The following is a 115,343-nucleotide window of genomic DNA, read 5'->3' as shown; positions in this document are numbered from 1 at the left end:
TGCGGTCTCGACCATGCCTACGACGCCGCCTGCGGGGCCCGAGAGAATGGCATCCTTGCCGCGGAACATGTCGGCGGCGGTGAGCCCGCCCGAAGACATCATGAACTGAAGCGTCGGCCCGGGTTCGCCCGAGGGCGTGGCGCCGAGAACGCCGGCAACCCGGTCGACATAGCGCCTGAGGATGGGGGAGAGATAGGCGTCGACCACGGTGGTGTCGCCGCGGCCGACCAGCTTGGCCAGCGGCGAGACCTGATGGCTCACCGAGATCTGTGAGAAGCCCGCTCGTTGGCAGGCACCCTCGACGATGGCTTCGTGCATGGGGTTCTGCCAGGAATGCATCAGCACCACGGCGACGGAATCGATGCCGTCGGCGCGGGCCTTGGCCAGTTCCGGCTCAAGTGCTTCGAGATCGACGCCGCGCACGGCCTTGCCGTCGGCCATGGTGCGCTCGTCGACCTCGATGACGCGCTCGTAGAGCTGTTCGGGCAGGATGATTTCCTTGGCGAAGATGTCGGGCCGGGCCTGGTAGGCGATGCGCAGCGCGTCGCGGAAGCCCCTGGTGATCACCAGAACCGTGCGGTCGCCCTTGCGCTCGAGCAGCGCATTGGTGGCGACCGTAGTGCCCATCTTGACGTGGCCAACGCGATCGGCGGGGATGGGGCTGTCCTGATCGATGCCGAGCAGGTCGCGTATGCCCTGGATGGCGGCGTCCGGATAGGCTTCGGGGTTTTCCGACAAAAGCTTGCGCTGGTGCAGCGTGCCATCGGGCGCGCGGCCGACCACATCGGTGAAGGTGCCGCCACGATCGATCCAGAAATCCCAAACGCCGCTCATGCCAATCGCTCCTCAAAAAATGCGCCCCGGCTGTCGCCATGGACACGGATTGTGGTCTGCGTATAATGCCGATTGTCGGCATAACGTCAACATTTTATCGATAAATTGTGAGTGAAATCGCCATGGCTCAACAGAAATCAACCGCTGCGGCATCCATCGGCCCGATAGTCTCAGCATCGCACCTGGCCGATGGCGGGCTGCCGGCTCTGTCCGAAATGGAGTTCGGACTGGTGATCCTGAGCAATGCCTTCCAGCGCTGGATCACCCGGTGCACGGCGGCAGCCGGTGGCGAGGGGCTGTCGGCCATCGAAGTCCAGATCTTGCATGCGGTCAACCATCGCGAGCGCGACAAGAGCCAGTCGGAACTGTGCATGATGTTCAACATCGAGGACACCCATGTGGTGGCCTATGCGCTCAAGAAGCTGGAGGCGCTGGGGCTGGTGGAATCGGGCCGCCGAGGCAAGGAAAAGACGGCGCGGATCACCCGGGCCGGAGCGGATCTCTGCCTGCGCTACCGGGACCTGCGCGAGAAGCTGTTGATTGAGTCAGTCAAGTCACTTGGTCTGGACGAGGCGCGGGTGAGCGAGATCGCGGCGCTGATGCGGGTGATGTCGGGCCAGTACGACCAGGCTTCACGCGCCGCCGCCAGCTATTGACCCCGGGCCGGCCGGTTGCCTATCGTCGCGCCACATTTTCAAATGACACAGGAGAAGGCACATGGATTACGTCCGGCTGGGAAAGACAGGCCTGAAGGTTTCGCCGCTGTGCCTCGGCTGCATGAGTTACGGCACGCCGGGCGGGCCGACGCATCCCTGGGTGATCCCGGAAGACGAGGCGCAGCCGTTCTTCCGCAAGGCGGTCGAGAGCGGGATCAATTTCTTCGATACGGCGAACCACTACAATTACGGTGATTCCGAGAGGATCACCGGCAAGGCGCTGAAGACCTATGCGCGGCGCGACGAGATCGTGGTGGCGACCAAGGTGGGCTTACGGATGAGCGATGGCCGGCCGAATGACCGCGGGTTGTCGCGCAAGCACATTTTCGATCAGGTCGACCAGTCGCTCGGCCGTCTCGGCATGGATTATGTCGACCTGCTCTATATCCACCGGCTCGATCCCGAGACCGAGCACGAGGAGATGCTCGCGGCCCTCGAAGCGGTCATCCAGGCTGGCAAGGTGCGTTATGTGGCGGCATCGTCGATGTGGGCCTGGCAGTTCGCCAAGTTGCGCGAGATGCAGAAGGCGCGGGGCTACCAACCCTTCGTCGCCATGCAGAATTTCTACAATCTGGCCTATCGCGAGGAAGAGCGCGAGATGATGCCCTATTGCGCATCGGAAGGGGTGGGCGTGGTGCCCTGGTCACCGATCGCGCGCGGGTTCCTGGCGGGCAATAGGCCCAAGGACGGGCAGGCGACAAACCGGGCCGCCACCGACAAAATGGCGCAGGGCTATTTCGGCTCGGCGCAGGACTACGCCATCCTGGGCCGAGTCGAGAAGGTCTCCGCCAAGCTCGGCGTCAAGCCGGCGCAGGTGGCCTATGCCTGGGTGCTGTCCAAGCCCTACGTCACATCACCGATCGTCGGCGCCACCAAGATCGGCCAGCTTGAAGAGGCAATCGGCGCGCTCGACGTGAAGCTCGATGCGGCTTCCATCCGGCTGCTCGAGGGCGCCTACAAGCCGCGCGAGGTGGCGGGGCACAGCTAGAGATGATCGGCTCCAAGCCCTCCTCACCCCACCTTGGCCTTGCGGCCACACCAGACGACGACACCGACGGCAAGGGCGAAGCCGAGCATCACCGGGGTGACGGTTTCGCCTAAGAGCAGGGCCGAGAGGCCGAGCGTGACGAAGCTTTGCAGCAACTGGACCTGGCCGACGCGGGCAATGCCGCCGATGGCCATGCCCCAGTTCCAGAAGATGAAGCCGGCGAACATCGAGCCGAGCGAGAGATAGGCGAGCGCCATCAGCGCATGGCTGCCGGGCTGGGCGATGCCGCTCTCCCAGGTGAACAGCGTGCCCGCCAGCGACAGCGGCGCGGTGACCACAAGTGCCCAACTGATCACCTCCCAGCCAGGCCGCGTGCGGGCGAGCTTGCCGGAGATGACGTAGCCGCAGGATGCCGACAGCGCCGCGCAGGCCAGCCATAAATCGCCAAGGCCGGGCTCGATGTCGGCGCCGGAGAGGGAAAAGATCATCACCAGCGTCGCTCCGGCGATGCTCCAGGCCCAGAAGGCGAGGCCGGGGCGCTCGCCGCCGAAGAGGGCGGCGAAGGTGGCGGTCATCAGCGGCAGCACGCCGAGCACGACGCCGCCATGCGATGCCGGCACGGTCTGCATGGCGACGCTGGAAAAGCCGGGGAAGCCGTAGACCAGAAGGATTCCGGCAATGAAGAGCGACAGGGCATGCTGGCGTGGAAAGCGTTTTCCGAGCGCAACAAGGGTCAGTGCCGCAACTGTCGCGGCGATCGTGGCGCGGCAAAAGGTGATGAAGGCCGGCGAAAAGCCTTCCAGCGCAAAACGGGTAGCGGGCAAGGTGGCGCCGAAGATGACGATGCCGACGAAACCGATCGCCATGCCGGCAAGCGGATGGGCCGGAGCAGGGGGCGCGGAGGCTGATTGGCTGGGTGTATCGGTCATGGCTATGGCTTAGCGGCAGTGCCGGGACCGGGTCCAACGAATTCCGGCGATGGGTGGGATTGTTCACGGTGATGGATCGATCACCGGATTGTGCGCTGCGCCATACTCGATTTTTGGGACCAAATCACGTAAGGAGGTACCATGTCCGTGTTCAGCCGCCTGTTTGACGTCATTGGGGAAACCGCTTCCACCGCCTTTTCAGGCGTGGTCGAAGCCGTGCGCACGGTGTTTGCCGGGGATCCGGAAACACGCCGCAGGGTGGCGTTTTCGGTCGCCGTCATCGCCCTGTCGGCGAAGATGGCCAAGGCCGACGGCATTGTGGCGCCGGAAGAGGTGCGGGCTTTCCAGGAGATCTTCGCGATTCCGCAGGCCGAGGCCAACAATGTGGCGCGGCTCTACAATCTGGCCAAGCAGGATGTCGCGGGCTACGAGGCCTATGCGCAGCGTGTGGCCGGCATGTGCGGCTCGGGCGAGAGCAATTGCGCCATGCTCGAGGACGTGCTCGACGGGCTGTTTCACATCGCCAAGGCGGATGGCGTGGTTCACCACAAGGAACTCGAATTCATCGCCAATGTGGCCGATATCTTCCACTTCGACGAAGCCAATTTCGACCGCATCATGGCGCGCCATGTTCATCCCGACGGCATCAATCCCTATGCCGTTCTGGGAGTGGCCGAAACCACGCCTTTCGATGAGGTCAAGAAGCGCTACCGGGCGCTCGCCTCGGAAAGCCATCCCGACCGGCTGCGCGCTCGCGGCGTGCCGGAGGAATTCCTGACCATTGCCAATGACCGGATGGCGGCGCTCAATGACGCCTTCGCGGTGATCGAGAAAGCCCGCGCCGCCGCATGAGTGCGTTTGATCCAGACTACGCGCCCGCGTTGGTGCGCCCATCGCCCAATTGCGGCGAGCGCAAGGGTGGCCGCAGGCCGGACATGCTGATCCTGCACTATACCGGAATGCCCTCGGCTCAAGCCGCACTTGACTGGCTCTGCACCGAGGAAAGCCAGGTCTCGTCGCATTATTTCATCGACGAGCATGGGCTAGTCACCCAGCTTTTGCCCGAAAGCGCGCGTGCCTGGCACGCGGGGCAGAGCTGCTGGAAGGGCGAGACCGATATCAATTCCGCCTCGATCGGCATCGAGATCGCCAATCCGGGGCACGAAGCCGGTTCGCCGCCCTTCGATGAGGCTCAGATCCGGTCGGTGATCGTGCTGTGCCGCGACATCGTCGGGCGCAACGGCATTGCCGCGGAACGGGTTCTGGCGCATTCCGACGTCGCGCCGATGCGCAAACAGGACCCGGGCGAGAAGTTTCCCTGGCAACGTCTGCATGAAGCGGGCATCGGCCACTGGGTCGAGCCGCTGCCGGTGGGCGGCGGACGGTTCTTCCAGGAAGGCGATGCGGGACAACCGGTCGAGGCGCTGCAGACCATGCTCGCGCTTTATGGTTATGCGGTCAGCGTCGATGGCGCCTACAACGCCGAGACGGCGGCGGCGGTCCGGGCGTTCCAGCGGCATTTTTGTCCCGAACGCGTCGACGGCATCGCCGATGCCTCGACCATCGGCACCCTGCACAAGCTGCTGACCGCGCTGCCGACGGTGGCCTGAGCCGGCCACCGGAATCGCCAGCCAGAGCTGTCGCCGCCAGGCTTTATGTTACACTCTGACATCTAAATTTATTGCGATGCAGCATTTTTCGGGTTGCCGGGCCTTAAATCCGCCTGCCTGTGCCTTGATTGAGTTGGCTTCCACGCACGGAGCGGGTGACGGCAAGAGGCCAGTCGCGGTTCCGGGCTGACAAGCAACGCGCCAAGGGTATGTCCCGTCCCCGTCGATGAACGGTTGGGCCTGGCGCCATCGGAGTCATTTCAAAACATGCGTCTCATTTTCACGGCTGCCGCGGCGGCCCTGCTCTCCCTTGCGCTCTCGGGCTGCCAGACAGGTGCAATTTCGAACGAGACAACCGGCTCGATTTCCAGCGGCAAGATCAAGAATTCCAGCATGAGCTTCGGATATTCCTCGCGGCCTTACGGGAAACTGATTTCAAGCTACGCCAAGACCAACGGCGTTCCCGAGGCCCTGGCTCACGCGGTTATTTCCGTTGAAAGCAACTACCGGCCGACGGCGCGCGGGTCCGCAGGTGAAATCGGGCTGATGCAGATCAAGCCGGCGACGGCACGGATGATGGGCTACCGGGGCTCCGCCAAGGGGCTCTACAATCCGGAAACCAACATCAAGTACGGCATGCTCTATCTCGCCAAGGCGCACCAGCTGGGCGGCGGCACCACCTGCGGCACCATTCTCAAGTACAATGCCGGGCATGGCGCCAAGCGGATGAACCCCGTGTCGCAGCGCTACTGCGGCAAGGTTTCCAAGCTGATGAAGTAAGGCGGGATGGCCGGGGTTGGCATTGCCTGACGCTGATCAGCTCACGATCAACGTCAGGCACGCTTTCTGGTTCCAGAGACCTTGCAAGAAATGTCAGCGCACCAGACGGACATCGCCGCCGGCGCCGCCAGTGCCCCCCGGACCGGCGCCGTCATAGGGAGCCAATTTCCAGTTGGCCGAGTTCATGATCAGGGTGTTGACGACAAGCGACATCTTGTTGGTCTGGTTGGTGGTCGAATTGTAGACTGCATCACGGTTGGGCAGATGAAGGATGCCGGTCAGGCTTTCCCCCACCGACCCGTTGAAGACATATTGCTGCTTCTGGGCGTTGTTGGCGGCATCGGATGTCTTTTCAAACATCAGGATTCCGGCGTAGTCGCCCGTGGCCGGGGCCGATGCGGTGAACTTCAAGCCGCCGTTTGCGCGGATTTCACTGTAAACGTCCGGGTAGTAGAAGGTCACGCCTTCGGCAACGACCGTCGATCCTGAATTCAGGATCATGCGGCCCTTGATGATGTGCAGGCCCGGCTTGAAGGTGACGGTCGGGCTTCCGTTGAAGGTCGTGTTGCAGTGAACGCCCGGATTGAGCGAGAAGGTGCTGCCGCTGAGCGCGCCCTGGGTGACGCAGGAAGAGGGAACTGCCGGTTCCTTTATCTTGCCTGCATAGGGATCGGCCGCAACGTCGCAATTGACCTTGAGGTTGGTCAGTGTGCCGCCATTCTTGATGTAGCTTGCGCCCTTGACGCAGAATTTCGCGGTCTCGATGGTCGAGCCGGCGTTCATGATGAAAGCCGGAGACGAGGTGGAATGAACGTGAACCTCGCACTGCTTGGCGTCGAGGTTGGCGCCGCTGTTGATCAACACGGCCTGGCTTTTGTTGCCAAGCGCATAGATGCAACCGGCCGCTGCCGGGCTTGCGCCACCGGTTTTTATCGCCGTCGATGTGACGCTGATTGGAATGTTGTTGAGGTTGATGATGCTCAGGAAGGCGGTGGGATGCGGCATCTTGAGCGTGCCGGTCAGGCTCCCGTCCGGGTTCTTGGCAAGGACCAGCGACATGCCGGCAGCCAGCAATTCTGCTTCGGTCAGTCCCGATTCCGAGAATTGCTGGATGTAGGATCTGGCCGTCTTGAGTTGCTCATCTGTCGCGGTTTCATGCACCGCGGCCAGCATGGCTGCATCCAGCTGGTCCTGATAGCTGGTTTTCTGACCGAGCGCATAGACGATGTCGACAGCCCCTCCCGCCACCACGATCAGCAGCGGTATCAACAGGGCCATGATGATGCCGAAATTGCCGCTGCGGTTGCGCGCGAAACTGGCTGCCTTGTTGATTGTTCTGAACATATTTCTTTGAAAATGCATTGGGGGGAAACTCCATAATCGAATGAATGTTTGAATACGCCAAAACCTCCAATTTTTATTTAAGCGTTTGGACAAAATGTAATCGATTTCAAAGAGGAAAAATTGAGACACTGCCAGTCCCTATATCGAAGGTGAGGGTCCAGGTTGTTTCTGCGGTTGCGCCGGCAGGAGCTGGCGCAACCGCATAGCCAATCAGTGGCAGCAATGCCACGCGTCCAACTGGAGGCGCGAGGTCGCTGTGCCGCTGTGGAATCATGGGTTTAGGTTAGCTTATCCTTCCCATGTACACATTCAGACGCGACCTGCGTCAGCGCCGGCTTTCAAAAAGCCCCCAGCGGTTTCCGCCTGCTTTCCGGCGATGGGCAAGCACCACCACAGTGGTTGCCAGCACCAGCAATTCGGCGACCACTCCCGCATACCAGATGCCCGGTTCACCGAAACGGAACGGCAGCAGGAAGGTGAGCGGCAGCGCGAACAGGTAGGTTCGCGACAGGCCGAGCAGGGCGGCCCTCGGCGCATCGCCGATTGCCTGGAAATAGGAGCCGATCATCATCATCGGTCCGAAGACGATCATGGTGATCACCGTATAGGGCAGGATCCGGCCGATTTCGCCGACGATGGCGCTGTCATCGACGAAGATGAAGCCGATGTCGGCGCGGGTGATCAGGAATGTCAATTCCACGATTCCGCAATAGACGATCGCCAGGACCATCGCCAAAACGATGCTCCTGTCGCTTCGCGCTGCCAGTTTCGCACCGTAATTGTTGCCGGCGATGGTCTGGAACGCCATGCTCAGCCCCAGCAAGGGCAGGAAGCTGAAGGTGATCAGCCGGGTGATGATGCCGAAGGCCCCGGCGGTCGCCGCGTAGGTCTCGCCGGCCCACAGCTGCAGGCAGTAGAGCGTCAGCCCGGCTGACAGCGACAGGCCGATATAGCCGAGGCTCGACGGCGCCCCCAGCGCCAGCAATTCGCCCCAGTGGTTCCACCCGGTCAGGAGCAGCCTGCCGCGTGTCTCCCGTTTGCCGGTCGACCGGGACCGGTAGATCAGGAACGCGGTCATCGCGCAGGCCTGCGCTAGCACCGTTCCGTAGGCCGAGCCGGCAACGCCGGCACCGACTTGGACGATCAAAAGATAGTCGAAGACGATGTTCAGCAGTGCAGACATCAGCGTGATTGCCGCCATGGCGGTGAGCAAGCCTTCGCTGCGGAGCGCGGCGATGCTGATCGACAGCATAAAGACCAGCGGCGAACATATGACCAGGATGGAAATATAGGTGTAGCCCATCCCGGCCAGGGCCTCGTCTCCATTGGCCGCCATCAGGCTGAGCGCCTTGCCGGAAACCAGGAAGAGCGCAATCAGAACCGTGCAGACGACGAGGGCCAGTTGCACCGCCTGGGTGAACACGGTGCGTGCCTGATGATGCTCGCCGCCGCCGAGCAGACGGGCGAAGACGCTGGCAAAGCCGTTCGACACCAGCGTCGAAAGGGCGACAAGCAGCATGTAGAGCGGGAACATCAGGGTGACCGCGGTGAGCGCATCGGCGCCAACATAGGCGCCGAGGAAATAGGCGTCGACCACGGTGAACAGGCCATTGACGCCCATCACGACGATGATCGGCGTGGCGGTCTTCGCAAACAGTGCCGGCAGCGGACCTTCAAGGTAGATGTTGTTTTCGGGTGTAGACAATCCTGTCATCACAAACCTCTTTCAGTGTCTGGATGCGGATAAAGAAGGGTGCTCGCGTTGCCATCAGACCGCATTCAGCTGAAATCGGTGGATGAGACTGTGTTTGCGAAGGACTTCACCATGGACAAGCCAGCGAGCGGCAGGGGCCTTCACCCTGCGGGCTCGATAGTCCCGAGCGCGGGGTTTGTCAATCGGCGCCTTGTTGCCCGCTGCCGCTATAGTTCTGGCCATATCGCGCCCGGTGGTCTAAGGAGAGCGCGCCAGTCGGCCGGGCAGCCGCGCCCTGCACCGTCGAAAGACAGCAGGGCGAGGAAAGTCCGGGCTCCACGGATAAACGGTGCCGGATAACGTCCGGCGGGGGCGACCCCAGGGAAAGTGCCACAGAAAGCAAACCGCCCCGCCACCTGATCGCCGGTCCCGCTCCCGGGAGCAACCGGAGATGAGGCGGCGGGGTAAGGGTGAAAGGGTGGGGTAAGAGCCCACCGCGCGACCGGCAACGGAAGCGGCACGGTAAACCCCACCGGGAGCAAGACCGAATAGGGATGACGCAGGGCGCAAGCCCGGCCCTTTTTCCGGGGTTGATCATCCGGGTAGGTTGCTTGAGGCGCACAGCAATGTGTGTCCCAGAGGAATGGCTGCCACGTTTTGGTCCGCAAGGGCCAGGGCCATACAGAACCCGGCTTACAGGCCGGCTGGCACTTTCACTAATCTTCCCGGTCCGGCGGTGAAGGCGGACGTGCGGAAATTGCCAGCCTCAGCGCCAGACCAGACGCACGGTCGTTCCGGTGGCATCGCTGGTCAGGTCGAATTCGGCGCCGATGCTTGCTGCGCGGCGGCGCATGCCGGCGAGGCCATGGCCATGGCGCTTGCGGCCCTCCTGCGGTCCGGTATCGAAGCCATTTCCATTGTCGCTGATGCTGATCGAGTTCCTGTCGGAGGCGACCGTGATGACGCTGGCGCCGGCGTGCTTGATGATGTTGGTGATGCTTTCCTGGACGATCCTGAGCAGGTTGAGGGTCTGCGACGGGCCGGCGTTCGGCAAATCGGGCTCGTCGTCGATGCGCCAGTCGAATTCGAGCGCATGTTCGGCAAGAAGCGCCTCCAGCCGGGTGCGCAGCATGCCGAGCAGCGTCGAGATGCTGGCGTCGGTCTCGAGGCTGTCGAGCATCAGCGACAGGTCGCGCAACGCGTCTTCGAGCGCTGTCCGGATGACGGCGTCGCCCTTCCCGTTGTTCTGCATGTAGGCGAGCGTGTTGACCAGCTGACCGCCGATGCCGTCGTGCAGGTCGAGCATGATACGCTGGCGCTCGTCGTTGATCGCCTTGAGCCGTTCGGCCTCGCCAAGTTTTTCGTAGGTAAGGCGCAGTTCCTCGGTCTTGGCGGCAATGGTCTGCTTGAGCGTTCCGGTCAGTTCCTCGTAGCTGCGCAGCGACAGCATGAAGCGGGAAATGACCAGCCAGAGACAGACGCAGAGCATGGCCAGCGGCATGAACTGGAAGATGTGTTGGTTGCGGCCCGGATCCACGACTGCGATGATGTAGAGCTCGTAGACGCCCATGGCGGAAGCCATCGAGAGAAAAAAGAAGAAGATGCGGAGATCGTGGCCATCGACCTTGCTCCTGTTGCCGAGCAGGACCGCCAGGACGAGGAACGACAACAGCGACGGGTGCAATTTGAAGAGCAGCAAAGTGTCAAAGAGATACGGCGCTGGAACGAGGGATCCGACAACCAGTTCGGCGGCGATCAACACCAGGCTGACATTCTCGAGCGGTTTGAGATCCTCGCCGATATAGTGATTGCAGAACCTGAAGATCAGGAAGACATAGATGCTCACGGACACTTGCCAGATCAGGCTCCACCAGCGGTAGCCGATGACGCTGGTGTCGAAGCCGAAATGGATGCAGATGATGCAGGCAAAGGCGCATGAGGTGGCAAGGACGGCGTAGATGGCCTCGCTGCGCCGGGCGGCCCAGATGATGCCGAGCATGATGCCCGCGACGGCCATGAAACCCAGGTTGAAGCGTGCCATTCCGGCGCTTGTGAGAAACCGCCAATTGTAGTGCGGGACGAGGACCTTGGCGGAACCGAAATGGAAGCGCTCCAGCACAAGACCTTCCTGCGGATAGCCGTAAAGTGCCACATCGATCCGGTTTTGGCCGACCTTCAGCAAGTTCGGCGGGATCGTCGCCAGCACCGGAATGTTCCACATCCGCGCCGGCTGACGGTCCATCAGTTCGCTGCCGTAGACGGGGATGCCGTTGACCCTGAGGAAGACCTCGTCGGCAAAACTCGGCAGATACAGCGCCTGCAGATCGTCTGGCACGTCCTGCAAGGGCAGGTCGAAACTCAGATAGCGGCTTTCATGTCCCGCAGCATAAAGTTCGGGATAGTGGAGCGGAAGGTCGATATCGACCGGTTCGGCGCAGTCGGGTGTCTCGCAGGACCGGCCCTGGGTCAGCATCACGGTGCCGTCGATCGGCTTGATCGAACCGATGTCGAGCACCCAGATCAGGCTGGTCAGGCCCGCGATCCAGGCAAGGACGATGATGAACGGGCGGCTGTTCTGCACCTAGAGCAGTCCCATCCGCGTCGCCCGGGCGATGGCCTCGGTGTTCGAATTGACGTTGAGCTTCTGGTAGATGTTGTTGATGTGGTTGCCGACGGTGCCGGTGGAGATGCCGAGCTTTTCACCGATCTCGCGGCGCTTGTAGCCCTTGGCGACGGCGTTGAGGATCTCCGTTTCACGTCCGGTCAGGTCGATCAGCGGTGATCCCTCAGGAGACCCGGCGGCGCCGGAACTGACCATGGCCAGAAGGTGGCGGGCAATCTGCGGACTGATCGGACTGCCGCCCTCGATCACCGAGAGCACGTCATTGCCGATGTTTGCCAGCGAGCCGCTCTTGAGAACGTAGCCGCGGGCGCCGGCGCGTAGGGCTTCGATCACCCGGGCTTCGTCGCCGAAAATGCTGACGACAAGGGCTTCGCAGGTCCAGTTGGCGGCAACGACGGCCTTGATCACCTCTATGCCCGATCCGTCGGGCAGGCCCAGGTCTACGAGCACGATCCGCGGCTTGTGCTCGAACAGCTGGTTCAGGCCGCCGTCGACATCATCGGCGACCGCGCAGACGGTGAGTTCGGGCGTCTTTTCGATGGCAGCCTTGAGCCGCAGCGCGATTTCGTGCCGGTCTTCGACGATGAGAACGGAGTGGGAAACGGTTTCAGCCATGGTCCGGGTCAATTGCGGGAGTTTGCATGGCCGCAAGTCTAGCAAAGGAACGGGCGGGCTTGCATGTATTAATCTATCTATTGTGCACGCACCCGACAGGACACTAGATTCCGGCCGACCAAAGCCAAACCATGACCGGGAAAACTGCCATGTCCGACTACCTTCCTTGCCCTTCCGCCCTGCAAAACCTTCGCCGCATGCTGCTTGCCGCCAGCGGAGCCGTTGCGCTCGGGACCGTGCTGACGGCAGCGATGCCGGCCGCCCAGGCCTCGGAACTTACCATGTACGAGTGCTCCTCCGAAGGCGACGTCTATTACGAGGTGGAAGTGAGCTGGGTTGACGGAAATTCCACCGCCCGCATTGCCCCGAAAAGTGAATACATCAGTGCAGCCGAATCCTCGGCGAAAACCGAAACCGCACGGGAACAGCGCGTGGCCAGCGGTTTCAGCTTCGACAGCCGCAGCTACAGTTTCTTCGGCAAGGGCACCGATGTGCGGCTCCGTTTCAAGGACTATCCGAATGACGCCCCGTTCCCCTGCGCTGAACGCGCGATGGCACAGGACCACGCTTCGGGTGCTGTTGGTGGCAACGAGACACCGCTCGGCGGACAGAAGGCGCGTTCGCTCGGCGGCAAGCTGCGCAGCGGTCCGGGAACCAATTTCCCGGTGGCCGGCAGTCTCGCCGAAGGAACGCCGGTGTCGGTGATCGCCAACACCGGCGTGGGTTTCGACGGTTACGACTGGTTCGAGATCCGGCATGGCGGCGGCGTCGCCTACCAGTGGGGCGGCATCATGTGCTCGGACGGCGCCGCCATATCCGGCATGTTCGGTGACTGCGCATCGCTGCTTTGAAGCCAGGCTCCCGCAAGGGGCCAGGCTGCGTCGACCGGCGGCGGATGGATGGCCCTTGCGATCGGTGCCGGCGGACGCTTCGGTCACGGGGCGCGGGGGCCAGCTGCCAGGAGGCGCAGTCCTACGCGCAGCGGTATTTGCGGCGATCGCTCCTGCCGTATCGAGGATCAGACCCAGGCCCAGTGCCACGCACTGGCGAACGGCAATCGCAACGGCCACTGGTTCGGCGCGGGCAACAGCAAGCGGTCCGCCGAGAGTTTCGCCATGGGGTTCTGCAGCAATGCGGAGACATCCTGCGCGATCCGCTACTCGCATTGCCGCTGAACCCCGGAGTGAGCCGGAAGGCCGCCGGTCGTAAAACGGCAGAAGTGTATGATTCCATACATACACACTGACGGGGCGGGCCGGTAAATTGTGATCATCGAAGTCTTGAGCAGGAGTATATTATGAAGCTCGCATCGTTTTTGACCGCAGGACTGGCGGTTGCCGCAGGACTGGCCGTTTCCACCGCCGCACAGGCCCAGGATGGAGCGCTGATGTCTTCGAACGATCTCTATTTCAGCGGCACGATCGGCGGCAGCGCGCTGATCTTCAGCGGTTCGTCGAATGTCGCCAAGACCTATTACGGTGTCGATGCCAGCGGGGAAGTCTGCGGCGCCAATAACGGCGGGTTCGACCTCTGCGGCGGCCTGAACGTGTTTCACACCTTTAGCAACGGAAAGAAGACAACGGGGGCTCTCACCACCAGCACGAGGGTTGCGTCGGTCGGCGGTTTCATCAAGGCGCGCAAGCAGATGGATCAGGTCGGCATCGCGCCTTATGCGGGCCTGCGGCGTTTCTTCACGGAAACCACGGCAACCGGCGTTGGTGCAGCCACCAAGCTCACCGACAATGCCAATGCCGTGTTCGGCGGTGTCGAAGTGGACTACAATGTCGTACCTGATCGCGTCTACGTGTCGATGAAGGCCGAAGTCGGCCGCACCTTCGGTGCCGCGACCAACCGGACGACCTTCCTCGTTTCGCCCGGCCTGAAGGTGAAGTTCTAGAGCCGATCATCTTTAGATGGAATCGTTTGAACGCAGGGATTTCGTGATCTGGCAAGGAGCGTGAGGCGACGCGGCGCGAGCGCCGTTAACCTCGCGCGACGCAGTCCAGAGCGCGAAAGGCCAAGTTCAGACGATTGTGATGGTGTGATTCTGGTCTAGCTGCCCGTTTCGCCAGGCTTGGACGTCTTTTCCGCGCCAGCGTCGTCAAAATCCTCGCACGATGCGCTGCATCGCGCTTGCGGTTTTTCCTAGCTGGCACGAAAAATCCTGTCCATCAAATCGCTTCCAGCTAAAGATGATCGGCTCTGGCTCAAGCCATCTGGTCCGGCTTGTGGCAGGGACCTGGGGCGTCCGGCACAGATCGCCGCGGCGCCCTTCGTCTGTTCAGCCGCCTTCGGTGATCCTGACCTTGTCCGGCCAGAAGGCAAAATGTCCGGAAAGTTGTTTCGAAATATCGAGAGGCCGGTCGTAGGTCCAGGCGATCTCATCGCCGTTGAAGGAAACGTAGCTGGCATCGCCCTTGAGCGGGCAATGGGTGGACTTGTCGACAGGCTCGAGAGCGGCGACCACGTCCGATGCGGGGATATAGAGCGTCGGGTCATAGAGGGACTTGCCCATCTCCATGACGCGGAGCGCGTTTTGGGTTTGCGCAACCAGGGTGTCGCCAACATGGACCCGGACGGTGCGACGGACCGGCCGGATGACCATGAGATGGTTTGGGTTGGCGGGGTTTCGGATGGCGCCTTCGAGATGGGGGAAGCTGTTGTTGCCTGAAGCACGGTCCTGCATTGTCTCTCCCGTCATTGTGCCTGTGGATGCCACCAAAAGGGGTGACCGGCGAAATTGGTTGTCCCGACAGGGGTCGGCGCTGTCGGTCTGAACTCTGGCGACAGTATCGTGCAAGCAGCGGTATGACGCAATCAGGCTAGCCAAGCTTCGTGGTGCGGGTGTTTAATTATAGCCATGACACATGAAGACGACGAAGACGCTCCGGGTTCCACGGTCTGCCTCGCGCACATGCTGGTCGATGGCCATGTCATCGATCCTCAGACATGGAAGGATGTCTCAACATTCCGCAAATCCGAACGCAAGCGGCTTTACGCTGCCCGCCAGACCCAGTCCGCTGACGAGCGCAAATCCGCGTCGGCCGCCATCTCGGCGCGGCTCGACGAGATGCTGGGCGATGTCACGGGCCGGACGATTGCGGCGTACTGGCCGATCCGCGGCGAGGTCAACCTGCATGGATGGATGGCCGCAGTCAGCGAACGCGGCGGAAAGGTCTGCCTGCCTGTCGTGGTGGAGAAGCACCAGCCGGTGGAGTTTCATCGCTGGACGCCGGGATGCGCCATGGCAAAAGGTTTCTGGAACATTCCCGTGCCGGAAGAAACTCAGCCGCTTGTCCCGGACGTAGTAATCGTGCCGCTTCTCGGGGTCGACGACAGCGGATACCGGCTCGGCAATGGCGGCGGCTATTATGACCGAACTCTGGTGCGGCTGGGCGGCGATAAGCTGATCATCGGCGTCGGCCAGGCGTTCGCGCGGATGAAGACGATCTTTCCGATGCCATGGGATATCGCGATGCACAAGGTAGTGCTCGGCGACCGGACGGTCTCAGACCACTCTTTGGGCTGACGAGTTCGCCCGGCAAATGATGCCGGGCAAACTGTTTCGGGCGGCTCAGGCGAAGTCGATGAACTTGCTGAACGGCATTTCCCTCAGCCGAGTTCCGGTGGCGGCGAAGATCGCACCGGCCAGGGCCGCGGCCGCGGGCGGCACCGGCGGTTCGCCGATGCCGAGCACACGATCGCCGTTTTCCAGTCCGCGCACCTCGATTGCCGGGCACTGGTACATGCGCATGCCCTCGAAGCTGTCGAAGTTTGTCTGGTCGGCAATGCCGTCGGTGTAGGTGATTTCGCAGTTCATGGCGTGGCCGAGCGCGAAGATCACGCCGCCCTTGACCAGGTTGTCGAAATTGACGGGGTCTACGACGGTGCCGACTTCGGCGGCGACAAAGGCCTTGTCGATCCTGATGCCGGATCCGGTGTCGCTGACCTCGATCACCTCGGCGCAGTGAACGCCGAAGGATTGGGTCAGCGCCACGCCGCGGCCGCGGCCATTGCCGAGCACGCCGTCCCATCCCGACATTTCGGCGACCGCCTCGAGCACCTTGCGGGCTCCGGGATCGTTGCACAGCCTGAGCCGCTCTTCCATCGGGTCGGCGCCTGCGGCGTGGATCAACTCGTCGAGGCCGGCATTGTAGAAGAAGCCGTTCGAGGAAGCGCCGACCGAGCGCCAGGAACTGATCGGTGCCAATTCCGGCGCGCGGTAGCCGCTGATCCGCTGGTTTGGGATGGCGAAAGGCTGGTCCCAGGCGCCGGCGACGATCTGGCTGTCGGGGCCGGGCATGGAGAGGCCCTGGCGTCCCATCTGCGAGAGGACGACCGAGGGCATGGCGATACCGAGATCATAGGTCTCGACCTTGCCGTCGCGGACCACGCCGCGCATCCGCGCCATGGCGATCTGGCGGGGGAAATCGTGGCCCATGTCCTCTTCGCGCGAGTAGGTGAGCTTGACCGGCGTGCCCTTCATCTGGACGGCGATCTCGGCAGCCTGCTTGACCACCTCGTCTTCCAGCCGGTGGCCGAAGCTGCCGCCCATGTAGAGCACGTGCACGGTGACCGTTTCCGGGTCTATGCCGGCGATTCTGCCGACATTGTTCTGCACAAAGCGCGGGATCTGCGTGCCGGTCCAGACTTCGGCGCCATCCTCGTCGATCCGGACGATGGCGCTGATCGGTTCCATCGGCGCATGGGCCAGGTAGGGGGCGCGGTATTCGGCGCTGACCACCGCCCCGGTCTCGGCGATCGCGATCTCGACGTCGCCGTCATCGCGCTTGCGGCTGTCAAGCGCATCCTCGTTGAAGCTGTCGGCGAGCGCCTGCCAGTGCTCGTCCATAGTGGCCGGAAACGGCGCCGGGCCCCACTCGGCCTCGACCGCGTCCACGGCCTGGAAGGCGCGCCAGGTGTTGTCGGCGATGGCCGCGATGCCGCCGGTGACCGCAATCACCTTGCTGACGCCGCGCATCTTCAGCGCCTCGCCGGCGTCGAAGCGGACCAGCGGCCCGGTCTGAGCCGGATTGAGCTTGACCGCGGCGTGAACCATGCCGTCGACCTTGTGGTCGATGCCATAGTCCTGGGTGCCGGTAGACTTGGCGACGATGTCGACGCGCTGCATCGGCTTGCCGATCAGGCGCCATTCCGAGGGTGCGCGCAGTTCAATGTCCTGCGGCGGGTCGATGGTGGCGGCGATCGGCGCCAGTTCGACATAGGTCAGCGCCGAGCCATCGGGCAGCAGCACGCGGCCGGCCTCGGTCCTGAGATCGCCGGTTGCAACTCCGGATTTCTGCGATGCCGCCAGTTTCAGGGTTTCACGGGCCACTGCGCCGGCCTGGCGCAGCTTGACGAAGCCGTCGGGCACGGTGGTGGAGCCGCCGGTGATCTGCATGCCGATGGTTTTCATCACCGCGGACAGGGCGCCATAGGCGATCTTCTCGCCGACACCGCCGCCGGGCGCCATGAATGTGGCGGCCTCCTCGGCGAGAGCCGTGTTCCAGTAGGCGGCCGAGGGCGGGCCGGGATCGACCTTGACCTGGTCAAGCTCGACGTCAAGTTCCTCGGCGATCAGCGCCGCCTGCACCGAGTAGGCGCCCTGGCCCTTGTCGGCGCGCGGGGTGATGAGGGTGACGCCGCCGGCGTCGATGCGGACGTAAGGCGTGAGGGCCGCTTCGCCCTCGCCGAGATCATCGAGCAGCGGATTGGCGTGCGGCTTTTTGACCACGTAGGCGCCGAAGGCAACGCCGCCGGCAACGGCGACGGAACCGATCAGGAAGGCGCGGCGGGTGAATGTCTTCAAACGGCCCATATCAAGCGCTCCTAAGGTTGCTGGCGGCGGTCTTCACCGCTTCGCGAATGCGTGGATAAGTGCCGCAACGGCACAGGTTGCCGCTCATCGCATCGTCGATGTCCGCGTCGCTCGGGTTGTTGTTTTCCGCGAGCAGTGCGGCGGCGGACATGATCTGGCCGGACTGGCAATAGCCGCACTGGGCGACCTGATGCGCGATCCAGGCGGCCTGAACCGCGTGCAGCGCCTCGGGCGTGCCGAGCCCGTTGATGGTGGTGACCTCGCCCTCGAGATCGCCGACCGGCTGCTGGCAGGAGCGGATGGCGACGCCGTCGACATGGACGGTGCAGGCGCCGCACTGGGCGATGCCGCAGCCGTATTTTACGCCGGTGATGCCGAGTTCGTCACGCAGCACCCACAGCAGCGGCATGTCGGGTTCGACATCGACCTCGTGGATTTTTCCGTCTACGGTGAGCTTCATCGGCTTGCCTCCAGCAGCAACAGGGTTCGATCGGTGCGGTACATAGAGATGGGAACAGGACCATGCAGAGTGGCGTTTGGTCGCGTTTCCGGTTTCATGCAAGAAAGTAATTTACAAAATTACAATAATTGTCAAGATGTTTAAACATGACCGATCGTGATCACAAAATTCTTGACGCCGCCATCGCCGTGTTTGCACGGTACGGGGTGCGCAAAGCGACCATGGGCGACATTGCCGAACAGGCCGGCATGTCCCGGCCGACCCTTTACGCGCGTTACGCCAACAAGGACGAGATCATGGCAGCTGCGATGCAGCTGATCTCGGATCGGGTGGTCAGCGAGGTTGTCGAGGCCTGGTGCTTGGCCGCCACGCTCGGCGAGCGGATCGACATTTTTCTCGAGTGCGCGATTGTCCGGTTTTTCGAGCAGATCAGGCAGATGCCGGATTCCAGCGATCTGATGACCGGCAGCGGAGACGGCGCTGCACCGCACCTGAAGGCGGAGCAGGGCAAGATCGATCTGCTGACAGAGTTGTTCGAGGCCCGCACCGATGCGCTTGCCGCCCATGGCAGCAGTCCGGCGGAGCTGGCGGATTTCTTCTATGCCAGCGCCTCGAGCTTCAAGTTTACCGCGCGGGACGGCAAACACCTTGCAAGCCTGCTGGCCACACTGAAGCAAAGCACCATGGTCATGCTCGGCGAGGCTTAGTCCTGCCGCGGTGTCTGTTCCCAGGCCTGCCTGTCCTACCTTCACCGGACGCGGTCAGCCGGGCTTTTCGTTGATCCACGTCAATGCGGCGGCCCGCGGACATGCCCAGATTGAGGGCAACCGACATCCCTCACTGCCTGAAGGAATCACCCATGCTCCTTTCGCCCAGATCCGCCTTGCTCATGCTGTCGCTTGCAGGTTTTGTTGGCCTCTCAAACGGGCCGGCATCGGCCGGGGACTGCACCGGCTACGTCGTCGGGGTCAAGCCGATCAGCCAGTATAATCATGCGCGCGGCAACGGTTTCCTGGCGGTGCGTACGGGCCCCGGATCGAGCTACCAGCAGATCGGCGAGGTCTACCGCGGCGACGAGGTTTCGGTCTACAACCGGCGCGGCAACTGGTACGCGATCACCTGCATGTCGGGCCGCTGCACGCAGCCGATGTGGGGCACGCCGATGCCGTCGGGCTGGGTGTCGCGCAAATATGTCGATGCCCGCGGTGTTTGCCCCTGAGCAGTCGGCTAACAATATCCTTGCTTCCAAGGGGCGCGCGCACAACGATCAGGCCTTGAAAGCAGTCGCCCTGACGCGACGTTGCAGATAAAGGGCGATGCCGATCCAGACCGCAGACCGCAGTGTCATCGCGCCGACGGTGCGCACCTCGTAGGCTCCGCCTGACAGCACATGCCAGCCAAACAGGCCGAAGACTGCGACAATGGTGATTGCCAAGGCAATGGCCAGATAGTGGGCCCAACGCTTCAGCAGCAGAATTCCGACCGCCGCGGCGGCATAGGCAAATCCCGACAGGAAGTTGAACCACAGGACGAAGCGGACGGCATTTCCCGCCGCCGCCTGCGCCTCGGGGCCGCCGAAGAGCACCCGTCCGCCTGACACGATGGTCAGAATGCCGAAGATCAGAGCGAAACCCGCCACAAGGCGATTGGAGACAACGCTTCGCTTGCCGACCGTCATGTGTTGGCTCCTGCGTTGTTGTCAGCCTGCTGAACCCGGGTGTGGTGGCACTGCGCAGCGTGGGCGCCTTTTGCCACCTGTGAGTATGGCACGTATGCCGGCCCCCAGCGAATGTTTGCTTGCTGGCCGGAGCAGGGCAAATCGCCTCACTGCGGGTTCGACGATTCACACTCTGTCCATCATTCCTAACCCTTCGTTAATCTTGACGAGATATTAAGGGGTCGAACTCGTGCGCCTGATGGGGGTGGTTCCCATTGACGCCCATGGTGGCCCATGTTATCCCAAAAGCCCAAGATCAGCAGGCGGGCATCCGCCGTTTCATCCCAATCCGGACTGCGGTTCCCGCAAGGCGCCGCGCAGGCGGTTCTCGCCGCCCTTGAAGTCCTGTGCGCGGATGAACGGCGCCCAACCGGAGGGTCGATGGAGTGGGGCCAACAGGCGGAAGCGGCGGTACAGAGTCATGAACCGGTTCCTGTCGCATGCGACAAACAGGATCGACGCGAAGGGGCGGGTTTCCGTGCCATCGATGTTCCGTGCTGTGCTGGCGCGTTCGGCGGTCGAAGAGCTCTACGCCTGGCAGGATTTCGTGTTTCCGGCGGTCTCGATGGCCGGACCGGAGGTGCTCGAGCGCTTCGAGCGGATGATCGGATCGCAGGATCCGTTCTCGGCGGAAGCCAACAAGATGTCGCTGCTCATTCACGGCGGCGGGGTGTTCATGAAGCTCGACGGCGAGGGTCGGCTTCTGGTGACGGATTTCATCCGCGATTTTGCGGGCATCACCGACCGGGTGACGTTCGCGGGGCGGGGGGATCATTTTCAGCTCTGGGAACCGGCGGCATTCGAGCAGATGCAGGCGCAGGCCCGGAAAGAACGGACGGCCATTTCCTGACCGTCCGCAACGGATGGAGAAACGGAATGGCGGCGGACATGGGCGACGGTGAAACTGACGTCCAAGGCGGACCTGTCCGCCACATTCCGGTTCTTCTCCGCGAGGTTCTGGCAGCCCTGGAGCCCAAGCCCGGCGAGATCATCGTCGACGGCACCTTCGGGGCGGGCGGTTACACCGCCGCCATTCTCGAGGCCGGGGCCGAAGTGATCGCCTTTGATCGCGATCCCGATGCGATTGCGGCGGGTGCCGCGATGGTCGAGGCCTCGAACGGCAAGCTCAAGCTCATCCATGCCCGGTTCTCCGAACTGCTCGATCAAGTCGAGGAGACCAGCCTTGACGGCGTGGTGCTCGACATCGGCGTCTCCTCGATGCAGATCGACGAGGCCGAACGCGGGTTTTCCTTCATGCGCGACGGACCGCTCGACATGCGGATGGGGCAATCGGGCGTCAGCGCGGCGGACGTGGTCAACCGCGCCAAGCCCTCCGACATGACACGGATCTTCGGCATCCTGGGCGAGGAACGTCATGCCGGCCGCATCGCGCGGGCGATCGAGGCGGAGCGGCAGAAGGCGCCGTTTGCCACCACCCGGCAGCTGGCGGGGCTGATCGAAAAGGTGTCGCCGCGGCGTCCGCAGGACAAGATCCATCCGGCCACACGGGTGTTCCAGGCGCTCCGGACCTATGTCAACGACGAGCTGGGCGAGCTGGCGCGGACGCTGTTTGCGGCCGAACGGGCGCTCAAGCCGGGCGGGCGGCTGGTGGTGGTCAGCTTCCACTCGCTCGAGGACCGCATCGTCAAGCGCTTCTTCCAGGACCGCGCCGGCAAGGCGTCGGGCTCGCGGCATCTGCCGATGGTGGCCGAGCGGCAATCGACATTCACGCTGATCGGCAAGCAGCCGGTGAGCGCGGGCGAGGACGAATGCGCGATCAACCCGCGTTCGCGGTCGGCGAAAATGCGCGCCGGGCTGCGCACCACGGCACCCGCCGGCAAGGCCGGCGCCGACATCCTTCCCGTCCCCAACCTCGCCGCGCTTGCGGCTCTCGGAGGCTGAGCCATGCTGCGAACCATCGACCTGGTGCTTGTCGGCGCGATGATCGCCGCCGCTACGATCACCTACCAGATCAAGCATGCCGCCGAGGAGAAGCTGGCCCAGGTGCAGGAACTGCAGGCCGAGATCAAGCTTCAGGAAGAGACCATCGATCTGCTCGAGGCCGACTGGAGCCTGCTCAACCAGCCCTCGCGGTTGCAGCGGCTGTCGACTGCCTTCGAGGCGGAACTGGGGCTGAAACCGATCACGCCTGAACAAATGGCCGGGCCCGACGAGTTGCCCGGGCGGGCGAGCGACTTCGAGCCGCAAGTGGCTGAGGGCGAAACCGACGCGGAACTGACGACGGGGTCTGTGCAACAATGAGAAAACTCGGGACGCTTCTTTCCGGGCTTGGCCCGGCCGGCAATGCGGCCGACGGCCGCGGTCGCTCACCGCTCGAATTCGAGGGTGTGCGCAAGGCGCAGGGCACCCAGGCCAAGAACCGCATCATCATCGCGATCGCCTGTTTTGGAGTGTTCTACTCGGTCATCGGAGCGCGGCTGGTGCAGTACGGCATGCGTTCGCCCGAGACGGTTTCCTCGATCGCCCGCGCCGATCAGTTGCTGATCTCGCGGCCGGACCTGCTCGACCGCAACGGCGAGGTGCTGGCCACCGACATCCGTACCGTGTCGCTGTTTGCCGAGCCCAACAAGATTGTCGATCCCGACGAGGCAATCGAACTGCTCGCCACCGTGCTTCCTGATCTCGACATGCGCGGCATCCACCGCAAGTTGTCGTCGAATTCGAGGTTCCAGTGGCTGAGAAGGCAGCTGACCCCCAAGCAGCAAAGCCAGATCCTTGCACTTGGCATTCCGGGTATCGGCTTCCGGCCGGAAACGCGCCGCTTCTACCCTGGCGGGCCGACGGCGTCGCATGTTGTCGGCCACGTCAACATCGACAACAAGGGCATCGCCGGGATGGAGAAATATGTCGACGGGCAGGGGCTCGGCGACCTGGCCGCCGCCGGCCTGACGGTCAACGAGGACATGAAGCCGGTTCGGTTGTCACTCGATCTGAGGGTACAGCATGTGCTGCGCGACGAGCTTTCGGCGGCCATGGGCCGCTACAAGGCGATCGCCGCTGCCGGTGTGGTGCTGAACGTGCATACCGGCGAAGTGATCGGCATGTCGTCACTGCCGGATTACGATCCGAACAACCCCGTCGAAGCGCTGCAGAAAGACCGGCTCAACCGGATGTCGGCGGGCACCTACGAGATGGGCTCGACCTTCAAGGCGTTCACCACGGCGATGGCGCTCGATTCGGGCCTGGTCAAGATGTCGGATTCCTTCGACGCCCGCGGGGCGATCCGCATCGGCGGCTTCACCATCAAGGATTTCCACGGCAAGAACCGGGTGCTGAGCGTGCCGGAAATCTTCATCTACTCCTCCAATATAGGTACTGCCCGGATGGCCGATCTGGTCGGCATCGAGGGGCACAAGGAATTCCTCACCCGGCTGGGGCTTTTGACCCGCATGCAGACCGAATTGCCCGAAGTGGCAATGCCGAACCAGCCGGCCGAGTGGAAGAAGATCAACTCGATCACCATCTCTTTCGGCCATGGGGTGTCGACCACGCCGCTGCAGACGGCGGTCGCCGCGGCGGCGCTGATGAACGGCGGCAAGCTGATCGAGCCGACCTTCCTGCCGCGCACGAGGGAGGACGCCGACAAGGTCGCCATCCAGGTGATCAAGCAGTCGACCAGCGACAACATGCGCAACCTGATGCAGATGAATGTCGCCAAGGGCTCGGGACGGCGCGCCGAGGTTCCCGGTTTCCATGTCGGCGGCAAGACCGGAACGGCGGAAAAGGTGGTCAACGGGCGCTACGATTCATCGGTGCGCTTCAACGCCTTCCTCTCCGCCTTCCCGATCGACAATCCTGATTATGTGGTGCTGGTGGTGATCGATGAACCCAAGCCCGAGGAAGGCGCGCACTCGGCCACCGCCGGCCTGAACGCCGCCCCCATGGTCGGGGCGATCATTCGCCGGTCCGCGGCGTTTCTGGGGGTCAGGCCGCGGTTTGGAAATGATATGCAGGCGCTGCGATTGTCATACTGAAAACACAAGTGGCGGGCAGGGCATCGCTGATATCAAGTGAACCGCATTTTATCCCGGCAATGAAAGACCAGAGCATTTCATGAAACTGTCCGCATTGATCGCCGCCCTGCCTTCCGAATCCCTTGCGGTTCCGCAAACAGCCGACACCGGGCTTGCGGTGACCGGACTGACCGCCGACAGCCGCATGGTCGAGCCGGGGAATGTGTTTTTCGCGCTTGCCGGGGTGAAGACGGACGGCGCCCGGTTTGCCGCCCAGGCGGCTTCGCGGGGAGCCATGGCAATCGTGGCGGGCCGCGATGCGGAGCTTGCGGACATCACGGTTCCGGTGCTGCGGGCGGAGGATCCGCGGCAGGCGCTGGCGCGCATGGCCGCGGCCTTCTTCGGTCCGCAGCCGCGGGTGATGGCGGCGGTGACCGGCACTGCCGGCAAGACCTCGGTCGCCTCTTTCCTGCGGCAGATCTGGACCCATGCCGGTGAGCAGGCCGCGATGCTCGGCACCACCGGGGTGGTGGCGCCGGGCCGCATCGAATACGGCACGCTGACCACGCCGGACCCGGTCGCGCTGCACCGGCTGCTGGCCGAGCTTGCCAGCGAAGGCGTGACCCACGCTGCGATGGAAGCCTCCAGCCACGGGCTCGACCAGCGCCGGCTTGATGGCGTGGCGCTGAGTGTCGGCGGCTTCACCAATCTGGGCCGCGACCACATGGATTACCATCCGACCATGGATGACTACATGGCGGCCAAGATGCGGCTGTTCGACACGCTGCTGCCGAAGGGTGCGCCGGCGGTGATCTTTGCCGACGACCCGTGGTCGCAGAAGGCCGTCGAGGTCGCCGAGCGGGCCGGCGCCCGGGTGCTGACCGTTGGCCGCAAGGGCGGGTTCCTCAGCCTCAAGCGGGTCGAGCACCTGCGCGACAAGCAGGTCGCCGAGGTTCACATGGACGGGCGCATCTTCGAGGTGCACCTGCCGCTGGCCGGCGACTTCCAGATATCCAACGCGCTCGTCGCCGTCGGCATGGCGATCGCCAGCGGTACCTCCGCGGACCAGGCCATGGCGGCGCTCGATCATCTGACCGGCGCATCGGGGCGGCTTGAGCTCATCGGTTCGACGCCACATGGCGCGCCGGCCTATGTCGATTACGCCCATAAGCCGGAGGCGCTGGAAAACGTGCTGGAGGCGGTGCGGCCGTTCACCACCGGCCGGGTGATCGTCGTCTTCGGCTGCGGCGGCGACCGCGACCGCGGCAAGCGGCCGATCATGGGCGAGATCGCGATGCGGCTTGCCGATGTGGTGATCGTCACCGACGACAATCCACGCTCGGAAGATCCGGCCACCATCCGTGCCGAAATCATGACGGTGGCCGCCGGCGCGACGGAGATCGGCGACCGCGCCGAAGCGATCAGAACAGCGGTCGGCATGCTTGAGGCCGGTGACACGCTCATCGTCGCAGGCAAGGGTCACGAGGAAGGCCAGACGATCGGCGACAAGGTGCTGCCGTTCTCCGATCACACCGAAATTCGCAAGGCACTGGAGGAACTCAAGGCATGAGTTTGCTGTGGACCGCGCAAGAGATGATCGAAGCCATGGACGGGCGTCCGGTCGGCGCTCTGCCGGACGGCGTCACCGGGATTTCCATCGACAGCCGGACGGTCGGCGCGGGCGACGCCTTCTTCGCCATCAAGGGCGAGCGCTTCGACGGGCATGATTTCGCCAGCGTTGCGGTGGCCAATGGGGCGAGCCTGCTTGTCGTGTCGGAATCGAAGCTGCCGGCACTCGGACGGCTGACCGCACCGATGATCGTGGTCAATGACGTGCTGGCCGCGCTTGAGGATCTCGGACGCGCCTCGCGGGCGCGCTCGGAAGCCAGGATCATCGCGGTGACCGGCTCGGTGGGCAAGACCTCGAGCAAGGAAATGCTGCGCCAGGCGCTCGAGCCCAGCGGCGAGGTTCATGCCTCGGTGGCTTCGTTCAACAACCATTGGGGCGTGCCGCTGACACTGGCGCGGATGCCCGCGAGCACGGCCTTTGGCGTGTTCGAGATCGGTATGAACCATCCCGACGAGATCCGGCCGCTGGTCAAGATGGTCAGGCCGCATATCGCCATCATCACCACCATTGCCGCCGCCCATATGGGCAATTTCAAGAACCTCACCGAGATCGCGGCGGCAAAGTCCGAGATCATGGAAGGCCTGGTCGAGGACGGTCACGTGCTGCTCAACCGGGACAACGAGAAATACGGCTGGCTGAAGAAGCGGGCCGGGGAACTCGGGGTCGCCCATGTTCACTCTTTCGGGGAAAATCCCAAGGCCGACTACCGCCTGCTCAAGTGCAAGCTGTTGCCGGACTGCTCGACGATCACCGCGCGAATCGGCGCTGAAGACGTCGCCGCCAAGATCGGGGCGCCCGGGCGGCACCAGGTTCAGAATGCGCTGGCGGTGCTCGGAACGGTGCAGCTTGCCGGTGCAAATCTCGCCAAGGCCATCCACGCCCTTTCCCGGCTCTCGGCAGAAAAAGGCCGCGGCGCCCGGCATGAGTTGAAGATCGATGGCGGCAGTTTCGTGCTGATCGATGAAAGCTACAACGCCAACCCGGCCTCGATGCGCGCTGCGCTGGACCTGATGCGCGACACGCCGGTCCGGCTCAGGGGACGGCGGATCGCCGTGCTGGGCGACATGCTGGAAATGGGCCGCTTTTCCGAACAGGTGCACCGCGATCTGGCAGGGCCGGTGCGTGAGGCCGGCGCTGACATGGTTTGCCTGGCCGGTCCGGAAATGCGGGCGCTGCGCGATGAACTGGGAACGACCATCGAAACCGTCTACAGGGACGAAGCCCCCGAACTGGCCGAGTATCTCAGGACGGTTTTGAGGGATGGCGACGTGGTGATGGTCAAGTCATCGCTCGGCATCGGCTTCGGCCGTATTGTTAAGGCATTGCTTGACAACTATCCGGTGCTGTCTGACAGCAACACTCAAGATTAAACGGGTCGGGGACCGAATTCATGCTTATCTGGTTGGTGGATCTGGCGGACGAAGTCCAGTTTTTTAATCTTTTCAGATACATCACCTTCCGAACAGGTGCCGCGATGTTTACCGCGGCGCTGATCGTGTTCCTGTTCGGACCGCGAATCATCGCCTCGCTGAAAGTGCGCCAGGGCCGGGGACAGCCGATCCGCGCTGACGGACCGCAGACCCATTTCCTGAAGGCCGGGACGCCGACGATGGGCGGTTTGATGATCCTGGCCGGCATCGTCGGCTCGTCGCTCTTGTGGGCGGATCTGTCGAGCGTCTATGTGGTCACCACGCTCCTGGTGACGCTCGGCTTCGGCGCCATCGGATTTTACGATGACTACCTGAAAGTCACCAAACAGACTGACAAGGGGTTCTCCGGCAAGGCGCGGCTGGGGCTTGAGTTCATCATTGCGGGTGTTGCGGTGTTCTTCATCATGCAGGCCTCGATGGCCGCGTCCACCGTCAACGGCGTGACCTTCGGATCGTCGATCGCATTCCCTTTCTTCAAGGATCTGCTGCTCGATCTCGGCTGGTTCTTCATCGTCTTCGGCGCCTTCGTGATCGTGTCGGCCGGCAATGCGGTCAACCTGACCGACGGTCTCGACGGGCTGGCGATCGTGCCGGTGATGATCGCCGCGGCCTCGTTCGGCGCCATCGCCTACCTCGCCGGCAACGCGGTGTTTGCCAATTACCTGCAGATCCATTTCGTGCCCGGCACAGGTGAACTGGCGGTTATCCTCGGCGCAGTCATCGGAGCGGGGCTTGGCTTCCTGTGGTTCAACGCGCCGCCCGCCGCAATCTTCATGGGCGACACCGGGTCGCTGGCGCTGGGCGGCCTGATCGGCACGGTGGCGGTCGCCACCAAGCACGAGATCGTCATGGCGATCATTGGCGGCCTGTTCGTGATGGAAGCGCTGTCGGTGATCATCCAGGTGGCTTCGTTCAAGCTGACCGGGAAGCGGGTGTTCCTGATGGCGCCGATCCACCATCATTTCGAAAAGCTCGGCTGGACCGAAAGTCAGGTCGTGGTGCGGTTCTGGATCATCTCGGTCGGGCTGGCAATGATCGGCCTCGCGACCTTGAAGTTGAGGTGATCGATGATCGCTGCGTCGACATTTCGCGGCAGACGCGTGGCGCTCTTCGGCCTGGGGGGCTCGGGGCTCGCCACCGCACGGTCGCTGGTTGCGGGCGGAGCCCAAGTCTCGGCCTGGGACGACAATCCGGCCCAGGTTGACGCGGCGCGGGCCGCGGGCATTCCGGTCGCCGATCTGCGCGATCTCGACTGGACTTCTGTCGACACCCTGGTGCTGGCTCCGGGCGTGCCGCTGACCCATCCCAAGCCGCACTGGAGCGCGGAACTGGCCAACAGCCACGGCGTCGAGATCATCGGCGATGTCGAGATCTTCGTGCGCGAGCGTCGGGCGCATGCGCCGGGCAGTCCGTTCATCGCCATTACCGGCACTAACGGCAAGTCGACCACCACGGCGCTGATCGCCCATTTGATCGCCCATTCGGGCCGCGATGCGCAACTCGGCGGCAATATAGGAACGGCGGTGCTGACCCTGGCACCGCCCGCGCCGGACCGGGTGCACGTCGTCGAGTGTTCGTCCTACCAGATCGATCTGGCGCCTTCGCTCGATCCGAGCGCCGGGCTGCTGCTCAACCTGACACCTGATCACCTCGACCGGCACGGCTCGATGCAGCATTATGCCGAGGTCAAGGAGCGGCTCGTGGCGCAAAGCGCCGTAGCGATCATCGGCGTCGATGACGACTGGTGCCGCGGCATTGCCGACCGGCTTGAAAGCCAGGGGCGGACTGTCGAGCGGATTTCCAAGGACCACGCGCTCACCGAGGGCCTGTTCGCGCAAGGATCGCTGATCCGCCGGGCGCATGAGGGCGCGGTGGACGATCTGGCCGACCTGACAGGCATCGCCACGCTGCGCGGCGCGCACAATGCGCAGAATGCGGCCGCCGCCATCGCCGCTTGCCTGGCGGTCGGGCTGAGCGTCGACGAGATCCGCGCCGGCCTGGCGGTCTTTCCCGGTCTCAAGCACCGGATGCAGCCGGTGGCGCGGCGTGGACGCGTTGTCTTCGTCAACGATTCCAAGGCCACCAATGCGGACGCGGCAGCACCGGCGCTGCAGAGCTTCGAGCACATCTACTGGATTGCCGGCGGTCTGCCGAAAGAGGGCGGGATTGCTTCGCTCGAGCCGTTCTTCCCGCGCATTGCCAGGGCCTACCTGATCGGCGAGGCGGCCGCGGGGTTTGCCGCCACCATCGGCGCGCATGCGCCGTTCGAGATTTCCGGCACGCTGGACCAGGCGGTGGCCGCGGCTGCGCGCGATGCGGCGCTGGACGCGGCGGAAATGCCCGCGGTGCTGCTGTCGCCGGCCTGCGCCAGTTTCGACCAGTTCCGCAATTTCGAGGTCAGGGGCGACGCCTTCGTCAGCCTGGTGTCAGCGCTCGCTGATATCGACATGCTCATCGATGTAGAAAACAATGGAGAGTGCCATGGTTAGCCGCGTCGAACGTGGACCGGTCGCCGACTGGTTCTGGACCATCGACCGCCTGTTCCTGGCGGTCTTCGTCGGGCTGATGGGGATCGGCCTGATGCTGTCGTTTGCCGCCAGCCCGGCGGTGGCCGAGAGGCTGGGGCTCGACAGCTTTCATTTCGTCGAGCGGCACGGCCTGTTCCTGCTGCCGGCGCTGATCGTGATGGTCGGCGTGTCGTTCCTGAGCCCGCGGCAGGTGCGTCGGCTGGCGTTGCTGCTTCTGGTCGCGTCCATCCTGATGATGATCCTGGCCCTGTTTTTCGGCGTCGAGATCAAGGGATCGCGGCGCTGGGTGTCGATTCTGGGCCTGTCGGTCCAGCCATCGGAATTCATGAAGCCCGCCTTCGTGGTGATCTGCGCCTGGCTGTTCTCGGAGCGGTCGCGGCATCCCGAGATCCCCGGAAACCTGTTCGCCATCATCCTGTTCGGCATCGTTGCGGCATTGCTGGTGGCCCAGCCCGACCTGGGGCAGACCATGCTGACGACCGCGGTCTGGGGCGGCATGTTCTTCATGGCCGGCATGTCCTGGCTGTGGATCATGCTGCTTGGCAGCGTTGCGGTCCTCGGTTTCATCTCGGCCTATTTCATGTTTCCGCACGTGGCCGAGCGCATCAACGGCTTCCTGTTCGGCGAGGGCGACAGTTTCCAGGTCGACACGGCGCGCGAGGCGATCATCCGCGGTGACTGGCTCGGCCAGGGCCCGGGCGAGGGGACGATCAAGCGGATCCTGCCCGATAGCCACACGGACTTCGTCTTTTCCGTCGCGGCGGAGGAATTCGGCATCATTTTCTGCATGGTGCTGGTCATGCTGTTCGGTTTCGTGGTCATTCGCGGGCTCATTCGTGCCGGGCAGGAGCAGGACGACTTCACCCGGCTGGCAGTGGCCGGTCTTTCGCTGCTGATCGGTTTCCAGTCGTTCATCAACATCGGCGTCAACCTCGAACTGCTGCCGGCCAAGGGCATGACGCTGCCGCTGATTTCCTATGGTGGCTCGTCGATGATCGCGGTGTCGATCACCGCCGGTTTCGTTCTGGCCCTGACCCGGCGCCGGCCCGAAAGCCGTGCCCAGCCACGCACCGTCTACCGGCCGGTGGCGAGCGTGGCGGCGGAATAGGGCGATGGCAAAGAGCAAGCTTTTTCTGCTGTCGGCGGGCGGTACCGGCGGGCATCTGTTCCCGGCCGAGGCGCTGGCGCACGAGCTGACGGCGCGCGGGCACCGGGTGCACCTGGTCACCGACAGCCGCGCCGAGCGGTTCTCGGGCAAGTTCCCGGCCTCCGAGATCCATGTCGTGCGGTCGGCCACGATCGGTTCGAAGAATCCGTTCAAGGTGATCAGTTCGTTGTGGACCCTGTTCAAGGGCGTACGCGAGGCCGGCGCCCTGATCCGGAAAATCCGGCCCGACGCGGTGATCGGGTTTGGCGGCTATCCAACGATCCCGCCGCTGCTCGCGGCCTCGAATGCCGGTTTGCCGACGATGCTGCATGAGCAGAACGCGGTGATGGGCCGCGCCAACAAGGCACTGGCCTCGCGGGTCAAGGCGATTGCCGGCGGCTTCCTGCCCGAAGGCGAGGGCCGTTACGCGGACAAGACCGTGATCACCGGCAATCCGGTACGCCCGGAAGTGATCGCGGCGGCAGCCATTCCCTATGTGCCTTCGGTCGACGGCGAACCGTTCCGGCTGGTGGTGTTCGGCGGCAGCCAGGGCGCGCAGTTCTTCTCCGACGCCATTCCATCGGCCATCGGCCTGTTGCCAGATCCTCTCAGGGCGCGGCTCGAACTCACCCAGCAGGCAAGACCCGAGGACGAGGCGCAGGTCAGGGCGCGGCTTAAGGAGATGGGTGTCAAGGCCGAGGTGTCGCCGTTCTTCACCGACATGGCGGCGCGCATCGGCGCGGCGCATCTGGTGATTTCGCGCTCCGGCGCCTCGACCGTCTCCGAGATTGCGGTGATCGGCCGCTCGGCCATCCTGGTGCCCTATCCCTATGCGCTCGACCATGACCAGGCCGCCAATGCCCACGCGCTGATGGCCAAGGGCGGCGCCAGCGTGGTCCGCCAAGCCGACCTGACGCCTCAGGTTCTCGCTGGCATGATTGCCGACCGCATGAACGATCCCACCGGGCTGGCGGCTACCGCGAGCGCCGCCCAGGCCACGGGAAAACCCGACGCCGCGCGCTTGCTTGCCAATCTGGCAGAAGCTATTGCGGAGGGCGTCAGTGTAGAACAATTCAGGAGTCCACCCGCATGAAGATGCCACAAACAATCGGCCTGGTGCATTTCATCGGCATCGGCGGCATCGGCATGAGCGGCATTGCCGAGGTCCTCAACAATCTCGGCTACAAGGTGCAGGGCTCGGATCAATCCGAGAGCGCCAATGTGCAGCGGCTCAGGGACAAGGGTATCGAGGTGCATATCGGCCACTCCGCTGCCAATCTCGGCGATGCGGAAGTGGTGGTTGTCTCGACCGCGATCAAGAAGAACAACCCCGAGCTGATGGCGGCGCGCGAACGCCTGCTGCCGGTGGTGCGGCGTGCCGAAATGCTGGCCGAGCTGATGCGGTTCCGCAACGCCATCGCCATCGGCGGCACCCACGGCAAGACCACAACCACCTCGATGGTGGCGACGCTGCTCGAAGCCGGCGGGCTCGATCCGACCGTGATCAACGGCGGCATCATCAACGCCTACGGCACCAATGCGCGCATGGGCGAGGGTGAATGGATGGTGGTGGAAGCCGACGAAAGCGACGGCACCTTCCTCAAGCTGCCCGCCGACATCGCCATCGTCACCAATATCGATCCCGAGCATCTCGACCATTACGGCACCTTCGACGCGGTGCGCGCCGCGTTCCGGCAGTTCGTCGAGAACGTGCCGTTCTACGGTTTCGGCGTGATGTGCCTCGACCACCCGGAAGTGCAGGCCCTGGTCAGCCGCATCGAGGACCGCCGGGTCATCACCTATGGCGAGAACCCGCAGTCGGACGTGCGCTATTTCAATCACCGGATGGACGGGCCGGTCTCGGTGTTCGACGTGGTGATCCACAGCCGCAAGACCGGCAAGACGGTCGAGCTCAAGGATCTCAGGCTGCCGATGCCGGGCAAGCACAATGTCTCGAACGCGGTTGCCGCAATTGCGGTGGCCAGCGAGCTGGGGCTGACGCCGGAGCAGATTGCCAAGGGACTTGGCCAGTTCGGCGGGGTCAAGCGGCGCTTCACCCATACCGGCAGCTGGAACGGGGTCGAGGTGTTCGACGATTACGGCCATCATCCGGTCGAGATCAAGGCGGTGCTGTCGGCCGCGCGCGACGCCTGCCAGGGTCGGGTGATCGCGGTGGCGCAGCCGCACCGCTACACGCGACTTGAAAGCCTGTTCGACGACTTCTCCACCTGTTTCAACGACGCCAACACCGCGATCATCGCGCCGGTCTATTCGGCTGGCGAAGATCCGATCGAAGGCATCAGTTCGGCCGCCCTGGTGTCGAGCATGAAGGCGGGCGGCCACCGCGATGCGCGGCTGATCGACGGGCCTGCGGCGCTGGCGCCGTTGATCGCCGAGATCGCGAAGCCGGGCGATTATGTCGTTTGCCTCGGCGCCGGCACAATTACGCAATGGGCCAACCAGCTGCCCAAGGAACTCCATGCGCTGAAGCCCGAAGCGGGTGGCAGCGCATGAAGCCGCTGCAGCTCGACGGGGAAAAGCTGCTGGCATCGCTCGAAGGCAAGCTGGGTGATGTCCAGGGCCGGCTGACGCCGAATGCCGAGATGTCGAAGGTGACTTGGTTCCGCACCGGCGGTCCGGCGGAACTGCTGTTCCAGCCGGTCGACGAGGACGACCTGTCGAGGTTTCTCGCCGCACTTCCGGAGGATGTTCCCGTGCTGCCGGTCGGCATCGGTTCCAACCTGCTGGTCCGCGACGGCGGCATTCCGGGCGTGGTGATCCGGCTGTCGGCCAAGGGATTCGGCCGCGCCGAACAGGTGTCGGATACGCGGCTGGCTGCGGGTGCTGTCTGCCCCGACAAGCACCTCGCCGCGCTGGCGCTCGAGACCGGGCTTGGCGGGTTTCACTTCTACCATGGCATTCCCGGCGCCATCGGCGGCGCCCTACGGATGAACGCCGGGGCCAATGGCGTCGAGACCCGCGAGCGGGTCGTCGAGGTTCACGCCATCGACCGCAAGGGCGGCCGGCATGTGCTGTCGAACGCCGACATGGGCTATGCCTACCGGCATTCCTCGGCGCCGAAGGACCTGATCTTCACCCGCGCCATCTTCGAGGGCACGCCCGCTGACAGGAGCGAAATCCGCGCCGCCATGGACGCCGTGCAGCACCACCGCGAGACGGTGCAGCCGATCCGCGAGAAGACCGGCGGCTCGACCTTCAAGAATCCGGAAGGGCATTCGGCCTGGAAGGTGATCGACGAGGCAGGCTGCCGCGGACTGACCGTGGGCGGCGCCCAGATGTCGCCGATGCATTGCAACTTCATGATCAACACCGGCACCGCCTCCGGCTACGAGCTCGAAAATCTCGGCGAGACGGTTCGCGCCCGCGTGCTCGAGCATTCGGGCATCCGGCTTGAATGGGAAATCAAGCGGCTCGGCCTGTTCGAGCCGGGGCAGGTGGTGCAGGAGTTTCTGGGGCAGCTGGTCTAATTCAGACTGCCGGCATTTCCCGGTGGGATTTGATGTCTGAGGCTTTAGCGATCTAGATCCAGCGCTGCATTCACTGCCCCGTGCGGCAGCGCCGGGACGAAGTTTCCGTCGCGGCCGGTCATGCCTTCGTTGGCGATCATCGAATTGAGGATGGCTTCCTCGGTGGCCTGCACCACCGCCTCGAAGAACGGGTCGATGTCTTCGTCGGGTACGAAGCGCACCGTGCGGATCGCGCCGGCGCCGAGGTCGGAGGCGGCGGTCGAAAAGGCCAGGAAAAGATCGCCGGATCCGTGCGTGGCCATGCCGCCGGTCCTGCCGATGCCGAAGCTGGCGCGGCGGGCGAGCCGCTTCAACTGATGCGGCAGGAAGGGTGCGTCGGTGGCGATGACGGCGATGATCGACGAGAGGTCGGTGTCCTTGGTGTTGGTTGTCATCTGCGGCAGGTCCGGATCGGCACCGATATTCTTGCCCAGCACGGTGAGGTGCCGGCGGGTGCCGAAATTGGCCTGAACGAAGACGCCGACGGTAAACTCCTCTCCGTCATAATCGAGCAGCCGCGACGAAGTCCCCGAGCCGGCCTTGAAACCGAAGCATTTCATCCCCGTGCCGCCGCCGACGCTACCTTCCTCGATGGCGCCGCCGTGCGCCGTGTCGATGGCCTCGATCACGTGCCGGGCCTCGACATGGAAGCCGTTGATGTCGTTGAGAAACCCGTCATAGGTCTCGGCGGCGACCGGCAGCGCGAAATCGTCGTGGTAGCGTTCGGCGAGATACTCGACGGCCCACTTGATGGTCGCGTCGCGGGCAATGCCGCAGGAATGGGTGTTGGTGATGGTGACCGGCAGCGCCATCTTGCCGGTTTCCTCGATGTAATGGGTGCCGCTCAATTCGCCATTGCCGTTGAGGCTGAAAAAGCCGGCGAACAGCGGCTCGTGGATCTGTTCGAGCGGGCGCGGCACGATCGCGGTCACGCCGGTGCGGACCGGACCGACACCCTGCCTGAGCGCCCCGTCGCCTTCTATGATCGTGGAATAGCCGACGGTGACGCCGGCCACATCGGTGATGGCGTTGAACGGTCCGCAGACGCCCTCGAACGGCAGCCCCAGGCCCCTGCCACGCAGCTTGCCCGACGGTGTGGTTGTCCATTCCGGTTTCATTGCGCGGATCTCCGTTGGCGGTGCAGGCGAGTGCCGTGAAACAGGTGGCATGGAACCGGGCCGGTGCACAAGCCGGAGAGAGCTTTCGCAAGGCGCATGGGTCCCGTCCCGCTCGCAGCCGCGACCGCGACCGCGACCGCCCAGGGGGGGCGGCCGCGATTTGGAAAATGTCTATTGGAAACATATTCTTAATGCAGTTTCCCTAGAATTGCCCCCTGAAAAAAGGAGTGGTTTCATGGTCAGCGTCATCCGCAGATGGATTGTCGATCAGCTGATGCTCGGGGAATTCGCCAGCTACCGTGACGTCTGTCGCAAGTCGGTCTGGGTGGCGCTCAAGGTGTCCCTGGTGGCCTATGGCCTCAATCTTTGCTGCCATTTCCTGCTCTACGGCTTCGGCCTGTTGCCATACGAACTCGGCTCGGCGCTGATCATTGCCACGGCGCTGACGCCGCCGATCACGTTTGTCGTCTCGATTGCCACCTATGTCGCGGTCGGATTTGCCATCCATGATCTGGGTGTTTCGCGGTCGGAGTTCGAGAAGCTCAGCCGCACCGACATGCTTTCGGGGCTTGCCAACCGGCGCGCCTTTCTCGAGCAGTTCGACCGCTGCGACCGGGACAAGGCGATGCTGGTGATCGATCTGGACCGGTTCAAAACGGTTAATGACACCTATGGGCACATGGCTGGCGACGACGTGATCGTCAAGGTCGCCCAGATGCTCGCAAAGGTGTTTTCGGAACGGTGCATGTGCGCCCGGATCGGCGGCGAGGAGTTCGCCGTGTTCTGCTGGGACATGCCGTTTGCGGAGTTCGCCGCGCTTGGCGAGATCGCGCGCCTGAGGATTGCCAGCATGCGGATCGAGGCGGGCGAGGGCGGATTTTCCGTCACGGTCTCGGGCGGACTGGCCCGGGCATTGCCCGAAGAGCAGTTCGGAGAGGTCTTCTCCAGGGCGGACAAGGCGCTTTATGCCGCCAAGTCCGGCGGCCGCAACAGGATCGTGCTCTGCCACGAAACAAGCGACGACGGCTGCAGGAAGAGCGAACAGCGTCGCAAGGTTGCCTGATCCATCTTCGGCTGGATACGGACGGGCAGGACTTTCCCAAATCCGAATGTGTCGAATTCCGCTGCGGCTAGCCGGACGCGGGTGGGGCTCCCGATCCGATTCTGATCTTGTCTGGTGAATTTTGGTGGCAAGGGTCGCGGCCTCTGAACCCTCGATGGCAACGGTCCTCGGCCCACTCGCCCCCGCGCTCCTTGGGCGCCGCCTAGCCTTTGGTGTGCAGTTGACGGCTTATGGAAGCATGGCGCGTCCTTATGCGGAGCGCGGGACCTCGGCATGGTGGACAGGGGCTCCATCCTGATCCATGATCCTTCGCCGCGCTTCCTGCGGGTTCATCGGCCTTCCGAACAGATACCCCTGGATCAGATCCGGCTCGAGCTTGCCGAGCACGTCCATCTCGGCTTCCGTCTCGACACCTTCGAGAACGCAGCGCAGGTCGAGCTTTCGGCACAGGCCGATGACACCGGCAACGATTTCCTTCGATGTGACGCTGTGGGACACCTTGCGGACAAAGCTTCTGTCGATCTTGACCTTGTCGAGCGGCAACTGGTCGATATACTCGAAACTCGAATAGCCCGATCCGAAGTCATCGAGCGCGATCTTGCAGCCGCTGGCCCGCAATTGCTCGAGAAGGGTCCGTGATTTTTCAAGATCGGACATGACCGCCGTTTCAGTGATCTCGAATTCCAGGCGGCTGGGCGCAATGCCGGAGTCCATGATCTGCCCCATCAGCGACAGCATGAAGGCGTGGTTCGAAATGTCCTGCGCGGACAGATTGAAGGAAAGGCTGATATCCCTGGGCCATCCGGCCAGTTCGGCGAGGCCTTTCCTGAACAGGATGTCGGTCACCGTGCGGATGTGACCGGAGCGTTCCGCCGCACGAATGAACAGGTCGGGGCGTACCAGGCCCAGCTTCGGGTTCTGCCAGCGCGCCAGGGCCTCGAAGCCGACGACGCGTTTTTGCTTGGGCGAATATTGCGGCTGAAACAGCAGGAACAATTCTTTCTCGAGATCGCCTTCGCGGAGTTCGCGCTCGATTTCGATCGCCAGTTTCATCTCCACGTCCTCGGCCGTGTCAAACAGGACGCAGTGGCCGCGGCTTTGCGTCTTGGCCTTGTAGAGAGCGTAATCGGCTTTCTCATAGAGCTGCGCGCCAGAAGCACCCATGCTGGGAAAGTGTGAAAAGCCGGCCGAGGCGCCAATCTTGAGATGCATCAGGTCAACCGGGTAAGGGCGGCTGATCGCTTCGATGGTGCAGTTGCCGAGAAAGCCGATCTTCTCCTCACTTAGATGCCCGGGCAGGATCGCGATGAATTCATCGCCGCCGATCCGGCCAAAAGTTGCGCCGTCGAAATCCAGTTCGGTGGCCCGGGTGACGACCGCGCGAAGCAGGGTGTCGCCAACCATGTGGCCATAGACATCGTTGATGGCCTTGAAGCCGTCGAGATCGAAAATTCCCATCCAGAAGGGTCTGCGCTGCTGCACCAGATAGTCGATCTTCTCAAAGACGGCGCGCCGGTTGGGGATGCCGGTCAGCGTATCGGTGTCAGCCAGTTGCCGCGCCTTGGAGGCCAGTTCGTCGGCAAGCAGGCGTGCATCGATCTGCTGCAGGATGGCCTTGCGCAGCAGCGAAGCCATGCTGAAGGAGGCGAACGCGGTGGCGACGCCAATGGAGACATACTGCATGAACAGTTGGTCTGAAAGGCCGGACGCGAACCAGAAGAGCGTTGCCAGGGATACGATCACGCTGAACAGCGTGCCTCTCAGCGTCACGCCGGTGGTCGAGAAAATGACGGCCATCAGGGCGAAGTAGACGAGCTTGGCCTGCTCGAAATGGATCATGAAGTAACTCAGCACATTCATGTACATCAGCATGTTCATTGCCAAACTGGCCAACTCCAGCCGGAGCAGAGAAATCGACTTTCCGGCAAGGGCATGTTGCCTGAGCATGTAGTAGCTGAACGCGGTGAGGGTGCTGATCGATCCCAGTATCGCCAGGGACTGACCGGATTCATCCTGCCAATGGCTCCAGGTAACGTAGATGTAATAGGCACACCCGATCATAAGCACCGAGCGAATGATGGGAGCGTAGGCATCGGCCATGGCCCGTCGCCGCAACGGATCATTCGAGTGTTTAAAAGTCTTCATTATATTCTCTATGCGCATCGTTTGATATATCCCGAACCAGTATTGCCAAGCCGTGCGGAATTTCATGTTAAATGCCAAGTATTATCGGTCCATATTAAATACATGTTTAACGGGTTTTTATTTCGTCGCACCCATGCGCCCGGTGTTCCGATTTTTCTTTCGTATTCCTGCCGTCGTCCTTTAAATATGGCGTTAATTATTAAATAATTATTATAAATTTGACTTGCATTGGCGGCGAGGCCTTGCGGCCGAACCTTGCCGGCATCCGCGTGTCTGTTCCTTCAGGATCGGGCAGCTGGCCATTGACGGAAAGTCTGCGTCCACAGGATCAGGCGGACGAAGTGTACTGCTTGAACGGTCTGCGTCCGGCTGCAGGCGGGATTGCCCGGGCTTTTACTTCATTTGCACGGATTTGCGGCACAGGATTGCCACGATTGCGTGGCCTCGATACCGGATTGACCATCCGCGGTCGCGGACGGCTTGGCGCAATCTTCATTGCGTATTTTGAGGGGTAGTGCGCCGGATTTTGCGCCGGTTTTGCGCTGCAGATTTGAACGAGAAGCGTCCGGGCAGGCCGTGCGGGATCCGTCGGGCTCCGGAGACGCTTCGGTATGAGGGGAATGACATGACCGCTGACACATCGAAAAAGCACGTGGCCGTCCTTATGGGCGGGTTTTCCTCGGAGCGACCGGTCAGCCTGGCTTCGGGCGCTCCTTGCGCCGATGCGCTGGAGCGGGCGGGTTACCGTGTCAGTCGCGTCGATGTAGGGCAGGACATAGCCGCGGTTCTTGCCGAATTGAAGCCGGATGTCTGCTTCAACGCGCTGCATGGGCCGTATGGCGAGGATGGCACGATCCAGGGCGTGCTCGAATATCTGGGCATTCCCTACACCCATTCCGGCGTCACCGCGTCAGCGCTGGCCATGGACAAGCGGCTGTCGAAGATCGTCGCCAAGGCGGTGGGCATCCCGGTGGCCGAATCCAAGGTGATGAACCGGCACGAGTTCACCTCGGCGCACCCGATGCAGCCGCCCTACGTGGTCAAGCCGGTCAACGAGGGGTCGAGCTTCGGCGTCGTTATCGTCAGCGAGGGACAGTCGCATCCGCCGCAGCTGATCACCTCGAATGAGTGGAAATATGGCGACACCGTCATGGTCGAGCGCTACGTCCCTGGCCGGGAGCTGACCTGCACGATCATGGGCGACGTGGCGCTGGCGGTGACCGAGATAGTGCCGCAAGGACACAGCTTCTACGATTATGACTCTAAATACGTCGCCGGCGGCTCCAAACACGTTTGTCCGGCGGAAATTTCACCAATTGTTTACCAAAAAATACGTAGGTTGGCGTTGAAGGCGCATCAAGCGATCGGCTGTCGCGGCGTGAGCAGGTCGGATTTCCGTTATGATGACCGTTTCTCCGAAGATGGAGAGGTCATATGGCTCGAAATCAACACCCAGCCCGGCATGACACCGACATCCTTGGCGCCGGAAATGGCCCTGCAGGCGGGCCATTCGTTTGAAGAATTTGTCAGCTGGATGGTGGAGGACGCTTCGTGTCGTCGATAACGGGAAATAACGGCAGAGCCGCTCAAGCGGCCAGCGCACCGGGACGTGATACGTTCTCCGGGGCGTTTGTCCTGCCGCGTTTCCTGCGCCGTCCGGTCCGTTATGCCGCCGCACTCGCCACCGGCCGGGTTGGCATTCGCCCGCATGCCGGTTCCGTTGCGGCCGTCGCCTTCTTTGCCGCCACGGGCCTTTACGGCATGGCGCTTGGCGGTCACACCCATGCGGTGACGCAGGCAGTGACCACGGGCGCAGGCTTTGCGCTTGAGGACGTGCATGTCAGCGGCAATGTCGAAACATCCGATATCGATATCCTGCAGCAGCTCGGGCTTGACGGATCGACCTCCGTCGTGGCGATCGACGCGCATGCGGCCCGCCAGAAGCTGATCGAACTGCCCTGGGTTACCGATGCCCAGGTCCAGAAGATCTATCCGCGCGGGCTTTCCGTGCGGCTGACCGAACGCGAGCCGGTGGGTATCTGGCAGCACGGCGACATGCTGTCGCTGATCGATGCGCGCGGCAATGTGATCGCGCCGCTCACTGGCGCCCGCCATGCCGAGCTTCCGCTCTATGTCGGCCTGGGCGCCGACCGCCATGCCGACGAGCTCGAGGCACGACTGCTGTTCCATCCCGAGCTGCGCGCCCGGGTGAAGGCCGCGATCCGCATCGCCGACCGGCGCTGGGACCTGCGGCTCGACAATGGCGTGACGCTGAGCCTGCCTGCCGACAATGTCGGCGCGGCGCTGAAGCGCTTTGCCGAGTTCGACGCCGGGCGCGACGTGCTCTCGCGCGACATCACCGCTGTTGACCTGCGGCTCGAAGACCGGGTGACGCTGCGGTTGAGCGAGGCTTCGCACGAGCGCCGCAAGCAGGCGCTGGAAGCCCGCGCCAAGCTGATCAAGGCGGGGCAGAAATCGTGAATCTGTTTCGCCCTTCTTCCATGCTGCCCCGGCTCAAGCCGCTTTCATCGAAGCGCGTCAGCATCGTCACGGTGCTGGACATCGGCTCGTCGAAGGTGGTCTGCATGATCGGCCGGCTGACGCCTGTCGAGGGCGCCGAAGTGCTGTCGGGCCGTACCCACAGCATCGAGATCCTCGGCATCGGCCATCAGAAGTCGCGCGGGCTGAAGGCCGGCGTGATCTCCGACATGGATGCGGTCGAAAGCTCGGTTCGGCTTGCCGTCGATGCCGCCGAGCGGATGGCCGGCGTCACGGTCGAGAGCCTGATCGTCAATGTTACCGCCGGGCGGCTGAAGAGCGAGACGCACTCGGCGTCGGTCAATCTTGGCGGCCACGAGATCGCCTCGGGCGATCTCGCCAAGGTGGTCAATGCCGCAACCCGGCAGAGCCAGCACCACGAGCGCGCCATCCTGCATTCGCTGCCGTCGAGCTACACGCTTGACGGCGAGCGCGGCATCCGCGATCCGGCCGGCATGTATGGCGACCTCTTGGGCGTCGACATGCATGTGCTGACGGCCGACCGGGCGCCGCTCAAGAACCTCGAGCTGTCGATCAACCGGGCACACCTGACCGTCGAGGCGATGGTGGCGACACCTTATGCTTCCGGGCTTGCAGCGCTGGTTTCCGACGAGGCCGAGATGGGCTGCGCGGCGATCGACATGGGCGGCGGCACCACCACGATCTCGGTGTTTTCCGAAGGCAAGCTGGTCTACGCCGACGCGATTGCGCTGGGCGGCCAGCATGTGACCATGGATCTCGCCCGCGGCCTGTCGACCCGGCTTGACGACGCCGAGCGCATCAAGGTGGTGCACGGTTCGGCGCTGCCGCAGGCGGGCGAGGACCGTGACGTGATCTCGATCCCTCCGTTCGGCGAGGACGAGCGCGATCTGCCGACCCACGTGCCGCGCGGGCTTGTCTCGCGCATCGTGCGCGCAAGGGTCGAGGAGACACTGGAAATGCTGCGCGACCGAATCCAGCAATCGGGCTACGGCTCGCTTGTCGGCAAGCGCGTGGTGCTGACCGGCGGCGCCAGCCAGATGACCGGGCTGGCCGAATCAGCCCGGCGGATTCTCGCACGCAATGTCCGCATCGGACGGCCGCTCGGGGTTTCCGGGCTTCCGGCTTCGGCGAAGGGACCGACATTTTCGACAGCGGTGGGCCTGATGATCTATCCCCAGGTCGCCCATCTTGAATCACACGGCGCGGGCGAGGGCGGCTTTGCCGCCATGGCCGGCGCAGGCGGCCGCCTGTCCCGCATGGGACAGTGGCTCAAAGAGAGTTTTTGAATTCACAGAATTGGCCGACGCGGCGGTGCGGGCCATGCCAAAGGAAGGAACGGGTGCCATGACCATCAATTTGCAGAAGCCGGACATCACCGAGCTGAAGCCCCGCATCACCGTGTTCGGGGTCGGCGGCGGCGGCGGTAACGCCGTCAACAACATGATCAATGCAGGACTGCAGGGCGTTGATTTCGTCGTCGCCAACACCGACGCCCAGGCGCTGACGATGTCGAAAGCCGACCGTCTGGTCCAGCTCGGGGTTGCCGTCACCGAGGGGCTCGGCGCGGGTTCGCAGCCGGAAGTCGGCCGCGCCGCAGCGGAAGAATGCATCGACGAGATCATCGATCACCTGAACGGCACCCACATGTGCTTCGTCACCGCCGGCATGGGCGGCGGCACCGGCACCGGGGCTGCGCCCGTCGTTGCCCAGGCCGCCCGCAACAAGGGCATCCTGACCGTCGGCGTGGTCACCAAGCCGTTCCACTTCGAAGGCCAGCGCCGCATGCGGTTGGCCGAATCGGGTATCGAGGAATTGCAGAAATGCGTCGATACGCTGATCGTCATCCCGAACCAGAACCTGTTCCGCATCGCCAATGACAAGACCACCTTTGCCGACGCCTTCGCGATGGCCGACCAGGTGCTCTACTCGGGCGTTGCCTGCATCACCGACCTGATGGTCAAGGAAGGCCTGATCAACCTCGACTTCGCCGACGTGCGTTCGGTGATGCGCGAGATGGGCCGCGCCATGATGGGGACCGGCGAAGCTTCGGGCGAGGGCCGCGCGATGGCTGCCGCTGAAGCCGCAATCGCCAATCCGCTGCTCGACGAGACCACGATGAAGGGTGCGCAGGGCCTGCTGATCTCGATCACCGGCGGTCGCGACATGACCCTGTTCGAAGTCGACGAGGCTGCTACCCGCATCCGCGAGGAAGTCGATGCCGATGCCAACATCATCCTGGGCGCAACCTTCGACGAGGCGCTCGAAGGCCTGATCCGGGTTTCGGTTGTTGCTACCGGCATTGACCGGGTCGAGGGCGCGGAACAGCGTCCGATCATCACGGCATCGCGCCCCGCGGCCCGTCCGGTGGCAAGCGTCCAGCCGCAGGCGGCCGCCCGTCCGGCAGCGGCTGCAGCCCAGCCCGCGGCTCAGGCGTCCGCCGATCCGGTGGCCGACACCATCCTGTCGGCGGAAGCCGATCTGGAGCGCGAACTGGATATTGCCAGTGAAATCGAGCTTGCAGCGCAGACCCAGGCGGCAAAGCCCGCGCCTGTCGCCCAGCCCGGCTTCCAGCCGCAGAACCGGATCTTTGCCGGCGCCGCCGAATCGGCCGCACAGCATCCAGTGGCAGCACCGCAGCCGGCCATGAGCGCACCGCAGCGTCCTGCCGCACCCGTTGCCCCGCAGGCACCGATGCAGGTCGCACCGGAGATGCAGATGGAGCCGCATGCGACCCGGATGCCGCGCGTCGAGGACTTCCCCCCGGTGGTGAAAGCCGAGATGGAACACCGCGCTGCGCCGCAGGGCCATGCCGACGAACGCGGTCCGATGGGTCTGCTCAAGCGGATTTCGAGCACGCTCGGCCGCCGCGAAGAGGAAGAGCCGGCACCGACCGCCGCCCAGGCTCCGCAGGCTCGCCGGCCGCTGTCGCCGGAGGCCAGCGTCTACGCGCCGCGCCGCGGGCAGCTCGACGACCAGGGCCGGATGACGCCGCAGATGCGTTCCGCCCAGGAAGATGAGCAGCTGGAAATTCCGGCATTCCTTCGCCGCCAGGCCAAGTGAGGCGGTAACCGGTTGTTACACAGCATCGACATGGCGGCCATCCGGCCGCCATGTCCATTTTTAACCCTTTGTTTAGCGTGAGGTTTTGAATTCTTCTCAGTGTTACGGCTTCGTAACAGATGGAAAAAAAGCGTGATTTGGAAACTCGGGTCCATCGCCGTATCTTGCACCCCAACAACAAGGGGTTGGGGTAGTCGTCCGCACTGGGGAAGCGCGGGATTGCTCCTGACGATTGGGGACGTCACGGTCTTTGCGGACCGTGCCAGATATTGCGGGAAACGGCGAACCTTATGAGTAGTGATGTAGTAGGACTGCAGACCACAATTTCGAGGTCGATCTCGCTCTCTGGCATCGGGGTCCATTCCGGTGAAAACGTTTCGATCTCCTTCCATCCCGCAGACCCCGACAACGGCATTGTCTTCAACCGCCAGCTTCCTTCCGGCGACGTCGTCAGCGTTCGCGCGGTGTCCTCGCAGGTCGGCTCCACCGATTTGTGCACGCTTCTGGGCAAGGCTCCCGACCGTTCGATCGCCACTGTCGAGCACCTGATGGCCGCTCTCTATGCGCTCGGCGTCGACAATATCAGCATTGATCTGGATGGCGGCGAAGTGCCGATCATGGACGGCAGCGCCGCCGTGTTCATCGACGCGCTCGACACTGCCGGTCTGGTCAATCATTCGGTCAAGCGCCGCTACATCCGCGTGATCAAGCCGGTGCGCATCGAAATGGGCGGATCCTGGGCGGAGTTCAGCCAGCACAACGGCACCCGCTTCGAGATCGACATCGATTTCGAAACGCCGCTGATCGGCCGCCAGTCATGGAAGGGCGAAGTCACCGCCGACACGTTCCGCCGCGAACTCGCCCGCGCCCGCACTTTCGGTTTCATGCGCGATGTCGAGCGGCTCTGGGCCTCGGGCCATGCGCTGGGCTCTTCGCTCGAAAATTCCGTGGTGATCGGCGATGACGACAAGGTCATCAATGTCGAAGGCCTGCGTTACCGCGACGAGTTCGTCCGCCACAAGACCCTTGATGCGGTGGGTGATCTGGCGCTGGCCGGCGCGCAGTTCATCGGCTGCTACCGCAGCTATCGCGGCGGCCACAAGCTCAATGCCTTGGCATTGCGGGCGCTTCTGGCCGATCAGTCGGCCTACGAGGTGGTGGAAGCCCCGGCGCGGCGCGACACCGTTCGCCACGGTGAACTGGTGGCGGTCAATGCCGCGGTGTTCGCTCCCTGGGCGCTTTAACGGCTCGAACACGTTTTCCTGTCACCATCAGGCTCTAAACTCGTGATATTGAAGCGGATCGCTGCCACAAAATTGCGGCAAAGCGTCTTCATGACGTTGCGAAGTTCGGGCTTTTCCGGATAGAAACGCTGGTCTGGTTCTGCGGTCTGTTTGTTTCCGCGGCTGTTGAGAGGTTTGCAGGATGGTTACTTCGGTCAAGGGTGGGCGCGGGCGTGCGTTTCGAGTTGCGCTCATTGTCGCCGGGCTGGCTGGCGTGTCGTCTGTTGTCAGCGGCTGCCAATCCGATCCCGACATCGACATTACCAACTATGCTCAGACCGTCGAGCCGGCCGATGTGCTCTACAACCAGGGACTGGCGAACCTGCAGGCCGGTCAGCTGGCCGAAGCGGGTCGCAAGTTCGACGCCGTCGACAAGCAGCATCCCTATTCCGAGTTTGCTCGCAAGGCGATGGTGATGAGCGCGTTCACCAATTACCGGCAAGGCCAATACTCCGAGGCGATCAACACTGCGTCACGTTATCTCAGCCTGTACCCGAACGATGATGATGCGGCCTACGCGCAATACATCGTCGGCCTTTCCTATTACCGACAGATTCCCGAGGTCACACGGGACCAGCGCACCTCGGCGCGCGCCATAGCGGCCTTTACCGAAGTCATCGAGCGCTATCCCGATTCGGAATATGTCGAGGACAGCCAGGCCAAGCTGCGCTACGCGCGCGACCAGCTGGCCGGCAAGGAAATGCAGGTCGGGCGCTACTATCAGGAGCGCAAGGAATATGTGGCCGCGGCCAACCGGTATCGCCTGGTGGTCGAGCAGTATCCCAACACCCGCCAGGTCGAGGAGGCGCTGGCGCGTCTGGTCGAGACCTATTACGCGATGGGACTGGAAAGCGAAGCACAGACGGCAGCGGCCGTGCTCGGGCACAACTATCCCGACAGCCAGTGGTATGCGGATTCCTACAAGCTCCTGAAGACCCGCGGCCTTGAGCCGCGCGAGAACAAGGGTTCCTGGATTTCGCGCGCCGGGGCCGCTCTCGTCGGCTCCTGAAACGGACGGCGATGCTTGTCCAGCTGTCGATCCGCGATATCGTTCTGATCGAGAAGCTTGATCTCGAGTTCGACGCAGGCCTGTCGGTGCTAACCGGCGAGACCGGCGCCGGAAAATCCATCCTTCTCGACTCACTATCGCTGGCGCTTGGCGGCCGTGGCGACGGCAGCCTCGTGCGCCACGGCGCCGACAGGGGGCAGGTCACCGCTGTCTTTGACGTTGGCGCCGATCATCCGGCACGAAGACTGCTGCGTTCCAACGACATCGACGATGACGGCGACCTGGTGTTCCGCCGGGTGCAATCGAGCGACGGCCGCACGCGGGTGTTCATCAATGACCAGCCGGCCAGTGTCGCGCTGATGCGCGAGGCGGGTTCGCTGCTGGTTGAAATCCACGGCCAGCACGACGACCGGGCGCTGATCGACACCGATGCGCACCGGGCACTGCTTGACGTGTTTGGCGACCTGGCCGAGCGGACGGCCGATGTCGGGCGCCTGCACGAGGGCTGGCGCGAGGCGGAGCGGGCGTTGAAGGCGCACCGGGCGAAGGTAGAGGAAGCCCGGCGGGAGGCCGACTGGCTGCGCTCGTCAGTGGATGAGCTGGAAAAGCTGCACCCGGTCGAAGGCGAGGAAGAAGAACTCGCCGTCCGCCGCTCGATGATGATGAAATCCGAAAAGATGGCGAGCGACATCAACGAGGCCAACGAGGTTCTCAACGGACAGGGCTCGCCGATGCCGGTGATCAGCGGGCTGGTGCGGCGTCTCGAACGCAAGGCGCAGGAAGCGCCGGAACTGCTCAACGACACGGTCGCCGCGCTCGACGCGGCGCTCAACGCGCTGGCGGACGCGCAGACGGCGGTGGAGACCGCGCTCCGGATGGCGGATTTCAATCCGCGCGAACTGGAAGAAACCGAGGAGCGGTTGTTTGCGCTTCGTGGCGCCGCGCGCAAGTACAACGTGCCGGTCGAGGCCTTGCCGGAACTGGCTGCACGGATGGTCGCCGACCTGTCCGATCTCGATGCGGGCGAGGAACGGCTCGCGGCGATGGAAGCACGGGTCCGCGAGGCGAAAGCCGCCTTCCTGCATTCGGCGGAGCAACTGTCCGAGCGGCGGCACAAGACCGGGGCGGCGCTGGCCGCCGCGGTGATGGCCGAACTGCCGGCGCTGAAACTCGAACGGGCGGAATTTCTCGTCGAGATTGCCAGCGACATCGCCCATGCCGGCCCGTCGGGCATCGACAGCGTCGCCTTTCACGTGCGCACCAACCCCGGATCGCGGCCGGGGCCGATCATGAAGGTGGCTTCGGGCGGGGAGCTGTCGCGCTTCCTGCTGGCGCTCAAGGTGGCGCTGGCCGATCGCGGTTCGGCGCCGACGCTGGTGTTCGACGAGATCGACACCGGGGTGGGCGGGGCCGTGGCCGACGCGATCGGCAAGCGGCTGAAACGGCTGGCGGCCGGCGTCCAGGTGCTCTCGGTCACCCACGCACCGCAGGTGGCGGCGCGGGCGGCGACGCATCTCTTGATCGCCAAGGGCCCGTCGGAGGCGGGCTCGACCACCGTGTCGACGCGGGTCTCGACCATGGGTGCCGACGCACGGCGCGAGGAAATCGCCCGGATGCTGGCAGGCGAGCACGTCACAGCGGAAGCACGGGCGGCGGCGGCGCGATTGCTCGAGGGCAATGTCTAATTAATCCGGATCCGGCCCGTGTCTACCAGTAGAACGACCGGGGCGCGGCGGCGTTGCTGATGCGGGTCATCAGGTTGACGACGCCGGCTGCGGCCTTGCGGGCATCGATAGCAAAACTGCGCCCGGCGTCGTCCCTGGGGTCGAGCCTTCCGCCGGCTCTTTCGGCCATGCTGTCGATCTGCTGCGCGGTGCTTGCGAAGCTCTCCATTGTTTCGAGATCTGCCGCGTTGGCGGTCGGGCCGGCGGTGAGCGGTTCGTCGTCAATGTCGAGATAGGCCTGTTGCGCCAGCGACAGGCCGGTGGTTTCGGGCTGCCTGATCCCGGCGAGGGCCTCAAACGCCGCGGAAAAATCCTCCGCCGCCGCCCGTAGTTCCCTGGCGAACTGGGCCGACTGGCCAGCCAGCGCGCGCGGTTCCAGGTCGAACAACATCAGCTTGCTCATCTGCTCGCGCAGCTGCTTCAGCCGTTCCTCCGCAAACGCCTTGCGGCTGTGGGCGGCGGATTCGGTGAGATTGCCCAGCCGGCTCAGTGCATCTGACGGGGCGTCGCCAGTTGAGTGGCTTGCAGGGGCAGTGCGTTCTGTGAGGGGGGCTTTCGTGATGGCGTTGGTGGCTCCGACGATCATTCGTCCGTACTTCCTGATTGCCCTTCCAAGACGGTCGTTTTCCGGCGCAGCCTAGCAGGCAATCCTTAACCACCGATTGATTGCGAGGCGCGATGCGGCAAGCGGCTTTTCATTCGCGCCAGTTGCGCTAAAACAATCCCGATTCCGGAGTGCTGAGATGATCAACGAGACCAAGCCCGTCGAGGCGCTGAGCGAGGCAGAAGCAAAAGCCGAGCTTGAACGGCTGCTGGCCGAGATCGCCCGCCACGACGAGGCCTATCACCGCCAGGACGCGCCGATCATCGCGGATGCCGCCTATGATGCGCTGAAGCGGCGCAACCTTGCCATCGAGGAGCGTTTTCCGCATCTCAAGCTGGCCGAATCGCCCTCCGAAAAGATCGGCGCTCCGGTAGCCGAGGGCTTCGGCAAGATCACCCACCGGGTGCCGATGCTGTCGCTCGACAATGCATTCTCCGACGAGGACGTGCGCGATTTCGTGCATTCGATCTACCGGTTTCTCGGGCAGCTGCCGGACAATTCCATCGCGCTGACAGCGGAGCCGAAGATCGACGGGCTGTCGATGTCGATCCGCTACGAGGACGGCAAGCTGGTTTCCGCCGCCACCCGCGGCGACGGCACCACGGGGGAAAACGTCACCGCCAATGTGAGGACCATCTCCGAGATCCCCAACACGCTGCCCGAAGGCGCGCCTGCCGTCGTTGAGGTTCGCGGCGAAGTCTACATGGCGAAAGAGGATTTCCTGGCGCTCAACGCCCGGATGGCGGCCGAGGGAAAGCCGACCTATGTCAATCCGCGCAACACCGCCGCCGGCTCGCTTCGCCAGCTCGACGCCTCGGTGACCGCCAGCCGCAAGCTCAAGTTCTTCGCCTATGCCTGGGGCGAGATGTCGGAGATGCCGGCCGACAGCCAGCACGGCATGATCGAGGTTTTCAAGATCTGGGGCTTCCCGGTCAACCCGCTGACCAGGCGGTTCGGCAGCGTCGAGGCGCTGATCGACCACTACAACGAGATCGGGCTCGCCCGCGCCGATCTGCCCTATGACATCGACGGCGTCGTCTACAAGGTCGACCGGCTCGACCTGCAGGAACGGCTGGGGTTCCGCTCGCGCAGCCCGCGCTGGGCGATTGCGCACAAGTTTCCGGCCGAGAAGGCCTCGACCCGGCTGACCGCAATCGACATCCAGGTCGGCCGCACCGGGGCGCTGACCCCCGTGGCGCGGCTCGAGCCGATCACGGTGGGCGGCGTGGTGGTGACCAATGCGACGCTGCACAATGCCGAGGAGATCGAGCGGCTGGGCGTGCGGATCGGCGACATGGTGCAGATCCAGCGCGCCGGCGACGTCATTCCGCAAGTTCTCGGCGTGATCTCCTCGCCGGAGGACGCCGTTCAATTCGAATTCCCGAAGATCTGCCCGTGCGATCTGAAAACGCCGGTGATCCGCGAGGAGACCGCGGGCGGCGTCGAAGGTGTCATCCGCCGCTGTTCGGGCGAGTTCGCCTGTCCGTTCCAGCGCAAGGAGCATCTCAAGCACTTCGTCTCGCGCAAGGCGTTCGACATCGATGGCCTGGGCGAGAAGCAGATCGAGTTCTTCTACGACGACGGCCTGCTGCCGATCCGCCAGCCCGCCGACATCTTCACGCTGAAGGCGCGCGACGAGGCCAACGGGCTGCAGCGGCTGAAGAACCGCGAAGGCTATGGCGAGACTTCGGCGCAGAAGCTGTTCGACGCGATCGACGCGGCGCGCACCGTGGCGCTCGACCGGCTGATCTTCTCGCTCGGCATCCGCCATGTCGGCGAGCAGACCGCCAAGACGCTGGCGCGCGCCTATGGCACCTGGGCCTCCGTGCACGAGGCGGCGCTGGCGATCGCAGCGGGCGACAAGGCGGCGATCGACGAGATGGACGCGCTCGACGATATCGGGCCCGCGGTGGTGGAGGCCGTCGGCCGGTTCTTCGGCGAGAAGCACAATATCGAGATGGTCGACAGGCTGACGGAGCAACTGACCATCCTGGAGGCCGAGAAGCCGGCGCAGGATTCGCCCGTGGCCGGCCTCACCGTCGTCTTCACCGGATCGCTCGAGAAGATGACCCGCGACGAGGCCAAGGCGATGGCCGAACGGCTGGGCGCCAAGGTGGCGGGCTCGGTGTCGAAAAAGACCGACATCCTGGTTGCCGGCCCCGGCGCCGGCTCGAAGCTTGCCAAGGCGCAGGAGCTTGGCGTGCGCACCATGGACGAGGACGGCTGGTTCGAACTGGTGGGGTAGGGTGCGGCAGACTGACGCTACAATTCAGCCAGCTAATATAGCAATTCGCCTAGAGGTTTATCGTCTTTTCTTAACTATCCGTGCTCAAGGTGCAAGAAACGGCAGACCCGAAAGCCTCAAGCGGAAGTTATGCGATGAAACTGATCAGGGACCCGGTTGTCCAGGAGACCGATACATGGAAACAGGCCCTCGAGGTTGCTGGCCTGGGTGTGTGGGACTGGGATCTGAGAACGAAGATCACTGTCTATTCCGAGTCCTGGTGCCGGATGCTCGGGTACCAGCGCAGCGAACTTCCGCAGAACGAGGATCTCTTTCTTCTGCTGGTCCATCCCGATGATCGTGAGCGGGCCATCGAAAGCGGTGACCGGCACCTGGCCGGAATGTGCGACAGCATCGAAACCGAGTTGCGCCTGCAGCACAGGGACGGCAGCTGGGTCTGGGTTCTGGACAGGGGTGCTGTTGTCGAGCGGGATGAGAACGGGCTTCCCTTACGGGTGATGGGCGTTCAGACCGACATCACCCAGCAGAAGGAGGCCGAGCGGGACGCGAGCCTGATGAACGAGCGATTCCAGCTCGCACTGGCGGCCTCCGGGACCGGTATCTGGCATTTCGATGTCGGGAGAAAGCTCAGCTTCTGGGATGCAAAGACCTGCGAAATATTCGGACTGGCTTCGTGTTCGCTGGAGCTCGACAGCGAAACCTGGCACGGCTTCCTGCACCCTGACGACCGGCTGGAAACCGAGCGCCGGCATCTGGCGGCCATCGAGAGTGATGATGTGGCCAAGCTGTTCTACCGGATCATCAGGAAGGATGGAGAAGTCCGTCATGTCGAGACGCTGGCAAAATCCGTCCGCAGCCAGGGATCGGCCGGATACCTGGTCGGAACCATCAGGGACGCAACTGACGAGATCAGGGCGGGCCGGGCTCTTCATGCCGAAAAGGAACGTTACGAGATCACGCTGGGCGCGATCAGCGATTCGGTCATCAGCACCGATGTCGCCGGCCTGATCAATTTCGCCAACCCGTCCGCTTCCGAGATGCTGTCGCTGGAGCAGGGCCAGCTGATCGGGCACAACATCTTCTCCCTGTTCAGAAACGACGAATTTGTCCGAAGCGTCGAACTCGACAATTCCGATGGGTTTCAAGGCGGGGCGACGCTGGAAATCCACTCCGAACTGTATCGCTGCAAGAGCCGCCCGATCCTGTCTCCCACGGGAGACAGCTGGGGAACCGTGTACACGTTCCAGAACATATCGGAGGAAACACGCCGGCAGCAGCAACTGGCCTATGCGGCGCACCATGATGCGCTCTCCGGACTCTATAACCGGATCGCATTCGACGAGGCTCTCGAAAAGGCGATCAAGACCGCGGCGGAGGTTGCGTTTGCAGTGCTTTATCTCGACCTCGACCACTTCAAGGCGCTCAATGATTTTGCCGGACATGCCGCGGGGGACGATGCGCTGAAGGCGATTGCGTCGAATGTCTCGAAGCTCCTGCCGCAGGACGCGATTTTCGCGCGCCTGGGCGGAGACGAGTTCGCCATCCTGATCACGGATCCCGACGTTGATGCGGTGCAGAAAATTGCCGCCGACAGCATCGAAGCAATTCAAGCCATCGAGCTCAATCATTCCGTCGGTGGCCACCGGCTCGGATGCAGCATCGGCATCGCGATCGTCAATGACCCGTCGATCAGCGCATCCGATGCTCTGGCGCAGGCCGACGACGCCTGCTATGCGGCAAAGTCGTCGGGGCGAAACCGGTTCTCGTTCTTCACCAAGCATGAGTCCGCAATGACTACGGGGCTTTCTGCCGCGAGGGAGGTCGCGGAGCTGACCGAGGCGCTTGAGGAGAGCAGGGTGATCCTGTACGGCCAGGAGATCCGATCGATCAATCCTGCCGAGCAGCAATGCTCACGGTTGGAGATACTGGCCAGGCTGAGGACGCGCGACGGCCGGATACTGGGTCCGCACACCTTCATTCCCGCTGCCGAACGTTTCGGAATGGCCACGGTGCTTGACCGCTGGATCATACGCAAGGCGATTGTCGAGCATGGCCATCTGCTCAAGGCGATGGACCTGAAACTCGGGTTCAATCTGTCGGCACAGACCCTGTGCGACCCCAGTCTGTGGTCGTTCGTTCATGGCGTCGCGAAGGACAACGGGACGCCGCTGTCGCACATCGCATTCGAGATCACCGAGACCGCCGCAGTAACCTGTTTTGATACCGCAAACGGGTTTGTCCGCCGCGCGCGCAAGCATGGCTGCACGGTGTCGTTGGACGATTTCGGCTCGGGCCTGAGTTCGTTTGGCTACCTGAAACGGTTCCCGATCAACTGCATCAAGATCGATGGCGCATTCGTCGAGAGGATCGTCGAAAGCGAGATCGACAGGGCCATCGTCGCAGCCGTCGTTGCGCTGGCGGGGAATCTCGGCTTCGATGTGGTCGCGGAGAAGATCGAGAACGCGGAAATCCTTGAGCAGTTGCGCGAACTGGGTGTGACGCATGGCCAGGGATACCATCTGCATCGCCCCGAACCGCTGGATGCTCTGATCGCGCGACGGCTTTCGTGGTCGGAGCGGCGGGAGCCGCGTTCCCGGATCGCCTGAAGGCGCGGTCGCGGTACGAGGCGTCGCGCTGCGTCAGGATTGCGTTGCCCAATCACCCTTTCGGGTGATTGCCATTGGCGCTTTCCGCCTGCTTAGTCATCCAGGGACCAATAGCAAACACCGGCAGACATACGGGGCTGGCGAGGGCGTTTCCACCCGGAAAACGCCGGGCGGAGCCGTGCATGCCGATGGCCGGAACAGACCATGGGGATGGACATGAAACCGAAACTGAAAACCGTGAGCCTGGTAAGTCTTCTCGTGCTTGTTTCTGCCTGCCAGACGCCGCCACCGGCAGCACAGGCCGGAGGTGCTGCCAGCAGTTCCGCCAGTGCAACTGCGGCTGTGAGCGGATCGGCGGCGTCGACCGCGACCGCCTTTGCAGCCACGCCCGCCAGTCCGGCAGTGTGTTCGACCGTGCTCGCGGGCGGCCCGCCGCCGAAGCCGGAAAAGGGTGCCGACTTCATGAAGAACGCGGTCGGCAAGAACCTCGCCCGCAATGTCGGGCGCAATGTTCTGGGCAACATGATCGGCGGAGGCATGATCGGGGCGACGGTTGCAAGCCAGGTGGTCCGCACCGAGCAGGATCTTGGCGGCAAGTGGATGGTGACGGACGGGACGTCCAATTGCGGTTGCGAGGTTCAGGTCCGCACCGGGGCGGGCGTCATCGCCCAGGGCTTCGGCCGGACCAGCGGCTACAAGCTCAAGGACGCCAAGGGCGGCAACATGAAGAACCTTTCCTGCTCCAACCCGTATCTGGCAAATGTCGGCCGGTTCGCGCTCGGATACAGCTTCACCGGATATGACGCCACCCTGGCTATCGAGAGCCCGGACGGGCGGCCAGTGGCGGAAATGAAGCGCGACGGCATCAACTACTTCTCCGGCCGCCTGGCCGACGGAACGCCGGTCGTCATGTGGCGGCGCGGCGGCTAGTACGAACCGGACGTGCATCTCCCGGCGCGATGGATGGTCGTGTCGGGAGAACTCAAAACCGGGGCCTGACGGATCAGGTGCCGCCGGCGGTATTTTATGCCAGCGCCGCCCTCAACACAACGAACAGCACGCCCGACAGCACGGCCGCCGCCGGCACGGTGATGACCCAGGCGGCGATGATCTGCAGGAAGTGGGAGCGGCGGACCAGCTTGCGGCGGCGCTGCTCTGCAAGGCGGCCATTGTTGGCTTCGTCGCCGTCCGTGTTGATCTTGTGGCGGGCGACGTAGTCCGCGCGGCGGCTCGATTTCTCGGTGTACCATTCGCGGAAAAAGCCGACGCCGAAGACAGCGCCCACGGCGATGTGGGTGGAGCTGACCGGCAGGCCGAGCCAGGAGGCGACGATCACCGTGATCGCCGCCGACAGCGCCACGCAATAGGCGCGCATCGGGTTGAGCTTGGTGATCTGGTTGCCGACCATGCGGATCAGCTTCGGCCCGAACAGCAACAGTCCGAGCGAGATGCCGACGGCGCCGACCGCCATCACCCAGAGCGGGATGACCACCTTGGGCGCGACCTCGCCGAGTTCGGCGGTGTGGACGATCGCCGCCAGCGGGCCGACCGCGTTGGCCACGTCATTGGCGCCGTGGGCAAACGACAGAAGGGCCGCGGAGAAGATCAGCGGCAGGCCGAAGAGTTTTCTCAGTGACTGGTTGCGGTTTTCAAGCCCGCGGGCCTGGCGGGCGATGACCGGCCTGGCGATGACCCAGCCGACGATCGCGGCGCCCAGCCCGATCAGTAGGGCGGTGCTCATCGGGATCTTGATCAGCGCCTTGACGCCCTTGAGCGACAGATAGGTGGCGAAAGCACCGATCATGATGGCGATCAGCACCGGCACCCAGCGCCGCGCCGCGGCAATCTTGTCTTCCTGGTAGATGATGAAGGTTTTGATGAAGGCGAGGAAGGCGGCGGCGATCAGTCCGCCCAGGAACGGCGAGATCACCCAGCTGGCGGCAATTCCGCCCATGGTCGGCCAGTTGACGGCGTCGACGCCTGCGGCTGCAATGCCCGCGCCCATGACGCCGCCGACAATCGAGTGGGTGGTGGAGACGGGTGCTCCGAGCCATGTGGCGAGATGGATCCACATCGCCGCCGAGACCAGGGCCGCCATCATTGCCGAGATGAAGATGTTCGGGTCGGAAACCGCGACCGGGTCGATGATGCCCTTGGAAATGGTCGCGACCACGTCGCCGCCGGCAATCAGCGCGCCTGCGCTTTCGAAGATCGCCGCAATGGCCAGCGCCACGCCCATGGTCATCGCCTGGGAGCCGACGGCCGGGCCGACATTGTTGGCCACGTCATTGGCGCCGATGTTGAGCGCCATATAGGCGCCGATCATGGCGGCGGCGATGATCACCACCGCGCCGGGCTGTCCGGTGACGAAGACGGCGGCGATGATGGCGCAGAGAAAGATGAAGATGATCGCCAGACCCGGCGTGACAAAGCCGCGATTGATGAGGCCGGTTGCCTCCTCCATCGTCGCCAGCTTGTCGAGATCCTTGTCGAGTGTGGGCTTGCGGTAGGTTTCAGCCATGTGAGGTGATGCTTCCCGTGTTCCGGTCCGGTCCGGCGGCAGCCGACTGTGACAGTTTTGTGACTGCAGTCGATGAAGGTCCGGGCCGGCAACGTCAAGCCGAGGCCCGGTCGTTTCAACGGGTTTTCGTGCATTTTGCGGCTTTATGCGCCGCGAGGGTACTGTTTCAGCCTTGTGGGGCCGATTTGTGGCTGCATGCGCCGTGCCTCTTGACGGCGAACTCGAATCGTAACATATGAAGTTACATGAAACACGACAGCCGCCTTTCCTCCGTCCTGCATGCGCTTTTGCACATGGCCGAGCACGACGGGCCGATGACGTCCGAGGTTCTGGGCCAGTGCCTGGGCACCAATCCGGTGGTGGTTCGCCGCACCATGGGGCTGCTGCGCGAGGCCGGGCTGGTGACGTCCGATCGCGGCCATGCCGGCGGCTGGCGGATTTCCGCCGATCTTTCGACCGTGACCTTGCGGCAGCTGCATGAAGCGCTTGGCGAGCCGGCGGTCTTCGCGCTCGGCAATCGCAATGAAAGACCTCAATGCCTGGTCGAGCAATCGGTGAACGCCGCGCTCGACGGGGCGTTTGCCGAAGCCGAAGCACTGCTGCTTGAACGGTTCTCGGAGATAACGCTTGCCACCCTGGCCGACGATTTTGCGCGGCGGCACAGGGAATGGCGGGCCCAAAAAGGATAGGTACCATGCATGATGTGATTATTGTCGGGGGCAGCTACGCCGGAATGGCCGCAGCCCTTCAACTCCTGCGTGCCCGCAGGGATGTTAAGGTGATCGACGCCGGCGAGCGGCGCAACCGCTTTGCGGACTTCTCGCATGGCTTTCTCGGCCAGGACGGCGTTGCCGCCGCAGAAATAGCCGCAAACGCGAAGCGGCAGCTCGAGGCCTATCCGACCCTCTCCTGGGTCGACGGCCGGGCGGTCACAGTGAGCGGCAAGAAGGATGGTTTCACCGTCGCCACGGCAGACGGACGGGTTCATCACGGCCGCCGCCTGCTGTTTGCAACCGGGCTCGAGGACCAGTTGCCGCCGGTCGCGGGACTTGCCGAGCGCTGGGGCAGGGCGGTGTTTCACTGCCCCTACTGCCACGGCTACGAGCTTGACCAGGGCAAGATCGGCGTGATCGCTGCGGGTCCGATGTCCTCCCACCAGGCGGAGATCGTCTCGGACTGGGGGCCGGTGACGTTCCTGACCAATGGCGCGGTGGACCTCGATGCCCCTACGCGGCAGGCGCTGGAGAACCGCAACATCAGCGTCGAATCCACACCGATCGACCGTATCGACGGTGTGGCGGATGTCGTGCTGAAAGATGGCAGGAAACTCGGTTTTGCCGGCCTGTTCACGGCGCCCTTTTGCGTTCCTTCGAGCAATCTTGCGGAGGAGACCGGCTGCGCCATGGAAGAAACCATGATGGGCATCCAGATCCGCACCGATGCGGCGAAGCAGACCTCTATTGCCGGGATTTCGGCCTGCGGCGACGTCGCCCGGGTCCCGCATTCGGTAACGCTGGCGGTGGCGGACGGGGCGTGGGCCGGCGCGCAGATCCACCGGTCGCTGCTCTGGCCGGATGCGTAAGCATCGCCTGCGGGACGGGAGCGGCGGGCCGGTGGCTTGCCATGCCCGGTCAAAGCGCCGATAAGCCCACTGCAAATGCCCCCGCAGTGCCCGCGGAGACCGCCCGCCGGAACGGAGTTGTGAGCCGATGAGCAGACTGTTCGAAGAACTCGACTACCGCCCGACGCCGATCGGGGCGCTGGTGCTCAGGCGGCGGCGCGAGGTGCGGCTCGGGGTCGATGTTCTCGAAATCAAGCTCGGCGAAGAGCACCTGATGTCGGACCTGTTCACGGCCTCGGAGATCGCGCTTGCCGAACTCGGCCTGGCTGCGTGTGAAGGCGAGGGGCTGGATGTGGTGGTCGGCGGTCTCGGCCTTGGCTACACCGCAAGGGCGGCTCTCGACGAGCCGCGCACCGGCTCGCTGGTCGTCGTCGAATATCTGGAAGCCGTGATCGACTGGCACCGGACCGGCCTGCTGCCGCTCGGACCCGAGCTCGTCGCCGATCCGCGCTGCCGGCTGGTGGAGGGCGATTTCTTTGCAATGGCCCGCGGGCGCGACGGGTTCGATCCCGAGGCGCCCGCCCGCCTGTTCGACGCGATCCTGCTCGATATCGACCATTCGCCCGATGCGCTGCTCGATCAGCGCAGCGAGAGTTTCTACCAGCCCGAGGGTCTGACCAGGCTCGCCGCCCATCTCAAGCCCGGCGGAATCTTTGCCCTGTGGTCGGATGAGAAGACGGATGACACCTTCACCGAAAGGCTCTCAGGCGTGTTCAGCGAAGCCTGGGCTGAGCCGGTGACGTTTCACAACCCGCTGCAGGACAAGCCGTTCACCCAGACGGTGTATCTGGCACGCAAAGCCCGGGTTTGAGGGCCTTGTGCTCCTTCAGGTGCTTGCCGGGTCCTGCCTCGCCGATCACTGGTTCTCCGACAGCTTGGCGCGGCAAAGGTTAACATCTGACTGCAAACTGTTTTGGTCTCCGCTTAAATGTGTCTTGAGCCGCGCCGTGCTGATATCGCCGGCTGAATCATACCGGCTGCGAGCCATACAGGTAACGAAGACAAATCCCATGATGACAATCCTCGACTGTGTGGTCGACAAACACAACATCTGGCTGCTGGCAGTTGCCGCCACCGTGTGTGCATCCGGTTCATGGGCGATCATTTGCCTGTTCGAGCGGGCATCGCGCACGACGGGCCTGCAACGGGCGGGATGGCATTTTCTGAGCGCCGTGGCAGCCGGTGCGGCGATCTGGTGCACCCATTTCATCGCCATGCTGGCCTATCAGCCCGGGGCGCCGGTGTCGTTCGATCCGCTGATGACAATCGTCTCGCTGCTCACTGCCATTGTCGGTGCAGGCGCGGGTTTCCTTGTCGCGGCCAGCAGTGCGACCCGATTTGCGCCGGCGATCGGCGGCGCCACGGTCGGAATTGCGATCGCAGTGATGCATTACACAGGGATGATGGCTTACCGGGTGCGGGGCATCATCAGTTGGGACACGGGATACCTGTTTGCATCGGTCGTGCTTTCGGTTGTCCTGTCGGCTCTGGCAATTCACCTGGTCGCGCAGAAGCCAGTCCGCTCCTACAAGCCTTTGTCCGCCGGGGTCTTCTTCCTGGCAATCATCAGCTTGCATTTCACCGGCATGACGGCATTCCAGGTGACGCCGCTGCTTGTCGACAATTCGTTTTCGAACCCGGCGGCAATGCAGGCTCTTGCTCTGGCAGTGGCGACGGTTGCCCTGGTTATCGTCGGGGCGGGCTTGGCAAGCTACATCATTGATGACAGCGTCCGGACCGAGTCGCTCGACCGGTTGCGCCACATGGCACTCAACGACAGTCTCACCGGACTGCCCAATCGGACAAGCTTTGCCGACCGTCTCGATCACGAGATCGATATCGCCAACGAGACCGGTGGCAAGGTGGCGCTGATCGGCATAGATCTGGACCGCTTCAAGGAAGTCAATGACTTGCGGGGGCATGCCGTCGGGGACCTGCTGCTGGGGAAACTTGGCGCACGTCTGGCGGCGGTGGTCCAGGACGGCGAGTTCGTTGCGCGGACCGGGGGCGATGAATTTGCTGCCATCAAGCGGTATGCCGACCATGCCCAGCTTGAGGATTTCCTGGTGCGGCTTGAGAACGTCCTGTTCGAGCCGGTGCGGGAACCCGATTTCGACATCGCACCGGGCGCGAGTCTCGGGGTTGCGATCTATCCGGACAATGCTTCGACGTTGGAAGTCTTGATCAACAATGCCGATCTTGCCATGTACCGGGCCAAGGCGGACTCCACCCACCATGTTTGTTATTATGACCAGTCGATGGATGACATCGTCCGGGCCCGCAGGAGCCTGGCAAATGACCTGCGGGTGGCAATCGACAAGAATGAGCTTGAAGTTCACTACCAGGTGCAAACATCGGTTTCGACGAACCAGATCCGCGGCTTCGAGGCCTTGCTGCGCTGGAACCATCCTGAGCGCGGCTACATTCCGCCTGTGGAGTTCATTCCGCTGGCTGAGGAAAGCGGGCTGATTCTACAACTCGGGGAATGGGTTCTCAGGCAGGCCTGCGCCGATGCCGCTTCGTGGTCGCCGCCCTACAAGGTGGCCGTTAATCTCTCGCCCGCCCAGTTCGCCCATGCCGATCTTCATAGCCTGATCATCGAAGTGCTGATGTCGAGTGGCCTGCCGGCAAACCGTCTCGAGCTTGAACTGACCGAATCCACCATCTTCCAGGACAAGGAACGCTCTTTCAGTGTGTTGCGGCAGATCAAGGCGCTGGGCGTCAACATTGCGCTTGACGATTTCGGCACCGGATACTCGTCGCTCGATATGCTGCGGTATTTTCCTTTCGACAAGATCAAGCTCGACCGCTCCTTCATCCATGAAGCCGAGGGCAACCTGCAGGCGAAATCCATCATCCGGGCGGTGTTGGCGCTTGGAAAGAGCCTGGAAATACCGGTGCTTGCCGAAGGCATCGAGACCGAAGGGCAACTTGAACTTCTGGGCGACGAGGGGTGCGACGAAGCGCAGGGCTTTCTGCTCGGGCGGCCGATTCCGATAGGTCAGCTTGTTGAAAGCGGCCGGATCAGCCTGAATGCGCCCACCGAGAGCACCTCCGGCACGGAGCGCAAGCCATCACCGCAAGCCAAGACAGACATCGCGCCCAAATCCCGGATCGCTTGACCAGATTAATTCCAGCGAAAATGGGAACCGGTTTCGCGTCCGGAATTGCGTGAAAACAACAAGATAGAGCATTTCCGGTGGCTCCGTTTTCACCGGAAATGCTCCAGAAGGCAGTCGCAGACCCGCGACCACTCTCGCATCAGCGGACCTCGCTCTACCATCAATCCTATTCAATTGACTGGTCAGCAATGCTGACCTATCTATCCGGGGCACAGGAGAACCTTCCCATGTCCCCAACCCGGACGGACTTTTTCCAGGGCGTTCGCGACTGCCTGCCGATCGTTGCTGCCGCAGCGCCCTTCGGCATGCTGTTTGGCGCGCTCGCCGTCGACAATGGGCTGACGGTGGGCGAGGCAGTGCTGATGAGTGCGACGGTATTTGCCGGCGCCAGCCAGATGGTCGGGCTCGAGATGTTCGGCGCGGAGATCGCGCCCTGGATCATCATCCTGTCGGTGTTCGCCGTCAATTTCCGCCACGTGCTCTACTCGGCGGCTCTGGGCCGCCGGATGGGCTTGATGCCTGGATGGAAGAAGGCGCTGGCATTCTTCTTCTTGACCGACCCGCAATACGCAGCGTCCGAAGCGCGCGCGGACCGGAAGATGCCGGTGACGCTGACCTGGTACATGGGCATGGCGCTGCCGGTCTATGTCTTCTGGGTGGCGGAAGCCTGGGTCGGGGCCCTGTTCGGTAGTCTGATTACCGATCCGGCGGCGCTGGGGATCGATTTCCTGCTGCCGATCTATTTTCTCGGGCTGGTCATGGGGTTCAGGGCCCGGCCCAACTGGCTGCCGGTGGTGATTGTTTCCGGGCTCGGATCGATCCTGGGATTTTACACCGTGGGATCGCCCTGGCATGTCAGCCTGGGCGCGCTGGCTGGCGTGGTTGCGGCGATGCTGCTGCCGCTCCCCGGCCCGGACGCCAAAGGACGTATGCCATGAACGAGCTGTTTCTCGGGCTGCCGGTCAATGTCTGGACCATCGTCGGGGCCGCCATCGTCACCTATGCGGCGCGGTTTGGCGGGCACCTGGTGCTGTCGCGCTTCAAGCGGATCCCGCCGCGCGTCGACGCGGCGCTGAATGCCGTGCCGGCCGCGGTGCTGGCGACGCTTGTCGCTCCGGCCGCCGTCAACAGCGGACCGGCCGAAGCAATAACTCTTGCCGTCTGCCTGGTGATCGGCTTCAGGCTGCCGATGATGGGCATGTTCGCCATCGGCTGGGCGTTGATCGTGGCGCTCAGAGGCGCGGGGCTCTGAGCGGCCGGATCAGCGGCTGATGGTCCTCGTCTTGCTGTTGAAGTTGAACCAGCGGACAGTCTTGGTCTTGGACCCGCTCGACATCACATCGAACCGGTAGGACGAATTGGCCTTGCCACCCGTGGTATTGCACGGAGGCAGGAAATTGGCGGTCATCACGGTGGTGCCACTGGCATCCGATTTTATGGTCTTTGTCTTGTGCTGGAAGGTCCGTCCATTGGACAGCACGTCGTACATCTTCACCCGGATCGTGTCGCCCGCCTTGGCAGCGTGCTTGATCGTGATGGTCGGGTCCTGACCCTTGCCGCCCAGCTTGATGCAGAGATGGGCCTTGCTCGGCGCGCCGACAGAGGCCGACTTGATCTCGACCGCGAGGGCGGGAGCCATGCCCAGGGTAAGTGCAAGCAGCGAAAGGGAGAGTTGGCGAAACGGTTTCATACAGTCACCTTCTGATTGTAATTCCGGATTGAACTGAAAACGGGATACGATGTCAGTAATGCAACGCCGACGTTAAGCCGGGATCCATCGTATGAAAAGCCCCGAGACGGAAAAACCTGTCAGGTCAGGATCATAGCGGCGACGTCGCTGCCGCCAGCCAGCCGAGCGCCGGATCGTCTGCCAGCAAGGGCGAGAGTTCTTCCCGCACCCGGGAGTGGTAGGCATCGAGCCACTCGAGTTCCGCCGGATCGAGCAGATCCTTGAGGATCAGCCGCTTGTCGATCGGGCACAGCGTCAGCGTGTCAAAGCCGAGCATCCGCCTGTCACCGCCCTCAATGGCCTGCGGCTCCTGCACGACCACCAGGTTCTCGATGCGGATGCCGAAGGCGCCGTCGCGGTAGTAGCCGGGCTCGTTGGACAGGATCATGCCGGGCAGCAGTTCCTGCGTGCCGCGCCGCGAGATCGATTGCGGGCCTTCGTGCACGGAGAGATAGCTGCCGACGCCGTGGCCGGTGCCGTGGGCGAAATCGGCGCCGGCTTTCCACAATGCGATGCGGGCGAAGGGATCGATGTCGAGGCCTCTGGTGCCTTCGGGGAACCGCAGCAGGCTGATCGCGATCATGCCCTTGAGCACCAGCGTGAAGAACCGCTTCTGTTCATGCGGAACATCACCCACGGCGATGGTGCGGGTGATATCGGTGGTGCCGGCAACATATTGCCCGCCGGAATCAATCAGCAGCATCTCGCCGGGTTCGATCCGGCGGTTGGTCCTGGTGTTGACGCGGTAGTGGATGATGGCGGCGTTGGGGCCGGCGCCGGAGATGGTGTCGAAAGACAGCGCCTTGAGCGGCATCTGCATGGACTGGCCGGTCGTGCGGCGTACCTCTTCGAGCCGGGTTGCAGCGGTGATTTCATCGACCGAACCGGGCTCCTGGTCGTCGAGCCAGGCCATGAACCGCACCATCGCGGCGCCATCCTGCCGGTGCACGCTGGCGCTGCCGGCAATCTCTGCGGCGTTCTTGCAGGCGCGGGGCAGGCGGGCGGGATCTGGTGCGGTGCGCACCGATCCTCCCGATTTCTCGATCAGCATGGAGACGGCGTGCGGCGCCACCGCGGGGTCGACCATGATGCTGGCGCCGGATTTACCCAGCGCCAGCAGCGCATCGTCAAAACCCGATGGCGGTTCGAGATCGGCGAGCTGGGTCAGGTAGGCTTCCGCCTCGATGCCGGTCTTGCGCTTGTCGATGAACAGCATCGGGCGGCCCGAGGCGGGGATGATGGCGCGCGACAGCGGGTGCGGCGTCGACGGCAGGTCCTCGCCGCGGATGTTGAAGCTCCAGGCCACCGAGGATGGGTCGGCGAGCACCATCGCGCCGGCACCGGCCTTGGCGGTGGTTTCGGCAATCATCGCCAGCTTGTCGCGCGCAAGCTCGCCTGCCAGGTCCAGCGGCTGGATGGTCACGGCGCCGAGCGGTGGCTGTGGCCGGGTATCCCAGATCGCGTCGACCGGATTGCGCGGCAGGAACACCAGTTGTCCGTCGATCGCCTTCAGCGCGGTTTCGAGGCGCGCCACCTCGCTCGAGGGCCATGTCCACGGGTCGATGCCCAGCCGCAGGCCGGCGAGACCGGAGGCTTCAAGGAAGGCCGGGAGCGGCGTGGCGACGCTGTCCTGGTAGTCAAAGACCTCCGGATCGGTCTGTGCCCGGACCTGGTTGGTGTAGCGCCCGTCGACGAAGATGTGGGCCTTGTCTTCCAGCACCAGAACTGATCCCGCCGAGCCGGTGTAGCCGGTCAGCCAGGCCAGCCGTTCGGCGCATGCGGGCACATACTCGCCGAGATACTCGTCCGAGCGCGGCACGGCTATCGCATTGACCGCCGATGCGGCAAAGCCGTCGCGCAGCTGCGCAACGCGGCCGGCCGCCTGGTCGGGGGAGGAGAGCACTTCGAAATTCTGAAACATCATGGGAATCCTGCGAGCCAAACCGAGTTCCCCTTATAGCAATCCAGTCCGCATTTGGCAGGCTGTCAGGGCGAATTGATCCGGGATGATGCGACCGGACGCCCGTTTGGCAATCGCACAATCTCTGTGCGATGCAGGTTGCCGCTTAAATAAGCAGCATTGCGCATTGGTCCGCGATAAGGCATGCACCTGATTCATAGCTGCACTGCAACATAAGCTCTGCACATTCCTGCGGAAGTGACTATCTTGGGTTTGCAGGAGGACAGAACAATCACTTATCCAAAGGGGATTACCAAATGTCCGTGAACATCTTCCAGAACGCCTTCGACCGTCTCGTCAGCGCCCGCGAACGTCAGGTTCGCCGTTATGTCAACGGTGCGCTTCTCGCAATGGACGACGCACAGCTCAAGTCGATCGGCCGCACCCGCGAGGAACTCCAGCGCGAAGGCGCGCAGGCCTACTTCTTCTAAGCGATCCGGTCCCCGGCGATACGGGGGCGCGCCATGACGGCGCCTTGATCGACACCGAATGCGAACGGCTCCTCAGGGAGCCGTTTTTGTTTGGGCCGTTCCGCTCTGACGGCCGTTCGCAGCCCGATCGTCACGCTAACCCCGCATTCACTTGAGATGGATCGTCACCCAGCCATTGCGCCACAGGGTTTTGACGTGACGCATGCCCTGGGTGTTGTAGGCGGCGAGCACCTGCCAGCGCTGGCTTGCCAGGATGCCCGACAGGATCACCGAGCCGCCGGGGGCGAGATGACGCCTGATATCGGGCGCCATCCGCATCAGCGGCCGGGCGAGAATATTGGCGATGATCAGCCCGAAGGGACCGGCCTGGCCAAAGGCGGTGGAATGAAATCCGGTCGCGGTGACGCAGCGGATCTGTTCGGCGACGTGATTGTGGCGGACATTTTCGCGGGCGACACGGGTGGCGACCGGGTCGATGTCGGTGGCCAGGACCCGGACCGGCCCGAGCCGGGCCGCGGCAATGGCGAGAACGCCGGAGCCGGTGCCCAGGTCAAGCACCGGACCGGCACCGGCCGGACCGCCCGTGCTTGCGCGCATCACCATCTCAATCATCTCGAGGCAGCCGGCCGTGGTGCCGTGATGGCCGGTGCCGAAGGCCTGGCCGGCTTCCAGTTCGATGGCCAGATCATGGGTGCGCACCGCGTCGCGGTCATGGGCGCCGTGCACCAGGAACCGCCCGGCACGCACCGGCGTCAGGCCCTCGAGCGACTTTGCGATCCAGTCGGTGTCGCCAAACACCTCCAGCTCGATCTCCGCCTTTGGGAAGTCGCCCGATAGGCAGTCCGCAATGCGGGTCTTGAGCGCGTCGTCGGGGTCACCGGGGACATAGATCGAGACTTCCCAGAGGCCTTTTTCCTCGTCGATTTCCATGGTGGCGACGGGCAGGCCCTCGTCCTCGAAGAAGCTGTCGAGCAGATCCAGTCCGCGCTTTGCCCCGGCTTCATCGGTGCGGAAATAGTATCGGTGGTCGCTCACGGCAGGTTCTTTCCTTCATCGGTGGCCGCCTGGGTCGCTGCGGTCTCTTCCGCCTTGCGGGCGGTCTTGCTGGCGGCCTCGGCGCGTGCGTCGGTCTTGGGCAGGGCGAAGCTCAGGATGCGGTCGTTCTGGCCCGGCGAGGTCGCCGAGGTGGAAGCAAACACGATCGTTCCGGACGGCTTGATCCACAGCAGGATCAGCGCGCCTTCGGGGCGGGAAGCCTCGTAGGCCTCCCAGTTGAATTCATCGGTCAGGCGGGTGAGCTGGAAAGTCCAGCCCTGAAGCAGCTTTTCACGCAGATCGAGAAAACTCACCGGCGTTTTGGTGAGCGACCGTCCGCCCAGCGTGAAGCTCAGCGCCTGTCGTGCCTTCTCGTCGATACGGCCGATCTGGTAGACGTGGCTGCGGCCGAGTTCCGGCCCGAAATCGGTGCAGACCAATGCGTTGTAGGCGTCATTGTCACCGGTGGCGATCAGGTTGGAAAAGCGCTTCGGATCGATGCTGTGGTGGGCGGATTCGGACAGCACCTCGCCGAAATAGACCGGAATGTTGGCAAGCCTGGCCTCGGCCAGATGGTTCCAGTTCTGGTCTGCCAGCATCACCGGAACCTCGGCTTCCTTGAGCTTGCTGGCAAGTGCGGTGGACCAGCGCGAGCCGCCAACGATGAGAATGCCGGGCCTGGAGGCCTTCTTGAGCTTGAGGAAACTCGCGAGCGGCGCCAGCGTGAAGCCGTGCAGCACGATGGTGGTGACCACGACGGCAAAGGTGAAGGCCACCATGCGGCCGGCATCCTCTACGCCGACATCGGCGAGCAGGGTCCCGAACAGGCCGGAGACGGCGACCGCGACCACGCCGCGCGGGGCGATCCAGGCGCTGAGCAGGCGTTCCTGGATGGTGGCGCCGGAACGGATGGTGGCGAGCAGGATCGCCACCGGGCGGATGACGAACAGAAGCGCCGCGACAAACAGGGCCGCGCGCCAGTCGAGCGAGCGGATGTCGTCGAGGCTTAGCGAGGCGGTGAGGATGATGAAGACACCCGAAACCAGCAGCGTGGTGATGGTTTCCTTGAAGCGGCGCATGTCGGTGAGCGAGGCGATGCGGCTGTTGGCCAGCACCATCCCCATCACCGTGACCGTCAGCAGGCCTGCCTCCTCGAGCACCATGTTGGTTGCGGCATAGACCGCCACAACCGACGCCAGCAGCACCGGCGCCTTGAGATATTCCGGCACATGACCGCGCACGAAGGACCAGACGATCAGCTTCGCGGCCGCCCAGCCGCCGCCGATGGCAAGGCCAAACCCGATCACGATCAGCAGGACCAGATTGTCCACCTGGTGCAGCCCGATGTAGACCAAGATGATTTCGAAGGCGACGACGGCGAACAGGGCGCCGATCGGGTCGTTGACGATGGCTTCCCAGCGCAAGAGCGAGGCGGGACGGGCATCGAGCTGGGCTTGCCGCAAGAGCGGCATGATGACCGTCGGTCCGGTGACGACGAGGATTGCGCCGAGCACGATCGCGGTGGGCCAGCTCAGGCCACCGATATGGTGGGCAGCGTATGCGGCCATGCCCCAGGTCAGAGGTCCGGCATACATGATGATGCGGCGGACGGCCGTCGATGTTTCGCTGATTTCCTTCATATTCAGCGTCAATCCGCCCTCGAACAGGATGATCGCCACGGCGATTGACACCATCGGCCGGTAGATCGAGCCGAAATCCTCCGCGGGATTGAGAAAACCCGTCGCCGGACCCGCGACAAAACCCGCCACGAGCAGCAGCACGATGGCCGGCAGATGCAGCCGCCATGCGAACCACTGCGCGGCGATGCCGGCGACACCGACCACGGCAAGTTTGAGAACGATGTCGTCCATGATGGTCCCCTGTCGCGCCGCCCCGGGCCGGTCTTACGGCTTGAGCAGATTCTCGAGCTTGGTTACGGCGATATCCGGGTTTTCGCCCCAGGCGATGGTACCCTTGAAGCGTCCGTCCGCGTCGAGCAGGAACACCGACGCCGTGTGGTCCATGGTGTAGTCGCCTTCGGAATTGGAGCTGTCGATGGGCACCTTCTTGGCGTAGATGTTGAAGCCCTTGACCACTTTCTCCACCTTGTCGGGCGCGCCCGAAATGCCGATGATCCGGTCGCTGACGCCCGAGACATAGGAAGCCATCAGTTCCGGTGTGTCGCGCTCGGGATCGACGGAGATGAAATAGGCGCCGATCCGGCCGCCCTCGGGATCGGCCTGTTTCAGCCAGCCGTCGAGTTCAAAAAGCGTGGTCGGACAGACCTCCGGGCAATGGGTGAAGCCGAAGAACAGCGCTGTCGGCCGGCCGCGAAAGGCGGCCTCGGTGATCGGCTTGCCTGTCTGGTCGACAAGCTCGAACGGCACGCCGTAGGGCTTGGCTGCGATCTCGTTTTCGGTCCGCTGCCATTCATAGGTGAGCCAGCCGAGCGCAAGCGCCATGGCGGCGACAAGGATCCAGAGGACAAGGCGTATGGCTTTCATCGAAATCTCCAGTGAGGCTGCCGCTTGATCTCTGCCGGTGTCAGGGACGACCGGGGCGGATCGGCGTTATCTGTTCAGAGGCACCAGGCAAGACCGCTGGCCGACAGCGCGTTCATGAGGGCCGGTCCGTTTGCCTGCCAGGCGGCAAAGGCAAGCCCGGTCAGGATTGCAGCAGCAATCAGGCCGAGCGCGCGGGGAAGGAATCCCCGAAACGAACTTGGCTGATGCAGGCCGGTCTGGCGTTCTGGCGCGGGTGCACTGGTCATGGGCCTTATCTAAAGCCGTTCCCGCACAAATGGAAGTGGTTTGATCCGCCGGAGTTCGCCTTTGGCCCGTGCAAATGCGCCAGGGAGCGGGGCAGGGCGGCTGCCGCGCGGCCGGCGCCGGGCCGGTGCGATTTGCGATCTCCGGGTCCGATGATGCGACTTGTCCAGCCGTGGCACCTTTCATTTTACGCAGCCAGAGCCCATATCCATCCCGTGAGTTTCATCCTCGGCGCACCGGGAACTTCCCACTCTCCGGCGCGTTCAGGGAACAAGGAGATATATCGTGATCACACGCAAAGACATTCGGTCGACCATTTCCGCAAGCCTTGTTGCCGTAGCCGCTCTCGCCGCACCCTTCATTGCCACACCGGCGCTGGCCGAACAGGTTGGCGAAGTCGGCGTCGACTGGCTCGGCAACGACATCCTGATCGATGCGGTCACCGATCCCCAGGTCAAGGGCGTGACCTGCCACGTCGCCTATTTCGACCGCGGTGTCATCGACCGGCTGCAGAAGGGCAATTGGTTCGAGGATCCGTCCAACGCTTCCATCGCCTGCCGCCAGACCGGCCCCATCACCGTCGGTGACATCGATCTCGACGAGGACGGCGATGTCGTGTTCAAGGAATCGCGTTCTCTGATCTGGAAATCACTGGTCGTGCACCGGATCTATGACAAGAAGAACGACACGCTGATCTACCTCGTCAACTCGCAGCAGGTGCAGGACGGCTCTGCCAAGATGGCCATCTCCACCGTGCCGCTCTACGGTCAGGACGTGACCTGGGAGAACGGCAAGCCGTGAGGCTGCCGCCTTCGGTTTGCCTGAGTTTGATCTCGGTCATGCTGGGGTGACGGTTTTTATGGTTCTGTCTGTCCATCGCTGTGCTTTCCGCAACCGGTAAGTGAACCAATTCCGTTTCAAAGGCTGACATCGACGTGACACAAGGCAGGCCTGAAAACCCGCATGCGCTTCCAGTCGATGATGTTGCAGCCTGGCTTGAGACCGACCCCGCCGCGGGCCTCGACGGGGCCGAGGTGCCTGCGCGGCGCAGGGCCTACGGGGCCAACGAACTGCTGCGCCAGAAACCGAAGAGCGCACTGGCGATCCTGGTCCACCAGTTCAACAGCATCATCGTCTGGTTGCTGGGCGCGGCGGCGGCGCTGTCGTTTGCGATGGACGATATCGCCGAAGGCGCAGCAATTCTCGTCGTGCTGATGATCAACGGGGCGATCGGTTTTACCACCGAGGTCCGGGCGGCGCGGTCGATGGAAGCCCTGATCCGCATGGCCGAGGTGAAAACCCGCGTCCGCCGGGCCGGGCGGGAGCGGATGATCGACGCGCACGAGCTGGTGCCCGGCGACGTCGTCATCCTCGAAGCCGGCGACATCATCACCGCCGATCTGAGGATCAGCCAGGCCTCGAACCTGCAGGCCGACGAGTCGGTGCTGACCGGCGAATCGCTCGCCGTGAGCAAATCCACCGGTGCGGTCGGTGCCGGTGCGGTGCCGGGCGACCGCACAGGCATGGCGTTCAAGGGCACGGCGATCACGCAAGGTACGGGCGAGGGGCTGGTCGTCGCCACCGGCATGGCCACCGAGATCGGCCGCATCAGCGCGCTGACGCAGGCCGCCGACAGCGAGGCTGCGCCTCTGGAAAAGCGGCTCGACCGGCTCGGCCACCGGCTGGTCTGGCTGACCTTCGGGCTCGCGGCGCTGACCATCTGTGCGGGCATCCTGCGCGGCCATGACGTGATTGCGATGATCCAGACAGGCGTGGCGCTGGCGGTGGCCGCCGTGCCGGAAGGGCTGCCGGTGGTGGCGACGCTCAGCCTGGCGCGCGGCATGTGGCGGATGGCCCGGCGCAACGCGGTGATCACCAGGCTGTCCTCGGTCGAGACGCTGGGCGCGACCACGATCATCCTCACCGACAAGACCGGAACGCTGACCGAAAACCGGATGACGGCGGTGCGCTACCTGCTCGACGGCGGCGATGTGGAGCTGAACGGCGACCGTCTCGAACCTGGCTCTGACGAGCCGCTGGGCTGGGCGCTGAGGATCGGTGCCCTGTGCAACGGCGCCGAACTGGGGGATGGCAAGGCGGATGGCCGCGCCGGCGATCCGATGGAGCTCGCCCTGCTGTCGGTGGCGGCGGAGAACGGGATCGGCCGCGAGCAGCTGGCAAGCGATTTTCCGGAGATCCGCGAACATGCCTTCGACCCCGCCGCCAAGATGATGGCGACCGTCCACGGCGATGGCGAGGGTTTTGTTGTCGCCGTCAAGGGCGCGCCCGAGGCCATCCTCGACAGCGCCGACCAGGTTCTCGGGTCCGAGGGGCCGCGACCGCTTGACGATGCAACGAGGCAGGACTGGAGAGAGCGCAGCGCGGAGGCCGCGGGCGAAGGGCTGCGGCTGCTCGGGCTGGCGATGAAACGGGACGGCCGTGACGCCGCCGATCCCTATGCCGGGCTGACGCTGGTCGGGCTCGTCTGCCTGCTCGATCCGGTTCGCGACGACGTGCCCGCCGCGATCGCGGCGAGCCGGGCTGCCGGCGTCAGGGTGGTGATGATGACCGGCGATCACGCCGTCACCGCCGCAACCATCGCGCGGCAGGCCGTTCTGGGCGACGGCGAGCTCAGCGTCATCGAAGGCAGCGAGCTTGCCGGCATCGACCCGGAGCGGATCTGCGAGGAGATGCGCGCCCGCATCCTGTCGGCCGACGTGTTTGCCCGCGTGGCGCCCGAGACCAAGCTGGCGCTTGTCTCGATCTATCAGAAGGCCGGTGAGGTCGTTGCCATGACCGGCGATGGCGTCAACGACGCGCCGGCGCTGAAAAAGGCCGATATCGGCATCGCCATGGGGCGGCGTGGCACCCAGGTCGCCCAGGACGCGGCCCACATGGTGCTGCGCGACGACAAGTTTGCCACCATCATCGCCGCCATGCGGCAGGGCAGGGTGATCTTCGACAATATCCGCAAGTTCGTGGTCTATCTGATGTCGTGCAATGTCAGCGAGGTGCTGGTCGTCGGCATTGCCGTCGGCGCCGGCCTGCCGGCGCCGCTCTTGCCGCTGCAGATCCTGTTTTTGAACCTCGTCACCGATGTCTTCCCCGCCTTCGCGCTGGGGCTGGGGCGAGGCGATGCGCATGTGATGGCACGGCCGCCGCGCGACCCGAGGGAGCAGATCGTCGACCGGCCGCGCTGGTGGCTCATCGGGATCCTGGGCGGGGCAATCACGCTGGCCACGCTCGCCGCTTTCCTGCTGGCGCTGTTCTGGCTGCGGCTTGATGCCGGCGCCGCCGTCACCGTGGCGTTCCTGACGCTGGCGCTGGCGCAATTGTGGAACGTGTTCAATGTCCGCGATGCCGATGCCGGGCTGTTCGACAACGAGGTGACGCGCAACCCTTACGTCTGGGGGGCGCTGGCGCTGTGCCTCGGGCTGATCGGTCTGGCGGTCTGGCTGCCGTCGCTCGCGGGCCTTCTCGGCCTGCCGCACCCCGGAGCGACAGGGCTGGCGCTGTCGCTCGCGGCAAGCCTGGCGCCGCTGCTGCTCGGCCAGGCCTGGCTCGGGCTGACGCGAACCGGAAACCGGTGAGGGGCGGTCAGCCTCGAAACACCAGCGCCGCACCCGCCGCGATCAGGGCGAAGCCGCCCAGATGGTTCCAGCCGAGCGGCTCCTTCAGCACCACGACCGAGAAACCGGCGAAGACGATCAGCGTGATCACTTCCTGCATGGTCTTGAGTTCCGCCGCCGACCAGACCGCATGGCCGATGCGGTTGGCGGGCACGGCGAGGCAATATTCGAAGAAGGCGATGCCCCAGGACACCGCAATGACGATCATCAGCGGCGACGACTTGAACTTCAGGTGACCATACCAGGCAAATGTCATGAAGATGTTGGACATGGCCAGCAGCAGCACTGGCAGCCATTTGATGGCGAACGGCGAAAGCGTCATGGCGGGAATTTCCGGAAGCGAAATGCAATCCGGAAATCACTGCTGATATTCGTGGCCCTGCGTCAATACCCCACCGTCGCCGAGCCCGTCCGGCGGGGGTCCGAGGCGCCGAGCAGCAGGCCCTTGTCCGCATCGACATGGATCGACTGGGTCGAGCCCATCACGCTCTTGACGGCGATGGTGTGGCCCTTGGCTTCGAGTGCTGCCACCGTGTCGCGCGACAGGCCGCCGTCTTCGACGCGGATTTCGTCGGGCAGCCACTGGTGGTGAATGCGTGAGGCGTTGGTGGCTTCGGCGACATTCATGCCGTGGTCGATCATGTTGGAGATCACCTGCAGCGTGGTGGTGATGATGCGCGAGCCGCCGGGGCTGCCGGTGACGAGATAGGGCTTGCCGTCCTTCAGCACGATGGTCGGGCTCATCGACGACAGCGGCCGCTTGCGCGGCTCGACCGCATTGGCGTCGCCGCCGATCAGGCCATAGGCATTGGGCACGCCCGGCTTCGCGGAAAAATCATCCATCTCGTTGTTGAGCAGCACGCCGGTGCCGGCTGCAGTCATGCCCGAGCCATAGGAGAAGTTCAGCGTGTAGGTGTTCGACACCGCGTTGCCGTCCTTGTCGACGATCGAGAAATGCGTGGTCTGGTCGCTCTCGTAGGGCGCCAGCTTGCCCGGCTTGATCTCGGCCGAGGGCGTGGCGCGGTTCAGACTGATGCCCTCGCGGATTTTTGCCGCATAGGCCTTGGAGGTCAGGGCCTTGACCGGCACATCGGTGAAATCCGGGTCGCCGAGATATTCCGAGCGGTCGGCATAGGCGCGCTTCATCGCTTCCGCCATCAAATGGATGGTGTCGGACGAATTGTGGCCGAGAAAGCCGATCGGGTAGCCTTCCATCACATTGAGGATCTGGATGATATGGGTGCCGCCGGAGCTCGGCGGCGGCATCGAGACGATGTCATAGCCGCGATAGCTGCCCCTGACCGGCTCGCGGATCACTGCCTTGTAGCTGGCGAGGTCCTCGAGACTCATCGCCCCGCCGGCGTCCTTGACCGACGCGGAGATCGCCTCGGCCACTTCGCCCTTGTAGAACCCGTCCGGGCCTTCAGCCGCGATCTTCTTGAGCGTGGCGGCCAGGTCGGGCTGCTTGAGCACATCGCCCGGCTCATAGAAACTGCCGTCCTGCTTGTAGAAGATCGCCGCCGAGGCCGGCCAGGCCTTCAACCGCTTTTCCAGCGCCTTGAGACTGTCGGCGAGGTCGGCGGTGACCGTGATGCCGTCCTCGGCCAGCCGGATCGCCGGTTCTGCGGCCTGGGCCAGCGTCAGGGTGCCATAGGTCTCTAGCGCCAGCTGCATGCCGGCCACGGTGCCGGGCACGCCGACGGCGAGGCCGGAAAAGCGCGACAGATTGCTGTCGGCATTGCCGTCCGCGTCGAGATACATGTCGCGGGTGGCGCTCGCAGGTGCCATCTCGCGGTAGTCGATGGCTTTCGTCTCGCCGGATTTGGCGTCATGCACCAGCATGAAGCCGCCGCCGCCCAGGTTTCCGGCGCGCGGCAGGGTGACGGCCAGCGCCAGCGCCACGGCAACGCCCGCGTCGACCGCGTTGCCGCCGTCTTTCAGCACCTGCAGACCGACTTGCGCGGCCACCGCCTCCTGCACCGAGACCATGGCGCTTTTCGCCCAGAACGGATGCACCGCGTCCATGCTGGAATAGATCGCCGCCTCCTGGGCGGATGCGGCAAGGGGGGCGAGCGCGATCAGCGCGGCGGTGGCGAGGGTGGTAAGCGGGCGGAGCATCGGGCGTGTCATCGGATCGCTTCCTTTCCGGATGGTCCCGCATCAGGGACCGGGACGGGGCAGGCCATGCCTGGCAAAGGCCTACAACAGGCCACATCGGCCGGTTCGTCAAGCCGCCGGTCAATCTCGTCATCCGGCCAGTCGACCTCGTGTGCCGGTGCGGCCCTTTATCGGCAGGGCGCGGCACCTATCTAACGGGTATGAAAATTTTCCGTCTGGACAGGGACTGACATGGCATTTCTCGGAATTATCGCCTTTCTCCTGGTGCTGGGCCTTGTCTACGCCCCGCAGTTCTGGGTCGGCCACACCTTGCGCCGCCACAGCGCTGAGCGGCCGGATTTTCCCGGCACCGGTGGCGAGATGGCCGAGCACCTGGTCGAGCGCTTCGACCTTGCGGGCGTCGGCGTCGAGATGACCGACAAGGGCGATCATTACGATCCGGAAAACCGGATGGTGCGGCTGTCGCAGGCCAATTACCGGGGCGCGAGCCTCACGGCCGTGGCGGTGGCGGCGCACGAGGTCGGTCATGCGCTGCAGCATCATCGCGGCGAACGCGGGCTGGCGCTCAGGCAGAAGCTTGTCGGCCTCGCCATGATGACCGACCGGATCGCCTCGGTGTTCTTCATCGCAGCACCTGTGCTGGCCGTGCTGCTGCGCACGCCGGCGGCAATGCTTGGCATGGCGGTGATCGGCATCGGGCTGCTGGCCGTGCGGGTGCTGGTGCATCTGGTCACCCTGCCGGTGGAATATGACGCGAGCTTCAACAAGGCGCTGCCGATCCTGCGCGAGGGCGGCTATCTCGGCGACGAGGACCTCAAGGGCGCGCGCAGCGTGCTCAAGGCTGCGGCACTGACCTATGTCGCGAGCGCGCTGATGAGCCTGCTCAACCTGGCGCGGTGGTTTCGGGTTTTGCGGTGAAGTCCTCTTGAATTTCCGCTGCGCTGCCGCATTTGGCGTAACCAGTACACTTCAAGACCACCAACCAAAACGATGCCGAAGGAGATTGCCATGACCACCAGACGCAGCTTTATCGTTGGCGGCGCCGCCGCTGTCGGAACCATCACGCTGTTGCCGTCGCTCGGCCTTGCGGCCGCGCATGCAGCCAGCTTCAACCTGATGGACGGCAAGATCGTCATCCATCCGGTGGAACACGCCTCCTTTGTCATGGAGAGCCCGGCGGGAACCATCTATGTCGATCCGGTCGGCGACGCCGGGCTGTACGAGGCGCTGCCCAAGCCGGACCTGATCCTGATCACCCACCGCCATGGCGACCACTACAATGCCGATCTTCTGGCCGCACTTGCTGAGGCGCCGATCCTGACCAACGCGGACGTGAAAGGCATGATGCCCGAGGATCTGCAGGGCCGCACCGACGTGATCGCCCCGGGCGGCAGCACCGAGATGATGGGCATCGCCATCGCCGCCATCGCGTCCTACAACACTTCCGCCGACAGGCAGGACTTCCACCCCAAGGCCCGCGGCGATCTCGGCTTCGTGCTGACCATCGACGGCAGCCGCATCTACATCTCCGGCGACACCGAGGGTACGCCCGAGATGCGGGCGCTCGAAAACATCGATCTTGCTTTCGTCTGCATGAACCTGCCGTTCACGATGGATGCCGAACAGGCCGCCAATGCGGTGGCCGAATTCGCCCCGGCGATGGCCATCCCCTATCACTACCGCGGCCGCGACGGCGGCACCCAGGATCCGGAAGTATTTGCCAGGATGCTGAGCGAGGCCGGAAGTTCGACCGAGGTCAAGCTGCACGACTGGTACAACGGCGCGCTGGGCTGAGGTTTCAGGCGCTTCTGCAATCCGTCCCATCCTGCCGGGTCCATGCTTCCAGCGTGGACCCGGTTTGCGTCGAAGGGCAGCGACATTCCGGCTGGCCGAAAACCGAACTGCTGATTTGCTTCTTTCTGCCGGACAGGTAGAAGGGCCATTGCAAGCCGAATTTTCGGAAAGCATGCAACTGCCCCCGAAGGACCGCCCGTGACTCCGCCCGACCGCATCTCAGAACTGCTCGACGCCACACAAATCGCTTTCGCGAACGGAGCGCTGATCCGTCTCAAGCTGGGCGGTTATCACGGTGCCGAGCCTGAGCTCAAGGCGGTCGAGATCAAGAAGATCACGGTCAAGGCCGGCGAGAGATACTCGTTTACCTACAAGTACAAGACCCGCGACACGATCAAGAATTACGCCGAAGACGAGGCACTGGCATTGCTGCGCAACGGGCTCGCCACCGAGTTCCGCAGCGCGCAGCTGGCGACCACCGAGTTCGACATGATGTTCGAGCGCAATGGCGCCAAGATGCGGCTCAAGCGCACTGAGGTGGCGGGCCGCGAAGCGCCGTCGACCGATCACAACCGGGCCAAGAACCGGCCGCTGACGGAAACGGGCAAGCCCTGGCTGCAGGCACTCGGGCTCGCCGGCAAGAACGGCCAGATCCGCAATGATGCGCAGGACAAGTTCCGCCAGATCAACAAGATGGTGGAGATCTTCGCGCCGCTGGTGGCCGCGCTTCATGCCGAGCCCCCGCTGATCGTCGACATGGGCGCGGGCAAGGGCTATCTCGATTTCGCGCTCTATGACTATCTCGCCACGGTGGTGAAGCGTCCGGTGCGCATCGTTGGCGTCGAGCTGCGCCCGCAACTGGTCGAGGACGGCAACGCCACGGCCAGGGCCTCGGGCTTTGATGGCCTGAGCTTTGAGGCCGGCACGATCATGGCGTTCGACGCGTCGGGCGCCGATGCGGTGATTGCGCTGCATGCCTGTGACACGGCCACCGACGACGCGATCTTCAAGGGCATTGCCGCCGGGGCCGCGCTGATCGCCGTGGCGCCGTGCTGCCACAAGCAGATCCGCCGGCAGATGGCGGCGGGCAAGCCCGACGAGATCCTGGAGCCGCTGTTGCGCCATGGCATCTTTGTCGAGCGCCAGGCCGAGATGGTCACCGACACGCTGCGCGCGCTGCTGCTTGAACTCAACGGCTACCGCAGCCGCGTGTTCGAATTCGTCTCTGACGCGCACACACCGAAAAACAACCTGATCGTCGCCGAAAAGGACGATCGTGCCGGTCGCGACCGCGACACCGTGCTTCGGCAGATTTCAGAGATCAAGACGATGTTCGGGATCGGCGAGCATTATCTGGAAGGGCTGCTCGGAGGGTGACTTTCAGCTTTGCTGCCGGGCTCATGGTCCGTTGCGCTATCTGAACAGCTGCAGGATCATGTCGGCCTGGGAGTTGGCGATCGACAGCGACTGGAGCGCCAGCTGTTTTTGCACCTGCAGGGCTTTCAGCCGGGTGGATTCCTCGGCCATGTCGGCGTCCACCAGCCGTCCGAGGGCTTTCTTCGAGACCTCGATCAACGTCCTGGTAAAGGCTTCCTGCCGCTCGATCCCCCTTGCCTTGACGCCGAGCAGGGCGTTGGCGTCGATCAGATCCTGTTCCATCTCGTCGATGGCCTGAACCATGCCACTCAACTCGTCGGCCGTGGTGCTGGCGCTGAGCGTGATCGCTTTTGCCGCTCCCGCCGTTCCCGACCCGAGCAGATAGAAGATTTCCGCAACGCCGCCGGCGGTGGTGACATTGCGGTCCTTCGTCAGCAAGCCGTTGCTGTTGGTGCCAGGGTCGATCAACGTCGTCTGGCTGGTGTCGATCTCGATATAGCCGACGCTGGTGAAGCCACCGTAATCCTTGATCGAAGCCGGCATGCTGACGGTCTGAGGCGAGCCATAAAGCCAGTTCTGGCCATTGAAGGACGAGCTTTGCGCCACACTGCCCAGTTGAGCCTTCAGCTCTTCGAGTTCCTTGTTGATCTTGGTCTTGTCCACCCCGGGTTCGCTTGCAAGCACCAGCTTGGCCTTGATTTCGGCCATGATGTCGACCGCCTGGCTCATTCCGGTCGAGGCGATGTCCGTCATGGCGCGCGACAGGCCGAGCGTATCGACCACGGCGCTATGGGCCTTGATGCTGGAGCGCAAGGTGGTGGCGATCGACCAGTAGGCGGCGTTGTCCGATGCATCGTTGACCCGCAACCCGGTCGAGATGCGCTTCATCGTGGTTTCCATCTGGGCATCGATCAGCCTCAGCGTGGCGAGCGCGGTGATGGCTGACCGGTTGGTGTGGATGCTGGTCATCAGGCGGGCGTTCCGGTGATCGAAAAAGTCTCGGCATTAAAATATCTACCTGAGATTGTAGTTACGCATTCGTTAAGGAACTCTTAGCTGTTGCAGCGCGCGCGGATGTCCGGGCTCTGCTGCGCCCGGATTTAACGAGTTCCACCGGGTTTCGTCGGATCTTGACCGGCCACTGCGTAGCGCCCTGCCGCGCCGCTCGCAAACCCGGATCCGCGCATGCCGACCGGGAACCGGCCGCGGCGCATGTTCCGCCAGCAACAATCGCCAGTCCATATTTGATCGGCACCTGTGCGGAAGCCTGGCTCGGCATGGGAAAAATCTAATCTTCAGATTTCGATGTAGTTTTTCCTTTAATTTCCGATGAATTCTTTGTTGGTCCGAATCCCTTAAATCTTATGGGTTCGGTGCGGAATGAGGTAATTTAACAAATGTTCATTTATGAAGATGCCAAAATTTGATAACAATAATGATAACAATAAATTACGATGAATCTTGGTTGGAAGGGATCGCGTTGTTCATATTCATGCACAGGAATCAAGATGTTTTGGGCATTTTGATTTGACTCTTTTGCGGATATTGCCCCTAATTGTTGGCTCACTCAGTCGCAATATTGAGGTTTTCCGGTGTGAAGAGTTCGGTTTTTGGCATTTTCGGGCGTGCTGCGGGCCGGAGCGGATATCTGGCCCGCCTGTTCTGCCTGATGTCGACCTTGGCACTGGTTGCGGGGTGCACAAAGCCGGTCATGCGAGAATATGCAAACGCTGTTGGATCTGATCTTCATGATTCGTCGACGACGAAGAACACTCGCTATTTGGAGTTATACTCGTCGCACCTTTGCTATCAAGCTTCGCTTCCGATGACAGAACCAGGGTCGTTTACCAAGCACGTGTGTGACTTTGGAAAATTCAAATCGAATGAATGGAAGTCATTCGTTGACATGGGTGTTTATGATATCGACCGTCGCTGCGACGCATTCTTGGAATCGCTTTACTATCGTGACAAGACGCGGGGGCCAATTCTTGAACAGATCAATGATTCCCGGTCGTTGACACGCGGAATCCTGGAAATAGTAGTGCCTGGCAGTCGAGCGATCAGCATTGTGGCTGCAACTTTTGACTTCGCTGAGAGCACGTTCCTCAATGCGCGGGATGGTTTGCTGCAAGCGCTCGATCAAACCACGGTGAAATCACTTGTCTATGGCCGCCAGAACACGCTGAAAAAAGAGATTGCCGAAATCACGTTCACGAGCAAACCGCAGGCACTGAGCGCGCTTCGTGCCTACCTGCGTGTCTGCATGCCGTTCACTATTGAGATGGAGGCCAATGCCGTTCTGACCACCGTGCAACGCAACAACGGCAACGCAGGTAATTCGCTGATTGAGGCGATGGTTGGCATCAGTCAACTCAAGAACTCAGAATCAAAGGTCGATACAAGTGATCGCGACGATACGGATAAAAACGTTGAGTTTGTCAAAGGTTTCGCGCCCGGTACTGTAGAGGATAAGATACGGCTTGCGACCGGTCGGGAGATACAAGATATGCTTTGCATGGAGCGCACCAACTTGAACGATGGGAATTTCAGCATAACGCCAATGCGTGATCGGATGCTTGAGTTTGAAACGGGATTATACCTAGGTGATCAAAATAAGACCGAACCAGATAGCAAAATAAACTCTGACGCAGAGTTCAAGATGTACAAAAGAGCTTCTGATCTGTTTGGTGTCTGCGGGAAAAGCAATCATATTAGTGCATTTGAAGCAGGATATTTTTCAGTGGAGGGTAAGGCGAAGAGCTTTAAGTCGAAGATGTGCGGCGTTTTGCGCAAAAGCTCGAAAGAAGACGTAAAAAATCAGTTTGAGAAGCTGGATGTTACCAAGTTGAAGGATCGGAATTTCAACAAGGAAACAAGAACGGCTATAGGACTCGTCTCTAAAGAGCTTGGCTTGTCGGACGGAAATAGATTGACTGCAGACATCATAACCAAATTGGCTGCCATTCCGGTCTTGCCGGAGGCTCCGTGCATCTAGAATTCCCATGTTAGGAGTTTCTTATGCCTCAATCAGTGAAGTCATTGATCGCACTTTTTTCTAAACCGAACATCGGTCCGACGGACATATTTGTAAACGTTAATGACCTGATCGAGGAAACCGGAAAAATCGAACAGGTTGGCGACGTCAAGTGGTCTGAGATTGTGTTTCTCGAAGCCCGAGATCCCGCTCCCACCGGATGGATACCATCTGATTTTGTCGATCATGATTTCAAGCGCGTTGTAGATCCTGAAATCGATAGTGCAATTTTCGCGGAGAATGCCCTATATGCTGCTTCCAGCATGTTGGCCAATTTGCACTTTTTGCTGGCATGGGCTTTCTTTGAATCAGAAATCAAAAACCTTGTTAGGGAAATTGCCGGCATCGAACGGATAGGTCCCTATCAGTTCACTCCGGAGATTTGGGATGCCCATCGCAATGTAGAGGAGTTCGGTATCGATTTCGAAAAATCCAGGATATATGAACACGAGTATCAATGCGATATCGCAGCATTGATCATTCGGCGAACCGTCGAGGCATTCAAAGTCGCAAATGCAGGGGCGGCACCCAAGGCAACCGAACTGTTACTTGCCATTTATATCGGTGTTCCGGCGGTAAAAATTGCATTGGAAAGCGATCGGCAACTTTCGATCGTTCAGTCTATTGATTCATCGATCGAAGGTCAGGAAGACGCCGAGACGAAAAGAAATAAAACTCTCGCTCTTTATCAGGATGTTCTGACCAATGGTGATCCTGCGAATCCCTGTACGACTGACGAAACACTGCAAATCATTGGCAATCGCCTTAATGCGGCTCTCGATGCCACCCGTATCCTAATGGAGGAAATCGATCCTGATCTGTTGCCTTCTAGCGATGCAGATCTCAATCTCGATGAAGGCATCGTGGTAATGGCCCACGGTGGTGCACCGGTGGCAAACGTACGCGGATTTCTCGTCGCGAAACTTCAGGAGGCATTGGCAGCGGCCGGCAGTCCGCCACTAAAAATGGACACCGTTTTTGGCCCCGATACTAAGAAAGCTTTGAACAATTGGCAGGATGCCAATGGCGAGAAACAAAGCGGCAAGTTGACGGATGAAGTTTGGCAAAAGCTTACAGGCGTTTCACCGCCAACGCCGTATGAAAAATGTGCGCAACTGACTGCATCCTTCGAAGGCCATTTCTTCGCAGACGTGATAACCGGAAATTCCGATGCTGCTATTTTAACCTGGGGTTTTCTCGGTTTCACGTTCAGATTTGGTCACGTTCAAGAGATTATTCTCCGGGCCGATGCGAAAAATCAACAATGGCTTGAGGAGTCTTTCGGCAGTGAGAAAGCTGCTGCGCTTCGGGATATATTGACGAAGGAACTCAACCCGCATCAATTGGATTGGGCAAAGGCCAATATGTTGATTGGCGACACTGTGAGATCGGATTGGGAGGCCGCGTTCAAACATTTTGGCTCGATAGCCGGTGTTCAGGAAATACAGATCGAGTATGGCAAGACATTATGGGATCAAGCTCAGAGAATTGTTCAGCCCCTTAAATTATGCGAATTGATCAGCCATGCGATGTGTTTTGATATTGCCGTTAAAGATGGCCCAAATGCGCTTAAAAATTCAATAGCCGGCTTGGAGCCGAACGGTGATGAGCTTGGCCTGCGGCGTAAAATATCTGAGCGAGGTAACAATCAGCCGAGACGCAAGGTGTTTGTCAGTGGTGACGGCAAAGTCAACAGCATGAATTACCGGCTGGAGTACTGGGGGATTCAATCTTTCGAGGAAGATGAAGAAAACCTGCATACCGATGATAAAGATCCCAATCCCACGTATGATCAAGATTTCGAGGCATATTTAATAGCTAGTGTGCCGGAGATCGAAGGCCTCTTCGAACCGCGAGAATTCCTTGTTCGCGGCGGCAATGCAGGTCCGGGGGAAAATCCGATGCCCCCACCGCGAAAACTCTGGAAGAATGTGCCTTCATTAGCGAGGGTTTTGGTACGCATACGCTCCGAAATCGGCAAGCCGATTCAGCTTTGCAGCGTGTATCGAGGACCGGACTATAATAAAAAAGTAGGAGGCGTAAAAAATAGCCAGCACCTTTTCTTCAAAGCTGCTGATTTCAAGGTAGTCGGGCCAAATCCCGGCAACTCTACCGATTGGGCCAACGCCGTTAAGCGCCTGCGTGACGTCGGGGTCTTTAAGGGCGGCGTCGGCAAGTATCGAACCTTCGTGCATGTCGATACTCGCGGTGATAACAAAAATTGGTTCGGCTGACTGCTAGGTGAGCGATCTTTCTAAGTTTGACACTTGGGACAATTCGTTTCTCTTCGATATGTCGATCGGATTCTGCCCGCGAGGTGCACACGGGCCATGCTGACGCTGGAGAATTGACAACTTCTTGTATGCCTCCATTGGAATGGGGAACTCTTGTCAAGGTCTTGCTGTTCTCAGGTAAGCTCGGAAAGCCCACCATCATTCACCCCGCCGTGCCGGACACGGCCCATATCCGGCGCCTGGTAGCATCAATCTGATCCGGCATGCCGGCTTTGATTTCATCGAAATCGGCGCGAATTGCAGCCATGCCCTCTAAACCACCGGGAAGCCAGGGTTCGAGATCGTCTGCGCTCCTCAATACCACTCTCTCCCGAAAAGCCCACTGAAGCCGAGGTGCGCTTGATGCTGACATCCCGCGTCAGCATCAAGCGCGCCTGTTCCCGTTTTGCCCCTCGGGGCTCTTTCTTTCGCCGCAGACTCTGCCCATATTGCGGCCATGGCCAAGACCCCTGCAAAATCCACCCGTTCCGATGGCTCCGAATTCGACGGTTTCGCTGAGGCGCCGCAGGCGCCGCTTTCGGGCGCCCCCGTGTCCTCGTCCGGCTCGATCGCCGACTGGGCCGCCGACCTCGCACGCGAGGCCGAGCGTGACGCGGTGAAGGCGCGGCGGCAGGCGGAAAACCGCGAGATCCGCTCAGCCGCAGGCAAGCACCGGCTGAAGGCCGGAAAGCCGCGTGCCGAGGCCGCCGCCGCGCTGCCGCCGAAAGGCAAGGCCGCCGCCAAGAAAGACAAGCCGGGCAAGTCCGCGCGCGGCACCTCGATCGGGTCCAGCACCAATCCGCGCGACCGCGCCGCAGCCGGGCTCAACGCGGTGGCCGGACTCGACATGTCAATGGAAGAGGCGGAAGCTTCGGGCGCAACTAGCGCCAACACCGCGACCGTGCAGGCGTTGTCGGCGCTGATCGAGAGCGGCAACCCGCTGTTCAAGAACGGCAAGACCTGGACCCCGCACCGCCCGGCGCGGCCGGAGAAATCCGAGGGCGGCGTGGCCTTACGCATGGCCACCGAGTACAAGCCCGCCGGCGATCAGCCCACCGCCATCGCCGACCTCGTGGCCGGAGCGAACGAGAACGAGCGCAACCAGGTTCTGCTCGGCGTCACCGGCTCGGGCAAGACCTTCACCATGGCCAAGGTGATCGAGGAGACCCAGCGCCCCGCCGTCATCCTGGCGCCGAACAAGACGCTGGCCGCGCAGCTCTATTCCGAGTTCAGGAACTTCTTCCCGGACAACGCGGTCGAGTATTTCGTCTCCTACTACGATTACTACCAGCCCGAGGCCTATGTGCCGCGCACCGACACCTTCATCGAGAAGGAATCGACCATCAACGAGCAGATCGACCGGATGCGCCACTCGGCCACCCGCGCGCTGATGGAGCGCGACGACGTCATCATCGTCGCCTCGGTCTCCTGCATCTACGGTATCGGCTCGGTGGAAACCTACACCGCCATGACCTTCCAGATGCAGGTCGGCGACCGCATCGACCAGCGGCAGCTGCTGGCCGACCTGGTGGCGCAGCAGTACAAGCGCCGCGACATGGATTTCCAGCGCGGCTCGTTCCGGGTGCGCGGCGACACGATCGAGCTGTTCCCGGCCCACCTTGAGGACGCGGCCTGGCGGATCACGCTGTTCGGCGACGAGATCGAATCGATCGCCGAGTTCGATCCGCTCACCGGGCAGAAGACCGGCGATCTGAAGAGCGTCAAGATCTACGCCAACTCGCACTACGTCACGCCGCGGCCGACGCTGAACCAGGCGACCAAATCGATCCGCGAGGAATTGAAGCACCGGCTCGCCGAGCTGGAAGCCTCAGGCCGCCTGCTCGAAGCGCAGCGGCTCGAGCAGCGCACCCGCTTCGATCTGGAAATGCTCGAGGCCACCGGCGTCTGCCAGGGCATCGAGAACTATTCGCGTTACCTCACCGGCCGCGCGCCCGGCGAACCTCCTCCGACGCTGTTCGAATACATCCCCGACAATGCGCTCTTGTTCATCGACGAGAGCCATGTCTCGATCCCGCAGATCGGCGGCATGTATCGCGGCGACTTCCGCCGCAAGGCGACGCTGGCCGAATACGGCTTCCGGCTGCCCTCCTGCCTCGACAACCGGCCGCTGCGCTTCGAGGAATGGGACGCGATGCGGCCGTCGACCATCGCCGTCTCGGCCACGCCCGGAAACTGGGAGATGGAGCAGGCCGGCGGTGTCTTCGCCGAGCAGGTGATCCGCCCCACGGGCCTCATCGACCCGCCGGTCGAGGTGCGTCCGGCGCGGGCCCAGGTCGACGATGTCTTGGGAGAGATCCGCGCCACGGCGCAGGCCGGCTACCGGACGCTCTGCACGGTGCTGACCAAGCGCATGGCCGAGGACCTGACCGAATACCTGCACGAGCAGGGGGTTCGGGTGCGCTACATGCATTCCGACATCGACACGCTGGAGCGGATCGAGATCATCCGCGACCTGCGGCTCGGCGCCTTCGACGTGCTTGTCGGCATCAACCTTTTGCGCGAGGGCCTCGACATTCCCGAATGCGGGCTGGTCGCCATTCTCGACGCCGACAAGGAAGGGTTCCTCAGGTCTGAGACCTCGCTGATCCAGACCATCGGCCGCGCCGCGCGCAACGTCGACGGCAAGGTGATCCTCTATGCCGACAAGATCACCGGCTCGATGGAGCGGGCGATGGAGGAGACCTCGCGCCGCCGCGCCAAGCAGGAGGAATACAACACGGCGCACGGCATCACGCCGGAATCGGTCAAGGCGCACATTTCCGACATTCTCGATTCGGTCTACGAGCGCGACCATGTCCGCGCCTCCATCGCCGCACCCGGCGGCAAGGGCGCGAAAACCGACGAGGGCGCGCTGGTCGGCTCCAACCTCAAGGCGCATCTGGAAGCCTTGGAAAAGCAGATGCGCGACGCCGCCGCCGACCTCGATTTCGAGACCGCCGCCCGCCTGCGCGACGAGATCAAGCGGTTGAAAGCCGTCGAGCTCGACCTTATGGATGACCCGATGGCGCGCGACACCGGCGTCGACAACACCCGCGCCAAGCGCAGGGCCGAGGCCACCGGCAAGCCGATGCGCGGCCCCTCCAAGGAGCCCAACCCGGACATCCTGCGCAACCCGGAATCGTCCTACTTCCGCAAGCCCGGTCTCGACGAGATGGGCACGTCGGGCGACCACGCAGTACCGGCGGGTGGCGAGGGCTCCTATTTCCGCAAGAACGATCTCGACGAGATGACCGTCGGCCGCACCGAGAAACCGATGCCTCCGGGCAAGCTGCCGCAAAAACCCGACGACCCGATCGTCAAGCGCGGCAAGATCGGCGCCGGTTCCTACGAGGACCCCGCCGAGGCCGCCCGCCAGAAGCGCCGCCCCGGCAAGACCGGACGGCCGGGACGGTAGCGGCTTTTCCCTCTTCCCTTGTGGGAGAGACTTCGGGGCGGTGGCCAGAGGCCAGAAATCGGAGAATCCGATTTCAGCGAACGAAGGCCTGAGCGCGACGCCGCGCGAGGGCTGTTCAGCGGCTTGGCTTCAGCCAAGTCATGGATTTTTCAGGTGAGGGGGCCTGCACCGTCCGCCCGCATCCGACCCCCTCACCAACAAAATCTGCGACCTGGCCCTGCCGGTCCAAGACAGCGATTTTGTATCCTCTCCCACCAGGGGAGAGGGGGAACGCGGCTGCCCGCGCCACCCGAACTGCCCCGCCAGCGGCTGCAGGCGATGCTGAACGCTGGCCAATCTCCCCCCCTTGCGGGGGAGATGTCGGCGTAGCCGACAGAGGGGGGTGAACGTGAGACTGGCGCGAGGCGAGAGATTACCCCCCTCTGTCACTTCGTGACATCTCCCCCGCAAGGGGGGAGATCAAGGGAAGCCGATCTCGAACCCGCAATCCTTTCCGACATCATCCGGGGCAGCCTCTCTCACCCCGTCCTGCTGGCCCACGCTTCAAGCGGGGAAATCAGCGCCACCCCCCCGTGGAACCAATCGACCCGTCCCGCGTTGTAAAGGTCCCACACCCAGGCGCGCGCATGTTCGCCGCCCTTTTCAGGATCACAGCCATGTCCCGCAACACGCTTGCCATCGTCCTCGCCATCTTCGTCGTCGGCGCCGCCATCCTCGGCTACATGGTCTACCAGGACCGGCAGACTTCCGGCGTCGAGATCAAGATCGGCGAGAACGGCCTCTCGATCCAGGAGAAGTAGGGCGCATCAGCGATACCGGCCGGATCGCCTTTTTTCCGCGCATTTTAGTCAAATCCGCAGCTTTCCGTTTACCCGCGCCCAAGGCGGCGGGCGGTAGGTTTGGCCCGAACCATGGTTCAGCCGAAGCCTGATGCAGGCCGCCAGCCGCAAGGGAGCCCGCAGCGATGTCCGCCGAGATGATCCGTTTGTCCGTCCAGCCCTTCGGGCCGTTTGCCTACCGGCCGTCTTCCCCTGCCGGGTCCGCCGTCCCGGCCGCGGCGCCGGAGGAGGCCGCGACCCATGCCGCGCCGGTGTCCGCAGGCTCGGGCGCATGGCCCGCGAGCGCGGGCGGATCCGCACCGCAGCCGGTCAAGGCTCCGCGCGTACGTCCGGCCTGGCCGGATCCCGCCACGATCTACCTGGCGGCCGAACTGCTCGACCTGAGCAAGACCACCTTCGCCTACACCGGAACCATCACCTTGCCCGACACCGGCGCCGACTTCTGGGCCCTGCTGGCCGCGGCGTTGGGCGAGGGCAGGCGGGAGTAGGGCTGCGGCAGGCTGGACAATGCCGACATCTCCCCCGCAAGGGGAGAGAATGGGGGACGCGGCATCCCTCCACACGTCATCCCGGCCTTGAGCCGGGATCCAGTAGCGCCTGCGTCGGCAGGCGCGAGAGACTCTTTGGCAAACTTGGTTTGTTGGAAAAGGTCTCCATGTTCGCGGGCGCTCGCCTATCGGATGCCGGATCAAGTCCCATTTGACTAATAACGAAAGTGACTCCTTTAGAAGTACTGGAGAGAAATGTCATTTATAATGGCGTCTATAAATATTATATGAGGTTTTTCAAAGAATCTATATTATAAAATTATTATGAAGTTCTTCATATAAATTCAAAAATCCAGCTGCGCGGAGTGGTGTTTAATGCGTTTCGAAATATAATAATTCTGCTTTCTGTAGGAAAACGAAAATAATGTAAACAAAAAGATTGAAACTAGAATATTATTGTCCGATAGGCTGTTCAATATGGATGAGCCATCTGCAAAATTTTTTGTGATCAATACGATTGAAAAAATTGCAAACCCAGATGAAAGTGTCCTGTATAGTGATGCTGTTTCTAGAAGTTCGGCAATTTTTTTATCTTTTTCGTAGGCATTTATATAATCAGAATAATCCTCATTTTTTACAAAATTTGTTATTGTAAATATAGGCTCCAAAATAATTGAACCTATCCTGCTGATACACATACCAATAAAGTACATAAAAAATATTAGTAGGAAGGTTTCATCCGTTTTTATCAAGCCTTCAAAGAAGTATGAAGAAAAATACGTAAAAATTCCGCCTGGAATCATGTAGTTTATAATGTTGTAAGATGATATTTTTGAGAGAATATCAGACATCTATTCTTCTTGCTCGTCAGGATACGGAATCGGTGTAACGGGAGTCCAGCCTTCTCTCGGTGGCGCGTCCCCAGCAGGGCTGCGAACGGAAATGCCTTCTGTTGAAACGGCTTGTCCACCTCTATGCCAAATTGCGCGAATCACCGCATTTCTTGGGTGGTCAGGGTCTTCCTTCGCAGCGCTGACTAAAGCTGTAAATGCATTTCCAGGGTGTTCTGGTTTGGATTGTAGTCTCTCTCCCAGTATTGCATTGAGTAGCTCAGTCGAGACGTTTCTCCTCGATCCGTGATGGGGGATCTGAAACTTGTCAATCCCCGGAAATGCAATGCCCGCAATTGGTGCATAATTTACAGCTTCTTCGAGAGCTTCTCGACCAGCATCGCCAGTTAAAAGTACTCTTGATCCGCAAATATTCGCGTACTGAACGACACTCATTTCATTTTCGGCTGCGGTTTTTTCGCCGGAAAAATCCTCTTGCCCCCACAGAGCTTTCGCGAGCTTACGCAGTTTTCCTAAAATACCTTCTTCAAGAAAAGCACCTTCTTCGGATTCTTGGATTTTTGCAATCTGCGGCGATTTGTCGGATTCTACAATTAAATCTAGCAGCCTTTGCTTTGATGGGGCCAGAACAGTAAAATCACCAATTTTGCTTCCTTGGAAAGCTTCTCTTATCTCGATACCCTTATCTTGTGCTGCCTTTTCAGCGGCGTGTACATACGGGTATATATCGCGAAGCCGTTGCTCCAAATTATTCACGTTTGAAAAGCGACTGAACCTATCAATTATTTCTGATGCGTATATCCATGGCCTATTCATCCATAATACACCGACATCGCAATTATCAATTATAAATTTTATACCACCCGCGTGATCTCTATCAGGATGGGTCACTACCAAATGATTTATGGTTTTGTTTTTACCGTAATATTTATCTACATGAGAGCATACCGACTTTCCATCATCCGTATATCCGCCATCGACGATATGAATATTTTCAATTCCGTCGATGGAATACCTTATGGTTATTGCGTCGCCACTATTTTTTTTGCCAATTGGCAAAAAATCCAGTTCAAGAAAGTCTGCCATGGTTGTTTCCTCGGAATTCGATGAGTTGCAATTTTCCAATCACTTGAGTGGAAATACATTATCAGATGAGATGTATCTCAATGGTTGTTTTTGAGATTTTCCACAATTAAGGTGAGCGCGCTCTCTAAATGCGTCACGTCAAAGTGAATCTGGACGGCAACAAATCTCCCACCGCACTTTTTCCACACCCTCCACCCCCATGCCATACTCCCCCGCACTCCCGCTGCCGGATGGATCGCGAACGTTTCGAGCCAGGCGGGAGGGAATGCCCGGGGCCGGGCGTGCTGACGTGGCGCGCGTGGCTCTGGGAGGCGGAGGCCATCGGGGTTCCGCTGGCGGCATCGGTGTTTCTTGAGGGCAGGTCCCGAGGACGCCGGTGGAAAGCCAGCCACCGGGCCGGGTTCGTTCCGCGTCCGCCTGATAAGGCGGGCGAGGGGCGTGTCACCGGGCCGGGCCTGTGGCGGACATGGCGGGCCGGAAACGGCATGCCAGGGTCCGTGCCGGAACCCACGCCAGACGCATGTTCCGCGGTCTGTCCGGATCGCGGCCGGGGCAACCCGGGCGGAGGGCCCTGAAGAGGGGCAGGTGGATAAGCCGGCTCCGGGACATGCAAGGCGCCGCCTGTCGGATGCCGGACAGCATCCGGCAAGTTCCGGGCCGCGCGCGATCAGCGCCACCCAGGTGCGGGACCGGCAACGATCCTGCATCACCCATACACAATCCCCAGAGGCACTGCCCGCGTGCGGCCCTCCGGACTGATCTTTCCCACACCCCGGCGGAAATTTTCGCGCGGGCGCGTTTGCGGCTGGCCAATGCCTGTCGTGACGCCAGAGCGGGATACAATTCCGGCAACCCACCGTCGTCATCCTCGGCCCCCGAGCCGAGGATCCATTCCGTGATCTCTCCGTCACTGCATTCGTTGAAGCATCACGGGATGGATCCTCGCCTCAAGGGCGAGGATGACGAATGGCAAGCGCATCCAGGGCGCAAGTGTTTCTCTAGTTATTCACCTTGCAGCCGCGGCGGCGTTCCTCGGCCTGGATCCGGGCGACGCGGCGCTGCTCGCTCGAACTCAGGCTCGGGTTCCGGGTCCAGCAATCGGCATTGTTGAAGGTGCGCTTGCCGAGATTCGAGGAAAAGCAGTAGCCGTTCTGGTCATAGATGGCGTTGCGCTCGTACCAGAGATCCCAGCAGCTGGCGGCAGACGCCGCGGGAACGAGGCCGGTGAGGCCGGCGACAAGGCCGGCAGCGGCGATCATCAGGGATGGTTTCATCTCAATCTCCTTTGCATTGGCGGCAAGGGCCGCCGTCTCCCCATCGGTATCCGCATGGCCGCGGCCCGCATTGATGCAAGTCAACGAATATGTCTGTCGTCCATCGTTTTGCGATTCTTGCCGGCGGCGCCGGCCAGTTACGCGGTCCGGTCATCGGGCGCCGGTTTAACCGGGCCGCGAGCTCTTGGCGGGCCTGCGGCGGGCGTGCCATCATGGGGCAAAGCACGAAAGGCAGCCCATGTCCGATATCGGCTCGATCTTTTCCACCTGGGACATCATCGCGATGATCCTCGCCGCCTGCGCGCCGGGATTTGTCATTGGCGCCGCTCTCGGGGCCTGGCGAAATCCGGGCCGCCGTCTTAGCAGCGCCACAGTCTTCGGCTTGACCGGTTTCGCGCTGGCCTTTGCCGGCTGGTGGCTCTATCTCACCGTGATCAAATGAGGCCCATGCACGTGATCCGACCGCTTTTTCTCGCCGCAGCCCTTCTGGCCGGCTCCATCGCCCTGGCGACCCCGTCGCTCGCCTGGGAGGCGGTCGAGCAGGTCAGGACCTATCCGGTCAGCGGCCAGTCCGGGCCGGAACTCTACAAGTCGATCGGCGAGAACGGGCCGGTGATCTCGGGCAGCCGCCGCACCATCGCCCACACCACCTTCAAGCTGACCTGGGGGCGCGATTACCGCGAGCGCCCCGACGGCAGCTGCGTCATTGCGCGCAATGTGCCGAAGCTGATCATCACCTACACGCTGCCCAAGCCGCTCGGGCCGGTGCCGGCCGGCGTGGCGTCGCGCTGGAAGCGGTTTTACGACGGGCTGGCGGCGCATGAGCGGGTGCACGGGCAGTACATCATCGAGATGGTGCAGGCGATCGAGGCAGTCAGCGTCGGGCTCTCCGCGCCCGCCGATCCGGGCTGCCACAAGGTCCGCGCCGAGCTGCAGACCCATCTCAAGCGGCTGTCGGACGAGCAGCGCGCCCGCGGCCGCGCCTTCGACCGGGTCGAGATGGGTGATGGCGGCGGTGTGCAGCAGCTGGTGCTGGGGCTGCTGACCGGCCGCTGAGCCGGCATTGCCGGGTCCGGGCGGCCGATTGCCCGGATGCCGGCTGCCGGATCATGGCAGCGCCTCGACGAGCCCGATTTGGCTTGCGGTGCCGGGTCGGGCTGCTAGGCTCGGGCGACCGTCTCCGGGCCAGAATCAGGACTTCGCATGACCGTACGCATCGCCACCTTCAACACCGAGAACCTGTTGAGCCGGTTCGATTTCTCCGGTTTCCGCAACGAGCTCAGGCAGGACCGGGTGGCGCAGCTTTACGATTTTGCCTCCGAGGCGCAGTACCACCAGGCCGAGATCGCCCGCGCCATCTCGCTCACCGATGACACAAGGCAGCTGACCGCGCTGGCGATCGCCGAGGCGGACGCCGATATCCTGTGCATGCAGGAAGTGGAAAACCTCGATACGCTGCACCGGTTCGAATATGGCTATCTGTTCAAGATGATCGGCGACGGCTACCGCCACAAGGTGCTGCTCGACGGCAATGACAGCCGCGGCATCAATCTCGCCCTGATGACGCGCGAGCAGACGCTCGACGGGGCAAAGATAGAGGTCGAGGCGGTGGCGAGCCACGCGCATCTGACCTACGAGGCGATGGGGCTCTACACGCCGGAGCTGGCCGAGGTGGCCAAGCCGCACGACAAGGTGTTCAAGCGCGATTGCCTCGAGGTCGACCTGAAGATCGGCTCGAAACGGCTCACCGTCTACGTGGTGCATTTCAAGTCGATGGGATCTCCGCGCAACGGCGTCGACGGCCGCACCCACACCATGGCGGTGCGGGTGGCCGAGGCGCGCGCGGTGCGCAAGATCATTTCGGAGCGCTTCGGACCCGACGGCGGAGGCAAGCGCTATGTGATTGCCGGGGACTTCAACGACTACACCGAGAAGCTTACGATCACCGGCGACCGCCGCAACGGCTACCGGTTCACGCCCGAGGACGCCGAGGACGGCGCGGTCCGGGTGCTGACCGTCGGCGGCTTTGCCGAAAACGTGGTGGCGCGGCGTCCCGAAATGGACCGCTGGACGCTCTACCACACCCGGGGGCCGGAGGAACGGCATCTGTGCCAGCTCGATTATCTCCTGGCCTCGCCGGCGCTGACGCGCTCGAACCGCGACCGGCTGCCCGACATCATCCGCGCCGGTCAACCGTGGCGGACGCTGTTTCCCGAAGGGCAGGAGGTCGACCGCTATCCCCGCACCGGCTGGGACCGGCCCAAGGCGTCGGATCATTGCCCGGTGGCGATGACCTTCGACCTGGTCTGAGCGCGATGGCCGCGATCCCGGAAAACCGCGTGTTCGGCATCGATGCGGTGCGGCTCCGGGTCGATTCGGCCGAGCATCCCTGGCGGATGGCCGAGCATGCGACGATCGAGGCGCACTGGGCGCGCGAGCAGGTGGAGCGGCCATGGCTGTTCAACGGCACGGTGATGATGCACCGCGGGCTTGCGCTCGAGGACGGGGCGATCTCGGGCGTCAGCCACCGGGCGCCCTATGCGGCGCTGCTGCACTGGGTCAAGTCCCAGCCCGAGGCCGATGCCTGGCACCTGTTCGGCTCGGCGGTGATCCTGTCCTCGGACGGGGCGATGATGCTGATCCGGATGGCGGCGAAGACGGCCAATGCCGGCAAGGTCTATGCGCCGGCGGGATCGCTTGATGAGAGCGACATCAAGGACGGAATGGTCGATGTCGAGGGCAGTATCTATCGCGAGGCGCGGGAGGAGACCGGGCTCGACCTCACACGGGCCGCGGCGGAGAAGCGGCTGTTGTGCTGGCGCCAGGGCGGCCGGGTGGCGGTGTTCCGAAGGTTCCTTCTGGAGGAGACTGCCGATGTCCTGGCCGGGCGGATCCGCGAGCATATCCGCACCGATCCGGAAGAGGAGATCGAGGACGTGGTGGTGGTGCGTGCGCCCGAGGACGCCGGTCCGACCGCGCCGCCCTACATGCAGGCGATGGTCGATTTTCATTTCGCGGCGCCCGCGTCCCGCAGTGGTTGGCAGCAGGCGGGAAATCGATAGGATGCGCTCTCGCGGCAATCAATGTTGCGCAGGCGGCAGTAGCAGAGGATGCACCAGGGCATGACCGAATACGCGATCTATGACGTTTTCACCGGAACCGCCCTGGCCGGCAATCCGCTGGCGGTGGTGTTTGACGCCGATCACCTGAGCGACGGACAGATGCAGGCGATCGCGCGGGAGTTCAACCTGTCGGAGACGGTGTTCGTGCTCAAGCCGGAGAATCCGGTTCACACTGCGCGGCTCAGGATTTTCACGTCCCAGCGCGAACTTCCCTTCGCCGGCCACCCGACCGTCGGAGCCGCCGTGGCGCTGGCCGACCGGCGGCTTGGAGGGACATTGCCGGCCAACGGAATAGACATGGTCAAGATGCTGGAGGAAAAGATCGGCCAGGTGCGCTGCGCGGTTCGGCTGCAGCCGGGCAAGGCCGGGTTCGCCGAATTCGACCTGCCGAAGCTTTCCCGCCAGCTCGATGTCGAGATCGAACCGGCCGACATCGGCGCCGCGCTGGGGCTCGATCCGCACGAGATCGGCTTCGAAAACCACCGGGTGTCGCTGTGGAGCGCCGGCGTGCCGTTCGTCATGGTTCCGGTACACGATCTTGCCGCCGCGGCGAAGGCCGATTGCAATGCATACGAATGGGAGCGCTTTGCGCCGATGGGGGACGGGCAGCTGGCCTTCGCCTATGTCTATTGCCGTGGCGGCGTCAACCACGCCGCATCCTTCCATGCCCGCATGTTCGCGCCGGGCGACGGCATGCCGGAGGACCCGGCGACCGGGTCCGCCGCCGCCGCGCTGTCGGGCGCGATTCATCATTTTGACGGGCTGCCGGAGGGCAAGCATGCGCTGGTGATCGAACAGGGCGTGGAAATGGGCCGGCCCTCGCTCATTCATCTGCATATCGACTGCGCCGGAACGGAGGTTTCCCACGTCCGGATCGGCGGGGAAGCGGTGCGGATCGCCGAAGGCAAGCTGATGATTTGATGCATCTTGTGCCGATTGTGAGGTGCAAGGTGCAGATGCAAAAAAAACAGTGTGGACAAGCTCCCTCATCCGGTCTATACGCCCCCTCGTTCCTGTCACGGAACAGGTGGGGCGCGTAGCTCAGTTGGTAGAGCAGCTGACTCTTAATCAGCGGGTCCACGGTTCGAGCCCGTGCGCGCCCACCATTTAATTCAAGGATATCAGTATCTTGATTGAGGCCCTGCGGGGCCTTTTTCTTTGGGTTTTTACAGGCCTGAAGATGTCTTTTACACTCTTGTGCTCGTGATGTTCACGTCTTGAACTGATCCCATGCGCTGGCCACAGCCTCTGATGCAAGGTGGTGGTGACGGATAATGGCCTCGGCCTCATCAGCGGAGTGGCCCGAAATCGCGGCGATGTCGGCGATCGGCAACTTGGCGACCCGGTGCAGCCAGGAGATGCCGGTGCCGCCCAGATCGTGGAATGTCACTCCGGTGATCTTCAGCCTTGCCATTTCCTTGCGCCAGCTCGCACGGAACCCGGTCGGCGTCCAGCGCTCGCCGAGGGAATTGACCAGCACCTTGGTTTTCGTGTCTTTCGAATTGCCGCTCCATCTTTTCTCACATTGGGCCGAAAGCGCGCTGTTCCAATACGTCCAGTTCTTTTTGATCTCCAATGGCGTTAATGCCAGCCTCCAGGGGCCTATATACGTGTGTGACCCACTTCGGGTGCGGCTCGCTTTTTAACGCTACCCATGGATAGGGGTGGCTCGGGAAAACTGCACAGCAGGTCAACTGCATCATTGCCACCTCACTGCTAAATTTGATTCCTTCGGTTGGAACATACCTCTGTCCACAATGCTCCAATCTCATGCAGGGTGTAAGCCTCTCCACCGAAGCCGGGAAAGCCCGCATTACCCCATGTGGAGACAGGAGGCGGTCAGTATAATTCTGCAACAGCGTCCGGTCAGAGCTCGGAACCAAACATCTGTTTTTCGCTGAATGCTCTGTTGAATATATTGTATCCCCAGAACAAGAGCGGTCGAGAGAATTCGTTACCCTGGTCAATAGAACTTGTCCTGTTCCCCATTAACATGACCCCTATCGGTGCCATTGCGGACCAGATTTGCAAGCCGGTGCCGACGCTGAATTATGCTTTGGAGGATAGAATGGCACTCAAGAACACATTCCGCATTTGTGTGGCGGCCGCTGTAATCTGGGCGACGGGAGCCCAAGCAGAAACGGTGCTGCGTTTCGGGCATCCCAATGTTGCCGGCGAGGTTTCAAGCAAACTTTATGACGAGTTCGTCGAGCGGATTGCCGAACGTACCGATGGCGAAATCAAGATTCAGGTTTTCCCCGGCGAGCAGCTCGGCAAGGAAACCGACATGGTCCAGCAGTTGCGAGATGGTGTGCTTGACATAACCGCAGCCTCGATGGCTGCCGCGAGTACGCTTGTGCCGGCTATGGAAATCCCCAGCACGCCGTTCCTGTGGAGCAACTGGTTTGAAGCCGAGGCCGTTATTTCCGGCGCGGCAATGCAGCCGGCCTTCGACGAACTTGAGGAAACTCACAACATCATTCCGCTGACCAAGATCTGGTACTGGGGATGGCGCAACTTCACTCTTTCTGAAAAGGGAGTACGCACTCCGGACGACATGAAGGGACTGAAGATCCGCGTGCCGGAATCGCCTGTCTGGGTCGAGATGATCCGTGGCATCGGCGCCGCACCGACGCCAATTCCGTTCAGCGACGTTTACACCGCGCTGCAGCAGGGCACTGTCGACGGTCAGGAAAATCCGATTCCCACGATCTATGCACGCAAATTTTATGAGGTTCAGAAGTACATCGTTCTGTCGCGCCATATGCTGCAGAACAATTTGATCCTGATGAACAAGCATTCGTTTGCCGCCCTTGAGCCGCGTCATCAGCGCATCATCCTGGAGGAAGTTGGCGCCGCCTCTGCCAAGATGACCCTGCTGCAGCAGCGGGCAGAGGAAGACATGCTGAAGGAAATCGTCGCCACCGGGAAAGTCACCGTGATCGATGATCCCGATCGCGCCGCTTTTGCCGAAAAGTCGACCGAAGCAGTCTTCACCGCGCTTTCCGAGCGTTGGGGTGAGGAGAACATCTCGCGGGTACGCACCACCATCAAGAGCATTCGCGAACAATAAATCATACGAACATGCCGGACCGCTTGACCCGGTCCGGCATTTTTCACCCACGCTGGGAGGCCGCAGTGAAGTTTGTTATCCATCTCGACAATTGCATTCATAGGATTGAACATCACTTGTTGTGGGTGTTGCTGGCCACGATTTTCGTCATCCTCACGGCCACCGTCTTCTGCCGATACGTGCTCGGAGCTCCGATCACCTGGACTGAAGAACTCCTGACGATGGTGTTTGTCTGGATGGTGTTCATCGGCGCCAGTTCGGCACTGTCGACCCATCAACATATCCGCATCGACTTCATGCTGCGCCTGCTTCCGGCACGGTTTGACAAACTGGCCGCAATTGCTGCGGTTTTCGTCTGCCTAGCAGTCTTCGCGGTGCTGTTTCACTTCGGCCTGAAGTATGTTCACACCACCTGGAACGACATGACCCCGATGATGGGCGTCACCTTCGGCTTCTACGCACTTGCGCTTCCGGTAACGAGCCTGTGTGCCGCGCTTCACGTCATTCGAATTTGCCTCGAAACGGGCGTTCGTGCGGCACTGCAGAGCAAGCTTGAGCAACAGAACGAAGTGGAAATCAGCGCATGATCGTTACCCTGGTTCTTGTGCTCGTTTTGATGTTGCTCATCGGTGTCCCGACCGCCTACGCGCTCGCGGCATCGGCAATTGCGGTGATCTGGCTTGAAGGCATTCCGCTGACGATTGCGGTGCAACGCATGACTTCGGGGCTTCAATCGTTTCCGCTGCTCGCCATTCCACTGTTCATTCTTGCCGGTACCTTGATGAACTCCTCCGGTATCTCGGAGCGCCTGTTCGCGCTGACCGGTGCGCTGGTTGGCCATATCCGTGGCGGCATGGCATATGTCAATGTTCTAACCAACGTCTTCATGTCGGGAATATCCGGTTCGTCGCTTGCCGATTGCGCCGCCACAACGCGCGTCTTTGTGCCCCAGATGGTCAAACACGGCTTCGACAAGGGCTTCAGCGTTGCACTGACCGCCTCGTCCGCTGTCCTGGCTCCGGTGATCCCTCCGTCCATCTTGCTGGTTATCTACGGCTGGCAGGCCAATGTCTCGATCGGCGATCTTTTTGTGGCCGGTATTGTCCCGGGGCTGGTGATTGCGATTGCGCTTCTGGGCACCGTTGCCGTCATAACCCGTCAACGCGGTTTTGGCCGTGGTCCGGACTTCTCCGGACGGGCCTTGCTCAACTCATTCTTCGATGCATCCTGGGCGCTGCTGATGCCAGTGATCATCATCGTCGGCTTCCGCATGGGCATTTTCACCGCAACAGAGGTTGCCGCGATCGCTGCCGGTTATGCATTTGTTGTCGGGCTGTTTGTCTACCGGACGCTGAGTTTTCGTGAACTGCCTGATATTTTTGCGGGTGCGGCACGTGACACGTCTTCGATTCTCATCATTGCCGCGACTGCCGCACCGTTCGGATGGATCCTGTCTGTCGGACAAGCCCCGCAGCAGATGCTGTCTTTCCTGACCGGTGTTTCGGATAATCCGTTTGTCATCCTGTTGCTGATCAACATCATCCTTCTGGTACTAGGCACCTTCATGGAGACGCTGGTGCTGATCATCATCCTGGTTCCAATCCTGATGCCGCTGATTCAGTCGCTGGGCATCGACCCGGTACATTTCGGCATCGTCATGATCATCAACCTCGTCATAGGCCAGTTAACGCCGCCGCTGGGCGTCTTGATGTATGTGACCTGCGGGATTTCGGGAACCAGCATCGGGGAATTCATCCGTGCGGTAAAACCGTTCCTGGTCGCCCTGATCATCGCGCTTCTGGTGATTACCTACATTCCCGCGCTCGCCTTGTATCCGACCATTTTGGTACGGTGATCGGGATTATACCGGCGCTTGGCTTTCCGATGACAGCCACGCCGCATCTGACAAAACAATGAAGGGGCGCTCTCGGAAATCCGGGCGCCCCTTTGTAACTTGAATTCCGCCGCGTGTGATATTGTGTTTCCCGCGGTGGCGGATGGAAGACCGAAACCCCTTTGGGACAGCAAGCCCGCGGGAGAGCCAGGGTCTCCGTCCGCCGTTCCATCGAACCCGAACAGTCGCCAGGGCCGCTTGCGCAAGCAAAGTCCGTTTAGGCAAGGATGGGATAAGATGGATATCATCGTGGGTATTGATGTCTCGAAGGATCGTCTGGATGTGCATGTCATGCCCGCGGGCGACAGCTTCTTCGTCTGCAATGGTCATGCTGGGATCGATGGCCTGTTGACGCGGCTCGCCGGGCTCTCCCCGCACTGGCCTTACATCATCAGCGCCGGAAGACCGGTCCGATCGAAACCAAAACGCCGTGCTTCCAAAGGGAGGCACGGCGTGATGATGATCATTATAGAGAAGAGCCGTGAGGTGAATATACCGGGCTTTCAGCCGGCGCGTTAGGCAACGGTGTTGTGCAAGCGTCCGATATTTTCGATCTCCACAACGATCTCGTCACCTGATTTCATCGGCCCGACACCCGATGGCGTACCTGTAATGATCAGATCGCCAGGCAACAGCGTCATGATGCTCGATACGAATTCAAAGATTTTGGTTATCGGAAAGATCATGTCACTGGTGTTGGACGACTGGCGCAACTCACCATTTTGCCAAAGCTTGATATCAACATTGTCCGCGTCGAGATCTGTTTCGATGCAGGGGCCGACCGGCTTGTAGGTGTCGAAGGACTTGGCGCGCGTGAACTGGCCATCGGCCCGCTGCAAATCACGATTGGAGACATCATTGGCGCAGGTGTAGCCAAGAATATGTTTCGCTGCGTCACTGGCGGCAACGTTGCGCGCGGTTTTGCCGACGACGATGCCGATTTCCGCCTCGAAGTCGACGCGCTGGGTTTGGCTGTCGAGTACAATTTCCTCGCCATCGGCGATGATGGCCGAGGGCGCGCACATGAACAACATCGGCTCAGCCGGTACGGGAACACCCGACTCCTTGGCATGGAGCGTGTAGTTCAAGCCGACGCAGACCAGTTTGCTCGGCGCCACCGGCGCAAGCATGCTGACGGACTCATGAGACAGTACCTGGCCGCTTTTGTTGATCGAATCGAAGGGTTGGCCGGAAAGGACAGCAATATTGTCGCCCTCCAGTATCCCGTAAGATGTTTTACCTTCATGAATGAAGCGGATGATTTTCATCTGTTTTACCTCAGAGTGGATCGCGTAAGGACGCGGAGGGGAAATAGGGTTGCATGGCCTCTCGGCTTGCAAGGATCGAATGCGCCGCATCGGGTATCTGAAAGGTTTCGACTGTGACGTAGCGGTCAAATCCGCTTTCTTGGACAGCCTTCATGGCGGCGGCGATGTCGTAGCTGCCATCACCAACCGGAAGCCGGTCTGAATCGGTGATGTGAAAATGCCAGAACAGATCGCCAGCCTCGCGTATGGCGTCACTTACCGTTTCTTGCTCGGTAATGATATGCGCCGTGTCCAGCATAACGCCAAGACTGGCAACGCCTAAGTCGCGAACGAACGCGCAGGTTTCACGCGTGGTCATGAGGCAGTTGGCGTAGTTGCGGTTCACGGGTTCGAGCACAATCGGCACCTCGGGAAAAGCACGCGCCGATGCCTCGATGGCCTCGCCGATCCAGTCGAGCGTCTGCTGGCTGGCGACGTCATCGCGGTAGCGACCCCGAAGCCGACCGATATTGACCATGGCGCCAAATTCTGCGGCCAGATCCATCGAGGCTTTCATCCGGTCTATTGCCTGCAGTCTGCGAAGTGGGTCGGGGTCGGCAAATGACAGTCCGTCCTGCCCGTAAACTTCGCCGGTACAGACGGCCGGCATATCCAGACCAGTAACGCGGATTGCATCTGCAAGGGTACGCCTGTTGATTTGTGCCGGGTTGCAGACAAGCAGTTCCACACCAGTGTAACCGGCGCTAGCTATGATTTCCAGCGTGGAGGCAATCGGACCTTGGATTGCTGTAACCTGCGCCGGTTCGACGTCAGGCGTTGCATACATGTAAGCAAGCTTCATGACGGCTGAAACCGAAAGTCGTTTTGTTCTGCAAGTTTCTGATGCATCACTTCCTTGCGGACTACGCTAACATTGGGAATGGCAAACTCCTGGATGTTGAAATACTCGGATTTGCCCTGCTTGCCATTGGCGACCTGCATCACCAGTTTAACGATCTCGTCGCCGACCTGTTTCAGCGACTTGGTGCCTTCGAGAACATCTCCGGCACTCAGATCGATGTCGTCCGCCATCGCCTGATAGGTCTCGTTGTTGGAACTAATCTTCAGCACAGGTGCAATGCAGGATCCCGTCGGGGTGCCCTTGCCCGTGGTAAACAGCACCATATGGGCGCCGCCGGCAACCTTGCCGGTCACCGAAGCGATGTCGAAGCCCGGCGTATCCATGATAACGACGCCCTTTTCCGTCGGTCGCTCGCCATATTTGACGATCTGCACGATCGGCTGCGTTCCCGCCTTGTAGATGCAACCCAGTGACTTTTCCTCGATGGTGGTAAGTCCACCCTCGATGTTGCCGGGCGAGATGAAGACGCCGCTGTCATCCTGGGTGGTCATCGACAACTCGATTTCATATTCTTTGATGAGCTTCATCAGATCCTGCTTAATCTGGTCGTTCTTGCCCCGCCGCCACAACACTCGCTCTGCGCCGACCATCTCGGTAATTTCTGAAAGAACCACAGTTCCGCCCGCGCCCACCAGCACATCAGCCGCCTCTCCAACTGCCGGATTGGCGGTCAGTCCGGAAAACGCATCCGAGGAGCCGCATTCCAGAGCAATGATCAGTTCGCTGACATCGCCCTCGTCTTGCGGTTCACTCGGGGTCTGTTTACGCAAGCGCTCCACAGTATCGATACCGGTGTCGCGCGTCGCGCGCGCGCCGCCCTGTTTCTGAACCACCAGCATTTCCACGGGCTTGCCTGTCGCCTTGATCGCTTCGGCGATGCGCAGGGCCGACGCGGTTTCGCATCCCAGGCTCAAGACCAGCACGGCGCCGACATTGGGATGACAGCCATGGCCAATGAATGTGTCTTCGGTGGTGGTGTTTTCCACAGCGTCGAAAGTGCAGCCGTAAGGATGCATGAAGGTCACAGCGCCGGTCTTTGTCGCGATGTCGAGCGCCACCCGATTGACGCATGAGACCGTGGGAATGACCAGGATATGATTGCGAATGCCGATTGAACCGTCTGTGCGGCGAAAGCCCTTAAACTTCATCATATCCATCTCCGTTTTCAATTGGATTTGAGTCGAAACGTCGGCCCTTTGCGCCACGGCAGTTGTGAATGTGGACCCAATGCCCGCCCTTGATGTCTGCCACGGCGACGCCGATCACTTCGCCATATTTGCAGATTTGTTCATTGGCAGCGATGTCGCGCAGCGCGATCTTGTGGCCACGGGGCACGCGCTCCTCAACCTGAAGCGGCGTACCGTTGCCAATGCCTGTAACCAGCACCGTTTCCGACGGCAACAGCTCGGCCGTTGCAGTTGCAACGTGGTCAATCTCTTTAATCTGAATGGCTGTCTTTTTCAAAATCAGACTCCGTGGGTTACATGAACAGGTGAGGCAGGAAGGTCGACAATTGTGGGAACAGGATCGTCAGAATCAGCACCAGCAGCATCGCCGCAAGGAACGGCAACACGGCTCGTGAGGCTTCGGCGAACCGGACATCGGCTATCTTCGCCGCCGTCATCAGGGTCACGCCCAGCGGCGGCGTATTGGCGCCGATGCACAAGTTGACGACGAACATGACGCCAAAATGTAGCGGGTCGATACCATATTGGACAACCACCGGCATCAGGATCGGGATCAGAATGATGATCAGCGCATTGCTCTCCATGAACGTTCCTAGCAGCAGCAGCAGGAAATTGAGCAGGATCAGGAAGGTCAAAGGATCCGGCGCAACGGCTGAAAAGACCCCCGTCAACTGTTGCGGAATCTGTTCGGTGGTGATGATCCAGGCGAACAGATGCGATATCGCCACGATCAATTGAACTGGCACGGCGATGCGTACCACCTTCATGCTGATCTCCATCATGTCGGAGATCTTGACTTCGCGATAAATCACCGCCGACAGCAGGAATGCATAGACCACAGCCAGCACCGCAGCTTCTGTCACTGTGACGATGCCACCCAATATGCCGCCGAGAATGATGACAGGAAGCAGAAGCGGCAACACTGAGTCTGACAACGCGGCGATTAATTCACGCAAGCCGGCTCGCTCGCCACCACCATAACCGCGGCGTTTGCTGATGATGAACGAGATGGTGATGAGCGCGGCTGCCATCAGAATGCCTGGGACAAGGCCGCCGATCAGGAGGCCGGCGATAGAAATATTGCCGGTAGCTCCAAGGATGACCATCGTCAGGCTGGGCGGAATGAGCGAAGCGAGGACGCCGCTACAACCCTGAAGGGCAGCAGCAAAGCCGGCGGCGTAGCGCTTGGCCTTCATCGCCGGAATCATGATCGAGCCAATCGCCGCCGTGTCGCCGATCGCCGATCCCGACAGCGCGCCGAACAGGGCGCTGCCACAGACCGTAACCGCGGCGAGTCCGCCTGCAATGTGCCCGATCACGGCATTGGCGAGACGCATCATCCGCTGCGTTATGCCCCCATGTTCCATCAGTACGCCGGCGAAGACGAACATCGGCAAGGCAAGGAACGGGTAGGAATAGATCCCAGCCGCTGATCGTTGCGCGACCAGTGCGAGATTGATGTCCATGAACCAGAGATAGGTAAGGCAGGAAAAGCCGATGGCAAAAGCGATCGGTACGTTGATGATGATCAATCCGAAAAGGAGGAGGAAGAGAACGAAACTCATTGTGCGACCTCATTTTTCGAAGTTCCGCGCAGCGCGTGAACAAGTGCCTCAAGAGAAACCAGCGTCAGCAGCCCACCGCCCAACAAGACGCCTATGTATTGCCAGCTTCCCGAGATCTTCAGTCCGGGCATCAGGGATTCCCAGGCCGTGTCTGCGATAATGAATGCGCCATAGGTCAGGGCGCAGTTGAAAATGAGGATCACAATCGCACCGAGTATCTGCATCAAACGCTTCAATCCGTCCGGCAGCAGATCAACAAACACGTCAATGGCGACATGCTCCTTGCGCTCCAGCATCAATGCCGAGCCCAGAAATGTCATCCACACCATCAGCAGCAGCGCCAGTTCCTCAGACCAGACAAGCGGCGCTTCCAGCAGATACCGCCAGATGATTTGCCCGAACATCACGCCGGTCATGGCCAGAAGCATCAGCATCAGCATCCACTCCGCCAGCTTGATGATGGTTTTTTTGATTGCAAGAAGAGGTTGACCCATGATTGATCTCGATCCGAGAGCGCTTGGGCGGAGTGCAACACCCCGCCCAGGACACTTGTTTTAATTAGAGTATTTGCGAACCAGATTGAGAAGGTCTTCACCGAAGACGCCCTCATATTTGTCCCAGACGGGCTGGACCTTTTCGTTGAACGCGGCCGAATCTGGCCGGGTCACTTTCATACCCGCTGCTTCGAGCTTGGCCAGAACTTCCTCGTCGCTTTTGCGAATCATCTCGCGCTCTTTTTCCTTCCAGATCTCGGCCTTTTCCAGAAGGATCGTCTGCTGTTCCCCGGTCAGCTTTTCCCAAGCCTGTTTGGAGATGGTCAGCACAGCCGAACCCCAGATATGGCCGGAAAGCGCGAGGTTTTCCTGAACTTCGTTGAACTTCGAAGCATAGATTGTCGCCAGCGGATTTTCCTGACCGTCAACAACCTTCTGCTGCAGCGACGTGAAGACTTCCGAAAACGCCATCGGTGTAGGCAGTGCGCCAAGCTCGCGGAAAGTGTCCAGGCGCAGCTCGGCTTCCGGAACGCGCAGCTTGATACCCTTCAGATCTTCCGGCTTATTGATTGGCCGCACCGAGTTGGTGATGTGGCGGTAGCCGCTCTCCCACCAGCTCAGCGTGTTGATGCTCTTTGTGGCAAGAATTTCGGCAAGCGCATCGCCGAGTTCGCCATCGAGAGCGGCATAGGCATGTTCGCGTGTCGCCCACGCATAAGGCAGTTCCTCGATGATCAGGCGCTTGTCGAGCACCTGAAGGGCACCAGTGCCGAAAAGACCCATCTCGACTGTGCCGAGTTGGAGGCCTTCAGCCATTTCGCGGTCGCCGCCGAGCTGCGAGCTTGGGTAGACTTGGATGATGACTTCATCGCCGGTTGCTTCGGCAACGTCCTTGGCCAGTCCTTCCAAAGCGATCTGCCAGGGGTGATCGGCCGCAAACACATGCCCGACCTTCAAGGTCGTTTCCGCCTGTGCCAAACCGGCGCCCATGACAATGCCGACACTCAACAGTCCGGCCATAAGTGATGCTGTTCTTTTTGATATGTACTGCATGTTCTCTCTTTTCTCCCGTTAAGGCTTGCTAAGGAACCGTTGTATGATTTGGCTGTATGTGTCGATCGCGCCCAGATAGGCGTCGATTGACAGATGTTCATCGGTTTGGTGTGCCTGTTCCGGATCACCGGGACCGAGGATGACGATGTCGCCGCCGATTTCGGCAAAGGCCGACCCATCGGTGAAGTACTGAGCGCCATGCACGGCGCCTCCATCGGGGGCCTTTTCAGAAAGGACCGACCGGCAGTCGGCAACGATTTTGGCGCTTTCCTTTGTTGACACACCGGTGAGATCAAGAATCGTTTCAACCTCGAACCGGACGCCTTCATCCTCGGCCACAATTTTTGCTGTTATCGCTTCGATTTGTGAGATGATGTCACGGTGGCTTTGGCCCGGAACCGTGCGGATGTCGATGGTTAACTGTGATCGGTCGGGAATGACATTGCAGCTTTTGCCACCGTTAAAGGAGGTGACAACGCAGGTCGGGTCAGACAACAGCGCCGAGGAAGACTTGCCGATCGGTACGGTCTTCAGGTGCAGGTAGAATAGATGCAGTTTTTCAACGGCATTGTTTCCCGCTTCAGGCATCGAGCCATGGGCGGTTTTACCAAAACACGTAATCCGCAACCACAACACGCCCTTGTGCTCTATCACAATCCGGCCGCTTGTCGGTTCAGCGATGATCATCGCATCGAAATGGGAAAGCTGCTGCTCGCGAACCATCGTCGACGCCCCGAGCGCGCCGATCTCCTCGGCATAGGTGGCGGCGAAAACCAGTTCGCCACACCATTGCGAAGGCGCCAACTGGCTGTGCCGCATGAATGCAAAGAGCAGGGCAATAAGGCCGCCCTTCATGTCGGCTGTGCCGCGGCCGTACATGCGGCCGTCTTCGATGACGCCGCCGAAAGGATTATGCCGCCACGGTGCATCACCAATCGGCACCGTGTCCAAATGACCGCTCAGCACCAGCCGGGGTCCCGGCGAACCACCGCGCAGGGTCGCGATCAAATTTGCCTGGACTTCATTTTCTTCAATGATGGTTGCCGTAATGTCGGCTGTAGCCAACCGCGCCGCAAGCATGCGCGCGAGCGCCAATTCGTTCCCCGGCGGTGAAACCGAGTCAAAACTTACGACCCGCTGGAGAAAGGCAAGCGCGTCACACTGTTCTGTACGCAAGGGGGAATGTTCACTCAATAAGCAGTCCTCCGAAATCTCCAGGAAGCCTACCGACGCGCCAGCAAAAAACTATTGACCAAGTCAATGAAAAGAGTTTTAGATATTTGTATCAAAGATACAAATAAAGTTCGCAGAAATTTGGCTACGAATTGCCGAAGGGGTTTGATTTTATGGCCTTAACCGTCGAGCAGGTCCTCGAGCTGCCTGCGATGCACGGCAGTGCATTACTTGCCGGCAAAAATGGAACGAATCGAATTGTCGAGACTGCGACGGTGCTGGATGCACCCGATGCTGTGCGCTGGCTGCGGGGCCGGGAACTTGTCCTTACGTCGACCTACCCGCTGCTTCAGTTGCGTCATGACCTAGACAAGTTTGTTCATGATCTGGTCGATCATGGCGCGTCCGGCCTCGGCCTCAAGCTGAACAGGTACATGAAGAGCGTTCCGCAGGAGATGATTGACTGCGCCAATGCCCTCGATTTCCCCATTTTGGTCGTTCCGGAAAATGCTGCCTGGGTCGAGATCATTACCCCCGTGATGTCGAGTTTCTTCGAGGCCCGCACACCACGGATGGCTCAGCCTGAGTTGCCGGGCGGACGTTTCGGCCAGATCATGTTGCCGGACGTATCTCTTGAGCAATTGCTTGATGAACTCAGCAAGTTGATGTCGAACCCGATCGTGGTGATCAGTCCGATGGACGGCCTGTCTCTCAGCGCACCACACAAAAGCGAAGCGGACATACAGGCCGCCCTGACCCTGCTGGAGGAAGACGGCTGGAAAAGCGAGTGCCTCGACCAGGCAAATGAGCTCCACCGGCGCACAGGCCGGGGCACGAGTGTTGTGTTCTCGTCCTATGAACGTGCCAATGGCATGATCGGCAACCTCGTCGTGGTGGAGAAGACACGGAGGCTTACCGGTGCGGATCTGGAAGATCTTGTTTATGCCAAGATGCTGATTTCACTCAAGATACGCCAGATACGAACCGACCAGAGCGTGATCTTTGAACGACAAAATGAATTCGTTCTTTCCTTGACTGACCGCAGTGTAGGCAGCCAGAACATTTCTGCGCTGACCTCACGCTACGCGGCAATCGGCAAGCGGCTTCATCCTCGTTATATCTGCATTATTATCGCCTTTCAGGACGTTGATACCGATCATTTCCGTGCTTTATCCAGCGCCTTGCGGGTGCACTTCACCAAATCTGACGGACCGATAACAGGGGTCATCAACAACGAGCATGTTGTTGTTATGATTCCGGAGGGCGACGACGAGATTTGCCGCCCCGACGCTTTGACCGAGCAGATCAATACACAGATGCGCAAGATTGGTGCGCATGCAGCGATCTGGTCTGCCGGAGTGAGTCAGATTACCGCGGTCAATCATTTCTATCGTGCATACGAACAAGCGAAACAGGCGCTGGACCATGGTCGCAGTGCAAACGGGGTTGGCGTGCACCTGTATGATGAAACAGGATTCTACCGCCTGTTTTCGCGCAGTTCCATGCAGCAGGACGTCCAGCGCTTTGTTCACGAATGGCTTGGCACGCTGATAGAGCATGACCAGAAGCACAAGGTGAATCTGCTCGAAACCTTTCGCACATTTCTCGACTGCGATACCAACTACCGTGAGACCGCGCGAACGTTGAACATACACCACAACACCGTGCGGTATCGCATTGCTCTGGTGGTTTCGATGACCAATAAAAACGCTCTGCAACCCAAGCTCAGGCTGCATTATCATCTTGCCCTGAAACTCCTGCCTCTGGTGTCGTGACTTTCGACTGTTCGTCAGCTGGTCTGTGCTCAGAGACCCAAGCTTGGACCGCCGGGCTTTGGAGTTTGACGTGAGACTGACGGGAGACCCGATTTTGGACCACCCGGCTGGGGACTTTCCCGGGAGTAACACTCTCGGCGGACCGGATGCGCCGGAGGCATTCGTGAGCGTTATCGGCGGCTTGTTGCCGATGGCGCTGTGAGGGCGAACCTCGTTGTAGTCTCTACCATTGCCCGGCAGTCGTTTGCTTGCAAACGATGAGAGGGGCCATTCCTCCATTTTATAAGTACGAGTACAACCGAGCTAAGCCCTGATTCCTAATAACCTCAAACTCTTAATCAGCGGGTCCACGGTTCGAGCCCGTGCGCGCCCACCATCTTTTTCAGATCATCCGCGTGATTGAAACGTCGTGACTGCGGCGGTCCGTGGCGGCAGGATATGCCGTCGGCGGGTAGCCGCAGCGCCCGGTTGTGCCGCTGCGGCGAGATGCCAGCGCGGAACGCTTGACAAGGGTGTCAGACAGGATCGTCCTGGGCGGACCAACAATACTCCATATGCTTGATTTCAAATTATCTTCTCCGCAGTCTATGATTCCGGCTCACAGGAGGATGCTGCAAGCCGTGGACCAGGTTCCCGTCGCCAGCCCGTTGAAGCCTGACGGCATGGATTCCTTTTATGGACCGTGTTGTTTTCTTTTGGTTTTTCGGAAATTCTATTTTGAGTGGTAACATGTTTTTTTGTAACGTCATCCATAAGTCGCATATAATTTTATGTTTATCAGTAAATAGTGAGTTCAAAATATCGAATATATTATGTAATAAATCTTATTATTTCATAATGATCTCAAATTTAAATTTGATATATACATAATTCTCCTGAGTTATTCTAAATTTAATGAAATATTATATGGAAATAAATCGCGCATAGACAAATTTGTTTATCGATTTTGTTTTGTATCTTAGTCTTAGCTAATAGATTGATGCTGTGTCAAAAACGCAACAGGCCGGTTTGTGTTGGTCGAGTGCTTAAGGATTTGTAATTTCATGACTCGCGTCAGTCGGGGCAATTGTGTAACAAGCAATCATCGGATGTAGGGTTTTGGGGTCGAGATGATTAAATCGCTTTTGTATTCATGCTGTTTTTCGATCGGATTCAGCGCTCTTGTCGCATTGCCGGCGAGCGCGCTGACTTTGAAGGAAGCGGTTGACGAGGCGCTGCGGTCCAATCCCGAGATCCTGTCTTCGGCGGAGAACCGCGAGGCGGTGGAGTTCGAGCTCAGGCAGGCCCGCGGTCTTTACCTGCCGACGCTGGATCTTGAGGCCTCGGTCGGAAGCCGCAAGCTCGACAGCCCGGGCCGCCGCCGGCTCGGCACCCAGGATGATGCGCTCGATTCCTCCGATGTCGGGCTGACCTTCAGGCAGACCCTGTTTGACGGCGGCGCCCGCCGCGCCGAGGTTGAGCGCCAGGCGGCCCGTGTCGACGGCGCCTCGTTCCGCGTTTCCGAGCGATCGGAAGCCATCGCACTGGCCGTCACCCAGGAATATTTCGAGATCCTGCTGCAGGCGGAGATCGTTGCGATTGCGCGCAAGAACGCCAACGTGCTTTCGGGTATTGTTTCCGATATCTCGTCGGGGGTTTCCGGCGGGACGCTGACCTCGGCCGACCGCACCCAGGGCCGCGAGCGGCTCTTGTCGGCGCAGGCGCGGCTGAAGGAGGCCGAAGAGGACCTGGCGCAGGCGCAGATCCGGTTCCTGCGGCTGGTCGGCGTCAAGCTCGGCTCGATGAAGTATCCGCCGTCGGTGGCCAAGGCGCTGCCGCGCAGCGCCGCCGAAGCCATTGACATTGCCCGGCGCCAGAGTCCGCGGATTGCCGCCGCCGGCGCCGATGTCGATGCCGCGGACGCCTACGCCCGCGGCGCCAAGGCCGCCTATCTGCCGGTGATCTCGTTCGAGGCGAAGGCCCGCGTCGGCCGGGATATCGACGGCGCGGAAGGCCGGACCTCGGATCTCGAGGCCAAGGTCGTCGCCCGCTGGAACCTCTACCGCGGCGGCCGCGACCAGGCCGCCGAACAGGAACGCATCCGCCGCGCCGGCCAGGCCCGGATGGACAATGCGCTGGTGCATCGCGAGGTGCAGGAATCGATCCAGTCGGCCTGGGACAAGCGCTCCAAGCGCGCCCAGCAGGCAGCGCTGCTGCGCGAGCAGGCCTCGGCCTCGGGCTCGCTGGTGTCGTCCTATCGGGACCAGTTCCGGGTTGGCGAGCGTTCGCTGCTGGACGTGCTGAGCGCCCAGAACACCCGTTTCAACACCGAGGTTCTGGCCAAGACCGCGCAGTATGCCGCGGTCTATGCCGATTACCAGGCGCTGGCCGCCATGGGGTCGCTGGTGCGCGCCTTCAATCTCGAGAGCGCGCCGCAGGCTGAAGCCTATGCGCGGGAAGAGTTCAAGGCCGTCTCGCACGAGGAAGCGCCGGTGTACAGCCGGCTGCCGTCACGGCAGGTGAACGGCGCGCCTTTCGATCTGCTCGCCCCCGTCAGGAAGAATTGATTCTTTCCTGTGTGCGGAGGGAGATACAGATCGGTGAGCGGCGATGAACTTCAACGATGCTTTCCGTGAGATAAGCGTTCATTTCGAGCGTAGCGGTTCGGCGACGGTCCTGTATTCCGGAATCCCCGACGATCAACTCGAAGCCGCCGACATCGAGACCGTGCGCGAAGTGTCGAATCGCATCGGCCTGGACGTCTCGAAGATCCACCTGGCTGACCTCTTGGGCGGCAACGCCGACCTTCCGGCGCTGGTCAGGACACGGGACGGCGGCTTCATTCCCGTGTTTTCCATCAATGACGACGGAACCTTCGTCTGCAAGGAGGCGGTCGGAGATATCGCGTCGGAAAGTGTCGATCTGCGCGGCAAGGTGGCAGAGCTTGACGCCACGGTGCTGGATTTCAAGAAAGTCTATCTCAACAACCGCGACGAGACCGGCGCGCTGCATGTGGGCAGGATCGAGAAGCAGCATTGGCTGTTTGCGGCTGCGCGGCCCTACTGGCGTTCGTTCGTCCGCGTCGGCTTTGCGGCGCTGTTCATCAACATCCTGGCATTGGCTTCACCGCTGTTCGTGATGAATGTCTACGACCGGGTGCTGCCCAACGAGGCGATATCGACGTTGTGGGTGCTTGCCGTCGGCATCAGCGTCGCCTTCCTGTTCGACTTCCTGCTCAAGTTCGCCCGTGCCTCGCTGATTGACTATACCGGGCGGAAGATCGACCTGAAGATCGCCTACATACTGTTCCAGAAGGTGATGAATACCTCGCTGTCGGCGCGCTCGATGTCGACCGGGGAATATGTCAGCCGCGTGTCGCAATACGAGTTCGTGCGGGAGTTCTTCACCTCCAACACGATCGCAACGATGATCGACACGTGTTTCGTGTTCATTTTCATCGCCGTGGTCTATTCGATCGGCGGCCCGCTGGCCTATGTGCCGGCCGTGGCGCTGATTGCCGTGACAATCATCGGGCTTGTGGCGCAGGCGCTGATCAGCCGCAGGGTTGCTGCGGCCGCCAATGAAGCCGCGCTGCGGCAGTCGATGCTGGTCGAGACGATCTACACGACGGAAACCGTCAAGGGGCTCAGGGCCGAAGGCCTGCTGCTCAAGCGCTGGCGCGACCTGACCATCAACAGTTCGGCCACCAACGAGCAGATCAAGAGCATCTCGGCCTTCGCCGTCAACGCGACTCAATTCGTGCAGCAGCTGGTGACCGTCGGCATCATCCTGGTTGGCGCCTACCTGTTCCGCGAAGGCCACGTGACCACCGGCGCGATCATCGCCTCGGTGATCCTGTCGGGCCGGGCGGTGAGCCCGCTGGGACAGCTGGCGATGACGCTGGCGCGGTTCCGTCAGGCGCTCTTGTCTCTCCGGATCCTCGACAAGATCATGGAGCAGCCGGAGGACACGCCGGAGACTTCGGGCTTCGTCAACCGGGTCATCACTCGCGGCGATATCGCCTTCGAGAATGTGCATTTCCGCTACCCGCAGGCCGACCAGGACGCACTCGACGGGCTGTCGTTCTCGATCCGGGCCGGCGAGAAGGTCGGCATCATCGGCCGCATCGGCTCGGGCAAGACCACCATCGGCCGGCTGATGTCGCGGCTCTACCAGCCGCGCGAGGGCAGGGTGCTGATCGACGGCATCGACATGCAGCAGTTTCACCCCTCCGAAGTGCGCTCGGCCGTGGCCGTGGCCGGCCAGACCAGCGACCTGTTCTCGGGCTCGGTCAAGGACAATTTGCTGATGGGCAACCCGAACGCCTCGGACGAGGAACTGATCGAGGTCTCCCGCAAGGTCGGAATCGAATCCTTTGTCGCGCGGCATCCGCGCGGCTTCGACATGCAGGTCGGTGAAAACGGCAGCAACCTTTCGGCCGGCCAGAAGCAGTCGGTCGCCATCGCCCGGCTGCTGCTGGCCTCTCCGAAGATCATCTTTCTGGACGAGCCCTCGGGGGCGATGGACCTGGCGAGCGAACGGCACCTGATCGGCTGCCTGCGCCAGGCGATCACGCCGGAGGTGACGTTGGTGCTGTCGACGCACCGCTACAGCATGCTCGACCTGATCGACCGGCTGATCGTCATCGAAAACGGCAGGCTGATTGCCGATGGTCCCAAGGATCAGGTGATCGCGGCCCTGCAACGCAAATCGACCGGGATCCAGTGATGCGAGCGATGGAGCAAGATACACCGCCGGTCATGTCGCGCTACATCGTCTGGGTCTGCCTGTTGCTGGTGGTCAGCTTCGTGGCCTGGGCGGCGTGGGCGCGGGTTGACGAGATCGCGCGCGGCGACGGCAAGGTCATTCCGCTGTCGAAAACGCAGATCGTGCAGTCGAGCGAACCCGGCGTCGTGCAGGAAATCGCGGTGACGATCGGCCAGCTGGTCAACAAAGGCGACCTGCTGGTCCGGCTCGACAGTTCCGGCAACCTGGCCTCGCTCGGAGAATCGCAGGCCCGCTACGACGCGCTGCAGGCGCGGATCGCACGGCTGGAACTGGAGATCGACGATCTGCTCGATACCGATTTCGTCTGCCCCGAACAGACAAGGCGGGTGTCGCAGGGCATCTGTGACAACGAGGCCAGCCTTTTGGATGCGCGGCGCGAAAACTATGTCAACAAGCTGCAAGTACTCGAGGCCAGGCGCCAGCAGCGGCTGGACGAAATTGGCGAGGCCCGCTCCAATATCGAGCAGACCGATCTGGTCATCAAGGCGATGCTCAACGAACGCGACAAGATCGCGCCGCTGGTGGAGCGCAAGCTGCATCCCGAAATCGACCTGTTGCGGCTCGATCGCGAGATCGCCCAGCAACAGGGCCAGCGGGAAAACGTCAACCAGAGCCTGAAACGGCTCGAGAGCGCGCTTCGCGAAGCGGAACTGCAGGTTCAGGAACTCGATTCGCAGTTTAAGCAGGAGGCCCGCCGAGAACTCGGAGATACGCTCGCCGATGTCAGCGTGCTCGAGGCAACGCTGACCGGTGCCCAGGACCGGGTTCGCCGCACCGACATCGTCTCGCCGGTCGACGGCATCGTCAACACGATGGAAGTCAACACCATCGGCGCGTTCCTGCAGCCTGGCTCGGTGGTTGCCGGGGTCGTGCCGGTGACCGACACGCTGCTGGTCGAGGCGCGGATCTCGCCCAAGGACGTGGCCTTCGTGCAGCCGGGACAGAAGGCGCTGGTCAAGCTCACCGCCTATGACTTCTCGATCTATGGCGGTCTCGAAGGCAAGGTTTCCAACGTCTCGGCCGACAGCATCGTCAACCCGGAAACCGGTGAGACCTACTACCAGGTGCTGGTCCAGACCGGCGATTTCCAGCTCGGCAAGGGGGCCGTTAAACATGCCATCCGGCCCGGGATGATCGCGTCCGTCGAAATCCTGACCGGCGAAAAGTCGGTGCTCGACTATCTCATCAAACCACTCAGCAAAGCACGCTACGAGGCCCTGACAGAGCGATAAACGTTCCTGCAAGAAAGCTACCCATGACGTCCGATCCAGATCCGTTCAAGCCACATTTCAGGGCGATCAACTCCGGCGGCAAGCGCCGGGGCTTCCGCCTGGAAGGAGTGTTCTGGAAGGCGCTGGAAACCGTTACCAGGACTGACGGGATCTCGGTGGCGGACTATGTGTCCAGGCTCAATGACAACAAGACCGGTGAAAACGGCCTGAGTTCGTATCTTCGGGCCTCGATCATGCACCGGGTGCTGGAACAGCACGAAAAGTTGCGCGAGCGTTTCAGCAAGTTCAATTCCAGAACCATCGTCGCAGCCTGTCCGGTGCCCGGCTTCATCATCTCGGTGGACAAACGTATCCTGTTCCAGAACAGCGGGTTTTTGATGTATCTGCAGACCCGGTTTGCCGGGCTCGACACTATGGAGGCGCTGAGCAACATCAAGCTGACGCTGGAGACGCCCTTGATCGACCTGATCGAGGAGATGAAGCGGGACGGCAGCCGTCCGAAATACACCGGTTTTACGGTCGGTTACGGCGAGCGGCGGATACGCGGACGGCTGAGCATGGCGCTGGCCCCGGACATGGACGACCCGCCGGCGGCGATTGCCTTCGTTTCCGGTCCGACCTGAGCGGCTGGCCTCAAGGGCTTGAGGCGAGCCTTGTGTTTCAGAAGCCTGCGCCGGGGGCGATGCTTGCCATGTTCTTGAGCGATGCGGTGAGGTTCTGCTTGCCGCCCTTGT

The 115,343-nt window shown here is 61.9% G+C and carries 99 protein-coding genes, 1 tRNA gene, 1 other RNA gene and 1 pseudogene (1 of these 102 running past the window's edge); 67 read left to right on the top strand and 35 right to left on the bottom strand.

The genetic code is table 11. From position 1 onward, the window contains the following. A protein-coding gene (locus O4H62_RS14115) for a hydantoinase B/oxoprolinase family protein (protein ID WP_269388773.1) crosses the window boundary here: on the bottom strand, positions 1 to 834 show its 5' end (the start). It extends 2,793 nt beyond the left edge of the window; the window shows 834 of its 3,627 coding nt (coding positions 1-834); the start codon lies at positions 832 to 834; its stop codon lies beyond the left edge, outside the window. A gap of 122 nt (positions 835 to 956) precedes the next feature. Between O4H62_RS14115 and O4H62_RS14110 the strand changes: the two genes are divergently transcribed. Beyond that, a complete protein-coding gene (locus O4H62_RS14110; protein WP_269388772.1) occupies positions 957 to 1,490 on the top strand; it encodes a winged helix DNA-binding protein in 534 nt (177 codons plus the stop codon). Between the two features lie 61 nt (positions 1,491 to 1,551). Further along, positions 1,552 to 2,538, top strand: a complete 987-nt coding sequence (locus tag O4H62_RS14105; protein WP_269388771.1) for an aldo/keto reductase — start codon at positions 1,552 to 1,554, stop codon at positions 2,536 to 2,538. Between the two features lie 23 nt (positions 2,539 to 2,561). Here the strand turns inward: O4H62_RS14105 and O4H62_RS14100 are convergent, their stop codons facing one another. Further along, positions 2,562 to 3,467 carry a DMT family transporter gene (locus O4H62_RS14100; RefSeq protein ID WP_269388770.1) on the bottom strand — a complete coding sequence of 302 codons (906 nt, stop codon included), beginning with the start codon at positions 3,465 to 3,467 and terminating at the stop codon, positions 2,562 to 2,564. Positions 3,468 to 3,608: 141 nt separating this feature from the next. Here O4H62_RS14100 and O4H62_RS14095 point away from each other — a divergent pair, with 141 nt between their 5' ends. The 3 genes from O4H62_RS14095 (at position 3,609) to O4H62_RS14085 (ending at position 5,857) form a co-directional block, all read left to right on the top strand. Further along, positions 3,609 to 4,319 (top strand): J domain-containing protein, encoded by a 711-nt coding sequence (locus O4H62_RS14095; RefSeq protein ID WP_269388768.1) that lies wholly within the window; start codon positions 3,609 to 3,611, stop codon positions 4,317 to 4,319. Then, positions 4,316 to 5,077, top strand: a complete 762-nt coding sequence (locus tag O4H62_RS14090) for an N-acetylmuramoyl-L-alanine amidase (protein WP_269388766.1) — start codon at positions 4,316 to 4,318, stop codon at positions 5,075 to 5,077. The genes O4H62_RS14095 and O4H62_RS14090 overlap by 4 nt, the downstream gene beginning before the upstream one ends. A gap of 267 nt (positions 5,078 to 5,344) precedes the next feature. Continuing rightward, positions 5,345 to 5,857: a lytic transglycosylase domain-containing protein gene (locus O4H62_RS14085; RefSeq protein ID WP_269388765.1), complete on the top strand. Its 513-nt coding sequence runs from the start codon at positions 5,345 to 5,347 to the stop codon at positions 5,855 to 5,857. Positions 5,858 to 5,950: 93 nt separating this feature from the next. On the opposite strand, the gene O4H62_RS14080 is transcribed toward O4H62_RS14085, so the two are convergent. Beyond that, the gene (locus tag O4H62_RS14080) at positions 5,951 to 7,201 is read right to left on the bottom strand and encodes a TadE/TadG family type IV pilus assembly protein (protein ID WP_269388763.1); all 1,251 of its coding nucleotides are present in this window, start codon (positions 7,199 to 7,201) and stop codon (positions 5,951 to 5,953) included. 325 nt (positions 7,202 to 7,526) lie between these two features. Beyond that, positions 7,527 to 8,915, bottom strand: a complete 1,389-nt coding sequence (locus O4H62_RS14075) for an MATE family efflux transporter (protein WP_269388761.1) — start codon at positions 8,913 to 8,915, stop codon at positions 7,527 to 7,529. 251 nt (positions 8,916 to 9,166) lie between these two features. Here O4H62_RS14075 and rnpB point away from each other — a divergent pair. Then, positions 9,167 to 9,606: RNase P RNA component class A (gene rnpB, locus O4H62_RS14070), an RNA gene on the top strand. A 54-nt stretch (positions 9,607 to 9,660) separates the two neighbouring features. On the opposite strand, the gene O4H62_RS14065 is transcribed toward rnpB, so the two are convergent. After that, a complete protein-coding gene (locus O4H62_RS14065; RefSeq protein ID WP_269388760.1) occupies positions 9,661 to 11,475 on the bottom strand; it encodes a sensor histidine kinase in 1,815 nt (604 codons plus the stop codon). Further along, positions 11,476 to 12,132, bottom strand: a complete 657-nt coding sequence (locus O4H62_RS14060; protein WP_269388758.1) for a LuxR C-terminal-related transcriptional regulator — start codon at positions 12,130 to 12,132, stop codon at positions 11,476 to 11,478. Between the two features lie 149 nt (positions 12,133 to 12,281). Between O4H62_RS14060 and O4H62_RS14055 the strand changes: the two genes are divergently transcribed. The 3 genes from O4H62_RS14055 to O4H62_RS14050 all read left to right on the top strand — a co-directional run bounded on the left by O4H62_RS14055 (position 12,282) and on the right by O4H62_RS14050 (position 14,029). Next, complete coding sequence (locus O4H62_RS14055; RefSeq protein WP_269388756.1) at positions 12,282 to 12,983, top strand: SH3 domain-containing protein; 702 nt, start codon at positions 12,282 to 12,284, stop codon at positions 12,981 to 12,983. Between the two features lie 48 nt (positions 12,984 to 13,031). Continuing rightward, a complete protein-coding gene (locus O4H62_RS26520) occupies positions 13,032 to 13,307 on the top strand; it encodes a DUF4189 domain-containing protein (protein ID WP_430538438.1) in 276 nt (91 codons plus the stop codon). A gap of 122 nt (positions 13,308 to 13,429) precedes the next feature. Further along, a complete protein-coding gene (locus O4H62_RS14050) occupies positions 13,430 to 14,029 on the top strand; it encodes a hypothetical protein (RefSeq protein ID WP_269388755.1) in 600 nt (199 codons plus the stop codon). Between the two features lie 384 nt (positions 14,030 to 14,413). Here O4H62_RS14050 and O4H62_RS14045 read toward each other — a convergent pair whose 3' ends face one another. Further along, positions 14,414 to 14,818 (bottom strand): DUF427 domain-containing protein, encoded by a 405-nt coding sequence (locus O4H62_RS14045; protein WP_269388753.1) that lies wholly within the window; start codon positions 14,816 to 14,818, stop codon positions 14,414 to 14,416. Between the two features lie 174 nt (positions 14,819 to 14,992). On the opposite strand from O4H62_RS14045, the gene O4H62_RS14040 reads away from it, so the two are divergent. Beyond that, positions 14,993 to 15,661, top strand: a complete 669-nt coding sequence (locus O4H62_RS14040; RefSeq protein WP_269388751.1) for a 5-formyltetrahydrofolate cyclo-ligase — start codon at positions 14,993 to 14,995, stop codon at positions 15,659 to 15,661. 45 nt (positions 15,662 to 15,706) lie between these two features. Here O4H62_RS14040 and O4H62_RS14035 read toward each other — a convergent pair whose 3' ends face one another. Further along, positions 15,707 to 17,950, bottom strand: a complete 2,244-nt coding sequence (locus O4H62_RS14035) for a molybdopterin cofactor-binding domain-containing protein (RefSeq protein WP_269388749.1) — start codon at positions 17,948 to 17,950, stop codon at positions 15,707 to 15,709. 1 nt (position 17,951) lies between these two features. After that, on the bottom strand, positions 17,952 to 18,410 hold the full coding sequence (locus O4H62_RS14030) for a (2Fe-2S)-binding protein (protein WP_269388747.1): 459 nt from the start codon (positions 18,408 to 18,410) through the stop codon (positions 17,952 to 17,954). 146 nt (positions 18,411 to 18,556) lie between these two features. Here O4H62_RS14030 and O4H62_RS14025 point away from each other — a divergent pair, with 146 nt between their 5' ends. After that, complete coding sequence (locus tag O4H62_RS14025; RefSeq protein WP_269388745.1) at positions 18,557 to 19,117, top strand: TetR/AcrR family transcriptional regulator; 561 nt, start codon at positions 18,557 to 18,559, stop codon at positions 19,115 to 19,117. A 152-nt stretch (positions 19,118 to 19,269) separates the two neighbouring features. Beyond that, positions 19,270 to 19,629 carry an SH3 domain-containing protein gene (locus O4H62_RS14020; protein ID WP_269388744.1) on the top strand — a complete coding sequence of 120 codons (360 nt, stop codon included), beginning with the start codon at positions 19,270 to 19,272 and terminating at the stop codon, positions 19,627 to 19,629. A 48-nt stretch (positions 19,630 to 19,677) separates the two neighbouring features. On the opposite strand, the gene O4H62_RS14015 is transcribed toward O4H62_RS14020, so the two are convergent. Continuing rightward, positions 19,678 to 20,088 (bottom strand): hypothetical protein, encoded by a 411-nt coding sequence (locus tag O4H62_RS14015; RefSeq protein WP_269388741.1) that lies wholly within the window; start codon positions 20,086 to 20,088, stop codon positions 19,678 to 19,680. Between the two features lie 460 nt (positions 20,089 to 20,548). Here O4H62_RS14015 and mraZ point away from each other — a divergent pair, with 460 nt between their 5' ends. The 12 genes from mraZ (at position 20,549) to murB (ending at position 34,324) form a co-directional block, all read left to right on the top strand. After that, complete coding sequence (gene mraZ / locus O4H62_RS14010; RefSeq protein WP_269388739.1) at positions 20,549 to 20,977, top strand: division/cell wall cluster transcriptional repressor MraZ; 429 nt, start codon at positions 20,549 to 20,551, stop codon at positions 20,975 to 20,977. Between the two features lie 26 nt (positions 20,978 to 21,003). Next, positions 21,004 to 22,029: a 16S rRNA (cytosine(1402)-N(4))-methyltransferase RsmH gene (gene rsmH / locus O4H62_RS14005; protein ID WP_269388737.1), complete on the top strand. Its 1,026-nt coding sequence runs from the start codon at positions 21,004 to 21,006 to the stop codon at positions 22,027 to 22,029. Positions 22,030 to 22,032: 3 nt separating this feature from the next. After that, complete coding sequence (gene ftsL / locus O4H62_RS14000) at positions 22,033 to 22,389, top strand: cell division protein FtsL (protein ID WP_269388736.1); 357 nt, start codon at positions 22,033 to 22,035, stop codon at positions 22,387 to 22,389. After that, complete coding sequence (locus tag O4H62_RS13995) at positions 22,386 to 24,122, top strand: peptidoglycan D,D-transpeptidase FtsI family protein (RefSeq protein ID WP_269388734.1); 1,737 nt, start codon at positions 22,386 to 22,388, stop codon at positions 24,120 to 24,122. The genes ftsL and O4H62_RS13995 overlap by 4 nt, the downstream gene beginning before the upstream one ends. 79 nt (positions 24,123 to 24,201) lie before the next feature. Then, the gene (locus O4H62_RS13990) at positions 24,202 to 25,671 is read left to right on the top strand and encodes a UDP-N-acetylmuramoyl-L-alanyl-D-glutamate--2,6-diaminopimelate ligase (RefSeq protein ID WP_269388732.1); all 1,470 of its coding nucleotides are present in this window, start codon (positions 24,202 to 24,204) and stop codon (positions 25,669 to 25,671) included. After that, positions 25,668 to 27,101 carry a UDP-N-acetylmuramoylalanyl-D-glutamyl-2,6-diaminopimelate--D-alanyl-D-alanine ligase gene (locus O4H62_RS13985; RefSeq protein ID WP_269388731.1) on the top strand — a complete coding sequence of 478 codons (1,434 nt, stop codon included), beginning with the start codon at positions 25,668 to 25,670 and terminating at the stop codon, positions 27,099 to 27,101. Before O4H62_RS13990 ends, O4H62_RS13985 begins: the two co-directional genes overlap by 4 nt. 20 nt (positions 27,102 to 27,121) lie before the next feature. Further along, positions 27,122 to 28,225 carry a phospho-N-acetylmuramoyl-pentapeptide-transferase gene (mraY, locus tag O4H62_RS13980; protein ID WP_269388730.1) on the top strand — a complete coding sequence of 368 codons (1,104 nt, stop codon included), beginning with the start codon at positions 27,122 to 27,124 and terminating at the stop codon, positions 28,223 to 28,225. Positions 28,226 to 28,228: 3 nt separating this feature from the next. Next, positions 28,229 to 29,650: a UDP-N-acetylmuramoyl-L-alanine--D-glutamate ligase gene (murD, locus tag O4H62_RS13975; protein WP_269388728.1), complete on the top strand. Its 1,422-nt coding sequence runs from the start codon at positions 28,229 to 28,231 to the stop codon at positions 29,648 to 29,650. Then, the gene (gene ftsW / locus O4H62_RS13970; RefSeq protein ID WP_269388726.1) at positions 29,643 to 30,797 is read left to right on the top strand and encodes a putative lipid II flippase FtsW; all 1,155 of its coding nucleotides are present in this window, start codon (positions 29,643 to 29,645) and stop codon (positions 30,795 to 30,797) included. Before murD ends, ftsW begins: the two co-directional genes overlap by 8 nt. A gap of 4 nt (positions 30,798 to 30,801) precedes the next feature. Beyond that, a complete protein-coding gene (gene murG, locus O4H62_RS13965; RefSeq protein ID WP_269388724.1) occupies positions 30,802 to 31,929 on the top strand; it encodes an undecaprenyldiphospho-muramoylpentapeptide beta-N-acetylglucosaminyltransferase in 1,128 nt (375 codons plus the stop codon). Next, entirely contained in the window at positions 31,926 to 33,350 is a 1,425-nt protein-coding gene (gene murC, locus O4H62_RS13960; protein ID WP_269388722.1) for a UDP-N-acetylmuramate--L-alanine ligase, read from the top strand. Before murG ends, murC begins: the two co-directional genes overlap by 4 nt. Continuing rightward, positions 33,347 to 34,324 carry a UDP-N-acetylmuramate dehydrogenase gene (gene murB, locus O4H62_RS13955; RefSeq protein ID WP_430538437.1) on the top strand — a complete coding sequence of 326 codons (978 nt, stop codon included), beginning with the start codon at positions 33,347 to 33,349 and terminating at the stop codon, positions 34,322 to 34,324. Before murC ends, murB begins: the two co-directional genes overlap by 4 nt. Positions 34,325 to 34,368: 44 nt before the next feature. Here the strand turns inward: murB and O4H62_RS13950 are convergent, their stop codons facing one another. Next, a complete protein-coding gene (locus O4H62_RS13950; protein WP_269388721.1) occupies positions 34,369 to 35,481 on the bottom strand; it encodes a P1 family peptidase in 1,113 nt (370 codons plus the stop codon). 235 nt (positions 35,482 to 35,716) lie between these two features. Between O4H62_RS13950 and O4H62_RS13945 the strand changes: the two genes are divergently transcribed. Beyond that, positions 35,717 to 36,544 (top strand): GGDEF domain-containing protein, encoded by an 828-nt coding sequence (locus tag O4H62_RS13945; RefSeq protein WP_269388720.1) that lies wholly within the window; start codon positions 35,717 to 35,719, stop codon positions 36,542 to 36,544. A 249-nt stretch (positions 36,545 to 36,793) separates the two neighbouring features. Here O4H62_RS13945 and O4H62_RS13940 read toward each other — a convergent pair whose 3' ends face one another. Further along, positions 36,794 to 38,644, bottom strand: a complete 1,851-nt coding sequence (locus tag O4H62_RS13940) for a putative bifunctional diguanylate cyclase/phosphodiesterase (protein WP_269388719.1) — start codon at positions 38,642 to 38,644, stop codon at positions 36,794 to 36,796. A 670-nt stretch (positions 38,645 to 39,314) separates the two neighbouring features. Here O4H62_RS13940 and O4H62_RS13935 point away from each other — a divergent pair. The 7 genes from O4H62_RS13935 (at position 39,315) to recN (ending at position 48,246) form a co-directional block, all read left to right on the top strand. Then, a complete protein-coding gene (locus tag O4H62_RS13935; protein ID WP_269388718.1) occupies positions 39,315 to 40,253 on the top strand; it encodes a D-alanine--D-alanine ligase in 939 nt (312 codons plus the stop codon). After that, positions 40,241 to 41,170, top strand: coding sequence for a cell division protein FtsQ/DivIB (locus O4H62_RS13930; protein WP_269388717.1), 930 nt, complete (start codon positions 40,241 to 40,243; stop codon positions 41,168 to 41,170). Before O4H62_RS13935 ends, O4H62_RS13930 begins: the two co-directional genes overlap by 13 nt. Further along, positions 41,167 to 42,495, top strand: a complete 1,329-nt coding sequence (gene ftsA / locus O4H62_RS13925; RefSeq protein ID WP_269388715.1) for a cell division protein FtsA — start codon at positions 41,167 to 41,169, stop codon at positions 42,493 to 42,495. Before O4H62_RS13930 ends, ftsA begins: the two co-directional genes overlap by 4 nt. Before the next feature lie 58 nt (positions 42,496 to 42,553). Further along, positions 42,554 to 44,269, top strand: coding sequence for a cell division protein FtsZ (ftsZ, locus tag O4H62_RS13920; RefSeq protein WP_269388713.1), 1,716 nt, complete (start codon positions 42,554 to 42,556; stop codon positions 44,267 to 44,269). A 290-nt stretch (positions 44,270 to 44,559) separates the two neighbouring features. Then, a complete protein-coding gene (gene lpxC, locus O4H62_RS13915) occupies positions 44,560 to 45,513 on the top strand; it encodes a UDP-3-O-acyl-N-acetylglucosamine deacetylase (RefSeq protein WP_269388711.1) in 954 nt (317 codons plus the stop codon). A gap of 181 nt (positions 45,514 to 45,694) precedes the next feature. Continuing rightward, positions 45,695 to 46,561 (top strand): outer membrane protein assembly factor BamD, encoded by an 867-nt coding sequence (locus tag O4H62_RS13910; protein WP_269388710.1) that lies wholly within the window; start codon positions 45,695 to 45,697, stop codon positions 46,559 to 46,561. 11 nt (positions 46,562 to 46,572) lie between these two features. Further along, positions 46,573 to 48,246: a DNA repair protein RecN gene (recN, locus tag O4H62_RS13905; RefSeq protein ID WP_269388709.1), complete on the top strand. Its 1,674-nt coding sequence runs from the start codon at positions 46,573 to 46,575 to the stop codon at positions 48,244 to 48,246. Between the two features lie 22 nt (positions 48,247 to 48,268). On the opposite strand, the gene O4H62_RS13900 is transcribed toward recN, so the two are convergent. After that, entirely contained in the window at positions 48,269 to 48,871 is a 603-nt protein-coding gene (locus tag O4H62_RS13900) for a hypothetical protein (protein ID WP_269388708.1), read from the bottom strand. A 157-nt stretch (positions 48,872 to 49,028) separates the two neighbouring features. On the opposite strand from O4H62_RS13900, the gene ligA reads away from it, so the two are divergent. The 3 genes from ligA to O4H62_RS13885 all read left to right on the top strand — a co-directional run bounded on the left by ligA (position 49,029) and on the right by O4H62_RS13885 (position 54,670). Continuing rightward, entirely contained in the window at positions 49,029 to 51,134 is a 2,106-nt protein-coding gene (gene ligA / locus O4H62_RS13895; RefSeq protein WP_269388707.1) for an NAD-dependent DNA ligase LigA, read from the top strand. A gap of 134 nt (positions 51,135 to 51,268) precedes the next feature. Next, positions 51,269 to 53,740: an EAL domain-containing protein gene (locus tag O4H62_RS13890; protein WP_269388705.1), complete on the top strand. Its 2,472-nt coding sequence runs from the start codon at positions 51,269 to 51,271 to the stop codon at positions 53,738 to 53,740. 216 nt (positions 53,741 to 53,956) lie between these two features. Further along, complete coding sequence (locus tag O4H62_RS13885) at positions 53,957 to 54,670, top strand: hypothetical protein (RefSeq protein ID WP_269388703.1); 714 nt, start codon at positions 53,957 to 53,959, stop codon at positions 54,668 to 54,670. A 94-nt stretch (positions 54,671 to 54,764) separates the two neighbouring features. Here the strand turns inward: O4H62_RS13885 and O4H62_RS13880 are convergent, their stop codons facing one another. Then, positions 54,765 to 56,261 carry an inorganic phosphate transporter gene (locus tag O4H62_RS13880; RefSeq protein WP_269388702.1) on the bottom strand — a complete coding sequence of 499 codons (1,497 nt, stop codon included), beginning with the start codon at positions 56,259 to 56,261 and terminating at the stop codon, positions 54,765 to 54,767. A 245-nt stretch (positions 56,262 to 56,506) separates the two neighbouring features. Here O4H62_RS13880 and O4H62_RS13875 point away from each other — a divergent pair, with 245 nt between their 5' ends. The 6 genes from O4H62_RS13875 to O4H62_RS13850 all read left to right on the top strand — a co-directional run bounded on the left by O4H62_RS13875 (position 56,507) and on the right by O4H62_RS13850 (position 62,256). After that, positions 56,507 to 56,950, top strand: a complete 444-nt coding sequence (locus tag O4H62_RS13875) for an Rrf2 family transcriptional regulator (protein WP_269388701.1) — start codon at positions 56,507 to 56,509, stop codon at positions 56,948 to 56,950. Between the two features lie 5 nt (positions 56,951 to 56,955). Continuing rightward, complete coding sequence (locus O4H62_RS13870) at positions 56,956 to 57,843, top strand: NAD(P)/FAD-dependent oxidoreductase (RefSeq protein ID WP_269388700.1); 888 nt, start codon at positions 56,956 to 56,958, stop codon at positions 57,841 to 57,843. Positions 57,844 to 57,970: 127 nt separating this feature from the next. Beyond that, a complete protein-coding gene (locus tag O4H62_RS13865; protein ID WP_269388698.1) occupies positions 57,971 to 58,693 on the top strand; it encodes a spermidine synthase in 723 nt (240 codons plus the stop codon). A 199-nt stretch (positions 58,694 to 58,892) separates the two neighbouring features. Beyond that, positions 58,893 to 61,004 (top strand): putative bifunctional diguanylate cyclase/phosphodiesterase, encoded by a 2,112-nt coding sequence (locus O4H62_RS13860; protein WP_269388697.1) that lies wholly within the window; start codon positions 58,893 to 58,895, stop codon positions 61,002 to 61,004. 227 nt (positions 61,005 to 61,231) lie between these two features. Next, entirely contained in the window at positions 61,232 to 61,942 is a 711-nt protein-coding gene (locus O4H62_RS13855) for an AzlC family ABC transporter permease (protein ID WP_269388696.1), read from the top strand. 17 nt (positions 61,943 to 61,959) lie between these two features. Next, complete coding sequence (locus O4H62_RS13850) at positions 61,960 to 62,256, top strand: AzlD family protein (RefSeq protein WP_269389464.1); 297 nt, start codon at positions 61,960 to 61,962, stop codon at positions 62,254 to 62,256. A gap of 9 nt (positions 62,257 to 62,265) precedes the next feature. On the opposite strand, the gene O4H62_RS13845 is transcribed toward O4H62_RS13850, so the two are convergent. Continuing rightward, positions 62,266 to 62,694, bottom strand: a complete 429-nt coding sequence (locus O4H62_RS13845) for a hypothetical protein (protein WP_269388695.1) — start codon at positions 62,692 to 62,694, stop codon at positions 62,266 to 62,268. Positions 62,695 to 62,824: 130 nt separating this feature from the next. After that, a complete protein-coding gene (locus tag O4H62_RS13840) occupies positions 62,825 to 64,654 on the bottom strand; it encodes an aminopeptidase P family protein (protein ID WP_269389463.1) in 1,830 nt (609 codons plus the stop codon). Between the two features lie 296 nt (positions 64,655 to 64,950). Here O4H62_RS13840 and O4H62_RS13835 point away from each other — a divergent pair, with 296 nt between their 5' ends. Next, positions 64,951 to 65,124, top strand: a complete 174-nt coding sequence (locus tag O4H62_RS13835) for a hypothetical protein (RefSeq protein WP_193217202.1) — start codon at positions 64,951 to 64,953, stop codon at positions 65,122 to 65,124. 147 nt (positions 65,125 to 65,271) lie between these two features. Here the strand turns inward: O4H62_RS13835 and O4H62_RS13830 are convergent, their stop codons facing one another. The 4 genes from O4H62_RS13830 to O4H62_RS13815 all read right to left on the bottom strand — a co-directional run bounded on the left by O4H62_RS13830 (position 65,272) and on the right by O4H62_RS13815 (position 68,929). Next, entirely contained in the window at positions 65,272 to 66,159 is an 888-nt protein-coding gene (locus tag O4H62_RS13830; RefSeq protein ID WP_269388692.1) for a 50S ribosomal protein L11 methyltransferase, read from the bottom strand. After that, positions 66,156 to 68,030 (bottom strand): cation:proton antiporter, encoded by a 1,875-nt coding sequence (locus tag O4H62_RS13825; protein ID WP_269388689.1) that lies wholly within the window; start codon positions 68,028 to 68,030, stop codon positions 66,156 to 66,158. The genes O4H62_RS13830 and O4H62_RS13825 overlap by 4 nt, the downstream gene beginning before the upstream one ends. 33 nt (positions 68,031 to 68,063) lie before the next feature. Beyond that, the gene (locus tag O4H62_RS13820) at positions 68,064 to 68,663 is read right to left on the bottom strand and encodes an SCO family protein (protein ID WP_269388687.1); all 600 of its coding nucleotides are present in this window, start codon (positions 68,661 to 68,663) and stop codon (positions 68,064 to 68,066) included. A gap of 74 nt (positions 68,664 to 68,737) precedes the next feature. Then, positions 68,738 to 68,929, bottom strand: coding sequence for a hypothetical protein (locus tag O4H62_RS13815; RefSeq protein WP_269388685.1), 192 nt, complete (start codon positions 68,927 to 68,929; stop codon positions 68,738 to 68,740). A 286-nt stretch (positions 68,930 to 69,215) separates the two neighbouring features. On the opposite strand from O4H62_RS13815, the gene O4H62_RS13810 reads away from it, so the two are divergent. After that, positions 69,216 to 69,728: a CreA family protein gene (locus tag O4H62_RS13810; protein ID WP_269389460.1), complete on the top strand. Its 513-nt coding sequence runs from the start codon at positions 69,216 to 69,218 to the stop codon at positions 69,726 to 69,728. 134 nt (positions 69,729 to 69,862) lie between these two features. Then, positions 69,863 to 72,517 carry a cation-translocating P-type ATPase gene (locus O4H62_RS13805; RefSeq protein WP_269388683.1) on the top strand — a complete coding sequence of 885 codons (2,655 nt, stop codon included), beginning with the start codon at positions 69,863 to 69,865 and terminating at the stop codon, positions 72,515 to 72,517. Between the two features lie 7 nt (positions 72,518 to 72,524). Here O4H62_RS13805 and O4H62_RS13800 read toward each other — a convergent pair whose 3' ends face one another. Both O4H62_RS13800 and ggt read right to left on the bottom strand, forming a co-directional pair. Next, positions 72,525 to 72,878, bottom strand: coding sequence for a DMT family protein (locus O4H62_RS13800; protein WP_269388681.1), 354 nt, complete (start codon positions 72,876 to 72,878; stop codon positions 72,525 to 72,527). Between the two features lie 62 nt (positions 72,879 to 72,940). Further along, complete coding sequence (gene ggt / locus O4H62_RS13795) at positions 72,941 to 74,686, bottom strand: gamma-glutamyltransferase (RefSeq protein WP_269388680.1); 1,746 nt, start codon at positions 74,684 to 74,686, stop codon at positions 72,941 to 72,943. A gap of 219 nt (positions 74,687 to 74,905) precedes the next feature. On the opposite strand from ggt, the gene O4H62_RS13790 reads away from it, so the two are divergent. From O4H62_RS13790 to O4H62_RS13780, 3 genes are all read left to right on the top strand, one after another. Continuing rightward, entirely contained in the window at positions 74,906 to 75,592 is a 687-nt protein-coding gene (locus O4H62_RS13790) for a zinc metallopeptidase (RefSeq protein ID WP_269388679.1), read from the top strand. 90 nt (positions 75,593 to 75,682) lie between these two features. Then, positions 75,683 to 76,468 carry an MBL fold metallo-hydrolase gene (locus O4H62_RS13785; RefSeq protein ID WP_269388678.1) on the top strand — a complete coding sequence of 262 codons (786 nt, stop codon included), beginning with the start codon at positions 75,683 to 75,685 and terminating at the stop codon, positions 76,466 to 76,468. Positions 76,469 to 76,666: 198 nt separating this feature from the next. Then, entirely contained in the window at positions 76,667 to 77,845 is a 1,179-nt protein-coding gene (locus O4H62_RS13780) for a class I SAM-dependent methyltransferase (RefSeq protein ID WP_269388677.1), read from the top strand. 36 nt (positions 77,846 to 77,881) lie between these two features. Here the strand turns inward: O4H62_RS13780 and O4H62_RS13775 are convergent, their stop codons facing one another. After that, the gene (locus tag O4H62_RS13775; RefSeq protein ID WP_269388676.1) at positions 77,882 to 78,814 is read right to left on the bottom strand and encodes a flagellin; all 933 of its coding nucleotides are present in this window, start codon (positions 78,812 to 78,814) and stop codon (positions 77,882 to 77,884) included. Between the two features lie 625 nt (positions 78,815 to 79,439). Between O4H62_RS13775 and O4H62_RS13770 the strand changes: the two genes are divergently transcribed. The 5 genes from O4H62_RS13770 (at position 79,440) to O4H62_RS13750 (ending at position 87,894) form a co-directional block, all read left to right on the top strand. Continuing rightward, entirely contained in the window at positions 79,440 to 80,840 is a 1,401-nt protein-coding gene (locus O4H62_RS13770) for a hypothetical protein (protein ID WP_269388675.1), read from the top strand. Positions 80,841 to 80,863: 23 nt separating this feature from the next. After that, on the top strand, positions 80,864 to 83,113 hold the full coding sequence (locus O4H62_RS13765; RefSeq protein ID WP_269388674.1) for a D-Ala-D-Ala carboxypeptidase family metallohydrolase: 2,250 nt from the start codon (positions 80,864 to 80,866) through the stop codon (positions 83,111 to 83,113). 496 nt (positions 83,114 to 83,609) lie between these two features. Next, positions 83,610 to 86,567 (top strand): excinuclease ABC subunit UvrB, encoded by a 2,958-nt coding sequence (gene uvrB / locus O4H62_RS13760; RefSeq protein WP_269388673.1) that lies wholly within the window; start codon positions 83,610 to 83,612, stop codon positions 86,565 to 86,567. Between the two features lie 656 nt (positions 86,568 to 87,223). Beyond that, positions 87,224 to 87,367, top strand: coding sequence for a hypothetical protein (locus O4H62_RS13755; RefSeq protein ID WP_269388672.1), 144 nt, complete (start codon positions 87,224 to 87,226; stop codon positions 87,365 to 87,367). Between the two features lie 164 nt (positions 87,368 to 87,531). Continuing rightward, positions 87,532 to 87,894, top strand: coding sequence for a hypothetical protein (locus tag O4H62_RS13750; RefSeq protein ID WP_269388671.1), 363 nt, complete (start codon positions 87,532 to 87,534; stop codon positions 87,892 to 87,894). A gap of 344 nt (positions 87,895 to 88,238) precedes the next feature. Here the strand turns inward: O4H62_RS13750 and O4H62_RS13745 are convergent, their stop codons facing one another. From O4H62_RS13745 to O4H62_RS13735, 3 genes are all read right to left on the bottom strand, one after another. Next, entirely contained in the window at positions 88,239 to 88,745 is a 507-nt protein-coding gene (locus O4H62_RS13745; RefSeq protein ID WP_269388670.1) for a hypothetical protein, read from the bottom strand. Further along, a complete protein-coding gene (locus O4H62_RS13740) occupies positions 88,746 to 89,831 on the bottom strand; it encodes a ComEC/Rec2 family competence protein (RefSeq protein WP_269388669.1) in 1,086 nt (361 codons plus the stop codon). It lies immediately after the preceding gene. A gap of 998 nt (positions 89,832 to 90,829) precedes the next feature. Further along, positions 90,830 to 91,105 carry a YARHG domain-containing protein gene (locus O4H62_RS13735; protein WP_269388668.1) on the bottom strand — a complete coding sequence of 92 codons (276 nt, stop codon included), beginning with the start codon at positions 91,103 to 91,105 and terminating at the stop codon, positions 90,830 to 90,832. 238 nt (positions 91,106 to 91,343) lie between these two features. On the opposite strand from O4H62_RS13735, the gene O4H62_RS13730 reads away from it, so the two are divergent. The 6 genes from O4H62_RS13730 to O4H62_RS13705 all read left to right on the top strand — a co-directional run bounded on the left by O4H62_RS13730 (position 91,344) and on the right by O4H62_RS13705 (position 95,333). Next, a complete protein-coding gene (locus O4H62_RS13730) occupies positions 91,344 to 91,547 on the top strand; it encodes a hypothetical protein (protein WP_269388666.1) in 204 nt (67 codons plus the stop codon). 5 nt (positions 91,548 to 91,552) lie between these two features. Then, the gene (locus O4H62_RS13725) at positions 91,553 to 92,161 is read left to right on the top strand and encodes a DUF922 domain-containing Zn-dependent protease (RefSeq protein WP_430538436.1); all 609 of its coding nucleotides are present in this window, start codon (positions 91,553 to 91,555) and stop codon (positions 92,159 to 92,161) included. Positions 92,162 to 92,308: 147 nt separating this feature from the next. After that, on the top strand, positions 92,309 to 93,415 hold the full coding sequence (locus O4H62_RS13720) for an endonuclease/exonuclease/phosphatase family protein (protein WP_269388664.1): 1,107 nt from the start codon (positions 92,309 to 92,311) through the stop codon (positions 93,413 to 93,415). A 5-nt stretch (positions 93,416 to 93,420) separates the two neighbouring features. Continuing rightward, positions 93,421 to 94,167, top strand: coding sequence for an NUDIX hydrolase (locus tag O4H62_RS13715; protein WP_269388662.1), 747 nt, complete (start codon positions 93,421 to 93,423; stop codon positions 94,165 to 94,167). A gap of 60 nt (positions 94,168 to 94,227) precedes the next feature. After that, a complete protein-coding gene (locus tag O4H62_RS13710; protein ID WP_269388660.1) occupies positions 94,228 to 95,148 on the top strand; it encodes a PhzF family phenazine biosynthesis protein in 921 nt (306 codons plus the stop codon). 109 nt (positions 95,149 to 95,257) lie between these two features. After that, positions 95,258 to 95,333 (top strand) — tRNA-Lys (locus O4H62_RS13705). 104 nt (positions 95,334 to 95,437) lie between these two features. Here O4H62_RS13705 and O4H62_RS13700 read toward each other — a convergent pair. Next, positions 95,438 to 95,803 (bottom strand): hypothetical protein, encoded by a 366-nt coding sequence (locus tag O4H62_RS13700; RefSeq protein WP_269388658.1) that lies wholly within the window; start codon positions 95,801 to 95,803, stop codon positions 95,438 to 95,440. A gap of 333 nt (positions 95,804 to 96,136) precedes the next feature. Here O4H62_RS13700 and O4H62_RS13695 point away from each other — a divergent pair, with 333 nt between their 5' ends. The 4 genes and pseudogenes from O4H62_RS13695 to O4H62_RS26515 form a co-directional block, all read left to right on the top strand. Further along, positions 96,137 to 97,300: a TRAP transporter substrate-binding protein gene (locus tag O4H62_RS13695; RefSeq protein ID WP_269388656.1), complete on the top strand. Its 1,164-nt coding sequence runs from the start codon at positions 96,137 to 96,139 to the stop codon at positions 97,298 to 97,300. Between the two features lie 11 nt (positions 97,301 to 97,311). Continuing rightward, positions 97,312 to 97,887, top strand: coding sequence for a TRAP transporter small permease (locus O4H62_RS13690; RefSeq protein ID WP_269388654.1), 576 nt, complete (start codon positions 97,312 to 97,314; stop codon positions 97,885 to 97,887). Beyond that, positions 97,884 to 99,155, top strand: a complete 1,272-nt coding sequence (locus tag O4H62_RS13685) for a TRAP transporter large permease (protein ID WP_269388653.1) — start codon at positions 97,884 to 97,886, stop codon at positions 99,153 to 99,155. The genes O4H62_RS13690 and O4H62_RS13685 overlap by 4 nt, the downstream gene beginning before the upstream one ends. A gap of 276 nt (positions 99,156 to 99,431) precedes the next feature. Beyond that, positions 99,432 to 99,557: pseudogene (locus tag O4H62_RS26515) on the top strand (IS110 family transposase); the annotation flags it as partial. Between the two features lie 152 nt (positions 99,558 to 99,709). On the opposite strand, the gene O4H62_RS13675 reads toward O4H62_RS26515, so the two are convergent. Genes O4H62_RS13675 through O4H62_RS13640 form a run of 8 tightly spaced genes read right to left on the bottom strand, consistent with a single transcriptional unit; the run spans position 99,710 to position 106,856 of the window. Further along, positions 99,710 to 100,462, bottom strand: coding sequence for a fumarylacetoacetate hydrolase family protein (locus O4H62_RS13675; protein ID WP_269388652.1), 753 nt, complete (start codon positions 100,460 to 100,462; stop codon positions 99,710 to 99,712). Positions 100,463 to 100,472: 10 nt separating this feature from the next. Continuing rightward, positions 100,473 to 101,303: a sugar phosphate isomerase/epimerase family protein gene (locus O4H62_RS13670; RefSeq protein ID WP_269388650.1), complete on the bottom strand. Its 831-nt coding sequence runs from the start codon at positions 101,301 to 101,303 to the stop codon at positions 100,473 to 100,475. Then, positions 101,300 to 102,514: a UxaA family hydrolase gene (locus tag O4H62_RS13665; RefSeq protein WP_269388648.1), complete on the bottom strand. Its 1,215-nt coding sequence runs from the start codon at positions 102,512 to 102,514 to the stop codon at positions 101,300 to 101,302. The genes O4H62_RS13670 and O4H62_RS13665 overlap by 4 nt, the downstream gene beginning before the upstream one ends. Beyond that, a complete protein-coding gene (locus O4H62_RS13660) occupies positions 102,501 to 102,827 on the bottom strand; it encodes a UxaA family hydrolase (protein WP_269388646.1) in 327 nt (108 codons plus the stop codon). Before O4H62_RS13660 ends, O4H62_RS13665 begins: the two co-directional genes overlap by 14 nt. A 16-nt stretch (positions 102,828 to 102,843) precedes the next feature. Further along, positions 102,844 to 104,115, bottom strand: a complete 1,272-nt coding sequence (locus tag O4H62_RS13655) for a TRAP transporter large permease (RefSeq protein ID WP_269388644.1) — start codon at positions 104,113 to 104,115, stop codon at positions 102,844 to 102,846. Further along, positions 104,112 to 104,609, bottom strand: a complete 498-nt coding sequence (locus tag O4H62_RS13650; protein ID WP_269388642.1) for a TRAP transporter small permease — start codon at positions 104,607 to 104,609, stop codon at positions 104,112 to 104,114. The genes O4H62_RS13655 and O4H62_RS13650 overlap by 4 nt, the downstream gene beginning before the upstream one ends. Positions 104,610 to 104,669: 60 nt before the next feature. Then, positions 104,670 to 105,629 carry a DctP family TRAP transporter solute-binding subunit gene (locus O4H62_RS13645; protein ID WP_269388637.1) on the bottom strand — a complete coding sequence of 320 codons (960 nt, stop codon included), beginning with the start codon at positions 105,627 to 105,629 and terminating at the stop codon, positions 104,670 to 104,672. A gap of 51 nt (positions 105,630 to 105,680) precedes the next feature. Continuing rightward, positions 105,681 to 106,856 carry a M20 family metallopeptidase gene (locus O4H62_RS13640; RefSeq protein ID WP_269388635.1) on the bottom strand — a complete coding sequence of 392 codons (1,176 nt, stop codon included), beginning with the start codon at positions 106,854 to 106,856 and terminating at the stop codon, positions 105,681 to 105,683. 152 nt (positions 106,857 to 107,008) lie between these two features. On the opposite strand from O4H62_RS13640, the gene O4H62_RS13635 reads away from it, so the two are divergent. From O4H62_RS13635 to O4H62_RS13615, 5 genes are all read left to right on the top strand, one after another. After that, on the top strand, positions 107,009 to 108,610 hold the full coding sequence (locus O4H62_RS13635) for a PucR family transcriptional regulator (RefSeq protein WP_269388633.1): 1,602 nt from the start codon (positions 107,009 to 107,011) through the stop codon (positions 108,608 to 108,610). Between the two features lie 1,190 nt (positions 108,611 to 109,800). Beyond that, positions 109,801 to 111,156 carry a TolC family outer membrane protein gene (locus O4H62_RS13630; protein ID WP_269388631.1) on the top strand — a complete coding sequence of 452 codons (1,356 nt, stop codon included), beginning with the start codon at positions 109,801 to 109,803 and terminating at the stop codon, positions 111,154 to 111,156. A 43-nt stretch (positions 111,157 to 111,199) separates the two neighbouring features. After that, on the top strand, positions 111,200 to 113,317 hold the full coding sequence (locus O4H62_RS13625) for a type I secretion system permease/ATPase (protein WP_269388629.1): 2,118 nt from the start codon (positions 111,200 to 111,202) through the stop codon (positions 113,315 to 113,317). 8 nt (positions 113,318 to 113,325) lie between these two features. Continuing rightward, on the top strand, positions 113,326 to 114,609 hold the full coding sequence (locus tag O4H62_RS13620; RefSeq protein ID WP_430538435.1) for an HlyD family type I secretion periplasmic adaptor subunit: 1,284 nt from the start codon (positions 113,326 to 113,328) through the stop codon (positions 114,607 to 114,609). A 23-nt stretch (positions 114,610 to 114,632) separates the two neighbouring features. Continuing rightward, positions 114,633 to 115,232 carry a ribbon-helix-helix domain-containing protein gene (locus tag O4H62_RS13615; RefSeq protein ID WP_269388624.1) on the top strand — a complete coding sequence of 200 codons (600 nt, stop codon included), beginning with the start codon at positions 114,633 to 114,635 and terminating at the stop codon, positions 115,230 to 115,232. The last annotated feature ends 111 nt before the right edge of the window (positions 115,233 to 115,343 follow it).

Origin of the sequence: Parahoeflea alexandrii (assembly GCF_027214025.1) — a bacterium.
Lineage (GTDB): Bacteria > Pseudomonadota > Alphaproteobacteria > Rhizobiales > Rhizobiaceae > Hoeflea > Hoeflea alexandrii_A.
The sequence above is the reverse complement of the archived record's forward strand: the minus strand, read 5'-3'. Positions and strand labels throughout refer to the sequence as shown.

Bases quoted from the DNA above. Each gene is read 5' to 3' on its own strand.
- O4H62_RS13910 (WP_269388710.1), top strand. From the start codon at position 45,695: ATGGTTACTTCGGTCAAGGGTGGGCGCGGGCGTGCGTTTCGAGTTGCG.
- mraY (WP_269388730.1), top strand. From the start codon at position 27,122: ATGCTTATCTGGTTGGTGGATCTGGCGGACGAAGTCCAGTTTTTTAAT.
- O4H62_RS14035 (WP_269388749.1), bottom strand. From the start codon at position 17,950: ATGGGCCGTTTGAAGACATTCACCCGCCGCGCCTTCCTGATCGGTTCC.
- O4H62_RS13615 (WP_269388624.1), top strand. From the start codon at position 114,633: ATGACGTCCGATCCAGATCCGTTCAAGCCACATTTCAGGGCGATCAAC.
- O4H62_RS13935 (WP_269388718.1), top strand. From the start codon at position 39,315: ATGACCGCTGACACATCGAAAAAGCACGTGGCCGTCCTTATGGGCGGG.
- O4H62_RS14025 (WP_269388745.1), top strand. From the start codon at position 18,557: ATGACCGATCGTGATCACAAAATTCTTGACGCCGCCATCGCCGTGTTT.
- O4H62_RS13900 (WP_269388708.1), bottom strand. From the start codon at position 48,871: ATGATCGTCGGAGCCACCAACGCCATCACGAAAGCCCCCCTCACAGAA.
- O4H62_RS14045 (WP_269388753.1), bottom strand. From the start codon at position 14,818: ATGCAGGACCGTGCTTCAGGCAACAACAGCTTCCCCCATCTCGAAGGC.
- O4H62_RS13995 (WP_269388734.1), top strand. From the start codon at position 22,386: ATGAGAAAACTCGGGACGCTTCTTTCCGGGCTTGGCCCGGCCGGCAAT.
- O4H62_RS13710 (WP_269388660.1), top strand. From the start codon at position 94,228: ATGACCGAATACGCGATCTATGACGTTTTCACCGGAACCGCCCTGGCC.
- O4H62_RS13785 (WP_269388678.1), top strand. From the start codon at position 75,683: ATGACCACCAGACGCAGCTTTATCGTTGGCGGCGCCGCCGCTGTCGGA.
- O4H62_RS13685 (WP_269388653.1), top strand. From the start codon at position 97,884: ATGATCGTTACCCTGGTTCTTGTGCTCGTTTTGATGTTGCTCATCGGT.
- O4H62_RS13950 (WP_269388721.1), bottom strand. From the start codon at position 35,481: ATGAAACCGGAATGGACAACCACACCGTCGGGCAAGCTGCGTGGCAGG.
- O4H62_RS13880 (WP_269388702.1), bottom strand. From the start codon at position 56,261: ATGGCTGAAACCTACCGCAAGCCCACACTCGACAAGGATCTCGACAAG.
- O4H62_RS14015 (WP_269388741.1), bottom strand. From the start codon at position 20,088: ATGACGGTCGGCAAGCGAAGCGTTGTCTCCAATCGCCTTGTGGCGGGT.
- O4H62_RS13945 (WP_269388720.1), top strand. From the start codon at position 35,717: ATGGTCAGCGTCATCCGCAGATGGATTGTCGATCAGCTGATGCTCGGG.
- O4H62_RS13860 (WP_269388697.1), top strand. From the start codon at position 58,893: ATGATGACAATCCTCGACTGTGTGGTCGACAAACACAACATCTGGCTG.
- O4H62_RS14030 (WP_269388747.1), bottom strand. From the start codon at position 18,410: ATGAAGCTCACCGTAGACGGAAAAATCCACGAGGTCGATGTCGAACCC.
- O4H62_RS13730 (WP_269388666.1), top strand. From the start codon at position 91,344: ATGTCCGATATCGGCTCGATCTTTTCCACCTGGGACATCATCGCGATG.
- O4H62_RS13940 (WP_269388719.1), bottom strand. From the start codon at position 38,644: ATGGCCGATGCCTACGCTCCCATCATTCGCTCGGTGCTTATGATCGGG.
- O4H62_RS13750 (WP_269388671.1), top strand. From the start codon at position 87,532: ATGTCCGCCGAGATGATCCGTTTGTCCGTCCAGCCCTTCGGGCCGTTT.
- ftsW (WP_269388726.1), top strand. From the start codon at position 29,643: ATGGTTAGCCGCGTCGAACGTGGACCGGTCGCCGACTGGTTCTGGACC.
- O4H62_RS14095 (WP_269388768.1), top strand. From the start codon at position 3,609: ATGTCCGTGTTCAGCCGCCTGTTTGACGTCATTGGGGAAACCGCTTCC.
- uvrB (WP_269388673.1), top strand. From the start codon at position 83,610: ATGGCCAAGACCCCTGCAAAATCCACCCGTTCCGATGGCTCCGAATTC.
- O4H62_RS13775 (WP_269388676.1), bottom strand. From the start codon at position 78,814: ATGACCAGCATCCACACCAACCGGTCAGCCATCACCGCGCTCGCCACG.
- ftsZ (WP_269388713.1), top strand. From the start codon at position 42,554: ATGACCATCAATTTGCAGAAGCCGGACATCACCGAGCTGAAGCCCCGC.
- mraZ (WP_269388739.1), top strand. From the start codon at position 20,549: ATGAACCGGTTCCTGTCGCATGCGACAAACAGGATCGACGCGAAGGGG.
- O4H62_RS14100 (WP_269388770.1), bottom strand. From the start codon at position 3,467: ATGACCGATACACCCAGCCAATCAGCCTCCGCGCCCCCTGCTCCGGCC.
- O4H62_RS14080 (WP_269388763.1), bottom strand. From the start codon at position 7,201: ATGTTCAGAACAATCAACAAGGCAGCCAGTTTCGCGCGCAACCGCAGC.
- O4H62_RS13990 (WP_269388732.1), top strand. From the start codon at position 24,202: ATGAAACTGTCCGCATTGATCGCCGCCCTGCCTTCCGAATCCCTTGCG.
- O4H62_RS14075 (WP_269388761.1), bottom strand. From the start codon at position 8,915: ATGACAGGATTGTCTACACCCGAAAACAACATCTACCTTGAAGGTCCG.
- O4H62_RS26520 (WP_430538438.1), top strand. From the start codon at position 13,032: ATGGCCCTTGCGATCGGTGCCGGCGGACGCTTCGGTCACGGGGCGCGG.
- O4H62_RS13745 (WP_269388670.1), bottom strand. From the start codon at position 88,745: ATGTCTGATATTCTCTCAAAAATATCATCTTACAACATTATAAACTAC.
- O4H62_RS13800 (WP_269388681.1), bottom strand. From the start codon at position 72,878: ATGACGCTTTCGCCGTTCGCCATCAAATGGCTGCCAGTGCTGCTGCTG.
- O4H62_RS13735 (WP_269388668.1), bottom strand. From the start codon at position 91,105: ATGAAACCATCCCTGATGATCGCCGCTGCCGGCCTTGTCGCCGGCCTC.
- O4H62_RS13840 (WP_269389463.1), bottom strand. From the start codon at position 64,654: ATGTTTCAGAATTTCGAAGTGCTCTCCTCCCCCGACCAGGCGGCCGGC.
- O4H62_RS13620 (WP_430538435.1), top strand. From the start codon at position 113,326: ATGGAGCAAGATACACCGCCGGTCATGTCGCGCTACATCGTCTGGGTC.
- O4H62_RS13815 (WP_269388685.1), bottom strand. From the start codon at position 68,929: ATGACCAGTGCACCCGCGCCAGAACGCCAGACCGGCCTGCATCAGCCA.
- O4H62_RS13690 (WP_269388654.1), top strand. From the start codon at position 97,312: ATGCCGGACCGCTTGACCCGGTCCGGCATTTTTCACCCACGCTGGGAG.
- O4H62_RS13820 (WP_269388687.1), bottom strand. From the start codon at position 68,663: ATGAAAGCCATACGCCTTGTCCTCTGGATCCTTGTCGCCGCCATGGCG.
- O4H62_RS13870 (WP_269388700.1), top strand. From the start codon at position 56,956: ATGCATGATGTGATTATTGTCGGGGGCAGCTACGCCGGAATGGCCGCA.
- O4H62_RS13890 (WP_269388705.1), top strand. From the start codon at position 51,269: ATGAAACTGATCAGGGACCCGGTTGTCCAGGAGACCGATACATGGAAA.
- murD (WP_269388728.1), top strand. From the start codon at position 28,229: ATGATCGCTGCGTCGACATTTCGCGGCAGACGCGTGGCGCTCTTCGGC.
- O4H62_RS13725 (WP_430538436.1), top strand. From the start codon at position 91,553: ATGCACGTGATCCGACCGCTTTTTCTCGCCGCAGCCCTTCTGGCCGGC.
- O4H62_RS14050 (WP_269388755.1), top strand. From the start codon at position 13,430: ATGAAGCTCGCATCGTTTTTGACCGCAGGACTGGCGGTTGCCGCAGGA.
- O4H62_RS13985 (WP_269388731.1), top strand. From the start codon at position 25,668: ATGAGTTTGCTGTGGACCGCGCAAGAGATGATCGAAGCCATGGACGGG.
- O4H62_RS14055 (WP_269388756.1), top strand. From the start codon at position 12,282: ATGTCCGACTACCTTCCTTGCCCTTCCGCCCTGCAAAACCTTCGCCGC.
- O4H62_RS13675 (WP_269388652.1), bottom strand. From the start codon at position 100,462: ATGAAAATCATCCGCTTCATTCATGAAGGTAAAACATCTTACGGGATA.
- O4H62_RS13790 (WP_269388679.1), top strand. From the start codon at position 74,906: ATGGCATTTCTCGGAATTATCGCCTTTCTCCTGGTGCTGGGCCTTGTC.
- O4H62_RS13665 (WP_269388648.1), bottom strand. From the start codon at position 102,514: ATGATGAAGTTTAAGGGCTTTCGCCGCACAGACGGTTCAATCGGCATT.
- O4H62_RS14110 (WP_269388772.1), top strand. From the start codon at position 957: ATGGCTCAACAGAAATCAACCGCTGCGGCATCCATCGGCCCGATAGTC.
- recN (WP_269388709.1), top strand. From the start codon at position 46,573: ATGCTTGTCCAGCTGTCGATCCGCGATATCGTTCTGATCGAGAAGCTT.
- O4H62_RS13855 (WP_269388696.1), top strand. From the start codon at position 61,232: ATGTCCCCAACCCGGACGGACTTTTTCCAGGGCGTTCGCGACTGCCTG.
- O4H62_RS13645 (WP_269388637.1), bottom strand. From the start codon at position 105,629: ATGGCCGGACTGTTGAGTGTCGGCATTGTCATGGGCGCCGGTTTGGCA.
- O4H62_RS14020 (WP_269388744.1), top strand. From the start codon at position 19,270: ATGCTCCTTTCGCCCAGATCCGCCTTGCTCATGCTGTCGCTTGCAGGT.
- O4H62_RS13740 (WP_269388669.1), bottom strand. From the start codon at position 89,831: ATGGCAGACTTTCTTGAACTGGATTTTTTGCCAATTGGCAAAAAAAAT.
- lpxC (WP_269388711.1), top strand. From the start codon at position 44,560: ATGAGTAGTGATGTAGTAGGACTGCAGACCACAATTTCGAGGTCGATC.
- O4H62_RS13635 (WP_269388633.1), top strand. From the start codon at position 107,009: ATGGCCTTAACCGTCGAGCAGGTCCTCGAGCTGCCTGCGATGCACGGC.
- O4H62_RS14090 (WP_269388766.1), top strand. From the start codon at position 4,316: ATGAGTGCGTTTGATCCAGACTACGCGCCCGCGTTGGTGCGCCCATCG.
- O4H62_RS13885 (WP_269388703.1), top strand. From the start codon at position 53,957: ATGAAACCGAAACTGAAAACCGTGAGCCTGGTAAGTCTTCTCGTGCTT.
- murC (WP_269388722.1), top strand. From the start codon at position 31,926: ATGAAGATGCCACAAACAATCGGCCTGGTGCATTTCATCGGCATCGGC.
- O4H62_RS14085 (WP_269388765.1), top strand. From the start codon at position 5,345: ATGCGTCTCATTTTCACGGCTGCCGCGGCGGCCCTGCTCTCCCTTGCG.
- O4H62_RS13715 (WP_269388662.1), top strand. From the start codon at position 93,421: ATGGCCGCGATCCCGGAAAACCGCGTGTTCGGCATCGATGCGGTGCGG.
- O4H62_RS13825 (WP_269388689.1), bottom strand. From the start codon at position 68,030: ATGGACGACATCGTTCTCAAACTTGCCGTGGTCGGTGTCGCCGGCATC.
- O4H62_RS13875 (WP_269388701.1), top strand. From the start codon at position 56,507: ATGAAACACGACAGCCGCCTTTCCTCCGTCCTGCATGCGCTTTTGCAC.
- O4H62_RS13755 (WP_269388672.1), top strand. From the start codon at position 87,224: ATGTCCCGCAACACGCTTGCCATCGTCCTCGCCATCTTCGTCGTCGGC.
- murB (WP_430538437.1), top strand. From the start codon at position 33,347: ATGAAGCCGCTGCAGCTCGACGGGGAAAAGCTGCTGGCATCGCTCGAA.
- O4H62_RS13650 (WP_269388642.1), bottom strand. From the start codon at position 104,609: ATGGGTCAACCTCTTCTTGCAATCAAAAAAACCATCATCAAGCTGGCG.
- ftsL (WP_269388736.1), top strand. From the start codon at position 22,033: ATGCTGCGAACCATCGACCTGGTGCTTGTCGGCGCGATGATCGCCGCC.
- O4H62_RS13835 (WP_193217202.1), top strand. From the start codon at position 64,951: ATGTCCGTGAACATCTTCCAGAACGCCTTCGACCGTCTCGTCAGCGCC.
- O4H62_RS13865 (WP_269388698.1), top strand. From the start codon at position 57,971: ATGAGCAGACTGTTCGAAGAACTCGACTACCGCCCGACGCCGATCGGG.
- O4H62_RS13720 (WP_269388664.1), top strand. From the start codon at position 92,309: ATGACCGTACGCATCGCCACCTTCAACACCGAGAACCTGTTGAGCCGG.
- O4H62_RS13670 (WP_269388650.1), bottom strand. From the start codon at position 101,303: ATGAAGCTTGCTTACATGTATGCAACGCCTGACGTCGAACCGGCGCAG.
- murG (WP_269388724.1), top strand. From the start codon at position 30,802: ATGGCAAAGAGCAAGCTTTTTCTGCTGTCGGCGGGCGGTACCGGCGGG.
- O4H62_RS13655 (WP_269388644.1), bottom strand. From the start codon at position 104,115: ATGAGTTTCGTTCTCTTCCTCCTCCTTTTCGGATTGATCATCATCAAC.
- ggt (WP_269388680.1), bottom strand. From the start codon at position 74,686: ATGACACGCCCGATGCTCCGCCCGCTTACCACCCTCGCCACCGCCGCG.
- O4H62_RS13765 (WP_269388674.1), top strand. From the start codon at position 80,864: ATGCCTCAATCAGTGAAGTCATTGATCGCACTTTTTTCTAAACCGAAC.
- O4H62_RS14040 (WP_269388751.1), top strand. From the start codon at position 14,993: ATGACACATGAAGACGACGAAGACGCTCCGGGTTCCACGGTCTGCCTC.
- rsmH (WP_269388737.1), top strand. From the start codon at position 21,004: ATGGCGGCGGACATGGGCGACGGTGAAACTGACGTCCAAGGCGGACCT.
- O4H62_RS14105 (WP_269388771.1), top strand. From the start codon at position 1,552: ATGGATTACGTCCGGCTGGGAAAGACAGGCCTGAAGGTTTCGCCGCTG.
- ligA (WP_269388707.1), top strand. From the start codon at position 49,029: ATGATCAACGAGACCAAGCCCGTCGAGGCGCTGAGCGAGGCAGAAGCA.
- O4H62_RS13625 (WP_269388629.1), top strand. From the start codon at position 111,200: ATGAACTTCAACGATGCTTTCCGTGAGATAAGCGTTCATTTCGAGCGT.
- O4H62_RS14060 (WP_269388758.1), bottom strand. From the start codon at position 12,132: ATGGCTGAAACCGTTTCCCACTCCGTTCTCATCGTCGAAGACCGGCAC.
- O4H62_RS13845 (WP_269388695.1), bottom strand. From the start codon at position 62,694: ATGAAACCGTTTCGCCAACTCTCCCTTTCGCTGCTTGCACTTACCCTG.